The sequence below is a fragment of the Nocardia niwae NBRC 108934 = DSM 45340 genome (assembly GCF_001613465.1).
GTDB classification, from domain to species: domain Bacteria; phylum Actinomycetota; class Actinomycetes; order Mycobacteriales; family Mycobacteriaceae; genus Nocardia; species Nocardia niwae.
Window position 1 is genome coordinate 286877 of sequence record NZ_BDCK01000016.1, and the last position, 108001, is coordinate 394877.

General features: G+C 68.5%; 89 protein-coding genes and 3 pseudogenes. 51 read left to right on the forward strand and 41 right to left on the reverse strand.

Features of this window, described 5'->3' with window-relative positions; translation table 11 throughout:
• Positions 1–64 precede the first annotated feature (64 nt).
• A complete protein-coding gene (locus NNI01S_RS08500; protein ID WP_063019221.1) occupies positions 65–883 on the forward strand; it encodes a glycosyltransferase family 2 protein in 819 nt (272 codons plus the stop codon).
• 42 nt (positions 884–925) lie between these two features.
• Here NNI01S_RS08500 and NNI01S_RS08505 read toward each other — a convergent pair whose 3' ends face one another.
• Together NNI01S_RS08505 and NNI01S_RS08510 are read right to left on the reverse strand one after the other, a co-directional pair.
• Entirely contained in the window at positions 926–1132 is a 207-nt protein-coding gene (locus NNI01S_RS08505) for a hypothetical protein (RefSeq protein WP_157114658.1), read from the reverse strand.
• An 89-nt stretch (positions 1133–1221) separates the two neighbouring features.
• Positions 1222–2322 (reverse strand): class I SAM-dependent methyltransferase, encoded by a 1101-nt coding sequence (locus tag NNI01S_RS08510; RefSeq protein ID WP_063019225.1) that lies wholly within the window; start codon positions 2320–2322, stop codon positions 1222–1224.
• 14 nt (positions 2323–2336) lie between these two features.
• On the opposite strand from NNI01S_RS08510, the gene NNI01S_RS08515 reads away from it, so the two are divergent.
• Entirely contained in the window at positions 2337–2900 is a 564-nt protein-coding gene (locus NNI01S_RS08515) for a dTDP-4-dehydrorhamnose 3,5-epimerase family protein (RefSeq protein WP_063019227.1), read from the forward strand.
• On the opposite strand, the gene NNI01S_RS08520 is transcribed toward NNI01S_RS08515, so the two are convergent.
• From NNI01S_RS08520 to NNI01S_RS08535, 4 genes are read right to left on the reverse strand one after another with little or no spacing between them, the layout of a single operon-like run.
• On the reverse strand, positions 2878–3912 hold the full coding sequence (locus NNI01S_RS08520) for an NAD-dependent epimerase/dehydratase family protein (protein WP_063019463.1): 1035 nt from the start codon (positions 3910–3912) through the stop codon (positions 2878–2880). The genes NNI01S_RS08515 and NNI01S_RS08520 overlap by 23 nt on opposite strands.
• 5 nt (positions 3913–3917) lie before the next feature.
• Positions 3918–4568, reverse strand: coding sequence for a PIG-L deacetylase family protein (locus NNI01S_RS08525; RefSeq protein ID WP_063019230.1), 651 nt, complete (start codon positions 4566–4568; stop codon positions 3918–3920).
• Entirely contained in the window at positions 4565–5338 is a 774-nt protein-coding gene (locus NNI01S_RS08530) for a sugar phosphate nucleotidyltransferase (protein WP_063019232.1), read from the reverse strand. Before NNI01S_RS08530 ends, NNI01S_RS08525 begins: the two co-directional genes overlap by 4 nt.
• Positions 5335–6618 (reverse strand): class I SAM-dependent methyltransferase, encoded by a 1284-nt coding sequence (locus NNI01S_RS08535; RefSeq protein ID WP_063019234.1) that lies wholly within the window; start codon positions 6616–6618, stop codon positions 5335–5337. The genes NNI01S_RS08530 and NNI01S_RS08535 overlap by 4 nt, the downstream gene beginning before the upstream one ends.
• 508 nt (positions 6619–7126) lie before the next feature.
• On the opposite strand from NNI01S_RS08535, the gene NNI01S_RS08540 reads away from it, so the two are divergent.
• From NNI01S_RS08540 to NNI01S_RS36320, 3 genes and pseudogenes are all read left to right on the forward strand, one after another.
• Positions 7127–8587 (forward strand): sugar transferase, encoded by a 1461-nt coding sequence (locus NNI01S_RS08540; protein ID WP_245676031.1) that lies wholly within the window; start codon positions 7127–7129, stop codon positions 8585–8587.
• Positions 8588–8781: 194 nt separating this feature from the next.
• Positions 8782–8928 (forward strand): hypothetical protein, encoded by a 147-nt coding sequence (locus NNI01S_RS35915; protein ID WP_245676032.1) that lies wholly within the window; start codon positions 8782–8784, stop codon positions 8926–8928.
• A 105-nt stretch (positions 8929–9033) separates the two neighbouring features.
• Positions 9034–9201: pseudogene (locus NNI01S_RS36320) on the forward strand (alpha/beta fold hydrolase); the annotation flags it as partial.
• 163 nt (positions 9202–9364) lie between these two features.
• Here NNI01S_RS36320 and NNI01S_RS08550 read toward each other — a convergent pair.
• The 3 genes from NNI01S_RS08550 to NNI01S_RS08560 form a co-directional block, all read right to left on the reverse strand.
• On the reverse strand, positions 9365–10558 hold the full coding sequence (locus NNI01S_RS08550) for a glycosyltransferase (protein WP_063019466.1): 1194 nt from the start codon (positions 10556–10558) through the stop codon (positions 9365–9367).
• A 179-nt stretch (positions 10559–10737) separates the two neighbouring features.
• On the reverse strand, positions 10738–11481 hold the full coding sequence (locus NNI01S_RS08555) for a lysophospholipid acyltransferase family protein (protein ID WP_063019236.1): 744 nt from the start codon (positions 11479–11481) through the stop codon (positions 10738–10740).
• A gap of 11 nt (positions 11482–11492) precedes the next feature.
• Complete coding sequence (locus tag NNI01S_RS08560; RefSeq protein WP_063019238.1) at positions 11493–12239, reverse strand: lysophospholipid acyltransferase family protein; 747 nt, start codon at positions 12237–12239, stop codon at positions 11493–11495.
• A 121-nt stretch (positions 12240–12360) separates the two neighbouring features.
• On the opposite strand from NNI01S_RS08560, the gene NNI01S_RS08565 reads away from it, so the two are divergent.
• Together NNI01S_RS08565 and NNI01S_RS08570 are read left to right on the forward strand one after the other, a co-directional pair.
• On the forward strand, positions 12361–13281 hold the full coding sequence (locus tag NNI01S_RS08565; protein WP_063019241.1) for a hypothetical protein: 921 nt from the start codon (positions 12361–12363) through the stop codon (positions 13279–13281).
• Between the two features lie 42 nt (positions 13282–13323).
• A complete protein-coding gene (locus NNI01S_RS08570) occupies positions 13324–14862 on the forward strand; it encodes a Rieske 2Fe-2S domain-containing protein (RefSeq protein ID WP_063019242.1) in 1539 nt (512 codons plus the stop codon).
• 50 nt (positions 14863–14912) lie between these two features.
• Here NNI01S_RS08570 and NNI01S_RS08575 read toward each other — a convergent pair whose 3' ends face one another.
• The 6 genes from NNI01S_RS08575 to serS form a co-directional block, all read right to left on the reverse strand.
• Positions 14913–15254: a BP74-related protein gene (locus tag NNI01S_RS08575; protein ID WP_063019244.1), complete on the reverse strand. Its 342-nt coding sequence runs from the start codon at positions 15252–15254 to the stop codon at positions 14913–14915.
• Positions 15255–15419: 165 nt separating this feature from the next.
• The gene (locus NNI01S_RS08580; RefSeq protein ID WP_169812942.1) at positions 15420–16445 is read right to left on the reverse strand and encodes a TlpA family protein disulfide reductase; all 1026 of its coding nucleotides are present in this window, start codon (positions 16443–16445) and stop codon (positions 15420–15422) included.
• 54 nt (positions 16446–16499) lie between these two features.
• Positions 16500–17441: a DMT family transporter gene (locus tag NNI01S_RS08585; protein ID WP_063019248.1), complete on the reverse strand. Its 942-nt coding sequence runs from the start codon at positions 17439–17441 to the stop codon at positions 16500–16502.
• Positions 17442–17524: 83 nt separating this feature from the next.
• Entirely contained in the window at positions 17525–18823 is a 1299-nt protein-coding gene (locus tag NNI01S_RS08590; protein WP_063019250.1) for an MFS transporter, read from the reverse strand.
• 143 nt (positions 18824–18966) lie between these two features.
• Positions 18967–20754: a putative bifunctional diguanylate cyclase/phosphodiesterase gene (locus NNI01S_RS08595; RefSeq protein WP_245676034.1), complete on the reverse strand. Its 1788-nt coding sequence runs from the start codon at positions 20752–20754 to the stop codon at positions 18967–18969.
• Positions 20755–20929: 175 nt separating this feature from the next.
• Complete coding sequence (serS, locus tag NNI01S_RS08600; RefSeq protein ID WP_063019255.1) at positions 20930–22192, reverse strand: serine--tRNA ligase; 1263 nt, start codon at positions 22190–22192, stop codon at positions 20930–20932.
• A 92-nt stretch (positions 22193–22284) separates the two neighbouring features.
• On the opposite strand from serS, the gene NNI01S_RS08605 reads away from it, so the two are divergent.
• From NNI01S_RS08605 to NNI01S_RS08630, 6 genes are all read left to right on the forward strand, one after another.
• Positions 22285–23985 carry an aldehyde dehydrogenase family protein gene (locus tag NNI01S_RS08605; protein ID WP_063019256.1) on the forward strand — a complete coding sequence of 567 codons (1701 nt, stop codon included), beginning with the start codon at positions 22285–22287 and terminating at the stop codon, positions 23983–23985.
• 70 nt (positions 23986–24055) lie between these two features.
• On the forward strand, positions 24056–25195 hold the full coding sequence (locus tag NNI01S_RS08610) for a septum formation family protein (protein WP_084488641.1): 1140 nt from the start codon (positions 24056–24058) through the stop codon (positions 25193–25195).
• A 10-nt stretch (positions 25196–25205) separates the two neighbouring features.
• On the forward strand, positions 25206–25556 hold the full coding sequence (locus tag NNI01S_RS08615; protein WP_063019263.1) for a metallopeptidase family protein: 351 nt from the start codon (positions 25206–25208) through the stop codon (positions 25554–25556).
• Between the two features lie 164 nt (positions 25557–25720).
• Entirely contained in the window at positions 25721–26032 is a 312-nt protein-coding gene (locus NNI01S_RS08620; RefSeq protein ID WP_063019264.1) for a PE domain-containing protein, read from the forward strand.
• Between the two features lie 42 nt (positions 26033–26074).
• Positions 26075–27244 carry a PPE domain-containing protein gene (locus NNI01S_RS08625; protein WP_063019266.1) on the forward strand — a complete coding sequence of 390 codons (1170 nt, stop codon included), beginning with the start codon at positions 26075–26077 and terminating at the stop codon, positions 27242–27244.
• Positions 27241–28068: an ESX secretion-associated protein EspG gene (locus NNI01S_RS08630; RefSeq protein WP_063019268.1), complete on the forward strand. Its 828-nt coding sequence runs from the start codon at positions 27241–27243 to the stop codon at positions 28066–28068. Before NNI01S_RS08625 ends, NNI01S_RS08630 begins: the two co-directional genes overlap by 4 nt.
• Positions 28069–28087: 19 nt before the next feature.
• Here the strand turns inward: NNI01S_RS08630 and NNI01S_RS08635 are convergent, their stop codons facing one another.
• The 3 genes from NNI01S_RS08635 to NNI01S_RS08645 all read right to left on the reverse strand — a co-directional run bounded on the left by NNI01S_RS08635 (position 28088) and on the right by NNI01S_RS08645 (position 30175).
• Entirely contained in the window at positions 28088–28756 is a 669-nt protein-coding gene (locus NNI01S_RS08635) for a histidine phosphatase family protein (protein WP_063019270.1), read from the reverse strand.
• Positions 28753–29667 carry a prephenate dehydratase gene (pheA, locus tag NNI01S_RS08640; RefSeq protein ID WP_063019272.1) on the reverse strand — a complete coding sequence of 305 codons (915 nt, stop codon included), beginning with the start codon at positions 29665–29667 and terminating at the stop codon, positions 28753–28755. Before pheA ends, NNI01S_RS08635 begins: the two co-directional genes overlap by 4 nt.
• Before the next feature lie 94 nt (positions 29668–29761).
• Positions 29762–30175, reverse strand: a complete 414-nt coding sequence (locus tag NNI01S_RS08645) for a hypothetical protein (protein ID WP_063019274.1) — start codon at positions 30173–30175, stop codon at positions 29762–29764.
• 148 nt (positions 30176–30323) lie between these two features.
• Between NNI01S_RS08645 and NNI01S_RS08650 the strand changes: the two genes are divergently transcribed.
• The 6 genes from NNI01S_RS08650 to NNI01S_RS08675 all read left to right on the forward strand — a co-directional run bounded on the left by NNI01S_RS08650 (position 30324) and on the right by NNI01S_RS08675 (position 36346).
• Complete coding sequence (locus tag NNI01S_RS08650; RefSeq protein WP_063019276.1) at positions 30324–31091, forward strand: DUF2470 domain-containing protein; 768 nt, start codon at positions 30324–30326, stop codon at positions 31089–31091.
• 829 nt (positions 31092–31920) lie between these two features.
• Positions 31921–32481, forward strand: coding sequence for a putative immunity protein (locus NNI01S_RS35925; protein ID WP_357989796.1), 561 nt, complete (start codon positions 31921–31923; stop codon positions 32479–32481).
• Positions 32482–32829: 348 nt separating this feature from the next.
• Positions 32830–33624 carry a CPBP family intramembrane glutamic endopeptidase gene (locus tag NNI01S_RS08660; protein ID WP_063019280.1) on the forward strand — a complete coding sequence of 265 codons (795 nt, stop codon included), beginning with the start codon at positions 32830–32832 and terminating at the stop codon, positions 33622–33624.
• A gap of 127 nt (positions 33625–33751) precedes the next feature.
• Positions 33752–35164: an LCP family protein gene (locus NNI01S_RS08665; protein WP_174554375.1), complete on the forward strand. Its 1413-nt coding sequence runs from the start codon at positions 33752–33754 to the stop codon at positions 35162–35164.
• Between the two features lie 10 nt (positions 35165–35174).
• Positions 35175–35726, forward strand: a complete 552-nt coding sequence (locus NNI01S_RS08670) for a ferritin (protein WP_063019282.1) — start codon at positions 35175–35177, stop codon at positions 35724–35726.
• Between the two features lie 71 nt (positions 35727–35797).
• The gene (locus NNI01S_RS08675; RefSeq protein WP_063019284.1) at positions 35798–36346 is read left to right on the forward strand and encodes a ferritin; all 549 of its coding nucleotides are present in this window, start codon (positions 35798–35800) and stop codon (positions 36344–36346) included.
• A gap of 209 nt (positions 36347–36555) precedes the next feature.
• Here NNI01S_RS08675 and NNI01S_RS08680 read toward each other — a convergent pair whose 3' ends face one another.
• The 4 genes from NNI01S_RS08680 to NNI01S_RS08695 all read right to left on the reverse strand — a co-directional run bounded on the left by NNI01S_RS08680 (position 36556) and on the right by NNI01S_RS08695 (position 40334).
• Entirely contained in the window at positions 36556–37476 is a 921-nt protein-coding gene (locus NNI01S_RS08680) for a DUF5926 family protein (protein ID WP_063019286.1), read from the reverse strand.
• 655 nt (positions 37477–38131) lie between these two features.
• Entirely contained in the window at positions 38132–38899 is a 768-nt protein-coding gene (locus NNI01S_RS08685) for a glycerophosphodiester phosphodiesterase (protein ID WP_063019289.1), read from the reverse strand.
• Positions 38896–39711 (reverse strand): DUF4328 domain-containing protein, encoded by an 816-nt coding sequence (locus NNI01S_RS08690; protein WP_245676035.1) that lies wholly within the window; start codon positions 39709–39711, stop codon positions 38896–38898. Before NNI01S_RS08690 ends, NNI01S_RS08685 begins: the two co-directional genes overlap by 4 nt.
• A gap of 254 nt (positions 39712–39965) precedes the next feature.
• A complete protein-coding gene (locus tag NNI01S_RS08695; protein ID WP_084488643.1) occupies positions 39966–40334 on the reverse strand; it encodes a rhodanese-like domain-containing protein in 369 nt (122 codons plus the stop codon).
• 515 nt (positions 40335–40849) lie between these two features.
• Here NNI01S_RS08695 and NNI01S_RS08700 point away from each other — a divergent pair.
• The gene (locus NNI01S_RS08700) at positions 40850–41461 is read left to right on the forward strand and encodes a hypothetical protein (RefSeq protein ID WP_063019296.1); all 612 of its coding nucleotides are present in this window, start codon (positions 40850–40852) and stop codon (positions 41459–41461) included.
• 66 nt (positions 41462–41527) lie between these two features.
• Here NNI01S_RS08700 and msrA read toward each other — a convergent pair whose 3' ends face one another.
• Positions 41528–42208, reverse strand: a complete 681-nt coding sequence (gene msrA / locus NNI01S_RS08705; RefSeq protein ID WP_063019298.1) for a peptide-methionine (S)-S-oxide reductase MsrA — start codon at positions 42206–42208, stop codon at positions 41528–41530.
• Positions 42209–42399: 191 nt separating this feature from the next.
• Here msrA and NNI01S_RS08710 point away from each other — a divergent pair, with 191 nt between their 5' ends.
• The 3 genes from NNI01S_RS08710 (at position 42400) to NNI01S_RS08720 (ending at position 44929) form a co-directional block, all read left to right on the forward strand.
• Complete coding sequence (locus NNI01S_RS08710; protein ID WP_039794275.1) at positions 42400–43023, forward strand: superoxide dismutase; 624 nt, start codon at positions 42400–42402, stop codon at positions 43021–43023.
• A gap of 307 nt (positions 43024–43330) precedes the next feature.
• On the forward strand, positions 43331–43858 hold the full coding sequence (locus NNI01S_RS08715; protein ID WP_063019300.1) for a hypothetical protein: 528 nt from the start codon (positions 43331–43333) through the stop codon (positions 43856–43858).
• Between the two features lie 294 nt (positions 43859–44152).
• Complete coding sequence (locus NNI01S_RS08720; protein WP_084488645.1) at positions 44153–44929, forward strand: TMEM165/GDT1 family protein; 777 nt, start codon at positions 44153–44155, stop codon at positions 44927–44929.
• A 331-nt stretch (positions 44930–45260) separates the two neighbouring features.
• Here the strand turns inward: NNI01S_RS08720 and NNI01S_RS36480 are convergent.
• Positions 45261–45701, reverse strand: a pseudogene (locus tag NNI01S_RS36480) (TetR/AcrR family transcriptional regulator); the annotation flags it as partial.
• On the opposite strand from NNI01S_RS36480, the gene NNI01S_RS08730 reads away from it, so the two are divergent.
• Positions 45676–46443 (forward strand): SDR family NAD(P)-dependent oxidoreductase, encoded by a 768-nt coding sequence (locus tag NNI01S_RS08730; protein ID WP_063019304.1) that lies wholly within the window; start codon positions 45676–45678, stop codon positions 46441–46443. The pseudogene NNI01S_RS36480 and the gene NNI01S_RS08730 overlap by 26 nt on opposite strands.
• 61 nt (positions 46444–46504) lie before the next feature.
• Here the strand turns inward: NNI01S_RS08730 and NNI01S_RS08735 are convergent, their stop codons facing one another.
• The 3 genes from NNI01S_RS08735 to NNI01S_RS08745 all read right to left on the reverse strand — a co-directional run bounded on the left by NNI01S_RS08735 (position 46505) and on the right by NNI01S_RS08745 (position 51163).
• Positions 46505–47323, reverse strand: coding sequence for a class I SAM-dependent methyltransferase (locus NNI01S_RS08735; RefSeq protein WP_063019306.1), 819 nt, complete (start codon positions 47321–47323; stop codon positions 46505–46507).
• A gap of 172 nt (positions 47324–47495) precedes the next feature.
• A complete protein-coding gene (gene htpG, locus NNI01S_RS08740) occupies positions 47496–49454 on the reverse strand; it encodes a molecular chaperone HtpG (RefSeq protein ID WP_063019308.1) in 1959 nt (652 codons plus the stop codon).
• A gap of 26 nt (positions 49455–49480) precedes the next feature.
• Complete coding sequence (locus NNI01S_RS08745; protein ID WP_245676041.1) at positions 49481–51163, reverse strand: TM0106 family RecB-like putative nuclease; 1683 nt, start codon at positions 51161–51163, stop codon at positions 49481–49483.
• A 512-nt stretch (positions 51164–51675) separates the two neighbouring features.
• On the opposite strand from NNI01S_RS08745, the gene NNI01S_RS08750 reads away from it, so the two are divergent.
• The 9 genes from NNI01S_RS08750 to rraA all read left to right on the forward strand — a co-directional run bounded on the left by NNI01S_RS08750 (position 51676) and on the right by rraA (position 57060).
• Positions 51676–52335, forward strand: coding sequence for a DUF6474 family protein (locus NNI01S_RS08750; RefSeq protein ID WP_063019310.1), 660 nt, complete (start codon positions 51676–51678; stop codon positions 52333–52335).
• A 14-nt stretch (positions 52336–52349) separates the two neighbouring features.
• Positions 52350–52880, forward strand: a complete 531-nt coding sequence (locus NNI01S_RS08755) for a hypothetical protein (RefSeq protein WP_063019312.1) — start codon at positions 52350–52352, stop codon at positions 52878–52880.
• Between the two features lie 40 nt (positions 52881–52920).
• The gene (locus NNI01S_RS08760) at positions 52921–53577 is read left to right on the forward strand and encodes a YcnI family copper-binding membrane protein (protein ID WP_063019314.1); all 657 of its coding nucleotides are present in this window, start codon (positions 52921–52923) and stop codon (positions 53575–53577) included.
• On the forward strand, positions 53574–54113 hold the full coding sequence (locus tag NNI01S_RS08765) for a copper resistance CopC family protein (protein ID WP_063019316.1): 540 nt from the start codon (positions 53574–53576) through the stop codon (positions 54111–54113). Before NNI01S_RS08760 ends, NNI01S_RS08765 begins: the two co-directional genes overlap by 4 nt.
• 50 nt (positions 54114–54163) lie before the next feature.
• A complete protein-coding gene (locus tag NNI01S_RS08770) occupies positions 54164–55072 on the forward strand; it encodes a CopD family protein (protein WP_063019472.1) in 909 nt (302 codons plus the stop codon).
• 33 nt (positions 55073–55105) lie between these two features.
• The gene (locus NNI01S_RS08775) at positions 55106–55561 is read left to right on the forward strand and encodes an SRPBCC family protein (RefSeq protein ID WP_063019318.1); all 456 of its coding nucleotides are present in this window, start codon (positions 55106–55108) and stop codon (positions 55559–55561) included.
• Between the two features lie 81 nt (positions 55562–55642).
• The gene (locus NNI01S_RS08780) at positions 55643–56017 is read left to right on the forward strand and encodes a DUF5313 family protein (protein ID WP_157114660.1); all 375 of its coding nucleotides are present in this window, start codon (positions 55643–55645) and stop codon (positions 56015–56017) included.
• 50 nt (positions 56018–56067) lie between these two features.
• The gene (locus NNI01S_RS08785; protein ID WP_063019322.1) at positions 56068–56433 is read left to right on the forward strand and encodes a DUF5313 family protein; all 366 of its coding nucleotides are present in this window, start codon (positions 56068–56070) and stop codon (positions 56431–56433) included.
• Positions 56434–56571: 138 nt separating this feature from the next.
• The gene (gene rraA, locus NNI01S_RS08790) at positions 56572–57060 is read left to right on the forward strand and encodes a ribonuclease E activity regulator RraA (RefSeq protein WP_063019474.1); all 489 of its coding nucleotides are present in this window, start codon (positions 56572–56574) and stop codon (positions 57058–57060) included.
• Positions 57061–57103: 43 nt separating this feature from the next.
• Here rraA and NNI01S_RS08795 read toward each other — a convergent pair whose 3' ends face one another.
• Positions 57104–57322, reverse strand: a complete 219-nt coding sequence (locus NNI01S_RS08795) for an RNA-binding S4 domain-containing protein (RefSeq protein WP_039794186.1) — start codon at positions 57320–57322, stop codon at positions 57104–57106.
• 302 nt (positions 57323–57624) lie between these two features.
• Here NNI01S_RS08795 and lysX point away from each other — a divergent pair, with 302 nt between their 5' ends.
• Positions 57625–60948 carry a bifunctional lysylphosphatidylglycerol synthetase/lysine--tRNA ligase LysX gene (gene lysX / locus NNI01S_RS08800; RefSeq protein WP_063019325.1) on the forward strand — a complete coding sequence of 1108 codons (3324 nt, stop codon included), beginning with the start codon at positions 57625–57627 and terminating at the stop codon, positions 60946–60948.
• A 100-nt stretch (positions 60949–61048) separates the two neighbouring features.
• Positions 61049–61261, forward strand: a complete 213-nt coding sequence (locus NNI01S_RS08805; protein ID WP_063019327.1) for a hypothetical protein — start codon at positions 61049–61051, stop codon at positions 61259–61261.
• A gap of 354 nt (positions 61262–61615) precedes the next feature.
• Here the strand turns inward: NNI01S_RS08805 and NNI01S_RS08810 are convergent, their stop codons facing one another.
• Positions 61616–62056, reverse strand: coding sequence for a hypothetical protein (locus NNI01S_RS08810; protein ID WP_063019329.1), 441 nt, complete (start codon positions 62054–62056; stop codon positions 61616–61618).
• Positions 62057–62123: 67 nt separating this feature from the next.
• Positions 62124–62372: pseudogene (locus NNI01S_RS36660) on the reverse strand (NHL domain-containing protein); the annotation flags it as partial.
• 240 nt (positions 62373–62612) lie between these two features.
• Here NNI01S_RS36660 and NNI01S_RS08815 point away from each other — a divergent pair.
• Entirely contained in the window at positions 62613–63227 is a 615-nt protein-coding gene (locus NNI01S_RS08815) for a histidine phosphatase family protein (protein ID WP_063019476.1), read from the forward strand.
• A gap of 113 nt (positions 63228–63340) precedes the next feature.
• Entirely contained in the window at positions 63341–63655 is a 315-nt protein-coding gene (locus tag NNI01S_RS08820; protein ID WP_063019331.1) for a hypothetical protein, read from the forward strand.
• A gap of 67 nt (positions 63656–63722) precedes the next feature.
• Here the strand turns inward: NNI01S_RS08820 and NNI01S_RS08825 are convergent, their stop codons facing one another.
• The 4 genes from NNI01S_RS08825 to NNI01S_RS08840 form a co-directional block, all read right to left on the reverse strand.
• On the reverse strand, positions 63723–64622 hold the full coding sequence (locus NNI01S_RS08825) for a cutinase family protein (protein ID WP_063019478.1): 900 nt from the start codon (positions 64620–64622) through the stop codon (positions 63723–63725).
• Between the two features lie 340 nt (positions 64623–64962).
• Positions 64963–66432: a glutamate synthase subunit beta gene (locus tag NNI01S_RS08830; RefSeq protein WP_063019333.1), complete on the reverse strand. Its 1470-nt coding sequence runs from the start codon at positions 66430–66432 to the stop codon at positions 64963–64965.
• On the reverse strand, positions 66425–71077 hold the full coding sequence (gene gltB, locus NNI01S_RS08835) for a glutamate synthase large subunit (protein WP_063019335.1): 4653 nt from the start codon (positions 71075–71077) through the stop codon (positions 66425–66427). The genes NNI01S_RS08830 and gltB overlap by 8 nt, the downstream gene beginning before the upstream one ends.
• 739 nt (positions 71078–71816) lie before the next feature.
• Positions 71817–72392 (reverse strand): chorismate mutase, encoded by a 576-nt coding sequence (locus NNI01S_RS08840; RefSeq protein ID WP_063019338.1) that lies wholly within the window; start codon positions 72390–72392, stop codon positions 71817–71819.
• Between the two features lie 225 nt (positions 72393–72617).
• On the opposite strand from NNI01S_RS08840, the gene NNI01S_RS08845 reads away from it, so the two are divergent.
• Both NNI01S_RS08845 and NNI01S_RS08850 read left to right on the forward strand, forming a co-directional pair.
• The gene (locus NNI01S_RS08845; protein WP_063019340.1) at positions 72618–74321 is read left to right on the forward strand and encodes a DUF4407 domain-containing protein; all 1704 of its coding nucleotides are present in this window, start codon (positions 72618–72620) and stop codon (positions 74319–74321) included.
• Positions 74322–74607: 286 nt separating this feature from the next.
• A complete protein-coding gene (locus NNI01S_RS08850; RefSeq protein WP_063019342.1) occupies positions 74608–76158 on the forward strand; it encodes an adenylate/guanylate cyclase domain-containing protein in 1551 nt (516 codons plus the stop codon).
• A 91-nt stretch (positions 76159–76249) separates the two neighbouring features.
• Here NNI01S_RS08850 and NNI01S_RS08855 read toward each other — a convergent pair whose 3' ends face one another.
• Positions 76250–77785 carry an MFS transporter gene (locus NNI01S_RS08855; protein ID WP_063019344.1) on the reverse strand — a complete coding sequence of 512 codons (1536 nt, stop codon included), beginning with the start codon at positions 77783–77785 and terminating at the stop codon, positions 76250–76252.
• An 84-nt stretch (positions 77786–77869) separates the two neighbouring features.
• Between NNI01S_RS08855 and NNI01S_RS08860 the strand changes: the two genes are divergently transcribed.
• The 6 genes from NNI01S_RS08860 (at position 77870) to add (ending at position 83800) form a co-directional block, all read left to right on the forward strand.
• Positions 77870–78409 (forward strand): TetR/AcrR family transcriptional regulator, encoded by a 540-nt coding sequence (locus tag NNI01S_RS08860; protein WP_063019346.1) that lies wholly within the window; start codon positions 77870–77872, stop codon positions 78407–78409.
• 91 nt (positions 78410–78500) lie between these two features.
• Complete coding sequence (locus tag NNI01S_RS08865; protein ID WP_245676036.1) at positions 78501–79298, forward strand: hypothetical protein; 798 nt, start codon at positions 78501–78503, stop codon at positions 79296–79298.
• Positions 79295–80374, forward strand: coding sequence for a DUF4129 domain-containing protein (locus NNI01S_RS08870; RefSeq protein WP_063019348.1), 1080 nt, complete (start codon positions 79295–79297; stop codon positions 80372–80374). The genes NNI01S_RS08865 and NNI01S_RS08870 overlap by 4 nt, the downstream gene beginning before the upstream one ends.
• A gap of 67 nt (positions 80375–80441) precedes the next feature.
• Positions 80442–81419, forward strand: a complete 978-nt coding sequence (locus NNI01S_RS08875; RefSeq protein ID WP_063019350.1) for an AAA family ATPase — start codon at positions 80442–80444, stop codon at positions 81417–81419.
• A 3-nt stretch (positions 81420–81422) separates the two neighbouring features.
• Positions 81423–82718: a DUF58 domain-containing protein gene (locus NNI01S_RS08880; protein WP_063019352.1), complete on the forward strand. Its 1296-nt coding sequence runs from the start codon at positions 81423–81425 to the stop codon at positions 82716–82718.
• A gap of 62 nt (positions 82719–82780) precedes the next feature.
• On the forward strand, positions 82781–83800 hold the full coding sequence (add, locus tag NNI01S_RS08885) for an adenosine deaminase (protein WP_063019354.1): 1020 nt from the start codon (positions 82781–82783) through the stop codon (positions 83798–83800).
• Here add and NNI01S_RS08890 read toward each other — a convergent pair.
• Positions 83779–84579, reverse strand: a complete 801-nt coding sequence (locus tag NNI01S_RS08890; protein WP_063019356.1) for an RDD family protein — start codon at positions 84577–84579, stop codon at positions 83779–83781. The genes add and NNI01S_RS08890 overlap by 22 nt on opposite strands.
• A gap of 43 nt (positions 84580–84622) precedes the next feature.
• Between NNI01S_RS08890 and NNI01S_RS08895 the strand changes: the two genes are divergently transcribed.
• On the forward strand, positions 84623–85639 hold the full coding sequence (locus NNI01S_RS08895) for a stage II sporulation protein M (RefSeq protein ID WP_063019358.1): 1017 nt from the start codon (positions 84623–84625) through the stop codon (positions 85637–85639).
• A gap of 819 nt (positions 85640–86458) precedes the next feature.
• On the opposite strand, the gene NNI01S_RS08900 is transcribed toward NNI01S_RS08895, so the two are convergent.
• Positions 86459–87874, reverse strand: coding sequence for a hypothetical protein (locus tag NNI01S_RS08900; protein WP_063019360.1), 1416 nt, complete (start codon positions 87872–87874; stop codon positions 86459–86461).
• A gap of 110 nt (positions 87875–87984) precedes the next feature.
• On the opposite strand from NNI01S_RS08900, the gene NNI01S_RS08905 reads away from it, so the two are divergent.
• Complete coding sequence (locus NNI01S_RS08905) at positions 87985–88623, forward strand: class I SAM-dependent methyltransferase (protein WP_063019362.1); 639 nt, start codon at positions 87985–87987, stop codon at positions 88621–88623.
• On the opposite strand, the gene NNI01S_RS08910 is transcribed toward NNI01S_RS08905, so the two are convergent.
• From NNI01S_RS08910 to NNI01S_RS08925, 4 genes are read right to left on the reverse strand one after another with little or no spacing between them, the layout of a single operon-like run.
• Positions 88624–89391 (reverse strand): SDR family NAD(P)-dependent oxidoreductase, encoded by a 768-nt coding sequence (locus tag NNI01S_RS08910; protein WP_063019364.1) that lies wholly within the window; start codon positions 89389–89391, stop codon positions 88624–88626. It abuts the gene before it with no gap.
• An 8-nt stretch (positions 89392–89399) separates the two neighbouring features.
• Positions 89400–90395, reverse strand: a complete 996-nt coding sequence (locus NNI01S_RS34385) for a Rossmann-fold NAD(P)-binding domain-containing protein (RefSeq protein WP_063019366.1) — start codon at positions 90393–90395, stop codon at positions 89400–89402.
• Positions 90392–91831 (reverse strand): pyridoxal phosphate-dependent aminotransferase, encoded by a 1440-nt coding sequence (locus NNI01S_RS08920; protein ID WP_063019368.1) that lies wholly within the window; start codon positions 91829–91831, stop codon positions 90392–90394. The genes NNI01S_RS34385 and NNI01S_RS08920 overlap by 4 nt, the downstream gene beginning before the upstream one ends.
• Complete coding sequence (locus NNI01S_RS08925) at positions 91828–92877, reverse strand: helix-turn-helix transcriptional regulator (protein WP_063019370.1); 1050 nt, start codon at positions 92875–92877, stop codon at positions 91828–91830. The genes NNI01S_RS08920 and NNI01S_RS08925 overlap by 4 nt, the downstream gene beginning before the upstream one ends.
• A gap of 606 nt (positions 92878–93483) precedes the next feature.
• Here NNI01S_RS08925 and NNI01S_RS08930 point away from each other — a divergent pair.
• The 4 genes from NNI01S_RS08930 to NNI01S_RS08945 form a co-directional block, all read left to right on the forward strand.
• Positions 93484–93813 (forward strand): hypothetical protein, encoded by a 330-nt coding sequence (locus NNI01S_RS08930; protein ID WP_063019372.1) that lies wholly within the window; start codon positions 93484–93486, stop codon positions 93811–93813.
• A gap of 242 nt (positions 93814–94055) precedes the next feature.
• Positions 94056–94664 carry a hypothetical protein gene (locus NNI01S_RS08935; RefSeq protein WP_063019482.1) on the forward strand — a complete coding sequence of 203 codons (609 nt, stop codon included), beginning with the start codon at positions 94056–94058 and terminating at the stop codon, positions 94662–94664.
• Positions 94665–94801: 137 nt separating this feature from the next.
• Positions 94802–96511 carry a WXG100 family type VII secretion target gene (locus tag NNI01S_RS08940; protein WP_157114662.1) on the forward strand — a complete coding sequence of 570 codons (1710 nt, stop codon included), beginning with the start codon at positions 94802–94804 and terminating at the stop codon, positions 96509–96511.
• Positions 96511–108001 (forward strand): preprotein translocase subunit SecA (locus NNI01S_RS08945; RefSeq protein ID WP_157114663.1); only part of this gene is annotated, 11491 nt, incomplete at its 3' end. The genes NNI01S_RS08940 and NNI01S_RS08945, both read left to right, overlap by 1 nt.

Genomic DNA, 108001 nt, shown 5'->3' on the forward strand with positions numbered 1-108001 from the left:
TGGCATAGTTCGGGCAATTACGAGGCAATGTCCGATTGCGGTTCTGACAAAAAGGCGGCTGGCGATGCGGAAACTGTCGGTGTGCGTGCCGGCCTACAACGCGGAACGAACGCTCTCCGCGACCCTGGATTCGGTCCTGGCCCAAGACCTCGATTTCGAAGTCGTGATCCTCGACAACGCGAGCACCGACCGCACCGGCGACATCGCGCGGGCACGGCGCGATCCGCGGGTGCGTGTCCTGCGCAACGATCGCGTACTGCCGATCGGCGCGAATTGGGACCGGGCGATCCGGGAATCCACCGGGGACCTCGTGAAGGTGGTCTGCGCCGACGACCTCCTGCGTCCCGGCACCCTCGCCGCGCAGTCGGCGGTGTTCGACGACGACGCGATCGCGTTGTGCGCGGGCAGGTTCGACGTGATCGACGAGTCCGGCGACCTGCTCGAGACCGGGCTGGGGCTGCCGCAGCTGATCGGCAGGCACGGCAGCCGCCGGCTGGCCCGGGTGATCGTGCGTCGCGGGGCGGCCGACTTCGGCCCCACCGCGGCCGCCATGTTCCGGCGTGCCGACTACGACGCCGTCGGCGGACTGCGCGGCGACCTCGTATTCCCGATGGATGTGGACCTGTTCGCCCGCGTCGGCAGCCGCGGCGCTTTCCTCGGGCTCGACGACATCGTGGCCGCCTGGCGGAACTCCTCGTTCAACCTGTGCAGTCGCACATCGACCCGCAGCAAGCTCACCGAGCAGCTGCGATTCCATCATCGGCTGGGCGCCGATCACCCGGAGCTCGTCGGTCCGGCCGATGTGCTGGCCGGTGACCTGCGCCTGGTCCGGGCATTGGGGACGCGGCTGCGGGTGCGCGCGCGGGCCGCGGTCGGTCGCTGAACAAGACCGCGGTTGCTGCTGTCCGGTAGTGGCCACCGCCGATCACACCGTCGCGGCCGGGCAGTCGACATCGCCGCTCGGCGACATCGGTTCGGCGCGGCGGCGCCCACGCACCGGTCCGATCGCCTCGATGCCGCCGGCGCGCACGAGACCGCCGGACCGGTCGGCCCCGACCATCGGCGCCATGGCCGGTGCGACCGCGTCGGCCGGCGAATGCGGCTGTCGGCGCATCCGAGAGGTGATGTTCATCGGTACGGCTGTCCTCGCTCGGGAACTGCTGGCCGGGTGCGGCCCGGGAATCGTGGTCGGCGGGATGGAGTCACACGGTCGGGGGTCGGTCATCCACTCGCCCTTCTGGGTCCGCGCGGATCGTCCACGAACCAGCGACCGTCGAGTGCTGGAAGTTCGGTCGACACTTCGTCCAGTAGGTCGGGCAGCGTCAACAACACCCGGTCGGGTGCTGCCGCGATCAGATCCCGCGGGCTGATGATCGGGATGTCGGTGCCGGGCATCCGGCGTCCCCGTTTGGCGGGCGCGGCGTCGGCGACTCCGGCGACAAGCCCCTGGTGCGCACCGGCCAGCGACAGCAGAGCAACCGCCCGGGACGCGGCGCCGTAGGCGTAGACGCGCTGCCCGGCCGCGGCCGCATCGATCAGCCAGTTCCGCAGCGCGCGCACATGGTCGTCCACGAACCGCTGGAGCCGATGCAGCGATGCCGGGGTGACGATTTCGCGTTCGCGGGCCAGGATCTCGCGTACGGCGCGGTCCGGCTCGGTAGGGCCGCGCCGAGCTGCTACCAGCACCGTCCCGCCGTAGAGGTCGAACTCCCACGCGGTGGTCACGCCCATGCCCGCGGCGGTGAGCGCCAGGCTCAGCGCGTGCAGGGAGTAGTACGCGAAATGCCCGTGCCGCAACGCGTTCCACTGCCGTTGTGCCACGATGGCGGCCAGCGAGTGGAACTGCAGCAGGAGCAGCCCGTCCGGCGCGGTGGCCGCGGCGCGTGCGGCGAACGCGGCCCGCTGGTCGGGTTCGTGCATGATGCCGAAACAGTCCACGACCAGGTCCGCCCGCGCCGCGTCGGCTTCGGTGCAGCCATGCTCGGCCAGCGACGGCAGCCAGGAACCACCGTGCGGACTACCGAACTCGATGACCGTGCGCCCGCGCAGCAGACCGGCCGCGTCGACCCGGGCAATCGCCTCGGCCGCTTGGTCGCGCAGGGCCCGCGGCTCCACGCCACGGGGTTCGGCGGCCACGGTGTCGTCTTCGGCGAGCTGCGCCAGCTCGCAGCGCGGGCACCGCACCATCCGCAGCGGGTGCGTGGTCTCCGCCGGTGTCACCGGCCGGCCCGCAGGCGGGAAATCATCGGCTGCGGGCACCGTTCCGAGATCCAGGACGGTGTGCAGAACGGCGCCGGAGCAGGCGCGGCAGCGGCCGGTCATGACACGATGTCGGTGTGCGTATCGAGCAGACCGACCTGGTCGGCGTGGTGGTGCTGGTCCCAGCGCCCGTCCGGGACGACCGGGGCCTGTTCACCCGGACCTTCGATGCCGCGGAATTCGACTCCCATCTGGGAATTCCGAGATTCTCGGCCGGTTTCGTGCAGGACTCGCAGTCCCGGTCGCACCGCGGTGTGGTGCGCGGCATGCACGGCCGGTCCGGGCGCGGGGAGGCCAAACTGGTCCGCTGCGCACACGGCGCGGTGCATGACGTGCTGGTCGACATCCGGCCGTCGTCGCCGACGTTCGGCCGGACGCAGGCGTTCCGGCTCGACGACGAGGAGTTCCGCCACCTGTACGTGCCACCGGGCTTTCTGCACGGATTCCAAGCACTCACCGACACCGCTGATGTGTGCTACCGAATCGATCGGCCGCACGATCCTGCCGAGGATCTCAGCGTCGCCTTCGACGATCCGGACTTGGCGATCGCCTGGCCGCTGCCGGTGACGGCGGTGTCGGATCGCGACGCGAACGCCGGACGATGGAGCCATCTGCGGGCTATCCTGTCACCGGCGCGGTGACCGCACGCAGTCGCGGGTCCAGAGCACCGGACGCGCGCAGCCGCTGCAGCCACGCGAGCCGGGTGAATCGCTGGGAGAACGCCTTTTCGGTGAGGCCACGCTCGGTGTACTCGCGGTAGAGTTCGGCGGCGCCGTCGGGCACCGACCACTGCGCCTCGAAACCGAGCACTGCGCGGGCGGCGGAGAAGTCGACCCGATAGGAGCGGGGGTCGGCGCCGGTCTCCCCGGTGATCAGCAGTCGCGACCCCGGCACGGTGGCCACCACCGACTCGGCGATCTCGGCCACGGTGAGATTGTTTCGCTCCGTGCCGATGTTGAACGCCCGGCCTGCGACGGCCGACGCCGGTGCGGTGAGGCAGCGTTCGAAGGCCGCCGCGATGTCGCGGGCGTGGACCAGCGGCCGCCAGGGCGTGCCGTCGGAGAGCACCTTGACCGTACCGGTGAGGACGGCGTGTCCGACGAGGTTGTTGAGCACGATGTCAGCGCGCGGACGAGGGGAGAATCCGAACGCGGTGGCATTGCGCAGGAAGACGGGAACGAAGTCGTCGTCGGCCAGCGCCGCGACATCGTCTTCGACGCGCACCTTCGACTCGGCGTAGGGGGTGATCGGCCGCAGCGGCGCCGACTCGGTCACCAGTTCGTCTCCGGCGGCACCGTACACCGAGCAGGTGGAGGCGTACAGGAACCGGGACACACCGGCTTCTTTCGCGAGCCGAGCCAGACGCACCGAGGCGAGATGGTTTATCTCGTGGGTGACTTCCGGCGCGAGCGCGCCCAGGGGGTCATTGGACAGCGCGGCGAGATGGACGACCGCATCGATGCCGCGAAGGGCGTCGATCTGCACCGATCGCAGGTCGAGGCGCAGGCCCTCCGGGTCGCCGGCGAACTCACCGATCAGGCAGTCGGCGAACCAGCCGGTGTCGAGCCCGATGACCTCGTGCCCGGCGGCTTGCAGTATCGGGACCATGACGGTGCCCAGATATCCCTGATGCCCGGTGACCAGGACCCGCATCGTTGTCACTCCTTTTCCCATGAGATCACGGCCTTGTCCACCACGAAGGCTTCGGCGTACTCGGTGCGGCACTGCACGCCGCGGATCCGCGCGGTGGCCAGGAACGCGGTTTCGTCGAACCAGTCGCGCCCGGTCTGCGACGGGTAATACCGGTGCAGCAGTCGCGATTTCCGCTGGACCAGTTGCGCGTCGACCGGGTGGAACACGGTCGGCGCCGGTGTGTCCACCTCAGCCTTGAGGATCTCGTAGCCGAGGATCAGGTGGTCGCGGAACTCGGTCGGCACCAGCTCCGCGAGCGTGCGGTGATCCTGGTGCGCGTCGCCCGGTTGCGGGGCGAACACCAGGTCCGGTTCACCCGCACGGCGAAACTCCGCTACGGCCGTCTTGATCCGATCCCAGTGCGCCGGTGCGCGTCCGTCCGGGACGTCGAGCACCGTCAATTCCGGTGTCCGTCCCGAGCAGAAGGCGGTGAGCGCCGCCCGTTCTTCCCGTTCGCGCTCGGTGCCTGCGCCGGAAAGGACCAGAGCGCGCACCCGCATACCCGGATGGGCGCTGGTCAGCGACAGCAGCGTGGCTCCCATGCCGATCGGGATGTCATCGCAATGCGCGCCGAGCAGGGCGATCTCGGCCGGCCGCGGGGAAAGCAGAGCGATCACTGCTCCCACACCATCCATGGCCGGTGTCCGCGGCGGTAGGCCGCATCGAGTTCGGCGCGCTCCTTGAAAGTATCTGCCGGCTTCCAGAATCCGTCGTGGCGGTAGCCGAACAACCGGCCCTGGCCCGCGAGCGTCCCACAGGCGTCTTCCACCAGATCGCCACCTGGTGGCAGCAGGTCGAATATCTCCCGGCCGAGCACGAAATAGCCGCCGTTTTCCCACAGTGGCATATTCGCCACGGGAACGATTTCCTTGACCTCGCCGGTGGGGCTGAGGTCCACACAGTGGAACGACGATTGCGGTGGCACCACCATGAGAGATGCCACCGCCCCTGAAGCGTGGAACTGAGCGATCATCTCGTCCAGGGGAGCGTCGGTGAGGACGTCGGCGTAGTTGGCCAGGAAGTACTGGTCGTCACCGAGGTGCTCGCGCACCCGGCGCAATCGCTCTCCGATGGCCGACTCCACGCCGGTATCGACAAAGGTGATCGTCCAGTCGTCGATATCGCTGCCGAGCAATTCGACCCGGCCGTTGCGGATCACGAAGTCGTTGGACGCCGACTCCCGATAGCTGAGGAAAAAATTCTTGATGTGCTCGGCGCCGTATCCGAGGCACAGGATGAATTCGTTGTGACCGTAATGCGCGTAGTACCGCATCACGTGCCAGAGCAGCGGGCGGGGGCCGACGAGTTGCATCGGCTTGGGCACCATGTCATCGGTGCCGCCGCGCATGCGCATGCCGTAGCCACCGCAGAACAGGACGACTTTCATCGGCGCCGGTTTCCTTTCGACTCGGCTCCGGCCGGCCGGGTCGGCGCCGGTGACGCCGGGTCGACCACGTGCAGCTCGGGCAAGGGATAAGCGAGCTGGCCGCCCCACTCGGCGACATGCCGGAGCTGTGCGGTGATCTCGTGCTCTAGATTCCAGGGCAGCACCACGACCACGTCCGGACGATCGGCGTCGAGCCGGGACGGCGGGTGGATCGGGATTCGCGTTCCCGGCGTGAATCTGCCGTGTTTGTAGGGATTGCGGTCGACGGTGTACTCGAGTAGGTCGGGCCGGATCCCGCAATAGTTGAGCAGTGTGTTGCCCTTGCCCGGCGCACCGTATCCGACGACGCGTCGGCGCCGGCGTCGGCAGTCGAGCAGGAACCCGAGCAGCTCATGCCGCACCGACTCGGCACGCCGCCGCAGCGATGTGTAGCCGTCCGCCGAGTGCAGTCCGGCGGACCGCTCGAGTTCGAGCACTTCCCGCACCCGGTCGCTCACCGCCGCCACGGCGGCATCGGGGCGCACCCACAGCCGGATCGATCCGCCATGCGTCGGCAGCTGATCGACGTCGACCACGGTCAATCCCGCCACAGCGAGCGCACGTTGTGCCGAAAGCACGGTGTAGTACTGGAAATGCTCGTGGTAGATGGTGTCGAACTGGCCGAGCCCGACCAAGTTGAGCGCATGGTGCACCTCGATGGTCAGCATGCCGTCGTCCGCCAGCAGGACGCGTAGCGCACGAGTGAATCCGCGCAGATCCGGGATATGGGCATAGACGTTGTTGGCGACCACAAGATCCGCGGGGCCGTGTTCGGCACGGATCCGGCGAGCCGAATCCGCGTCGAGGAAGGCGGTTTCGGTAGGTACGCCCGACTCGCGAGCCGCTGTTCCGACGTTGACCGAAGGCTCGATGCCCAGGCATCGGATGTCGCGGTCGACGACGTGGCGGAGCAGGTAGCCGTCGTTGCTGGCGACCTCCACCACGAAGGAGTCCCTGCCCAGTCCCAGCCGGGCGGCCGCGGTGTCGACGAACTCACCCGCGTGGCGGACCCAGCTGTCGGAGTAGGAGGAGAAGTAGGCGTATTCGGTGAAGGTCTCCTCCGGTGTGATCAGCGCCGGAATCTGCAGCAGCAGACAGTCGACGCACACCCGCAAATGCAACGGGTAGGTCGGCTCGGGCAGGTCGAGCCGGTCGGTGGTGAGGAAGGATTCGCACGGCGGCGTGGCGCCGAGGTCCAGAACGCTGGACAGTCTGCCGGAGTCACAGAGTCGACAGCGCACAGATCCGATCCTTTGCTCGAAACGTCCCGGCCCCGTCGGAACGCCTGTCGCGGCGCACGGAAGCAGTAGCTGCCCGGCGTATCACGAGATGCGCGCGACGAGAACGTCATTCGTGGCACGGGCCGCACTGTCGCGACCGTCAGCGTACCGACGGCAATATCGGCTGGATTACAGATCAGCGTTACAAACTGTGATATAGAGCACATTACATATTCATCTTCATGGTGTTATTCCCGATGCGTATCGAGATCGGTCGCCGAGGAGATTTGGATCAGTTAACATCCCGATCGCGCTGCTTCGCGCATACGTTCTGATCGGCGAGAGACGTTGTGACACTTGCCGATCAAGTGCCGATGAAGCGCTCGGTAGAGGCGGTCGGGACGCTGCCGGGAAAGACGATCTCCGGATCAGGTAGCAATTCCACCGTTGCCCCAGGAGGGGTGTTCTCTTGATGAAATCCAAGGCTGTCCCGGAATGGAATGGGACCGCCGAATCCCCACGATCCTTCGTGGCTCCACCGATTACCGTCTCCACCCGTAAGGCCTGGCGATCGGAGTACGTACGTCGTCTCGCCATCACCGATTTCGCCGCCGTTTCCATCGCCGTGGGAAGTGCGCAGCTGATTCGCTTCAACGGGAGTGGCGCTCCGCCGCTGGCCTGGGATCAGCCGTACCGAATCGGTTACACGGTGGTATCGGGCGCGCTCGCCATGGGCTGGTTCGCGATCCTCGGCAGCGCGGGTAGCCGTGCGCCGCAACTGGTCGGCAGCGGTGTCGAGGAATTCCGGCGGCTGATGTCGGCGACCATGCACCTGTTCGGCGTACTGGCACTGATGTCACTGGCACTCGAAATCAAATTTGCCCGAGGTTATCTCGCGATCGCCTTTCCGGCCGGCGTCCTCGCGGTGGTCGCTGGACGACTGTGGTGGCGTCATCAGCTTGCCAGGGAACGCCGCCGGGGACGCCATCGTTCGGTCGTACTCGTGGTCGGCACTGCCGATGCGGCCGCGGCGATGACCGCGGCGTTCGCCGCGGACCCGGGCGCCGGTTACGACGTCGTGGGCGCCTGCGTGCCGGGTGGGCAATCAGGCGATGCGCCGCTGCCTTTCGCCGGCGGTACGGTGGCGGTCGTAGGTGACGACAGCGCTGTGCTGCGAGCGGTCCTGCACACCCACGCCGACACCGTCGCCATCGGTCCCACCCGGCATCTCGGGCCGACCGAGCTGCGCAGGCTCGCTTGGGAACTCGACGCGCTCGGCGTCGAGTTCATGCTGGCGCCAGGGGCAATCGACATCGCCATATCCCGGCTCACCAATCGGCAGGTCGCGGGGATGCCGATGATGCACATCGCCGAACCGCAGTACGAGCGGGCTCGATCGGTCAGCAAAACGGCCTTCGACATCGGCTTCGCGACAGTGTGCCTACTGCTGCTCCTGCCGGTGTTCCTGGCGATCGCGATCGCGGTGAAGACCACCAGCCGCGGCCCGGTCTTCTACCTGTCGGAACGCATCGGCCGATACGGCCTGCCCTTCCGCATGATCAAGTTCCGCAGTATGTACCACGACGCCGACCGATATGCCGAAGCCTTGATCGCACAGCAGGGTGGAAATCCGGTCTTCTTCAAGATGAAGGTCGACCCTCGGGTCACGCCGATCGGGCGGTTGCTGCGCAAGTACAGTCTCGACGAGTTGCCGCAGTTCCTGAATGTCCTGCGTGGCGACATGAGCGTTGTCGGGCCGCGACCGCAGGTGCGGCGGGAAGTCGACACCTACGACCACATGATGCGCCGACGCCTGCTCGTGAAGCCGGGGCTGACCGGCTTGTGGCAGGTCAGTGGCAGGTCGGACCTTCCGCTCGAGGACGCGGTGCGACTCGACCTGTCCTACGTGGAGAACGTGTCCATGAGGATGGACCTGCGGCTGATCGCGCGCACGGTCGGTGTCGTGGCGCGAGGTGAGGGAGCGTACTGACGCCCGCGGGGCGGTGGTCGCGAAGTGCCGACCATCGCCCGCGCTGGGGCGGGCTGCCGAGCTTCGCCGCCGTGAAATCCCTTGATAAGCCGGATACCAACCGATCGCGCCGACCATGCCGGGAACGCACGGTGTCAGTGGCCGTATCAGGCGAGTGTCAGCATGGTGTCAGGCCGGACGCCGACATGGTTCTCATGACGAACAACAGCACCTCCTCCACCGCTTCCAAGTGGACCGGCATGGTGCCGGTAGACGATACGGCCCTCGCCGTCACCGACACCGGCGGGCGCGGCATTCCCGCGGTCTACTGCAATGGCCAGTTCGCCACTCAGGGGTATTGACGGCGGGTCATCGCCGAGCTCGGCCCCGAATACCGGCACATCACCTTCGACGAGCGGGCGCGCGGCAAATCGCGGCGTTCGGCGGACTAATCCCTCGAGGCCGCGATCCAGGACGTCGACGCCGTCCTGGCTGCCAGGGGTGTGGACCGGGCGCTGGTGGTCGGCTGGTCCTACGGGGCGGTCGTCGCGGCGCACTGGGCCGACCGGAACCCCCGCCGTGCCATGGGTGCGGTGCTGGTCGACGGCGCGTTCCCGCACGACTGGCTCGACGAGGCCATGGAGCAGCGGATCCGCAAGCTGTTCAAGCGGCTTGGCTGGTTGACGCCGCTGCTGCGCCCGACCGGCCTGACCCCGCGGATGTCCGCCGGCACCGCCACAGCCTGTCACGGGGTCCGCACCGGACCTCGTGACACGGCAGGGGTGCAGCGGCGTCAGCTCAGCCGATCGCGGCGAGCAGTAGTCTCGCGGCCACCGTCGCTCCGTCCGAACGGATCATGCCGGCCACTTCGTTCGCTCGTGCCCGGGTGGTCGACGCCAATGCCAGGTCGAGAGCTGCAGACAGTGACGCCGAGCTGGGGTCCGCGTCCCCGCATGACGCGCCGATGCCCAATTCGACCACCCGGCGCGCCCAGTAGGGCTGGTCCATCATCTGGGGTACCACCACTTGAGGCACACCGGCCCGCGCGGCGGCGGTCGTCGTGCCCGCACCACCGTGGTGGATGACAGCGGCGACCCGGGCGAACAACGCCTGATGGTTGACCTCGCCCACTTCCATGCAGTCGGGAAGATCGTCGATCGGCGTCAACTCGGCCCAGCCACGCGAAAGGAGCACACGGCGGTGGTGGGCGCGGATCGCTTCGATCGCCGCCCGGGCGATGCCGGGGCGCATGGGCATGCTGCCGAAGCCGACGTACACCGGTGGCGTGCCCCCGTCCAAGAACGCAGACAGCTCGGCAGGCAAGGGACGTTCGTCCGGCACGATCCAGGCACCGGTCTGCACGACATACAGGCCAGGCGCCTGCGACCACGGCCCCAGAACCGGATCCACTGCCAGCCAGGGTCTCTCGGTGATGACGTGGTCGCGGACATCGGCCACCGGCGGTAGCCCGAGCGCGGCACGGCCGGTATTGAGCCCATGTCCGAACTGTGCGTTCCAACCGTGGGTGTCGATTTCCCACAGCAACTGGTTGTCGATCGCCGCCGGTGCGGGCCGATCGCCGGGCAATGGCATCGGCGCATGGTGTGGCGAGGGCAGAGTGGTCGGTTGGTAGCTCACGTACTGGTAGTGGGCGCCCAGCTTCTCGGCGACGGACCGGGCCGCGATCTGTGTCACACCGGTCGCCACCACCGCGTCGCATTCCGCGGCCGCTGTGGTGATCGTGTCGAATTGTATTGCGGGCCAGTCGCTGACGTACTGCGACAGCTCGGCCCGCGACGGTCTCCCGGCGCGCGAACCGGTCTTCGACGGTCCCAGCGGCACCAGCGGCACCCCGATCTCGGCGCAGCGCGGCTGGAAGTCCGGCGGCGCACACACCCGCACTCGAGCTCCGAATTCCCGCAACCGCAGCGCCAGTCCCAAGGTCGGCTCGACGTCGCCGCGCGACCCGCTCGCCGTCAACAGCACTCGCACGTCGTCACCGACGACCCGCGGCCGGCTACCCACCGAAACATCCGGCCTGAACGAGGTCATCGATGCCGCCCATACCGACCATCATCGAGCCGAAACACCTCGCCGCGACGCCACAGCCGTTCCCACCCCGGGGAACCGCGCATCCGTCGTACGCTGCTGATCTGCGGCGATGCGGCGGTTCAGCGCGCCTTCGCGCGCCGTCTTCGCTCCATCTCCTCGCGCTCCAGCACAGCTGCCCGCGCCAGGGTCGGGGCGGTCCCGCCGAGTCGTGCGGGGACCCAGCGGGCGCCTTCGACCATCGGGTAATCGCGTTGCGCGCTTTCCAAGAGCTCGTTCATCCGGGTGCGCAGGACGGCGGTCAGGCTCTCGGCCGGCTCGGCGGGTGGGATCGGCGCGCCGATACGGATATTGATCGGGAAACGATGTCGGCCGAGCTGTCTCGGAATGTCCTTCGTCCAGATCCGGTGCGCGCCCCAGATGATCATGGGAACGATCGGGACATCGGCTTCGGCAGCCATCCGAGCCGCGCCGGACTTGAATTCCTTCAGCTCGAAGCTGCGGCTGATAGTCGCCTCCGGATAGACCACCACCACCTCGCCATCGCGCAGCGCGGTCACCGCGCGGGCATAGGACTGCGCCCCGGCCGTGCGATCGACGCCGATCGCCTTGCAGTGCTTCATGAGAAAGCCGACGATGCCGTGCTCGAGCTCGGCCTTCATCATGTACCGGACGTTGCGGCCGGACTTCCGCCCGACCAGGCCGACCTCCATGAAATCGAGATAGGCCGTGTGGTTCACGGCGAGCACCGCGCCTCCGGAGCGAGGGAAATGCTCTTGCCCTTCGATATCGATGCGCAGACCCTGCGCGAAGAAGATGGCGCGGGCCAAGCCGGTGAGGATGTCGTAAACCGGTTCCCGCGCCATCACAGCTCCCGCTACCCCGCCGCGTTCTTCCGCGCGGCTTTGGCCTCCGCTTCGGCGGCATCCATCGCGTCCGCCTCCTCCAGGGTAGGAGCGCTGCCGCCCAGCCGCGCCGGAACCCAGTACGCGCCGGGCTCGTGCACGTAGTCCTTCTGCAGGTCCAGCAACATTTCCTGCATGGTCGAGCGCAGTCTGGCGGTGAGCTCGGCGGCGGGCTCGAACGGCTGGATCGGCTCGCCGACCGCGATCGAGATGGGCGTGTTGGTGCGGCCGAGCCGCTTCGGGAAACCCTTGGTCCAGACCCGCTGCGCGCCCCAGATGACGATCGGGATGATCGGCACCTCCGCCTCGATGGCCATGCGCGCCGCGCCGGACTTGAATTCCTTGATCTCGAAACTGCGGCTGATCGTCGCCTCGGGGTACACGCCGACCAGTTCCCCGCGCCGCAGATACTCCACGGCGGCCTTGTAGGAGTCCGCGCCCGCCGAACGGTCCACCGGAATGTGCTTGAGCGCCCGCATGATCGGGCCGGAGATCTTGTCGTCGAAGACTTCCTTCTTGGCCATGAACCGGATGTAGCGCTTCGGTGTGCGCACCGGCAGGCCCGCGTAGGTGAAGTCCATGTATCCGGTGTGGTTCACCGCCAGCACGGCGCCACCTCGGGCGGGGATGTGTTCATCGCCCTTGACGGTGAACTTCAGACCTTCGATGAAGAAGACGGTACGGGCGAGGCCGATGATCGTCCGGTAGACGGGTTCCACAAGTCCGCTAGCGTAGTCGCTGCTCGTCCCCACCGGCAGTGCGCGGCCACCGCGCGGCGCGCCGGAACGAGGACGCACGAGCAGCCCCGACCGCACGCCTTGAGAGAAGAGGATCGTCGAAGTGGAACGCGCCCGATCGGTACCGCGCGAGTACGACCCCGGTGCAGCAGACGAGCGGAACCGGGCTTCGGGCGGGCGAGGGCCCCGCGGTGCGCTGGTCGGCGGAGTCCTGATCGCGGCGCTCGCGCTGACCGGCTGCGACTCCGTCGTCGGCATTCCGGAGGAGAGCGCCCCGCAGGCGGCGGGACGCGCGACGCCACCGGCCGCCATTCCCACCACACCGCCGCCGAGCACCTCGGCGCTGCCGCCGGTCCCCGCCGACGCGCCGCCGGTCGGCGCGGTCGCCGGACTGCCCGCCGCCGCCCCTGTGCTGCAGCGCTGGGCGGCCGACCTGCGCTCGCACACCCTCGCCGAGATGCAGGGCAAGTGCTGGACCGTCGCGCCGAAGAACGTGGCCGACATGTACGCCGACCAGCAGGCCGTCCTCACCGCCTTGGCCCAGCCCGGCACGGCCACCGAGGACGCTGTGACCTGGAAGAGCCCCGACACCACGGTCGCCGTCCGGCGCGCCGAACTCGCGACCGGCTACGCCTGCCCGCGCGTCGCCACGGCGGGCTCGGAGATCGTCTACGACGACGCCGACGCCCGCCACACCGTGCGCCGGTACCTGTCCCGGTTCGTCGGCACTCCGCTCGACCCCGCCGACAAAGAAGGCGACTACCCTCTGATCTGTAAGGCGTCCCCGGCGTCCTGGGACCCCAAGGGCACCGGGCGTCCGAGCCCCGCGCCGCTGGCGAACAACCAGGGCGTGCTCACCGGGGCCACCGAGTTCGCCGACCAGCAGATCCGGTCGGAGCAGGTGAACACCGACTACATCGCGGTGCTCGTGCCGGTGACCAACTCCTCCGGTGTGACGCAGACCCGCACCTTCACCTTGCGATCCGGGCCGGACGGCTACTGCATCGGCGACATCTCGCCGTAACTACTACCCTGGTTGGCTGGTAAACAGCAGGAGGAGCAGCTAGTGCAGATCACCAGCGTCGGACACGCCGGATTCCACATCCGCACCGCGGCCGGGTCGATCCTTTGCGATCCCTGGGTGAACCCCGCGTACTTCGGTTCCTGGTTCCCGTTCCCCGACAACACCCAGCTGGACTGGGACGAGCTGGGCGCGTGCGACTTCCTGTACGTCTCGCACCTGCACCGCGACCACTTCGACGCGCAGACGCTGATCGACCACGTGAACAAGGACGCCACCGTCCTGCTGCCGGACTATCCCGTGCCGGACCTGCGGCGGGAATTAGAGCAGCTCGGCTTCCACAAGTTCTTCGAGACCGAGGACTCGGTCAAGCACACAGTGACCGGCCCCGGCGGGGACCTGGACGTCATGATCATCGCGCTGCGCGCCCCCGCCGACGGCCCGATCGGCGACTCCGGGCTGGTCGTCTCCGACGGCGAGACCACCTGCTTCAACATGAACGACGCCCGCCCGGTCGACATGGACGTGCTGCACGACGCGTTCGGCCACGTCGATATCCACCTGCTGCAGTACTCGGGCGCGATCTGGTACCCGATGGTGTACGACATCCCGGCGCGCACCAAGTCGAATTTCGGCAAGCAGAAGCGTCAGCGCGGCATGGACCGCGCGCGCAGCTACATCGAGCAGGTCGGCGCGACCTGGGTGGTGCCGTCGGCGGGCCCGCCGGTGTTCCTGGACGACGAACTGCGCTACCTCAACGACGACCGCGGCGACGAGGGCAACATCTTCCCGGACCAGAAGGTGTTCCTGGAGCAGATGAAAATCCACGGCAACGCGGGCGGCATCCTGATGATCCCCGGTTCGGTCGCCGACGTACGGGGCGCCGAGCTGACGCTGACCCACCCGAGCGACCCCGCCGAGATCTACGACAACAAGGCCGACTACATCGAGCGGATGGCCCAGCGGCTCGCGCCGGTGCTGGAGGCCGAGAAGGCGACCTGGGAGCGCGGCGACGGCTCCCTGCTGGAACCGCTGCAGAAGCTGTTCGAGCCGATCATGGCGCAGAGCGACGTGATCTGCGACGGCATCGGCTACCCGGTGGGCTTGGTGATCGGGGAGGAAACCGTCGTGCTGGACTTCCCCAAGCGCACGGTGCGCGAGCCGATCGACGGCGAGGGCCGCTACCGCTACGGCTTCCGCATCGCGCCGGAGCTGGTGCGCACGGTGCTGCGCGACCGCGAGCCCGACTGGGTGAACACCATCTTCCTGTCCACCCGCTTCCAGGCCTGGCGCATCGGCGGGTACAACGAGTTCCTCTACACCTTCTTCAAGTGCCTCACCGACGAGCGGATCGCCTACGCCGACGGCTGGTTCGCCGAGGCGCACGACGATTCCGCCTCCACCGAGCTCAGCGGCTGGGAGGTGCAGCGCCGCTGCCCGCACCTGAAGGCGGATCTGTCGAAGTTCGGTGTGGTGGAGGGCAATACGCTCACCTGCAACCTGCACGGCTGGCAATGGGATCTGGAGTCGGGACGGTGCAAGACGTCCAAGGGTCACGAACTGCGCTCGCGCAAGCTGGACTGACCCACTTCCGGCCGACGGTACGCCGTCGGCCGGAAGTGTTTGCCAACTGATTACCGGTCGGCGACCTCGCGGGTGAGCTTCGACGACCAAGGACACCAGAAGCAGCCCGGCAGGAAGGCGCCGCACGCCTCGTCCAGGTGGTCGTTCACGTACGAGATGCTGGCGTCGCAGACCTCGATCGCCATGGTGAAGAAGGTGATGGTGTCGGGGTCCAGATGGAAGTCCCAACCCGGGTTGTAGGGCGCGGGCATCTTCCGGATCCGGCCCATGACGTGAATGGACATCTGCTCGTCACCCGACAGGATGCGGCGGGCTTCCGCGATCCGCTGCTCGTTGGTCAGCTGGATGATGAATTCTTTGCCGGAGTAGTCGGTGAATGCGAAGAGCGCCATGTCTTTCCCCTCTTGTCGATGGGTCCTCTGGTCGATGGATGGCGAATTCCGCACCGGTGCGACTCGATCCTATCGACGCCCCGCCGAAGATTTGCTGATTATTTGCTAACTAGCGAATAACGAGGGCGTGGTCGGTCTCCGGAGACGAAAGAGTACGCCCCGAAGCTAACGGGACGCCCCGGCCGGGATCCTGTCGCGCGCGGGCTCGCGCGGCGCTTTTCGCACCGCCCCGATCAACTCGCGGATCGCGATCGCCCCCCTGGCCACCGGAGCGGAGACGCGCCCCTCAGGATCGATCAGCACGGCGGATGGCGTCCCGCGCACCCGATAACGCAAGGCCGCCTCGTTACCCTGCTGCACGAGCGAGGGAATGTCGCCCAACCCCTGTTCGACGCCCCACGCCGCCTGCTCGGCGGCATCGCCGTTGCCGACCGCGATGATCACCAGGGCGTCACCGGTCCGCGCGCGCCAGCGGGGCAATTCCCGGGCCAGCGCCGCGCACAGTTCGCATCCCGGGTGCACGAAGACCAGCAGCACCGATTTCGCCGTGGCCAGCAGATCCTCGAGTGTGGTCGTCGCTCCGTCCGCGCCGAGCAGTTCGAACTCCGGGGCCACCGCGCCGACCGGCAAGCCCTCCGCGCCCAACGTGGACAGTGCCTGCTCGTCCACCCGGCGTCGCAGGGCCCGGAGCTGTCCCGCGAACCTGATCAAGACCGCGACCAGCGCGGCGACCACGGCACAGCCGACCACACCGTCGGCGGGCAGGTCCATCGGCACACGCGGATGCGCCAGCGCGCCTATGCCGACAACCATGGCGAGTAGAGCGAAAAGGCCGTTGCGTACCAACGTCTTCGGACCGATCGGCGTGGCACTCGCAGCGCCGAAACAGGAACAGGAGGGGTGCTCGCCCCGCCGCATCAGGCGTGCGATCACCGCCGTGAACACGGCGAGCAACAGCAGCACCGCCAGCGCGGCCAGCCCGGAAACCCAGGGAATCAGCACGCCTACCGCGATGATCGCCTCGGCGATGGACAAACCCCATGCCACCGTGGGCACCCAGCGCAGCGGTACCCCGAAATCCCCCACCGCCTGCCGCGTCGCGCTCCGATCCGCCAGCTTGCCCCACGCCGACAGCCCGAACACGACAGCCAGACCCAGCCGCGAAATCCACACCCCGTATTCGATCAGCATGAGCGCACCATTCCACATTCATGCGGTTTGCGAATGAATGCGCGGCGAGTGTCCTCAGGACTGCGATCGAGCGGCGATGGCGACCGCGACCAGAGTCAGCGCGCAACCGATGATCGCGGTGACCGACAGCCCCGCGCTGGTCGGGGTGAGCACGTCCAGGATGACGGAGGCCAGCAGCTGCCCCGCCACCGAGGTGAGCCCGAGCAGCAGGACGCCGATCCAGCGGACCGTCAGCGCGGCAAGGGCGATGAAGGCGACGCCGATGAATCCGCCGAGATACAGCCACGGTTCGGCCGGAAAATCAGCCGGGCCACCGGACCACACGATGACCAGCGCCTCGATGACGAGCAGCGCGGCCAGGCCCACACCGAAATTCACCAGCGCCGCCGTCAGCGATCCGCCGACGGCGCCCACCTTGCCGTTCACCGCCTGCTGCCAGGCCAGACCGATGCCTGCCAGCGCGGGCAGCGCGATCAGCAGCACGGTCGGCGCGCCGTGCAGCGCGTCGGGCACGGACAGACCACCGGTGGCGCGGGTGTGCCCGAATCCGGCTATCAGCACCGCGACGACACCGAGCGCCGCGCCGACCAGACGCACTGCGGTGACCGGCGTGCGTCCGCGCGGTCCGAGACCGAGCCGGTCGACCGCCAGGCTGCTGAGCAACTGACCGGCGACGGTCGCCACGGTGAACGCCGTGACGCCGATGGCCGCGACGGTGAGCCCCTGGCACGCGACGAAGAACGCCCCGCACAGACCTCCCAGCAACTGCCAGGGCCGCAACGAGCCCTCGGACAATGCCCGCCGCACCCGCCGCCCACCCTCCCGCAACCGCCCACTGACCGCGAACGCCACCGCGAGCACAACCAGCCCCACCCCGAAACTGATCGTCGCCGCGGCGACCCCATCCTCCAACCGCGCCCCCAGCGCACCATTGATCCGCCCCTGCACCGCCACCCCGGCACCGATCCCAAACCCCCATACCAGCCCCAACCGCACTCCCGCACGCTACCCAACCGTCGCGAGCGGCACATGGCCGCGGCATTTCCCGAGAAGAGCCCTCCAGGGTGTGCCACTCGCGATCAGTCGGCGCGGGGCGGCGGGAGCCAGCGCGAGGTGAAGACGGCGATGGCGAGGATGGAAGCGCCGAGGAGTGCCAGGAGGGTGGCGATGGAGGAATGGAGGGTGAGCAGGGCGGCGAAGCCGAAGACCACCAGGGCGATCACCTCGCCGAGGAGTCCGGAGACCGAGGTGACGGTGGCTCGGGCGGGGCCCTCGATGGCGTCTTGGAGGCGGGCGGCCGCGACGATCCCGGCGTTGTAGACGATGCCGTAGGAGACGCCGATCGAACCGAAACCGAGGCCGGTGAATAGGTAGACCGCGTCCGGATGCCCGGTTGCGAGACCGGCGATCAGCGCGCCGCCGAGGAAGAGCACGCCTGCGGCGCCCACCGCGATCGCCATCCTCCGGCCCGACATCCCCTCGGTGCGCCCCGCCAGCACCGAACCGGTCAGCGAACCGAGCACGGTCAGACCGACCAGCAGCGGCACCACGGCAGTCGAGACCCCCGACTCCTCCGCCAGCAGGGCGAAATACTCGTCGAACGCCGTGATCCCGAACAGCAGCGCCTCCAGCAGCACGCCATAGCGCACCACACGCACGCGCAGCGCCTCACCCACGCCCGCCTTCAGCATGGTGAGGTAGCGCGCGAACGGTCGTGACCGCGCCGCAGAGCTCTGCGAACCGACGGCTGCCTGCTCGGGCGCAAGGCCGCCCGCTACGGCACGGTTCTCGAACCGTTCGCTGCCCGAGCCTTCGGCTTCGAGATCGTCGACGTCCGCCGCGGAAACCGCCTTCGGCGCCGTGGGCAGCGACAGCGCGATCAGCGTGTGCGCGGCCGCTGCCGCGACGCTGGACCAGCCGACCAGCGCATACCCGCCGTAGAGATACAGGGGCGTCGCGGCGACGATCGCGATGACGACGGCCGTTTCCGCGCCGGCGCGGGTGTACCCGAGAATGCGTGGATAGGCCGAGGAGTCACCGCGGGCGGCGAGATCGTCGTACAGCAGGGCCTCGAACGTACCGGAGGCCAGCGCACCCGAGGTTCCCCACAGCACGAATCCGGCGGCGAATCCTTCGAACGAAGGCGCCACCGTCCACAACGCGAAACCCGCCGTCAGCAGGACGCCGCTGAGCACGAGCAGTCCCCGTCGCGAAACCGTGTCGGCCCACGCGCCGGAGGGCACCTCGAGCAGGAACGACGTCGCCGACCAGATGGCGAACAGCAGAGAGATCTGCCCCGTGCTCATGCCATGGTCGGCGAACAGCAGGGCGTACAGCGCGTACAGCGGAATCAGTTCACCGATGCTCTTGAAAAGCACCGCCCGAACCGTCAGCGAGCGCAGGCCGATGGTACGTGTGCTATCCGCCCGCGAGGGGCGCAGCGATCCGGCGAATCAACAGGCGTAGAGGAGCAACCGCATGTCGTCAGCATGCGCACGCGCCGGCCAAGCGGTCAAGCGAATTACGGCAGCGGTACCCAGCCGTTGGCGGCGACCGAATCCCCGTCGCCCAGTTCCCCGTCCGCGACGCCGGACCCGATCCGGCCTTTGTTCTCGTTCAGGTCGCTGATCAGCTCCGACACCGGATGCGAATCGCTGTAGTGATAACCCTGCGCGAGCGCGAAGCCCAGTTCGGTGAGCACGGCGGCTTGGTACTCGGTCTCCACACCCTCGGCGATGACCTGCAGGTCCAGCGCGTTGGACAGGGCGGCGATCACGCCGAGCAAGGGCGGCGCGGGCGAATCGGAGCGGATCGCGGCGACGAAGGACTGGTCGACCTTGAGAATGTCGCTGGGGAGGGTGGCGAGCCTGCTGAGCGAGGAGTAACCGGTGCCGAAGTCGTCGATGGCGATGCGGACGCCCCGGTCGCGCAGGAGGTGCAGATTCTCGATCGCGGTCTGCGATTCGGCGGCCAGCTCGCTCTCGGTCACCTCGAGCACCAGCTGATCGGCGGGCCACCCGGTAGACGCCAGGATGCCCGCCACCCGGTCGGCGTAGCCGGTCTCCGCCAGCTCCAGCCCGCTGACGTTCACGTTCAGCGTCAGATCCAGCTGCGCGAAGGTCTCCTGCAATCGCGCGGCGTCCGCACAGGCCCGGCGCAGCACCAGCTCGTCGAGATCCGCGATGAGGTCGTACTCCTCGGCGACGCGGATCAAGCCCTCCGTGGTGACGTCCGGCTGCGCGCTGGACGACCAGCGCAGCAGCGCCTCCACGCCGACCGCCTTGCCGCCGCCTTCGGTCAGGCTGACGATCGGCTGGTAGTGCACGTCGAGCGCGCCACGGTCGATCGCCTCGCGCAGCTCCACCGCCAGCGGCAGCTGCCGGGAGGACTCCAGCACCGTGCGGTTGCGGCCCGCCTGCTTGGCCCGGTACAGGCCGACGTCGGCACGGCTGACCAGCAGCGATCCGGATTCGCCCGGCTGCCACGAGGTCACCCCGGCCGAACAACCGGTGGTCACCGCCGCACGCAGCTGCTCGGTGAGCAGGATCGCGGCCTGTTCGGTGGTGTTGGGCAGCAGCAGGGCGAACGCGTCGCCGCCGTAGCGCGCCAGGCGCTGCTCGGGGGTCAGCAGTTTCGACCAGGTGTCGGCCACCCGCTGCAGGACCGCGTCACCGGCGCGGTGCCCGAGGTGGTCGTTGATCTTCTGGAAGCGGTCGAGGTCGACCAGCACCAGCGCGAGCCCGTGTCCGGACCTGGTGGCCTGCTGGATCGCGGTGTTCAGCGCCCGGTCGAAGCCGCGCCGGTTGAGCAGGCCGGTGAGCACGTCGATGTCGGCTTCGGAAGCCATCCTGGTCAGGATCCCGACGACGACGCCCACACCGAAGGTCACCCCGGCCGGGATCAGGCCCGACCACCACGGCAGCCCGGGAGTCACCGGCCGCGCGGGCAGCACCCACAGGCACAGCGCCAGGGCGAACGCGATATGCGCGGCGGCCTGCGACCAGGCGAAGAACAGGGCCGCGTCGCAGGCGATGAACACATAGAACGCCGCGAGGCTGATCGCGCCCACCGTGTTCGGGAACGAGTGCACCGCGATCGTGACCAGCACCGTCGCGATCGCGACGTAGACGTGGTGGATCGAATGCGGCAGTCGCGGCCCCCACGCGAGCAGCGTCAGGCCGAGCACCAGCGCTACCGCTGCCGCCCCACCTACCAGCGGGCGATTACCCTCCTCACCAGGGGCGATGGCGGTGATCAGCAGACCGAGCACCCCGCCCATGACGTAGAACGCCCCGGTGGTACGAGCCATGACCATAGCCGTCGCCAGCGCAGACGCGGCCCGCACCCGGGTTCGGGTATCGCCGCGAGACCCGATTCCTCGCACGACGAATAGCCTAGACACAAGGAATCCCGCCGGTTGCCACATCCCGGGAATCCGGCATGGCGAACCAGTAGCTATTCATCTGAACGTCATTCGCGTGTCGTCAGTTGGCCGGTCGCAGCACGTCGGTGCCGACGAAGGGGACCAGGGCGGACGGAACCCGGACCGACCCGTCGGCTTGCTGGTGATTCTCCAGAATGGCCACGATCCAGCGGGTGGTCGCGAGCGTGCCGTTCAAGGTGGCGGCGATCTGCGGCCTTCCGTTCTCGTCTCGATAGCGGACGGCCAGCCGCCGGGCCTGGTAGGTGGTGCAGTTGGAGGTCGAGGTGAGCTCCCGGTAGGTCCGCTGCGTGGGCACCCACGCCTCGCAGTCGAACTTGCGCGCGGCGGAGCTGCCGAGATCACCGGCCGCGACATCGATCACGCGGTAGGGCACCTCGACCGCCGCGAGCATCTCCTGTTCCCAGGCGAGCAGGCGCTGATGTTCCGCGGCGGCTTGGTCGGGCGTGGTGAAGACGAACATCTCCACCTTGTCGAACTGGTGCACCCGGATGATGCCGCGGGTGTCCTTGCCGTAGCTGCCCGCCTCCCGGCGGAAACACGACGACCAGCCCGCATACCGCTTGGGACCGCCGCTCAGGTCGAGGATCTCGTCCGAGTGGTAACCCGCCAACGGCACCTCCGAGGTGCCGACCAGGTAGAGGTCGTCGTCGGCGAGGTGGTAGACCTCGGCCGAGTGCTGACCGAGGAACCCCGTGCCCGCCATGACCTCCGGACGCACCAGCACCGGCGGGATCATCATGGTGAAGCCGTTGGCCACGGCCTTCTGCGCGGCCAGCTGCAGCAGCCCCAGCTGTAGCAGCGCGCCGTAGCCGGTCAGGAAGTAGAACCGGGCGCCGGAGACCTTCGCCCCGCGCTCCATGTCGATCAGGCCGAGCGACTCACCCAGCTCCAAGTGGTCCTTGGGCTCGAAGTCGAATTCGGTCGGCGTGCCGACGGTCTGCAGCACGACGTAATCGTCCTCGCCGCCTGCGGGCGCGCCCTCCTGCACCACATTCGAGATGGCGCGGTGCGCGGCGTCCAGATCCGTGTCGGCGGCGTGCTGCGCGGCTTCGGCCTCCTTGACCTTGACCGACATCTCCGACGCCTGCGACAGCAGCGCGGACCGCTCCTCCTTGCTCGCCTTGCCGATCAGCTTGCCCATCGCCTTGTGCTCGGCGCGCAGATTGTCCGCGGTGGCCACCGCGGCCCGCCGCGCCGCGTCCGCCTCGAGCAGCGCGTCGACGAGAGCTGGGTCTTCGCCCCGGGCGCGCTGCGAGGCGCGAACCGCGTCGGGGTCGTCCCGCAGGAATCGGAGGTCGATCATGGGCCATCAGCCTAGTAGTCGGTGTGTTGCGCTTTCACGCCGATATCCCAGGATGCGGTCCATCCCCGCCGGATCGCGCGCATAGTGGGCTTGTGGGCACGCCTTTCGACGAGACAGCCATCGACAACGCGCTGGCCGACCTCACCGCCGGCGAGAAAGCGTGGGCCGCGACCTCGCTGCGCCGGCGCCGCGAGCTGCTCGACGAGATCCACGCCCGGACCGGCCGCTTCGCCGAGGAGTGGGTGCGAGCCGCGTGTGTCGTCAAGGGGCTCGGCGAACACTCCCCGCTGGTCGGGGAGGAATGGATGTCGGGTCCGCTCGCCCTGCTGCAAGCCACGGACGCGCTGTCGGTCACCCTCGCCGCGCTGGAGTCCGGGCGCAGCCCGCTCACCGGCGTCACGCTGCGAGAGGCGCCGGGCGGACGGCTCGCGGTGCCGATCTTCCCGTTCGGCGTCTACGACCGGCTGCTGCTCAACGGGTTTCGCGGGGAAGTGTGGCTGCGCCCGGGCGTAGACGCCGACACCGCGCGCAGGCGTGCCGGACTGGCGCAGCTGGATCCCACCGCCACCGGCGGGATCGGCGCCGTGCTCGGCGCGGGCAACATCACCTCGATTCCGCCGCTGGACGCGCTGTACGAGCTGTACGCGCACAACCGGGTGGTGGCGCTGAAGCTCAACCCGATCACCGACCCGCTTTTCACCGTGTTCGAGATGGTGTTCGAACCGCTACTGGAACTGGGCGTGCTGCGGATCCTCACCGGCGGCGCGGAGCAGGGCGGCTATCTGGTGGGTCATCCCGACGTCGCGCACGTGCACATGACCGGCAGCGCGCACACCCACGACGCCATCGTGTGGGGCCGAGGGGCGGAGGGCGCACAGCGCAAGCAGGACAGCAGGCCGCTGCTGGACAAGCCGATCACCAGCGAGCTGGGCGGCGTCTCGCCGACCATCGTGGTGCCCGGCGACTGGTCCGACGCCGATCTGCGCTACCAGGCCGAGCACGTGGCCACCCAACGGCTGCACAACGGCGGCTACAACTGCGTGGCCGCGCAGGCGGTCGTGATCGCCTCCGAGTGGGACCGCAGAGACGCGTTCCTCGCCGAGCTGCGCCTGGCCATGGAGCGGGCGCCACAGCGAACCGCGTACTACCCGGGCAGCGACGCCCGCGTCGCCGACGCGCTGGCCTCGTATCCGGAGGCAGAGCGCCTCGGCGCGGGGCGGGTGCTGGTCGACGGATTGCCGCGCACCGGCACGCCGCTGTTGCGCACGGAGTACTTCTCCCCCGTGCTCGGCGTGGTGGAGCTGCCCTACACGGGCGGCGATTTCCTGCAGCGCGCGGTGGGCTTCGCGAATGCCGAGCTCACCGGGACGCTCGGCGCGAACGTCATCGCCCATCCCACGACCATCCGCAGGCTCGGCGTCGCCTTCGATCGCGCGATCGAGCGGCTGCGCTACGGCGCGATCGCGGTGAACACCTGGACCGGGCTGGCCTTCCTCGCGCCGCGGGCCTCCTGGGGAGCCTTCCCCGGGCACACCCTCGACGACGTGCAGAGCGGAATCGGTGTAGTGCACAACGCCCTGCTGCTCGACGACGTGGAGCGCACCGTGGTGCGCGGCCCGTTCCGGCCCGCGCCGCGCTCGCTGCTCGGCGGCGAGCTCGCCCTCTCCCCGAAACCGCCGTGGTTCGTCGGCAACGCCACCGCCGCCACCACCGGCCGCAAGCTCACCGAGTTCTACACCGACGTCAACCCCGCCCGGCTGCCCGGCGTCTTCCTGTCGGCCCTGCGGGGCTGAACCGTCCGGTGCCGCGCCGATCGGGGCAGGTCGTGGCACCGAGGCACGGACGCTGCCATGATGGACCGCGATGTCCTCCGAACGTGTGTCCCGGTCCCCGCAGGCGCCCAAGCGCGGCGCATCGTCGCGTGCCGACTCGGTGCGCCGCAAGTTCGACTCGGCCAAGACCGCCCTCGCCGACCGCGATCTGCGGGATGTGCACCTGTCGGCGCCCACGTTGCGCTGGGGCCTGCTCGCGGTGGCCGTCGGCGCCGTGGTCGCGGCCTTGGTGACGCTGTTCATCACCGGCTTCGACAACGAGAAGGGCCTGGAGGCGCACAATCCCGGCGCCCCGGCGCAGCCCGTGCTGGACAAGGAGTTCGGCACCGCCGCCAAGGGCGACTGCCTGAGCTGGACCAAGCCCGACCGGGCCGACCTGGTCAAGGTGAACTGCTCGAGCAAGCACATGTTCGAGGTCGCGGCCGACATCGACATGAGCAGGTATCCGGGCAAGGAGTTCGGCCCCGGCTCGCGCTTCCCCGACTCGCTGCGGCTCACCGAGCTGAAGGAAGAACACTGCGTGCCCGCGGTGCAGAAGTACATGGCGGGCCGCTTCGATCCGCGCGGCAAGTACATCGTCGGCCTGATGTACCCGAGTCCGGACGGCTGGCAGCACGGTGACCGCACCCTGCGCTGCGGCTTGCAGGTCGCGGCCAGCGCGGGCACCCCGCCGTCGGTCGGCAGCGCGACCGAGCACGACCAGTCCAGAGTGTACGAGCCGGGCGTGTGCCTCGGCATCAACCAGAACCTGCCCACCGATCCGGTGGACTGCGCCCAGCCGCACGCCGTGGAGATCGTCTCCACCGTCGATCTGGCCGCCCACTTCACCGGCGGTCCGCCCGCGAAGGAAGATCAGGACAAGTTCGTCGAGGAGGAGTGCACCCGCACCTCGACCGAGTACCTGGGCGCGCCGGACGTCATTCGCAACAAGACGCTCACGCTGTTCTTCGACTACATCGATGCCCGCAGCTGGATGGCGGGCAGCCGCAAGCTGGACTGCATGATCGGCAAGGGGGCCGACTCGGAGGGATTCGCGCCGATCACCGGCTCGGCCAGGGGTGACATCCTGATCAACGGCCAGGCTCCGGTGCCGCCGCCCAACAACGGACGTTCCACGCCCGCACCGCTGCCCGGCGCCGCGCCGCTTCCGCCGCAGCCCCAGCCGAGGTAACCGCACGCCGATGCCCGTGTCGATGTCCGACGACCGCTTCGAGGAATTGGTCGGCGACGCATTGGATCTCATTCCGCCCGAGCTGGCCCGCGCCATCGACAATGTGGTCGTGCTGATCGAGCCGCGTAATCCGGAGGATCCGCACCTGCTCGGTCTGTATCACGGCATCGCCCTCACCGAACGCGACAGTCATTACGGCGGATCGCTTCCCGACACCGTGACCATCTACCGCGAAGCCATTCTCGAGCACTGCGCCGACGAGGCGGAGGTGGTGGAAGAGGTGGCGATCACCGTGATCCACGAGATCGCACACTATTTCGGCATTGACGAAGACCGCCTGCATCAGCTGGGATGGGGATAGTCTGGACCGTGCTGTATTGCGTACCCCGAGCGGTGGGTGTGTAATCGGCACGGAGATCGAAAAGTTGGGGATTCGATGGAACCGATCGCGTTGCTGTCGCGTCCTATCACTCGAAGGGGGAATTCTCGTGGTTCCGCCCCACAGCCACTAGAAGGAGTCGAGTCATGGTTGGACATGTACTGATCGCACCCGAAGCCATTCTCGCCGCCGCGGCCGAACTCGACCTCGTCGCCGAACGTCTGGCCGCCGCCGCGGCGATCACCGCGCCCGCGACGCACGTGCTGCCCTCGGGCGCCGAGGAGGTCTCCTTCCTCAGCGCCGGCCACTTCAACCAGGGGGCGATGTCGCACGATCGTGCGATCGCACAGGCGATTCTGGAATGCCACCACGCCGCGGCGACACTGCGCATGCAGCTGGCGCAGCACGTCGCCGGTGATGTGGTGCGCGCCGCGGGCATCAGCGCCATCCAGGTGTAGTTCCAGACCCAACAGCAACGTTAAGCAGGGGAGAAGTCAAACATGGTTGCAGGAGTCACCGGGGTGATCTGGGCGGCGCGCCCATCGGAGATCAATTCGGCCACCCTTCACGCGGGCGCGCACGCGATTCCGATCTCGGCCGCCGCCACCGCCTGGGGCGGGCTCACCGCCGCCTGGATCGACGCGACGACCACCGTCGCCAGGGTGATGGCCGAACTCGGCGTCGGGATGCAGGGCATCAACGGTATCGCCGCACTGAGCAAGCTCACCGGTTTCCTCGGTTGGTCCGAGCAGCAGGGCGTGCAAGCGGCCGCGATGGGCGCGAAGGCCGCGGCGAACGCCACCGCCTACACCGTCGCCTCGTTGGCGATGCCGAGCCCGCCGGAGATCGCGGCCGTCAACGCCGCGCTGGCCGCGTCGGCGAATCCGCCGGGCGTGCTCAGCGGCGCGTTCGAGGTCGCGGAAGTCGCCAGGAACGCCATGGACATCCGTGCCGCCCTGGTCATGGAGACCTACGAGGCCGCCACCAGCGCCATGGTCGCCACGCCGGCCGAGTTCCTGTTGCCGCCGCCGATCGCCAAGGGCGCCGGAACGGCCAGCCCGGAGCAGGCGGCGGACACGCCCACCGAGGTTCCGGCGGATCCGATCCAGGCCGCCGTGACCGCCACCCAGGCGTTCTTGAGCAATCCCGGGGTGGCGAGCGCCGCCACCCAGGCCGCGCAGGCCGTGGGCTCGATCGCCACGACCGGTGTCTCCACCGTCGGAAATGTCGCGGGCAGCGCGATCGCGGCGGCGACCACCTCCTCCACGCCGGCCTTTTCGGGGATGGCGCCGATGGTCATGGGAGCCGGTGCGACGGCCACCGCCACCGGCGCCGCGACTCGCGCGGTGTCGTTCTCCGGCCTCGGGTCGGCGGCAGGCATCAGCAGTGGCTCGCTCAAGCTTCCGGAAGGCTGGGGGTCCAGCGGCACGATCGGTGGCTCCGCCCCGGTGCAGGAGACCGTCGCGGTCAAGCCCGTCGAAGCGGCCCCGGTCCGTCCGGCGAACAGTGGGAACGGCAATCCCCTGCTCGGCAACCAGGCGCGCAGCGACGAGGACGACGAGGCCGAGCACAACGGCCGGGACTATTTGCGGTCGACCGAGCACTTCAACGACGGCCGTTTCACCGCCGATGGAGTCATCGGCGGTGACCTCAGCGGGACGGTTAGGTGACCGTACTCGGTGCGGGCCGCGATCCGTCGACGCTCGATGCGGTCGTCCTGTCGCTCGACGAGATGCAGTTTCTCGTGGAGAGATTGCAGATCGAAGTCCCCGTCGTCTTGAACGCTCGGGCACGCTACGACAACCTGACCGATCACAAAGCGGCGATGGACGCGGCCGCCGAGTCGCTGGCTCAGCGGGAACTTCTCATCGATGATGTGCTGCATCGCGATCTGGAGAATCGGTTGCGCGCGCTGCACCGGCCACACTGGATCATCGCGCTGCGGTTGATCGTCGATGGTTGGGTGAGCCGCTTCTGTCTGGCGAAGGGCGTCGACCTCGAGGTCGTCGCCCTTCGGGGGCAGGACTCCTACGTCATCGACGAGGCGGGCAACGATCTGCCCGGCACGGTTCTCGCGGCGCTCGGCTACGCCGAACCGCTGGAGCTGTACGGCATGAACGCCCCGACCGAAGAACTCGCCACGATCTTCGGCGACACCGGTGACGCCGCGGCCACCGCGGAGCGGCTCACGAAGGTGGGCAACCCTCCCCAGGATGCGAAGACGTTGGCGGCGGCATTGGTCGAGATCCACTCGTTCGCCGAGATCGTCGGCGTGATCTACGGCGACGGCACCAGGGACATGGCCGACAACCACATCGCCGTCTTCAACACGCGTGCAGGACGATTCATCGCGACCGCGAGCAAATCGGACGACGGCGTGAAGTGGACCTCGCTCAGCAGCGGAACCCCCGCTCGACTGCGCACGGCGGTGCAGGATCTGATCCATTCCCTGCCGGAACGCGAAGAGTTCCCGCGAAATCCGAAACTGTCCTGACTACATCGGACCGGCGGCGCTAGCCCATGGGATCGTCGGAGGTCGGTGCGACGTCGTAGCCGAACGGCGGCGTGAACCGGCCCCAGCGAATGCACTCCCACCCGCCATCCGGCGTCGGTACCAGCTCGATGGTCTCGGTGTTGTCCAGGTGGTTGTTCGTGGTGAACGGCGGCCGCACATCCGCCAGCGTGCGGCCGACCAGCCGCATGGCCGCGCCGTGACTGACCACCATCACGTCGCCGTGCTCGTCGTCATCCGACGTCAGATAGGTCTCCCGCAACTGCGCGATCGCGGGCAGGAACCGATCGAGGACATCCTGGGCGGATTCGCCGCCGGGGACGCGCAGCGTGAGATCGCCTTCGTGCCAGGCACGGTAGATCTCCTGAAACGCGTGGTGCGCCTCCTCGCTGTGCAGTCCCTCCAGCTCACCGGCCTGCACCTCGTGCAGCCCGTCGAGCACCATCGCGGCGACACCGGTCGCCGCCTCGATGTAGCTTGCGGTCTGGCGCGCACGCAGCGCCGCCGAGGAGAACAACGCCTTCGGCGGTCGGAGCAGGTTCTCACCGAACGTTTTCGCTTGTGCCGCACCGCGTTCGGTCAGCGGCAGCCCTGGGATCCTGGTGTCCAGCAGCTTGGCGACGTTGCCTTCGGTCTCCCCGTGCCGGACCAGAATCAACCTCCCCGTCATAGGTCCGCCATCCCCTTTCTCAGCTGGATCAACCACTCCGCCGAGGCCTCGTCCGAAGGCGGCGGCGTGCCGGTCGCGGAAGTCGCGGGCCACGATCCGAGAAAGCGGATCCGCGCGGTGCGGTGCAGCGCTTTGAGCGCCTCCGCCACCGCGGTGTCGTCGATATGTCCCACGCAATCGAGATAGAAACGATAGGTGCCCATACCGGTTCGGGTCGGCCGGGACTCGATCCTGGTCAGATCGATACCGCGCGTGGCGAATTCGGCGAACGCGCGCATCAGCGAGCCCGGTACGTTCGGCAGCTCGAGCACGATCGAGGTGCGGTCGGCTCCAGTGGGGGGTGGGGCCACCGTCGGGCGGGTGCACAGCACGAACCGCGTGATCGCCTGCTCATGGTCGGCGACCCCGGAGGCCAGAGCGATCAACCCCAGCCGTTCGCCCGCCAGGGCGGTCGACACGGCGGCATCGGCATGGCCCGCCACCACGTCTTCGGCGGCCGCGGCGTTGGACGCCGAGGTGTAGGGCTGCGCCTGCGGTAGGTGCCGCGACACCCACAGCCGCACCTGCGCGGCGGCCACGGGGTATGCGGCGAGGATGCGCACATCGGGCAGCGTCGCGCCCGGCTTGCCGAGGATCGTGAAACTCACCTCGAGTTCGGTCTCGGCGACGATCTGCAGGCGCGGACCGATTGCCAGCGAGTCGAGCGTCGCCGAGATCGAACCCTCGACGGAACTCTCGATCGGCACCACCGCACCATCCACGTTGCCGGAGCGGATCAGCTCGAGCGCAGCCCCTTGGCTGGGCGCGGCTATCCGCTCGACGGGTCCGTCGAAGGTTCCCGAGGATTCCAGTTGAGCGAGGGCCATCTCGGTGAAGGTTCCGGACGGCCCGAAGTACGCGATTCGCGGCACGGTTACGAGATTACTTGCGCGCTCGCCCGGCTCCCCACCAATTGCGGAGGCACGGCCGCCGCGCGGCAACGTTCCACGGCCGCCCGAGCGCCGTTCAACCCCTGTTGAGCACCCGCAACGCGGCGTTCACCCGGTCAACGGCCTCGGTTTCGATGGCGAGCAAGACGGACCGGACCGCGTCGACCGCGGCCGGCTTCAGGGAGGTCAGGAAGGCGATATCGGGGTTGCGCAAGGCGCTGCCGATGTCTTCTCCGCACAGGGCGGCGGCCGTGGCCGCGACGATGGCCACCGCGCGTCCACCAGAGGACGTACGCGCGACGAAACCCGTATCGGAGTGCGCGGCATGCGCGAGGAAGGCGGCGATCTCCGCGTCCGGGACGTCCAGGTCGAGCCTCGGCGCGGCGGGGCTTGCGCCGATGTTGCGGACCAATCCGTCCGCCAGACTGCGCCGCGGGGGCGCCGACAACGTCACCAGCACCGGCTCTGCGGCTTCCGTCCCTTCCGACACGCCTCAACCGTAACAACCCTCGTCGACCGGAATCGATGCACTGCGCTCAGCTCAGCCCGAGCGGAACGCTTGCGGAACGAAGGCTCGTCACTTAGCTTAGGGTAACCTAATCACTACCCGCCGCGCCGCCTGCTCCACGGAGGTTTGTATGCCGCGCCCCTCTCCGACCGTCGCACCGTCCACCGCCGAGCGGGTGCGCAGCGCGTGCGCCCACGCGGAGCAAGCGGTGCTGGCCATGCCGGGTATCGACCCGACGCCCGCGTCGGTGCACCACGTACGGCAGTGCGGCGACGCCGTCATCGCGGTGCCGACCGCCTCGGTCGCCGCGATCCTGGCGGGCAACTCCGGGGACCACGGCGCCCCCGCGGTGCTCGAGCTCACCGACCACGCGCCGCTCCCGCTGCGCGAGCCGGTGCGCGCCCTGGTGTGGCTACGCGGCTGGGTGCGCGCGGTGCCCACCCAGGCGCAGCGCGCGCTGGCCGGCGAGGTGGCCAAGGAACTCCCCCATCCCGCACTGCTTGACATCGGCTTCGGCGCCACGCTGCTGCGGTTGGTGATCAACTCGGCGGTGGTGGCCGACTCGACCGGCGCGGAATCGGTGAGCAGCGACGAACTGCGCCTGGCGCAGCCGGATCCCTTCTGCGCCATGGAATCCGCGTGGCTACAGCACATGCAGGCCGACCACGCGGATGTCGTCGCCCAACTGGCCAGGCACCTGCCCGCGCACCTGCAGCGCGGCATCGTGCACCCGCTGGCGATCGACCGGTACGGACTCACCCTGCGGGTGGAAGGTCACGACGGCGACCACGACTTCCGCTTACCCTTCAGCGCCCCGGCCGACGACATCGAGGGACTCAGCCGTGCCGTACGCACGCTGGCCGGTTGCCCGTTCCTCAACGGCCTGCGCCGCATCTGACCCGGTTCGACGACACACGGCTACCGCCGACTACCGCCACCTTCAAGAGTGGAGCACTCCGGCCGCCCCATGACCAGCGGTACGGCCTATGACCGGTCGAACGCCCCCTGACCAGCCGAACGCCATGTGACCGGCCGAACGACCTGGCCGCAGTGCGGGCAGTTGCGTAACCACGGCTCGGCCCACTTGCCGTTGCGCATTCGGCAGAGGCAGCCGGGTACGACGATCCGGCCGTCGCCGGCCCCCAGGGGGTTTCGCTCACCGCTACCTCGGACCGAACAGACATGTACGCCTGCCATTGCGGGAGGCGGCGATACGAGAACGGAACGGCGAACACACCGAGCCGAACGAAGCGAATATGCATCCGGCCCGGTACCCCGGGCCCGACCTCGCTTCCCTCAGCGGCTCGACACACCTCTTGGACAACGCAATCCACTGGAAGTCCGCGCTTCCCGTGCCGGTTGTCGAGTGTCGAGTGTCGAGCGATTCTCAACACCCTGCCGTGGACTACGAGGCCGCCGCTACAACGGGGGCCCATCCTGCGGTTCGACATTGGCAAGCTTCTTGCTGACGTCCTGGTCCCAGTCGAACACCGGCGCCGGAGGACCCCACTGATTCGGACTGACGAAAGAGATGTTTATGGACATACGGCAACGTGGGCACGGCTCCGGTGCGCACAACGGTCGTAGCACCGCAGTCTTCGTCCCGCCGGGTTGAAGCTTGCGCGGCGCTACCCTGCGAATATCGGCGTGAAGCCCCAACCGGCGGTTCAACGATACGGTTCAGTGGTATGGCGCCGACCACCGAAGACCTGACGATCGAACTGAGTATGGCCGAGCTGCGCGAGATCACAGGCTATGCCGTGGCGTGCGCAGAGCCCGCCCTCGCAGTCTTCGAAAAAGAACGCCCGGACGATCGGCGCCCACGAGCCGCGATCGACGCTGCACGAGCCTTCGCGAATGGAGCCGAGCGAACAAAGGCAATCCGCGACACAGCATGGGCAGCGCACCGGGCATACCAAGAGGCACGTGACACCGGCCGGGCCGCGGCCGGCGAGGCCGCACGCGCGGCGGTTGCCGCAGCCGGCGCGGCCTACCTCCACCCCTTGGCGAAGGCCACCCAGGTCCTGCACATCCTCGGGCCGGCCGCCCACGCGGCTCTGGCTTTCGAACTCGACGCCGGCGGCGACCGTACCGTCGGATCCGACCACATCGAAAACGCGCGAAATATGGCTTGCCCTACCGTGCCGAGCGTCTTGATGCGGTATCCGAAGGCTCCGAGCGGCCGCGGCCGTGCGGGTGAGCTGGTGCGAGAGCTGGACGCGGCGTTGCGACAACTGTCACCGATCATCGACCCATCCCCCTCGACTCGTGGCGGCCCGCCGAGTTAGCGGCTTCCCTCTCGAAGGAAAGGGATTTCGGAGGCGAGAAAATGTCTCCTGCTTCCCGGCATGGTGGCGAAGTTTCAACACCGCCTCGCTCAGGTTGTCTGCCTCGTCGGCGAGCAATCGGATCCCCTCACTATGGGTGTACAGCCGGTCGGGATCCGCCTGAGCGCTACCTGCCACCGCCCATGACCAGCCGGACGCCATGTGACCAGCCGAATGCCCAGGCAAGCGGAAATGGCGCGAGACACGGGGCCCGCCTCCGAGGGCGGCGCGGCACGAGCCGCGGCCCGTCGCGGAGTTCCCACCTGACGCGCCGCGCGCCGGACCGCGCGAGCGCAATAGATTCGACCCATGCGTGCGGAGTCCGATGCCCAGTGGGACGAGACCGAGCCGACCGATCGGGAGCGGCTGGCGATCAAACTCGAGATCGCGGTAGTGCTACTCGTCACGTTCGGGCTCAGCGGGCTCAGCGCCGCGCTCTCGCTGGTGGAGAGCGCGCTCGCGCCGGGCGGCATCGGTGGGCGGACCGTCGCGCTGAACCCGTCGCGGTCCACGCAGTCCACCATCGATCTGTTGTTCCAGCTGCTCAGCGTGCTACGGCTGGTCGGGTGGGCGGCACTGGGCCTGTATCTGCTGTGGCGCGGCGGCGCCGGACCGCGACTGATCGGGCTGGCGAACCGGCTCCGGTGGCGCACGGACGTGCTACCCGGCTTGACGCTCGCCGCGATCATCGGCCTCCCCGGCTTGGGGCTCTATCTCGTGGCGCACGCACTGGGTCTGAGCGTGACGATCGTCCCCGCCTCGCTCGGCGACTACTGGTGGCGGCTACCCGCCCTGATCCTCTCGGCCTGCGCGAACGCCCTGGCCGAGGAGGTCATCGTGGTGGCGTTCCTGCTCACGCGGTTGCGCAGGCTCGGCTGGTCGGCGAACTCGGCTCTGCTGACCTCGGCCCTGCTGCGTGGCAGTTATCACTTGTATCAGGGGCTGGGCGGCGGACTCGGAAATTGTGTGATGGGCATCATATTCGGGCGCTATTGGCAGCGCACCAACCGGCTGTGGCCACTGGTGCTCGCCCATGCGACCATCGATGCGGTGGCCTACATCGGCTACACCGTTCTGCGCGGCCATGTTTCGTGGCTGCCGTGACGCAACCGTGCTCTCCGGAACGTTAACGACCCGGCGCCGTCTGCGAATTAGGTAGCAGCGCCGCTTCCGCGGGCGCCGATGTCCGCATGCGGCACTTCACCACCGCCCGATAAGTAGAGTTTCAGTGATGAACGGCGACGACCCCCAGCGCAACGCGCATACGCGCCGGATGCCGCCGCCCGGCAGACCCGGTGAACCACCGATGCGCCGCCGCATGCCGCCTCCCGGTCCCGGCGCGCCGCCGCCGATCGAGCCCACCCAGGTGGTACGCCGCGACGGAAGGGGCGACCCGCACGCCCAGCCGTTGGCATATTCGCAGGTCCCGCCGGAACAGGCCCGGCGGATGCCACCGCCTCCCCCGGCCCGCAGGCACGCCCCCACGCAACGTCCGGCGCCCCATCACGAAGGACCTTCGCACGCCCCCACGCAGCGGCCGGTGCCGCATCACGAGGGGCCGACGCACGCGCCCACCCAGCGCCCGGTGCCCTACCACGAAGGTCCGCCGCCCACACCGCCCCGGAAGCCACGGCGGTTCGGCCAGGGTCCACCGCCGGCGCCGCCGCGCGGCGAACGGCCGCCGCGAGCATCGCGACCGCGGCGCAGGCGCCACCCGTTCCGCTGGTTCCTGGTGATCCTGCTGGTGCTGGTGGTGGCCGCCGTCGGCGCGGTCATACAGTTGGACAACTCCCTCAACCGGATCCCGGCACTGGCGAACTACGCCAAGCGAGTCGGCGACACACCCGGCACGAACTGGCTGCTGGTCGGCTCCGACGGCCGCGGCGGGTTGACCCCCGAGCAGGAGCGGGAACTGGCCACCGGCGGCGAGGTCGGCCCTGAGCGCACCGACACGATCATGCTCGTGCACGTGCCCGCATCGGGCAAAACGACCCTGGTCAGCCTTCCGCGCGACTCATACGTCAGCATCCCGGGCCAGGGCAAGGACAAGCTGAACGCCGCGTTCGCCATCGGCGGGCCCGCCCTGCTGGTGCAGACGGTGGAGATCGCCACCGGCCTGCGCATCGACCATTACGCGCAGATCGGCTTCGGCGGCTTCGCGAGCGTGGTCGACGCCCTCGGCGGTATCGATGTCTGCGTCCCGAAAGCGATCGACGACCCACTCGCCGGCATCGACCTGCCCGCTGGTTGCCAACGCCTCGACGGACCGCAGGCGCTGGGTTTCGTCCGCAGCCGCGCCACCGCGCTGGCCGATCTGGACCGGATGAACAACCAGCGGATCTTCATGGCCGCCCTCCTGAAGAAGGCGACCAGCGGCGCCACGCTGGCCAATCCGTTCAAGCTCTGGCCGCTGGCCTCCGACACCGCCAAGTCGCTGAAGGTCGACAACGGCGATCACATCTGGGACCTCGGCGGGCTGGGCTGGGCGCTGCGTGGCGAGACCGTCACCACCACGGTGCCGGTCGGCGGATTCGACGACACGGACAGCGGCAACGTCCTGCTCTGGGACAAAGAGAAGGCCGGGCGGTTCTTCGACGCGCTGGCCGACGACCGCGCCATCCCCGAGGACCTGCTGACGCGGTAGCGTCGTTGCCATGCCGGACATCGACCAAGCCGACGAGTCCTTCCCCGACTTGCTGCGCACGCAGATCCGACACGGATTCACCACCGCCCAGCAATATCTCGCCGCCGCCGTGTACTTCGACGCGCGCCGGCTGCCACAACTGGCCGGTCACGCCTACGGGCGGTCGCGCGAGCACTACGGCAATGCGCTGCGCATGGTGCAGTACCTGCTGGACCGGGATCTCCCGGTGCAGATCGGCGGTCTCGAGGCGATCACCTCGACGTTCGAAAGCCCGCGCGGCGCAGTCGCTTTGCTGCTGGATCTGGAGCAGGACCGCAGCACCCGGATCAGCGGCCTGGCCCGCGCGGCCCGCACCTCCGGCGACTATCTCGGCGAGCAATTCGTCCGGTGGTTCCTCGAGGAACAGGTGAAGAACGTCGCCCGGATGACCACGCTGCTGTCCGTGATCGACCGCGCCGACGGGCAGTTGTTCGACGTCGAGGAGTTCGTCGCCCGGGAGATGCGGACGCGGCCGCACACCGAAATCCCGGCGCCGAAAATGGCCGGAGCCGCGCGGAATTAATTAGGCAACACTAGCCTCATTAAGGCTGTACTTGGATGACACACGATCGCACCGGCGCTAATGTCGATGCCATGTCAAGCCATCCGGAATCACCTCGCAGCAAATTTCACAGCCTGTTGCACGATCAGATCCGGCACGAATTCAATGCCGAGCATCAGTACATCGCGATTGCGGTGTGGTTCGACAATGCCGACCTGCCGCAGCTGGCCAAGCGGTTCTACAAGCAGGCCGTCGAGGAACGCAATCACGCGATGATGATCGTGCAATACTTCCTGGACCGGGATATCAGCATCGAGCTCTCCGGCATCGACTCCGCGAAATCACGGTTCGAGAATGCCAGGGAACCGATCGCGCTCGCGCTCGCGCAAGAGAAGACGGTCACCGAGCAGATCATCCAGCTGGCGAGCACCGCCCGCGAAGAGGGCGACTACCTCGGCGAGCAGTTCATGCAGTGGTTCCTGAAGGAACAGGTCGAGGAAGTCGCGAACATGACCACACTGCTCACCATCGCCGATCGCGCCGGGTCGAACCTGTTCGACTTGGAGGAATTCGTCGCCCGGGAAATGAGTGGCCCGAGCGACGCCTCCGGCGCCCCTTCGGTCGCAGGCGGCTCCGTCTGACGGAGTTCACCGAAAGGTGCACAGGCCCGGTTCCTCAGGGAACCGGGCCTGCCGTTGTTCGGAGTGCGATTGCCGGTCTGATCCGCAATTCCGGAAGAACGGGTCCGCCGTATTTCGTGACGGTTCGGTGAGACTTACCTATCCCTCGCGATATCGACGGCAACCGGAAAACTCGTCTGCCGCCTCACCGGAAATCACGAGGATTCGGCTCAGCGCAAAGTGACCTGACGCGACCGCAAGCCGTCGCGGGAGCGCCGCTCGTCCGCGGTCAGCGGGGCGTCCACGGCCAGCGCCTCGGACAGGCGCGCACCGAACTCGGTCGCAGGTTTCACCCATTCGTCGGGGTGCCGCTCGCGGTCCAGATCGAACACCGGGACCAGCACACCGTGCGTGCGGAACGACCCCGCGAAACGGGAACCGTCGCCGAGGTGCAGGCCACCGGACGCGTGCACGCGCGCCAGCGCGAGCATGAGCGCGTCCTCGTCCTCCGGCCGCACCCACCGGATATGCGCCTTCTCGCCCGCGTCCACCCACCAGGCCGCGCCGATCGCGTCCGCGTCCAGTGCGAGCCGCGCCGAGGGCATGATCGCCTGCTTGGCCTGCTCGATGGTGGCGGCGACCTGCGGATCGGGTTCGACACCCGCCGGTACCCACCAATCGAAGTCCTGGTGCACGGTCAGGTCCAGGTTCGCGGCGGGATCGATGACGTCGGCCAGCCGCGGACCGCCCGCGACGCTCTCCACGGAGGTCAGCGAATCACCGGGCTCGGCGGACTGGGTCCACAGGATCGCCGCGGCCAGATCGGCGGCCGGGTCGGCGCCCTGGAACTGCACCTGCGCGCCGACATAACCACTCGGCTCGTCACCGGCGCGCACCAGCGCGGCCACCGCACCCGGTAGCACGGTGGCGAGCACCACCGGTCGCTCCGCCGCGACCGAAGGCGCCAGCGTCAACTCCGCGGTGGCCGACGGAACGAATTCGCGCAGCGCGACCAGATCGCACTCCGCGGCCAGACCTTCGAACGGACGCGTGACGGCCTGCGCCGCCTGCTCCTGCGCTGCCCGCCGCTCGGCGAGACGCTGCGCCCGGTTCCCGCCGGGCTTAGGACTATTGCGCTTGCTCTTACCCACGAGGGGTCAACCTACACAGTGTTTGTTTTGCCGCGCCTGCGGCGCGGCGTGTCTGTGTTGTTTTCCAGCGCCTGCGGCGCTGGGTGTCCGCGGCCACTGCATGGCTCGCGTCCGAGCGACCGCTGCTGGCGACTTCTTCGCGGACGCAGCGGCCACTCGGACGCGAGCCGGGCCGCGAACGGCGCATGCTCGGTCTCGCTTCGCTCGAAACCTGTGGTTGAGCTGGTGTGTTGCTTCAGGCGGGTGACAGCGCGAACTCGGCTACGCCGATGTGGGGAGACGGCGGGGAGTTGCTGAATCAGTCGCGGCAGCCCCGGTGCGCCCTGTCCATGGAGTCGAGGACGCACTGGCCCGGCTACTTCACCGCGAAGCGCGCGCCGCCCTGTACGGGCGCGGCAAAGGTTGCATCCTTCATCTTCGTCGGGAGACAAGAGGTGCCCAGGTGCGCCCTGCGCGAAAGCACGGCGCTTGCGCTCCTTGGAGCGCGACGTTCCCGCCCGGCATCGCCGCGGCGCATGGGACGCCACGGGCGGCCGTATTGCGCATGCCGCATCCATCGAGATCCGAACGACTCGCGAACCTACACATGTTCTGTCGGACGCGCGAGCAGCACGGGCGAGGAGGCCGGTGGATCGATCCGGTGGAACGGATCGGATCAGGCGGCGGGAAGCAGGGACTTGGTGCGGCCGGGGTGGTTGGTGGCGATCCAGCTGACGCCGAGGTCGGCGCACAGTTGGACGTCGTCCGGGTCGTCCACGGTCCAGCAGTAGGTGGCGCGGCCCGCGGCGGCGGCCTTGTCGACCAGATCGGGGTGCTCGCGCAACGTCTTCACCGAGGGGCCGACGGCCGTGGCGCCGACGGTCGTGGCCGCGGATCCGCCCAGGTAGCGGGATGATTCACCGAGCAGGACGGTGGGCAGCAGCGGCGCGGCGCGGCGGATGCGCCACACCGCGGTGGCCGCGAACGACATCACGACCGCTCGGGAATGGTCGGCCGAAGCCGGAGTGGCGATGCCGAAGCGCTGGAGTTCTGCGAGCAGCTTGTTCTCCACCAGCGCGCCGTAGCGAACCGGGTGCTTGGTCTCGATGAACAGCTTGGTCGGCCTGCTCCGCCAGTCCAGCACGAGGCCGATCAGCTCACTGAGGGTCAGCACCGAGGCGGGCTCGCCGTCGGAGCCGAAATCCAGGCTTCGCAGCTCCTCCAGCGTCATCTCGCTGACCAGCCCGCTGCCCGATGAGGTCCGGTCGACGGTGCGATCGTGCACGCACACCAGATGCCCGTCCCTGGTCAGCCGGACGTCGCATTCGACCCCGTCGGCGCCCTCCTGCAGCGCCAGCTCGTAGGCGGCGAGCGTGTGCTCGGGGCGCGCCGCCGAGGCGCCTCGATGCGCGACGACGAATGGCGCGCGACTGCCCTGGCTCACTTGGCCATAACCTCCTCCTGCTCACGGTCCTCAGCACCGTTGTCCTCGTGCGCCGGCTCGGCGTCGGCCGGTTCGGCCGCGGATCGCCGCCCACCGGGCTGCACCGGTTCGATCACCGGCACAGCGGGATCGACCGCGATCAGCCAGCGGCGCGCGGTCCGCTGGCGCCCGAGCAGGTCCCGGCCCTCTATGGTGCGCAGCACCCAGAGGGTCAGCAGCGCGACCGCCACACCCACCGCGTCGGCGAACGCGGTGAACAGCACCCCATCCGCTTGGGCCTGCAACGAATCCGCGGTGCGCCACAGTAGCGCGGCCGCCGCGACGAGGCCGCCGAAGACCCAGGCGACCCACCAGACCCGGACGGCCCGGACGATCCGGGGATCAGCGCGCAGCGCGGCCACTTCGCTCAGGAAAACTCCGGGCCACAACAGGTTGACCACCGGGACCAGAGACCCGAACGCGAGTGCTCGCGGAGACCGCGGGTCGCGCCGGCCTTCGGCGGCGTAGGCCGACCGCCTGACCTCGATGAGCGTTCCGACCGCGGCCACGGCCGCCAGCAGCGCGAGCACGATGGCGAGCACCCCCGCGCCGATCACCAGGGCGTCGGAAGTGAAGAGGACGGCGGGGTGGATCAGGCGCGTCCGGTTACGCAGCAAGACGGCGTAGCGCGCGAGCTCGGCGACGGCGGCCAGCCCGAATACGCCCGCGGTCGCGACGAGCAACCTGGTCACCGAATCGGTCAGTTTCCCGAACGGGCGCCGGACCGCGCCACCGGCCTGCGGCGGCGGGTCGATCAGACCCCAGCGTGGCATCTGCGTGTATCGAGGCGTGCGACTCCGCGTGGCCGACCGGGCGGACGGCTGCGCTCGGCGGCCGCGCTGGTCCGGTCTGCGCGCTATCCAGCGGTAGTTGCGGCGGTCGGCGGGCGCGTCGATCGGCGCGGGCGAGAGAAGGACGCCGCGGCAGCGCGGGCACCAATGCATCGGCGCCCCTTGCACGGCCCAGCGCGCCCCACAGCGCGCACAAGGTTGCACCACCGTACTCACCCGCGCACCTCGTTCTTTCGTCAGTAGATCTTCGCCTCGTGGTCGCCTTCCGCGACCAGCGGGCGGCCGGCCTGCTGCCACGCCACCATGCCCCCGTGGACCTGAACGGCCTCATAGCCGATGTGCGTGAGGTATTCGACCACCTGCATGGACCGGCCGCCCTGCCTGCAGATGACGTAGAGCTCCGCGTCGTACTCCAGCTCGTCGACCCGGGCGGGGACGTCGACCATCGGGATGTGGATCGCCCCCGGGGCGTGTCCGAGCCGCCACTCGTCGTCCTCGCGGACGTCGAGCAGGATCGGTCGCGGCGTGTCGGCCGGCGCGGGGACGCTGTCGAATTCGGCAGGCACGTCCTCCACCGTGACCGACGGAACGTGGGGGCTCGTCACAGATTCGATCCTGCCATGGGCGGCGGGCCGCCGTGCAGTTCCATGGCCGGGGAGCGGGCTCGACAGCGGGCGACGACTTCAGGTATGTTCTCCCCTCCGGAACTCGACCGCGCCCCTGCTCGATGCTGGTTGTGCATAACTCGGGCGAAGTTATCCACATAATCCACAGCCTGATCCACAAGGCGCAGCTACCGGCCGCCATTTCCCGAGTTCACACCCCTTCACAGCAACTGATCAGTTACCGAATCGGGGGATATTCCAAACTTTCGGTCTGCAATCGCCCGCCCGACCCTATCGAGCGACAGGGTTCACCCCCTAATGGCAGCGATGCGAATGACCGATCCGGGACTCCCCTCCTGTCATCCCGGAGCGGCCATTCGTCGCCGACCTCGGAACCTGCGGCCGAAGAGGTTCCGATATCTACTTGGACGGGGCCGGGCCGCGATCGGTTCCATCGAATCCAGAACGCCGCCGAAATACCGCGATCCGGCAGTGCCGATCGGTAGCCTTGGCCTATGAACGCGAGCAGGGGGATACGCCACGGAATGGATACCGCAGGGCTGAACATCGCGTTGTCCGAGGCCACGTGCCTCGGGCTCGCGGTCGATCAGCCCGCGGGCGAACTGCGACTCGACCTCGAGGTCCTGACGCTTCCCGAAGAGGGGACAGCCACCGAGGACTACCAGGTGCAGCTGACGTTCACCGGCGTGAGCCGGGTCGCCGCGTCGCTGCGCACACAGCACTGGGACGACCTCGAGCCGCAGGTGCTGCCGCTGCAATTGGACGGTCTGGACGAGGCCATCCGAAGCTTCGGCGGTGGACGGCTGCACGGTTGGGAGTTCATCGACCTCGACGACAGCAGCTGGGCGCTGTGGAGCGAACTGCTCAGCTTCGACACCCGGATCCGGGATGACGAAGCCCCGCACGTCCTGGAGTTCTCCCAAGAGGAGGGCATCGATCCGCGCGAGCTGGACATCCGGGTGTGGTTCGACGACATCGTCGTGCACGACGCGCGCGGCAAGCAGATTCCCCTGCCGGACTTCGTCGCGGGCGGCGCGCGATGGTGGCAGGCGCACGACGCGGGTGATCCCCGGGCGACACGGCCCGGTATCGCTCCGCCGCTGTGAGCGCCGCACCCGGAATCGTCCCGAGCCGACCGCGCATCCGCTGATCGGATGTGCGGTCTTCCGCGCTCAGGCGCCTGTGCCCACCGGGCAGCTCACTCCGGTGGCGTGCACCGGGCAATATCCGCCGGGGTTCTTCGCCAGATACTGCTGGTGATAGCCCTCGGCGTAGTAGAAGGCCGCCAGGCCGGGCAGCGGCGCGATCTCCGTGGTGATCTGCCCGTATCCCGCCGCGGCGAGGCGCTTGCCGTATGCCTCGGCCGTCGAGCGGACGAGATCCGCCTGCTCGGCGCCGAAGGTGAAGACGGCCGAACGATATTGGGTGCCGCGGTCGTTGCCCTGGCGCATGCCCTGGGTGGGGTCGTGGTTCTCCCAGAAGTGTTTCAGGATGCCTGCGTAGTCGATCACCGCGGGGTCGAACACGACGAGCACCGCTTCGGTGTGCCCCGTCCGTCCGCTGCAGACCTCTTCGTAGGTCGGGTTCGGCGTATACCCGCCGACATAGCCGACTGCCGTGGCGTAGACGCCCCCGAGCTCCCAGAAGCTCTTCTCCGCACCCCAGAAACACCCCATCGCGACGACCGCGAGCTGGAGTTCTCCCGGGAACGGCGGACGGATCGGGTGACCGTTGACGTAGTGGGTATCCGGCACGTCGAGCGGCTCCGCCCGGCCGGGCAGTGCTCGCTCGGGCGCGACCATGACGGGTTCGGGGAGGCTCAGACGCCCCACTAGTTCGTCGTACCACGACATGGTTCGATGCTACGCGTGCGTTTCCAGTGGGGCCGATGTGCGTGATGTGACGGTGCACCACCCGCTGTGTGTGAGCGGCGTCACCGGAATGTGCGGGCGTGGGCCCGAGTTGGAATCGACCGGGTGTACGAATGATGGTTGGCTGTGCTCGGAACAACGGGCACAACCGGCCCGACATAGGAAGGGACATCGTGGCTGAGTACACGCTGCCAGATCTGGATTACGACTACAGCGCCCTGGAGCCCCACATCTCCGGGCAGATCAACGAGCTTCATCATTCCAAGCACCACGCCGCGTACGTCGCCGGTGCGAACACCGCGTTGGAGAAGCTGGAAGCCGCTCGCGAGTCGGGCGATCACAGCGCCATCTTCCTGCACGAGAAGAACCTCGCGTTCCACCTGGGTGGGCACGTCAACCACTCGATCTGGTGGAAGAACCTCTCCCCCAACGGCGGCGACAAGCCGGTCGGCGAGCTCGCCGCGGCGATCGACGACCAGTTCGGTTCGTTCGACAAGTTCCGCGCGCAGTTCACCGCGGCGGCCAACGGCCTGCAGGGCTCCGGCTGGGCGGTGCTCGGCTTCGACACCCTCGGCCAGAAGCTGCTGACCTTCCAGCTCTACGACCAGCAGGCCAACGTCCCGCTGGGCATCATCCCGCTGCTGCAGGTCGACATGTGGGAGCACGCCTTCTACCTGCAGTACAAGAACGTCAAGGCGGACTACGTCACCGCTTTCTGGAACGTCGTCAACTGGGCCGACGTGCAGGAGCGCTTCGCCAAGGCGACCTCGCAGGCCAAGGGCCTCATCTTCGGCTGAGCCGGCTCAGCGCCCGAACCGGGTCCGCGAATCCGTCCGCCCCGCGCGGACCGGATCGCGGGCCCGTTCCGCTTTCCGGCGACGCGGGCGCGTTGCCGAGCCCGCCGCCCCCAGCCCGCGTTTCGGGACACGGCGAGGTGGGGCCCCATCCGCCGGGGACGCAGCCTGATTGCCCGCCGAGCGGCTTCCGGCTGTCCGATTGGCACTCTTTGGTACTTGTGTGCCAGGTGACTCGTGGTTCATATTCGGGAATCCACATAAAAAGTACGGGCAAGGTCGCCCCCGGGTTCGACAACGGGAGGCAGGAATGCGCACGAACGAACCGATCGGCATCACGCCGTTCCACTCGCGCGGGTCGCTACGTGGCTTCGTGATCTCCGGCCGCTGGCCGGACACGACCAAGGAGTGGGCCCAGGTGCTGGTCCTGGCGGTGCGCGTGGCGACGCTACCGGGCCTGCTGACGACCTCGACGGTGTTCGGAGTCCGCGAGGACCTGCCCGACGATCCCGCCCCCGGCACGGTCGGCCTGGTGATCGCCGAGGGCCCGGTCCTCGGTGACGAAGCCGTCGAGCCGGGTCACTTCGCCGAGCATGTGCCACCGGCGCTGCTGATGCTGCATCCGCCCTGCGAGACGCGCCCGTCGCTGCCCGAATGCACGGGCGCGGCATCCGGGTGTGTTCTGCTGCCCGGCGTGCCCCATCTCGGTTTGGAACACCGCGCCGCTTGGGCGGAGGCGGAGTCCGACGGCACGGTTACGTCCCTGGTCAGCCGGGTCGGACTCGACCCGATCAGCGATCCCGACACCGCGGTTCTGGCCATGCTGCTGGCCGCGTGAGGGTAACCGAAATTCGCCACGTGGATCGCCAAACTTATTGTGCGCATTGCGATTTCGATTACAGCGGGTTGGCATGAGCGGCTTGCCCGGGTAGAGTCGGCTGCAGCGAAGGGGAGTAGCCCCCAATCGCGCAGTCGACATACTGACCCGCCGGCCCACCCGGGCCCGGGTCCGGCTGTGTGAACCGGCATTCGTCCGGTGGGCGAGACCTTCGGCCTGGACAACCATTTCGTTGTCGGCCGGAGTCCACCCGTTTCTCCGACCGGCAGGCCGGAGACCTGGGAGCCGCCACACATGATCGCCACCGTATTGCTGAGTATCGGCATCGTCTTCCTCGCCGAGCTGGGCGACAAGTCCCAGCTCATGGCGCTGACGTTCGCGCTGCGCTATCGCTGGTGGGTGGTGCTCGGCGGCATCGCGACGGCCTCCGCGGCGGTGCATCTGATCTCGGTCGGCGTCGGATACTTCCTCGGCGCGGCCCTGCCGACTCGGGCGATTGCGCTGATCGCCGCCGTCACCTTCCTGGCCGTCGGTCTGTGGACCCTGCGCGAGCATTTCGGTCCCGGCGACGACGACCCGCAGCCGAAGACGCCGAAGGCCGCCGGTGCGCCGTTCTTCGTGGTGCTGTCCGCGTTCCTGCTCGCCGAGCTGGGTGATCGCACCATGTTCGCGACCGCCGCGCTGGCCACCGACTACGACTGGGCGGGCGTCTGGCTGGGCTCGACCATCGGCATGGTCGCCGCCGACGCGCTCGCCATCGCGCTGGGCATCCTGGTCGGCAAGCACCTGCCGGAGCACGCCATCGGCATCGGCTCGGGCCTGCTGTTCCTCTACTTCGGTGCGGCGACCCTGCTCGGCGCGGCCGCACCCGGCCTCGGCGCCGTCGCGGTCGCCGGGCTCGCGGCGCTCGTCCCCGCACTGGCCGGTGCGGCGCTGCTGCTCACGCGGATGACTCACCGCGCGCGTCCAGCGCCGCCCCATACAGTCCGCCACCCCGGCGCACCAGCTCGAGCAGCGGTTCCCGCAGCGCCAGCAGACCACCCGAGTCCCCGGCCGCGATCCGGGCGGTGACCATCGAACCGACCGCCGCGACCAAGGCCTGACAGGCGAAGCGCTGCTGCTCGGTCCGCGCGTCGAGCACGGCGGCGATCAATTCGACGAACCGCTCCTGCAGCTGGGCCCGGCGCGCGATGGCCGCCGACCCCACCGCGAACACCTCGACCAAGAACAGCCGCGCGCTCGCCGGGTCGTCCACCAGATACTGGAGATAGGCGCGCAGGATCCGGTCCATCCGCGCCATGGCGTCGCCGTCGCCCGGTGCGGGCGAGACCTCGTCCTGCTCGGTGGCCTCGGCGATCCGGTCCAGCAGCAGCTGCACCGCGCGCTGATAGGCCGCCTCGAAACAGTCCTCTTTGGAACGGAACTGCTCGTAGAACGTTTCCCGCGACACGCCCGCCCGCTTGAGGATCGCCGCGACAGATGTTCCGATGTAACCGTTCTCGGCCATGGCCTCCGCCGTCGCGACGAGGATCCGCTCACGCTGCGAGGCGATCACCTGCTCCCGCGGCAGGCCGTGCCTGCCTCGGGGCAGGCGTGCGCTGAGGGCCGATTCGGTCATACGGAGACTCCGGTGTTCGGTAGAGCTGACTGGGCTGTTCCATTCTGCGTGGTCGGTTCTGCCGCCCTGCCGGACAGGGTGCGCGCCGGGAACACCGATCGGTAACAAGTCGCGGGAGCCGTGCAGGGCCGCGCGCCGAGCACCGGTTAGGGTGCAATTGACGAAAGGCCAACTGGCTGTCACAAACGAGAGGACCATCGTGGAGATTTCGGGTTCCGCCGCCATTGTCACCGGAGGCGCATCGGGCCTCGGCGCCGCCACCGCCAAGCGTTTCGCCGAACTCGGCGCCACCGTCTTCGGACTCGATGTACCGCAGTCGATCGAGCGCGCCGGCGACAACGTGCCCGCCGGGGTCACCCTCATTCCCGCCGATGTCACCAGCAATGACGAAGTCAGCGCGGCCGTCGCGCAGGTCGCCGAGTCCGGCGCGCCGCTGCGCATCGTGGTCAACTGCGCCGGTGTCGGCTGGGCAGGCCGCATCCTGTCCAAGAACGGCCCGCACGACCTGGAGCTGTTCCGCACGGTCATCACGGTGAACCTGCTCGGCACCTTCAACGTCATGCGGCTGGCCGCCGACGCGATCGCCAAGACCGACGCCGTGGACGAGTACGGCCAGCGCGGCGTGATCATCAACACCGCCTCGGTCGCCGCGTTCGAGGGCCAGATCGGTCAGATCGCCTACTCCGCGTCCAAGGGCGGCGTGCACGGCATGACCGTTCCGGCCGCGCGTGACCTGGCTCAGTTCGGCATCCGGGTGAACACCATCGCCCCCGGCATCATCGACACCCCGATGCTGGCCGGCGTCACCGAGGAGTACCGCAAGGGCCTCGAGGCGGGTGTGCCCTTCCCGTCCCGCCTCGGCCGCCCGGACGAGTACGCGCAGCTGTCGCAGTACATCGTCGAGCACGACTACCTGAACGGCGAGACGATCCGTATGGACGGCGCACTGCGGATGGCGCCGCGGTAGTACCGCTCGGTTGTCCCGCCAGCGCGCGGCTCTTCCTCGGAGGGTCGCGCGCTGTCGTCTCTCACCCCTGCGGCTTGTGACCGATGCCGAGGTACGCCGTGGTGGACAATGGGCAGTTCGGCCGGTACTTCTCAGCGAGGAAAGTCTTCATGACGGCTGCGCGGCGCGCCCATTCCTCCGCGCTCACACTGTGGCGCATGAGTTCCAGCGGAGCGCTGCTGCGCACCATGGTCTCCCACATCTCCTCGTGGTCGGCGAAGGTCAGCGCGATCGAATGCCGCTGGATGGATACCGCTTCGAAGCCCGCGCCGCGCATCTCCGATTCGAAGACCTCGGGATTCTCCAGACTCAGGAAGTTCGGTTGCGGCTCCTGGATGTTCGGGTCGGCCGCGGTCAAGGCGCCGAACATCATCCGCATCAGCGGCGAATCCGCGATCGGCGCCCAACTCGACACCACCGCGGTGCCGCCCGGCCGCAGCACGCGGAACAGTTCGGCGAACCCACGACCGCGATCAGGAAAGAACATCAGGCCGAACATGGAGAACCCCGCGTCGAACCGGTCGGATTCGTACGGCAGCTCCTGGCCGTCGCCCACCCGCGCCTGAATATTCGTCAGCCCGGCGGCGGCTGCGTCCTTCGCCAGGCGCGCGATCATCGACTCCGCGAAATCGATGGCATCGATCTGCGCCACGCTGCGCGCTGCCAGCAGACTCAGCGTGCCCGGCCCCGCCGCGACGTCCACGATCCGCGACGCGCGCGACAACGACGCGAACTCGAGTGCCCGCGCCGCGAACGGCTGCATGATGGCAGGTGCGAACTCGGCGTATCCGTCGGCGACGAGATCCCATGGCTCGGCGACGGCAAGCGGGTTTGCGGACATGTTGTGACGATCCTTTCAGACATCCACATCTAACCGCGCCACCCGGGGGCGAACTCCCCAGTTCTGCGAATATGCCACCTAGACGGCCACCGTAACCGGGAAATGGCCCAAACATCAACGACCGCAAGCCGCGACCGGAGGACACGGCGTGGTCCTCCGGTCGCGAACGGGTTCACAGCGTGCGGGTGAGCCGATCGGTGAGGATGTGGGCGAAGTGCGCCGGATCCTTCAGTTCACCGCCCTCGGCGAGCACCGCCGTGCCGAACAGCAGCTCGGCGGTCTCCGACAACTCGGTCGCCGTGCCAGCGTCGGCCTCCTCCCGCTTGGCGGCGTACGCGTCGCGCAGGCCGGTGACCAGCGGGTGGGCCGGGTTGAGTTCCAGGATCCGCTTGGTCTCCGGCAGCGCCTGGCCGGAGGCCCGGTACATCCGCTCGAGCATCGGCGTGAAGTCGAAGACATCACCGACCAGGCAGGCCGGGGAGGTGGTGAGCCGGTTGGTCAGGCGCACCTCCTTGACGCTCTGCTCCAACGTCTTACCCAGCCACTGCAGGACATCGGCGAAGTCCTTGTCCTGCTGTTCGCGCAGCGCCTCGGAGGCCTTCTTCTCCTCCTCGGTTTCCAGATCGACCTCGCCCTTGGCGATGGACTGGAACGCCTTGCCGTCGAATTCCGGCACCGAACCGACCCACATCTCGTCGACCGGGTCGGTCAGGATCAGCACCTCGCGGCCCTTGGCCTTGAACGCCTCCAAGTGCGGGGAGCTCTCGACCTGCTGACGGGTCTCGCCGGTCATGTAGTAGATCGTGTCCTGCCCCTCGGGCATCCGCTCCACATACTGGGCCAGCGTGGTCAGCTCGGTCTCGGAGTGCGTCGAGGCGAACGAGGACACCTGCAGGATCGTCTCGCGGTTGTCGAAGTCCGAGAGCAGGCCCTCCTTCAGAACGCGGCCGAACTCCTTCCAGAACGTCTGGTAGCTGGTCTGATCCTCGGCGCCCTGCAGATCCTTCACCGTGGACAGCACCTTGCGCACCAAGCGCTTGCGGATCATCTGGATCTGGCGATCCTGCTGCAGGATCTCCCGCGAGACGTTGAGCGACAGATCCTGCGCGTCCACCACACCCTTGACGAAGCGCAGGTACTCCGGCATGAGCTCCTCGCAGTTGTCCATGATGAACACCCGCTTCACGTAGAGCTGCACGCCGCGCTTGTGCTCACGGGTGAACAGGTCGAACGGCGCGTGCGAGGGGATGAACAGCAGCGCCTGGTATTCGAAGGTGCCCTCGGCCTTCAACGGGATGATCTCCAGCGGATCGTCCCAGCCGTGGCTGACGTGCTTGTAGAACTCCTTGTACTCCTCGTCGGAGACCTCGCTCTTCGGGCGCGTCCACAGCGCCTTCATCGAGTTGAGCGTCTGGTCCTCGAGGATGGTCGTCTCCTTGGCGTCCTCACCCTCGCCCTCGGTGACGGTCCGCTCCACCTGCATGCGGATCGGCCACGCGATGAAGTCGGAGTACTTCTTGACGATCTCCCGCAGCTTCCATTCCAGCGTGTAATCGAAGAGGTGATCCTCCTCGTCCACCGGCTTCAGCTGCAGCGCGACCGACGTGCCCTGCGGGGCCTCGTCGAGTTCTTCGATCGTGTAGGTGGAGCTGCCCGCGCTCGACTCCCACCGGGTGCCGGTGGTCTCCCCCGCCCGCCGGGTGGTCAGGGTGACCTTGTCGGCCACCATGAAAGTCGAGTAGAAACCGATGCCGAATTGGCCGATCAGTTCCTCCGCCGCCGCCTCGGACTTGGCCTCGTTCAGCTTCTTGCGCAGCTCGGCGGTGCCGGACTTCGCGAGGGTGCCGATCAGGTCGACGACCTCGGCGCGCGACATGCCGACGCCGTTGTCCCGCACGGTCAGGATCCGGTTGTCCTTGTCGACCTCCAGCTCGATGTGCAGATCGGAGGTGTCGACGTGCAGATCCTTGTCCCGGAAGGACTCCAGCCGCAGCTTGTCCAGCGCGTCGGAGGAATTCGAGATCAGCTCCCGCAGGAAGGTGTCCTTGTTGGAGTAGACGGAATGGATCATCAGCTCGAGCAGCTGATGGGTCTCTGCCTGGAACTCGAGTTGTTCGACGTGCTCTGTCACGACGCGATGGTACCGCCGCGTCCGGACTACCGAGCCGAAGGAGGCACCACCGCGTAACCCGGAACGGCCTCGGCCGATCGCGGATCGGTAGCCGGCCGGAAGTCGGCGATGCCGGGAACCTCCGCGTCGGCGCGGGTCGTCATCCACTCACGCAGCACCTGGGTGGCCCGGACGTCGTCCTCGTTGTACTCCAGCAACCGGGTGCGCTGGGTCTGATCCGGCGCGGCGCCGTCGTAACCGACCGCGAGCCGATACCAGCTCATCGACGCCTCGCCGCCCGCCTCGGGATCACGCCACGAGAACCCGGCCACCGGCGCGATCTTCTTCAGCCCCTTGCCGTTCGGGCAGATGAACTGGTCGGAGACGGCCTGGAACATGTCCACCCATTGCGGCCCGTCCACGAACGCGCGCACCTGCTCCACCGTCGGCACACCGGGGCGGCCCGCGAACCGGCGCGCCGATTCGTACAGCCACTTGTCCTCGGCGGTGCGTGAATAGCAGTACGCGGCAAACGTCTTGCCCGCCGCGGCCGCCTCGGCGCGCACCGTCATCAGCCAGGACCAGAACTCACCGAAGGAGCGGCCCTCGTCCTCGGTGGGCAACGGATCCCAGGTGACGAACGGGCGGTAGACACCATTCAGCAACGTCCCCCACAGGTACGCGCCGTACTCCTGGAAGCTCTCCAGATCGACGTCGACCTCCACGTCCGCCCGCCGCACCCGCACACGTTCGACGCGCCGCACCACCGGCGCGCCTGCGATCCATGCCCGCGCCGTGACCACGGCCTCGTCGAACGGGCCGTGCTGCCAGTCCTCGGGCTCCTCCCCCGCCCAGGCGGCGAGCTCATCGATCGTCTCGATGTCGTGCCTGCGCAGCACCTCGGCGCGCGAACCGGGCGCCACCAGGCTGACGTCGCGGTGCTCGATCAACCAGCCCTCGCAGCTCGGGCCATCGATCCCCCGCGTCCACCATGGGCACTGCCTGCATTCGGGCACCTTCGAGGGGATGGTCGGCAGCTCGCCGCGCACCACCGCGATCCGATCGGCGTAGCGGCGGTCGTAGTCGGCCAGCAGCGGAGCCAGATCGTGGACCAGGATGCGATCGAAGTCGAAGCCGATGACACCGCCCAGCAGCGCGGGGCTGGCCAGACCGTGACGTTGCAGCATCCGGTGCAGATGGGCGAGCCGCTGCTGGTCGCGGGGCTGCGGACGCAGCTTGCGGTGCGGATCCGGTTGCGGATTCCAGTGATAGGGATCGGAGGTGGTGGGGTGGAAATCGGCCGGTTCGGGTTGCCGCGGGTCGGTCACCTTGTGGTTCACCACGATGACCGGGATGTACCCGCCGCGGTCGGCGTCGCGCAGCAGGATCTCCGAGCCCCCGCGCCTCCCGGTGTCCGGCTCCTGCGGTAGCAAGCCGCCCCAGATGTGCCGCGTGCCTGCTTCGCACGCGCGCATGGTGGCTTCGGCGCGCTCGGCGGCGCGTAGGCCCGGGTCGATCACCACCCAGGCGTCCGGGTCGGCGCCGACCAGCGCGTCGCGCACCCGGAGGCGGTGCGCGGCGGCGGCGTCCCGGCGCTGGCGTACGCCCGCGTCCTCGGAAATCCCCGCCAGTGCGTCGGGGTACGTGGCGTCCAGACGCAGCCGATGGCGGCAGCCGATCAACGCCCTGGCATCGATGAAGGCGGTCGGCACGTCGGTGGCCCGATCCACGGCCGTTCCGTTGCGCTTGCGACCATCCCGGTCACCGATGTCCGAATCCACGCTAAGCAGTATGGTCCCTACCCCCGACAGTGTTGAATTCCAGCGCCTGCGGCGCTGGGTGTTCGCGGCCCCTCATGGCTCGCCTTCGAGCTACCGCCGCTTGCTCCTTCGTCGCGTACACGGCGGCCGCTCGAACGCGAGCCGGGCCGCGAACGGCGGATGCTCGGTCTCGCTTCGCTCGAAACCGGGAGTTGAGGTGGGTGGTTGCGTCGGGCGGTGATCGCCGCATCCAGAGCAGGGCAGGACGGGGGGGCACGAGATATCCGGCCGGCTCGCTCGGGACGGAAATCGGTTGCGTGGTGATGGCGAGCGCCCAGTGCGGAGGGCGGGGGCCACACCCGCACTACCCTCGCAGCTGACACAGGGGACCCGATAGGGTATCGGCAAAGCGTGTGACATGGGCGGACGGGCTTCCCCGGCGTCGTACTGCCATGGCGAACCAGCATGACGGAGGGCCTTCGATGGGGTTGTTCACGAAGCGCAAGCGGCGGCCGAGCCGCAGGGCCGAGGCGAAAGCCCTCAAGCACAAGGCCGCGATCGAGGCCAGGCTCGCCGCGAAGAACGACCGTAAGGCACGTCGCGCCGAGGCCCGCACCCAGCGCAAGGTGGCCAAGGCGCAGATCGCGGCGTTCCAGGCGGAGGAGAAGGCGGCGCTGAAGGTGGCCGCCAAGGCCGAACGGGATCCGTTCAGCGCGAGCCAGGTGAAGAAGTACCTCGGCGTGGCGCGGGTGCTCATCCCGGTGCTCGCACCGCTCGCCTACCGCGGCGCCACCTTTCTGCGCGGGCAGTTGGACACCCGCCGCGCGCAGCAACTCGGCGTCGGCATCGACCAGCTCGGCGACTTCAGCGGCCACGGCGCCAAGCTGCAGGCGCGCATCACGAATGCCGAAGCGGCGCTGGCGAAGATCGGCGCACAGAACGGCGGCGCACAGAACGGCAAGGACAAAGGCGAGACGCAGAAGTTCGTCACCGCCACCAAGGACCGCCTCGGCAGCCTGACGGCCGCCGTGCACACCTCCGATCAGATGCCGGCCAACCGCCGCCGTTCGGTGCACGCGTCGATCTCCCACGAGCTGTCCGGCATCGAGTCCGACATCCTGGCCCGGCTCGGCGTGCGCTGAGCGTCCGCGTCCCGATGTCCCAGCACCCGATCACCGGCCGGCTGCGTGGTGGCCTGGTCGGCGTGCTGGTAGGCGCGATGGCGGTGGCAGCACACGGTGCGGCGGGTGGAGGAGCGCCCGGCTCCACCGAGCTCACGCTACTGCTGCTGATCGCCGCCGGAGTCGGTTCGGCCGCGGGAACCGTGCGGGCGCACCCGTCCGTCGTCGCCGGGTTGCTCGGCGCCGGTCAACTGCTCAGCCACGCCGCCCTGTCGGTTCTGCTCGGCCACGATCACGCCGAAACCGGCTCCAGCGCACTGTCTTCTCCGCTGCCGACGGGATGGATGGTGCTCGCGCACACCGTCGCGACGATCGGCTGCGCGGCGCTGATCCTGCTCACCGAGCGGCTCTACGCCGCTGCCTCCGGCGCACTACGCGCGATATTCGCGCCGCCGCGGCGGGCGCGGATCGTCAGCGCGCCGCTCTGGCCGGATTCCGGCCTTCCCCCCTATCGCTGTGCTCCACTCGGTGCGCTCGGCCCGCGTGCGCCGCCGGTGTCGGTCTGATCGCCCGGTACACCCTTCCCTTCGCACAGGAGGCTTCAGCATGCACAGCTCCCTTTCGCGCGCCGTCGGAACGACGGTCACCACAACGGCACTCGTCCTGCTCGCCGGCGGCACCGCCGCGGCCCACGTCACGGTGGACGCTCCCGGCGCGACACAAGGCGGATACGCCGTCGCCACTTTCCGGGTGCCCACCGAATCGGACACCGCGAGCACCACAGCGCTCACCGTCACCCTGCCCAACCTGAAATCGGCTCGGACCGAGCCGATTCCCGGATGGTCGGCCAAGGTCGAACGCAACGACAAGAAAGAGGTCACCGGGATCACCTGGACCGCGGACCCGGGCGCGCCGGGAATCCCGCCCGGTCAGTTCCAGCGCTTCGCGGTATCCGTCGGGCCCCTGCCCGCGCAGGATTCGGTGAGCTTTCCCGCCAAGCAGACCTACTCCGACGGCAAGGTGGTCAGCTGGGACCAGCCGGTCGAGAAGGACGGCGACGAACCCGAACATCCGGCCCCGTCGGTCACCCTGGCCGCCGGGAGCGAGCATTCGGACGGGCACAAAGTGAGCAGCGAAGCCGCGGACGAGGACTCCGATCACGAGGACGAGACAGCCCGCTGGCTCGGCGGGATCGGTCTCGCGCTCGGACTGCTCGGTGTCGCGCTCGGCCTCGGCAACGTCATCCGCGGACGTCGCGCATGAGCCGCCGACTCCTCGCCGCCCTCGTCGCGGGCCTGTTCCTGCTCGGATTCGGCATCGCCGCCACCGGTGTCGCCGCCGCGCACTCCGCGGCCACCGGAAGCGTCCCGGACGACAACGCCACGGTGGACGCCGGGCCGGAGCGCGCCAGCGTGACGTTCAACGAGGCACTGCAGCCCAGCTTCCCGTCGCTCACCGTCGTCGGACCGGACGGCAATCTCTGGTCCAAGGGTGATCCCGTGGTCGAAGGCAATACGGTCAGCGTCGTCTTGGGCGAGCTGGGCCCGGTCGGCGAATACACCATCGCCTATCGGGTGACCTCGGCCGACGGTCACCCCGTCAGCGGCAAACGGCACTTCACGCTCAGCAAGCCGGGCAACGGCACGCCGGGACCGAAACCGAATGCCCGGGCTCACGACAGTTCCGACGGTTCCGACGGAATTCCGCTGTGGGTGTTCGTCGCGGGGGCGGTCGTGCTGTTCGGTGGCGGACTAGCGTTCGCGTTGTTCGGCGGCAGGAGCCGCGACCAGAAGCGGTGAGCGACGTGAAGACCGGCGGCCGGGGTGGCGCGCGACGCGCCCCCGGCCGCATGCCCTGGCCTGCGCTGCTCCTGGCCCTCCCGGCCGGGTTGCTCGGCGTCGCACTCGCCTGGGTCCTGATCCTGCCGGTCCCGCTGCCCGGCGAGGCCGTGGTCCGGATGGTGGCCGACGGCGTCGGGGCGACCGCGCTCGGATTGGCGGCGCTGCCCCGAGTGACGCCGCGGTTGACGACACCGTGGCGGCTGCTCGCGGCGCTCGCCGGAGTCTGGGCGGTGGCCGAGTTCGCCGTGCTGATCTTCGAAGCAGCCGAGGTGGTCGGCGTGCCGGTGCGCCAACTGGGCGCGGACGAGTTCGGCACCTACCTGGTCGACGTCAGCGGCGGGCAGGTGGGGATCGCGATCCTGGTCGGCGTCGCCACGGTGGCCTGCGGGTCGGCGCTCGCCTTCCGGCGGCCCGGGTCCGCCTCCGCCGACCTGGTGCTGGTGTTCGCGGCGGTCGCGCTGGCGTTGCGGCCGATCACCGGGCACATGTCGCAGCAGGCGTTCGGATCGGTGCTCGCCGCGGTGCACGCCCTCGCGGCGGGCGCCTGGTTCGGGTTGCTGATCGCGCTGGCGCTGGTCGTGCGGACCCGCGGCGAGTGGGCGGTGGTGCTGCCGAGGTATTCGGCGGTGGCGCTGCCCTTGGTGGCGGTCGTGGCGGTGACGGGGCTGCTCAACGGGCTGGTCCGGGTCGGAGGGGTGGCTCCGTTCGTCAGCACCGGCTACGGCCGGATCCTGCTGGCCAAGACCGTGGTATTGCTCGCGTTGCTCGCTCTCGGCTGGTGGTGGCGGCGCAGCTGGGTGCCGAAGGCGGCCGACCACCGGATGGACGCGAACGACTCGCTGCGCCGCGCGGTAGCCGAGGTGATCGTGATGGCGCTCGCCTTCGGCCTCGCCGCCACCCTGGCGGTGACAGCCTGAGCCGGATCTCCGCGCCCCGGTTACTGTCTGCGCATGACCGAAGTGAAGATCGTCGAGGATTGCGTGGCCTCGGCCGAGTCCGCGTTCGCGTATGTGAACGACTACCGGAACCTGTCGCGGTTCCTGCACGGCATCCAGTCCTTCACCCCGGTCGGCGAGCAGACAGAAGGGGTCGGCGCCACATTCGACGGGCACATAAAGCTCGGGCCCGCCTCGCTGAAGTCGCGGATCCGGGTGATCCGATGGGAGCAGAACTTCGCGATCGGCGTCGAGTCGATCAAAGGTTTCGACGTCGAGTCCACGTTCCTGTTCCACGCCAAGGGCGGCGACTTGTGCACCGTCGACGCGATCGTGGACTTCCGAGTGCCAGGCGGTCTGGCGGGACGAGCCCTCGGTAAGACCATCGAACCGTTCGTGAAGATCGCCGTGCAGCACACGACGCACAACTTGGTAACCCAGATCGCCGCGTTCCACGCCGGCCGTGTTTGATCGGCCGCGAGGCGGCGGACGCGGTTGCGCCGGGGGCGGACTCGGTTGCGCCGGGGGCGGCGGGGTCGGGATGCTGGAAGCGTGAGCGCTACACCCTCGTTCGGACAGCGGGTCGGCTATATCTTCGGCCGCACCCTGCCGGAATCGATGTCCGATTGGGTGCGGGAGGATCTGGTCGGACCCGGCGCCACGCGGCGCTATCTGCTGCGATTCCTGGTGCCCGTGCTTCCGGTACTCATGCTTTTCCTGCTGCTGCCCGGCCCGTTGTGGATGGGTCTGGCGATGATGGCGCTGCTGTACATTCCGCTGATCTACTTCACCGTGGCGCTGCTGTACGTCTACCGGCGCCATCGGCTGATCAAACATGGTCTCGATCCCGCGCTCGCGGACGCCGACGCCCGCCGCCGGGACGAGCGCGAGCGGGTCGACTACGAGCGCAGACACGGACGCGGGTGAGCCACGCCGGAAGCTAGCGGTGACTTATACCACAGGAATAGCCTTGTGGTATGAACACCCCCACGTTTCGGCAGCGCGTCGCCTACGATCTGGGCCGCGAGCTCCCCGAGGAGCTGCACGAGTGGGTCATCCACGACCTCGTCGGGCACGGGGCCATGGAACGCTATCTCGTCCGCTTTCTCGGGCCGATCATCCCGTTCTTCGCCTTGGTGCTGCTGTTCCCCGGCCCGATGCCCCTGAAGATCGGCTTGATCGTGATGATGATCGTCCCGCTGGTCGTCTTCACGGTCGCCCTCAGCTACGTGTGGCGCCGCTTCCGCTTGGTCCAGCACGGCCTGAACGCCGAATTGCTCGACCACGGCAAGTGCACCGAACACGACCGCGACCTGTACGAACTGCGCTACGGCCACCGATAACGCGGCCCTTCGCACACGCGCGTGGACCGACCACGCGCGCCGGTTACGGACGCCCACGAACAGAGCGATGCTGCGCGAACACCCCAGCTCGAGGGGGGCCGCGAACACCCGGCGCCGCAGGCGCTGGAAAATAACACCGTGACCGAATCGCAGAATGTAACCGCCACCGCCGACCTGGCCGACGAGATCGGCCCGGAGATTCGCAGCTGCGACACGCAGTTCATCCAGTTCGGCGGGCGGACGGCGTTCTCCGGACGCATCACCACCATCCGCTGCTTCCAGGACAATCTGCTGGTCAAGCAGACGCTCGGTGAGCCGGGCGAGGGCAAGGTGCTGGTTGTCGACGGCGGCGCGAGCGTGCACACCGCCCTGGTCGGCGACATCATCGCCGGGCGCGGCGTGGAGAACGGGTGGGCAGGCGTCGTCGTCAACGGCGCGGTTCGCGACTCCGCCATCCTGCGCACCCTGGACATCGGCATCAAGGCGCTGGGCACCAATCCGCGCAAGAGCACGCAGACCGGCAGTGGTGACCGCGATGTACCGGTGGAATTCGGCGGGGTGACGTTCGTGCCCGGCGACATGCTCTACAGCGACCACGACGGCGTCGTGGTGCGCGCCGAGGACTGAGTCGGTTCGGCGGCATCCGGACCACGCCGGCCGCCGTCGGCCGTCACGCGGACACGATCGCCTTGTGCCCGGCGAGCGCGACCACGTCGCCGATGTGCAGTTGCCGCCCGCGCCGCAGTTCCACCTCGTCGTTCACCCGCACCAATCCGGCGGCGATCACCGTCTTCGCCTCCGAACCCGAGTCGATCAGGTTGGCCAGCTTCAGAAACTGGCCGAGCCGAATAACGTCGTCATCGATCGGTACTTCGACTGGTTCCGACATGGGGTAAATACTTACTCCCCCATCCCAACTCGCCGAACACCGCCCCACATGCCGAGCGATCTTCGGGCAACTCGAACCGCGGTCGGGCATCGCCCGGAATTCCGACCCGCTGCGACCGCGTGTATCGAATTCGCTCCGATTCCCTGCGCCCGTCGCGCGGTCGGCGCGGAATCATGAATGTTCATCGCACGCTCCGACCTGCGGCAAACTCCTCCCGATGAAGTACCGCCCGCGCAGACACCGCACAAACACGCGCCCCGCAGGCTTGGCAAATCCGACACACTCACGTACACACTGGTTCCGTGACCTCCACGCAAGCCCAGCAACACCTCGATACCGCACCACGCGCGGATAAACCGACTCCGCCGGTTCCCCACCGGGGTCACGGACGACTTTCGGAAGTGCCGCATATCGCGGGATTGACGCTCGGTGTATTCGCGGTGCTGTGCTTCCTCTGGAGCCTCTCGCCCGGACTGCGTTTCCTGACCCAGGTGCCGCGCCGCTATATCGATACCTATTACTTCGACGCGCCCGACACGAACCTGATGTGGGCGCTGGTCGTCGGGCTTATGGCAGGCGCGATCGCCAGCCGAAAACGGATCGCCTGGTGGTTGCTGGTCGGCTATCTCGCGATCTACGCGGTGGTCAACGGCGTCACCTTCGCCGATCGGGGCAGTATCCACGCGCTGGTGGCGATGGTGCTGCACCTGGCCACGATCGGCGTGCTCATAGCGGCTTGGCAGGAGTTCTACACCAAAGTCCGCAGCGGCGCCGGATGGAAGGCGCTCGGCGTGCTGGCCGGCGGCCTGGCCATCGGCGCGCTGCTCGGATGGGGCCTGGTGGAACTGTTCCCCGGGAGCCTCCCGCCGGGCGTGCAGCGACCGGGCTGGGCGGTCTATCGCGTGACCGCCGCGGTGCTGGCGGACAACGAGCACTTCGACGGGCATCCGCCGCCGTTCGTCAACTTCCTGCTCGGCCTGTTCGGCGCGGTCGCCCTGCTGGCCGCGGTAGTCATCCTGCTGCGCTCGCAGCGCGCGGCGAACGCGATGACCGGCACCGACGAGTCGGCCCTGCGCGGTTTGCTGGAGCGCTCGGACGTGGAGGATTCGCTCGGATACTTCGCCACCCGCCGGGACAAGGCGGTCGTTTTCGCGCCCAGCGGCAAGGCCGCGGTGACCTATCGCGTGGAGCTGGGCGTGTGCCTGGCCAGTGGTGACCCGGTCGGCATCCGCGAGGCCTGGCCCCAGGCGATCGATGCCTGGCTGCGCCTGGCCGATCGTTTCGGGTGGGCTCCGGCGGTGATGGGCGCGAGCGAACTCGGCGCGACGGCGTACCGGCGCGCGGGCCTGTCCGCGCTGCGCCTCGGCGACGAGGCCATCCTGGACACCAGGAACTTCTCGCTGGCGGGACCCGAGATGAAGCCGGTGCGTCAGGCCGCGAACCGGCTGCGCAAACACGGCGTGGCGGTCCGCATCCGCAGGCACCGCGACATCCCCGCCGACGAGTTCGCCCGGATCATCGCCCGCGCCGATGCCTGGCGCGACACCGAGACCGAGCGCGGCTTCTCCATGGCGCTGGGCCGCCTGGGCGATTCGCTGGACGGCGACTGCTTGCTGGTCGAGGCCGTCAACCCGCAGGATCGGGTGCTCGGCATGTTGTCGCTGGTGCCGTGGGGCCGCACGGGCGCTTCGCTGGAGCTGATGCGCCGTGATCCGGGCGGGCCCAACGGCGTGATGGAGCTGATGATCTCGCAGCTCGCGCTGAACTCCGAGCAGTACGGCATCACCAAGGTGTCGCTCAATTTCGCGGTGTTCCGCTCGGTGTTCGAGGAAGGCGGGCGGATCGGGGCCGGTCCCGTGCTGCGCTTGTGGCGCGGCGTGCTGCTGTTCTTCTCCCGCTGGTGGCAGCTCGAGGCGCTGTATCGGTCGAATGTGAAGTACCAGCCGCACTGGGTGCCCCGCTTCTTCCTGTTCGAAGAGCGCAGGCAGCTTCCGCGCGTCGCGGTGGCCAGCGCGCTGGCGGAGGGATTCCTGCCCCGGTTCGGCAAGGAGCCCGACACCGCCATCCACACCGGCGAGCATGTCGCGGTGCCCGCCACCGTGACCGGCCTGCACGCCGACGGCAGCCCGCCGGACATCACCGAGGCCGAGGCCGAGGAGCAGCTGCCACGCAGGCCGGAACAGGTCCGCGTGCGCATGGACAAACTGGCGCGCTTGACCGATGCCGGGATCGATCCCTACCCGGTCGCCTATCCCCCGACGCACACCGTCGCCGACGCGCGGCGTTCCCCCCGGGGAACCACGGTGCGGGTCTGCGGCAGGCTGCTGCGCATCCGCGACTACGGCGGCGTGATCTTCGCGGTGGTCCGCGACTGGACCGACGACATCCAGCTGGTCATCGACCGCGACCGGGTCGGCACCGCGCGCAGCGCCGAGTTCGGCGAGTTCTTCGATCTCGGTGATCTGATCGAGGTGAGCGGGCAGATCGGGGCGAGCAGGCGCGGTGAGCTCTCGCTGCTGGCGGCGGACTGGCGGATGCTCGGCAAGTGCCTGCACCCGTTGCCGGACAAGTGGAAAGGACTGGCCGATCCCGAGGCCAGGGTGCGGCAGCGCTATGTCGACATGGCGATCAACACCGAGATCCGCGAGGTGCTGGCCAAGCGAAGCGCGGTGGTGCGGTCGCTGCGGGACTCGCTGAACTCGCTGGGTTTCCTGGAAGTGGAGACGCCGATCCTGCAGCAGGTGCACGGCGGCGCCAACGCCACGCCGTTCGTCACCCATATCAACGCCTACGACCTCGACCTGTACCTGCGGATCGCGCCCGAGCTGTATCTGAAGCGGCTGTGCGTCGGCGGTATGGAGAAGGTGTTCGAGATCGGGCGGACCTTCCGCAACGAGGGCGTCGATTTCAGTCACAACCCCGAGTTCACCATCCTGGAGGCCTACGAGGCGCACAGCGACTACGAGCGGATGATGCACACGTGCCGGAGGCTGATCCAGAATGCCGCGATCGCGGCCAACGGCGCCATGGTCGCCCTGCGGCCCAACGGCGACGGCACCTTCGAGGAGGTGGACATCTCCGGCGACTGGCGGGTGCAAACGGTGCACGGCGCGGTGTCGGAGGCGATCGGCGCCGAGATCACCTCCCGGACCGCAGTCGAGGAGCTGCGCGAACTGTGCGAGAAGGCCGGTGTGCCCTATCAGCACGGATGGGACGCCGGCCAGGTGGTGCTGGAGATGTACGAGCATCTGGTCGAATCCCGCACCGAGGAGCCGACGTTCTACATCGACTTCCCGACTTCGGTATCCCCGCTGACCAGGCAGCACCGCCGCATTCCCGGCGTCACCGAGCGCTGGGACCTGGTCGCCTGGGGCGTCGAACTCGGTACCGCCTACAGCGAACTCACCGATCCGGTGGAGCAGCGCCGCAGGCTCACCGAGCAGTCGCTGCTCGCGGCCAACGGCGACCCGGAGGCGATGGAACTCGACGAGGACTTCCTGCAGGCGCTCGAGCACGCGATGCCGCCGACCGGCGGACTGGGCATGGGCGTGGACCGGATCGTCATGCTGATCACCGGCCGCAGCATTCGCGAGACATTGCCTTTCCCCTTGGTGAAACCGCGCTGACCGGGCCTTCGGCCTGGAAGGGTACGCATCGAGCGAATCGGCCCGCTACCCTTGGAGATTCGGCTCCGGGAGGAGGCCGCGACACCAAAGGGGTTCGGACATGTACCTTGACCTGCTGACCAACGCCAGTCTGCTGGACCACACCGTATGGGCCAGCCCCGACACGTGGAACTCCGCGCTGGAATTGGCCGCCAAGAAGAAGAAGAGCAGGGGCGGCGGCGGCCTGATCATCGGTGCGATCTGCTGCCTGCTGGTCGTCGCTCTGATCATCGGCGGCATCTACTTGCTGGCGAAGCGCAGGAAGAACAACTAGGCAGACACTGACGGCCCGGCTCGCTCGATACGAACCGGGCCGTCATTTCGCCCCATCGCCGCTGTGTGCTGAAACGCGCTCGGCGGGCCGAGTCGGCATCCCCAGCGGTTCGCGGACCACGCCACCCGGGCGGGCCTGGTTCAGCGGAGTGATTCGCCCGAACCGAGCCGCACCGACCGTCTCGCCAGCTGATCGACCTGTCGAGATCGATGTCCATATCCAGTTCGTAGACCCCGTGCGGTTGTAACCGCTGGCGAGTGAGCAGGAGCTTCGGTCGACTCCGCTGTCGGGGTGAGGTTATTGGATGCGGAACCTCCCCCGACCCTCGGGCAGGCCCTGACTGCGCCGGATTTTCTACAGGTTGATGCGGAAGTGGATCGGCTGGGTGGTGCCGCCGATGGAGACGGTGTCCTCGGGGATCGTCGATGCCTGGACGTCGGCGGTGTAGAAGCATGCCGTCGAGGCGGTGATCTCCGGCGCGGTGACGCTCACCGCCCCGTCGGGGCCGACCGTGACCGGCAGCGGAGTATCGATTCCGGTGTTGGGGCAGCTATAACGGACGATACCGCCAGGCGCCAAACCCACCCCCGAAGGGAAACCCAGGGTGATGGTCTGGCCGGCGGCAACCGTAATGTTCGCCGACACCGTGAACGCCAGCTGCGTGGTCACCCCTGCCGTCATCACCACCGGATCCGGGGCATCCTGAACAACCGAGAAGACGACAGCCTCCACCCGCCGCGCCCGATGGTTGAGGATTTCGGCGATGTAGAGGTTGCCCGCCCCGTCCAACGCCACACCGAACGGGTAGTGCAGTTCGGCGTTGACGGCCGCCGTTGTAGCCCCCGGTGCCGGTACCCGCCACCGTGGTGATGACCCCGGCTGGATCGACCCTGCGCACCCGCTTGTTGCCGGTGTCGGCAATGTAGAGGTTGCCCACCCCGTCCACCGCCACACTGCACGGTTGCTTGAGTTCGGCGTCGATGGCGGGCCGGTTGTCGCCGTTGTAGCCCTCGGTGCCGGTACCGGCCACCGTGGTGATGAGACCGAAAGCGATAGCTGCTGTGTTCTTGGAATCCTCCCTCTTGTCGAGTTCCGGATAACGACGGTGCATCACAAGTGCTGTGAGGGCACCGCTTCGTGGTGCCCTCACGCAGGAAATACCCCCAAACCCGGAATCACCCCACAGACAAGAAGTTCCCGACAAATACCCGGTCTGACCCTGTGGTGACGCGGTTGCGCCTACGAAGGGTTATCCACCCCGAGAACCTCGAGTAGGTCACCCCTGATGAGCCGGACGTAGGGTCGATGGGGCCGGATGGAGTGGGTAACGGGCATCCGGCAGAGTGGGTGCGTGCAGTTGATTCTCGTTCGCCATGCCCAGCCGGTTCGGATGCTGAGTTCGGGTGGGCCCGCCGACCCGGAGTTGGCCCCGGTGGGGCTGGAGCAGGCCGAGCGGGTGCCCGCGGCGCTCGGTCATCACCAGATCTCGCGTGTGGTGAGCAGCCCGCAGCGCCGGGCCAGGGAAACGGCGGCGCCGACCGCTGCGAAGCTGGGTCTCGGCGTCGATGTCATCGATGGGCTCGCCGAATACGATCGCGATCTGCCCGCCTATATCCCCATCGAGGATGCCAAGGTCGAATTCCGCGACGCCTATGACCGCATCAAGGCCGGGCATCTTCCGGTGCAGGTGGACGGGGCGGCGTTCAAGACCAGGGTGTACGCCGCCGTCTCCGATATCGTCGCGGCCACCGATCCGGCGGACACCGTGGTCGTATTCGCACACGGGGGTGTGATCAATGTGCTGCTGCAAGAGGTTCTCGAGCTGGAAAGGCCGTTGACCTTCCCTATCGACTACTGCTCGATCACCAGGATCCTGTTCTCCCGCACCGGTCGCCGAACGGCGGCCACCGTCAACGAGAACGGACACGTCTGGGATTTGTTGCCCCGCAATATCGCTCCGCGCTGATCATTCACAGCCGATTGCCAGGCCGGTCGCACCGGTATGCCAGTGACGGAATCTTCGATAGGACTGGTGAGCCGCTCCCGACAGTGGTTCACGGTTCGAGAGAAAGGAATTCCGTGTCGCTCTCCAAAACCGCTACGCCGCTGCGGCGTCTGGTCCGGGTCACCGTGGCCGGCGCGCTGATCGCCGTCCCGCTCGCGGTCCTCGCTGCGAACGCATCCGCCGAGACCCCGGCCGACCAGGGTCAGGTACAGCTGGCGGACGCACCGCAGCAGGGCGCCGACATCGATGGCCGGCCCCGCCATTTCGAACACCATGAACGGCACGACGGCCCGCGCCGTGGTCCCGACGGCCACCCGGGCGACGGCCCGTGGCGGGGTGGTCCGCCGCAGCAGTTCCAGCAGTTCCTGCCGCCGACCGGCTCGAGCTAGCCGGCGGTCCACATCGAAAAGGGCCCACCTCCGAGTTCGGAGGCGGGCCCTGTGGTTTCGATCAGGCTCAGGCCATGCCCGCGATCCAGTTGTGCATCCAGGAGATGGCGGTCTGACCGCCACCCACGGGGTAACTGCCGTACAGGGTGTGCGCCTGCGACTTGTAGAAGCGCTCCAGGTCCTTGGCCCGCTGCTGGTTGGCCGAGTCGGTCAGCTGCGCCTGCAGCGTCGGGACACCACCCGAGCTCATCAGGTCGCCGATGATGTTGCCCGCCTCGATCTGGTAGCGCCACATGTTGGCGGGGTTGGCGTCCGACGCCTGCGCGAGGAACCCGGCGAATCGCGTGACGAAGTCCTCGGTCGCGGTCGCGCAGTAGAGGTCGTCGAGCGCGCAGATGGTGCGGGTGCGATCGCTGACCCAGCCGAAGCCGCCGACCCGGGGGCCGCCCGCGCCCGCACCGGGAGCGACCGGGCCGACCTGGGTGTCGGTGGGCGAACGGCGCGGATCGGAGATCAGACCGACGCCGGCGACGCGATCGGCGGGCACGACGCTGAGGCCGGTGCCGATCTCGGCGGCCAGATCACCGGCGGCGTCCGCGCCCTGGCTGTAGCCGACCAGCGCGATCTTGGTCGCGCCGCACTGCTGCGCCATGTTCGCGATCAGACCGCGTGCGTTGTCGACCGCCTCCTTCTTGGAGTTGCCGTAAACCTCACCCTCCCAAGGGAAGGCGGTCGCGGCATAGGTCACGTAATCGACCTCCGTGGAGGACGGGAGACCCCGAGTGACGCCGGCCAGCATGCCGGGTTGCGGGGTTTTGTCCCGTCCGGTCTCCCAGGTGCCCGGGATCGCCACCACGTACAAGCTCGGGCAACCGGGAGCGGCGCTCGCCGACCCACTGCCGAAAACCAAGCCGGACATCACGGTCGCGGACGCGCCCAGAGCCGCGACGACCTTCTTCCACTGCATACCGCTCCAAACCTCGCCCTCGTCGAACTTCCCGCCGAGTTGCCGCGTCAATGCTGAACTCTCCGGATGTCGTTCCAGTGCACGCCGGGTGAACACCATCACCCGACCGGTATGACGTGCACCCAAGAACCGCATCCCAAGATCAGCAGCACGCCGGAGATCACAATAAGGCCACGCACGCCGCAATGCCATTCGAACCTTGCAGTGTGTCGGATTTCCGTTGCCGGTGCGACTCGAAGCCGGGAAATCGAGGGGGCGGAATGTCCCGTAGACGCACGAAGGCGCCTGTGGACGAGTTGTCCACAGGCGCCGTCGTTTCCGCTCCGGTAAGAGAGGGGACCTAGCGCTGAGCCACCATGGTGGGGGTGATCGGCGCCGGGAGGGCGGTCTCGCCTTCCAGGTACCGGTCCACGCCCGCGGCCGCGGCGCGGCCCTCGGCGATGGCCCAGACGATGAGCGACTGGCCACGGCCCATGTCACCGGCGACGAAGACGCCGGGCACGTTGGTCGCCCAGTTCTTGTCGCGCTGCACATTGCCGCGCTGGTCGTAGCCGACGCCGAGATCGGTGAGCAGGCCCGGCTTCTCGGGACCGACGAAGCCCATGGCCAGCAGCACCAGATCGGCCTCGAGGGTGAAGTCGGTGCCCTCCACCTTCTCGAACCGTCCGTTGACCATCTTGACCTCGTGCGCGTCCAGACCGGTCACCTTGCCATCCGCGCCGACGAAGCGCTCGGTGTTCACCGAGAACACCCGCTCGCCGCCCTCCTCGTGCGCCGAGGAAACCCGATACATCAGCGGGTAGGTCGGCCACGGGGTGGACGCGGCCCGCTCCTCCGGGGGACGGGGCATGATCTCGAACTGGTGCACGCTGGCCGCGCCCTGCCGGTGCGAGGTGCCCAGGCAGTCGGCGCCGGTGTCGCCACCGCCGATGATGACGACCTTCTTGCCCTTCGCGTGGATGGGCGGCAGGCCCTCGTCGTCGGTGACATCGTCGCCGAGCTGCACCCGGTTGGCCCAGGGCAGGAACTCCATGGCCTGGTGGATGCCGTCCAGGTCGCGGCCCGGGATCGGCAGGTCACGCGCCAGGGTCGCGCCGCCGGCCAGCACGATCGCGTCGAACTTCTCGCGCAGCTGCTCGGCGGAGATGTCGACGCCCACGTTCACGCCGGTCTTGAAGATGGTGCCCTCGGCCTCCATCTGCGCGAGGCGGCGGTCGATGAAGCGCTTCTCCATCTTGAATTCCGGGATGCCGTAGCGCAGCAGACCACCGATGCGGTCGGACCGCTCGAACACGGTCACGGTGTGCCCGGCGCGGGTCAGCTGCTGCGCCGCGGCCAGACCGGCCGGGCCGGAACCGACGACGGCGACCTTCTTGCCGGTGAGGCGGGTCGGGTAGACCGGGGTCACCCAGCCCTCGTCGAAGGCGTTCTCGATGATCTCGACCTCGACCTGCTTGATCGTGACCGGATCCTGGTTGATGCCGAGCACGCAGGACGCCTCGCACGGCGCCGGACACAACCGCCCGGTGAACTCCGGGAAGTTGTTGGTCGCGTGCAGCCGGTCGATGCCTTCGCGCCAGCGGTCCTTGTACACCAGGTCGTTCCACTCGGGGATCAGGTTCCCCAGCGGGCAGCCGTTGTGGCAGAACGGGATACCGCAGTCCATGCACCTGCTGGCCTGGGTGCTCAGGGTCTCGTGGGAGAACTTCTCCTCGTAGACCTCTTTCCAGTCCATCAGGCGCAGCGGCACCGGCCGCCGCTTGGGCAGTTCGCGTGCGGTGTGCTTCAGAAAACCCTGGGGGTCAGCCACGAGCGGCCTCCATAATCGCCTCGTCCACGTCCTTGCCGCTCTTCTCAGCTTCGGAGATGGCGAGCAAAACCTTCTTGTATTCGCGCGGCATGACCTTCACGAAGTGGTTCACCTGCTGCGACCAATCGCTCAGAATGCGCTCGGCCACGACGGAACCGGTCTGGTCACGGTGCTGGGTGATGATGTCGTGCAGCCAGGTGAAGTCGTCACCGGCCAGCTGCTCGACGGCGTCGGCCTGTTCCGGGTTGAGCCTCGACGCGAAGGTGCCTTCCGGGTCGAAGACGAACGCCACGCCGCCGGACATACCGGCGCCGAAGTTGCGGCCGGTCTCGCCCAGGATGACCACCCGGCCACCGGTCATGTACTCGCAGCCGTGGTCGCCCACGCCCTCGACCACCGCGGTGGCGCCGGAGTTACGGACAGCGAACCGCTCGCCGACCACCCCGCTGAGGAACACCTGGCCGCTGGTCGCGCCGAACAGGATCACGTTGCCCGCGATGATGTTGCGCTCCGCGGCGAACTCGCCCGGCGCGTTCAGCGACGGGCGCACCACCAGCCGGCCGCCGGAGAGGCCCTTGCCGACATAGTCGTTCGCGTCACCCTGCACGCGCAGCGTGATACCCGCGGGCACGAAGGCGCCAAAGCTGTTGCCCGCCGACCCGGTGAAGGTGATGTCGATGGTGTCGTCGGGCAGGCCCGCGCCGCCGTAGAGCTTGGTCACCTCGTGGCCGAGCATGGTGCCGACGGTGCGGTTCACGTTCGTGATCTTGGTCTCGAACTTCACCGCCTGGCCCCGCTCCAGCGCGTCGCGGCTCTGCACGATCAGCTGCTGGTCCAGCGCCTTGTCCAGGCCGTGGTCCTGGGACTTGGTGCAGCGGCGGTCCTGGAACATGAACGCCGTCTCGACGTCGTCCAGGATCGGCGACAGGTCCAGCTTGCTGGCCTTCCAGTGCTGCTTGGCCCGCGAGGTGTCGAGCAGGTCGACCCGGCCGATGGCCTCGTCCAGCGTGCGGAAGCCCAGCTGCGCCAGCAGCTCCCTGACCTCCTCGGCGATGAACAGGAAGAAGTTCTCGACGAATTCCGGCTTGCCGGTGAACCGTTCGCGCAGCACCGGGTTCTGCGTCGCGACGCCGACCGGGCAGGTGTCCAGGTGGCACACCCGCATCATGATGCAGCCCGAGACCACCAGCGGCGCGGTGGCGAAGCCGTACTCCTCGGCGCCGAGCAGCGCGGCGATCATCACGTCGCGGCCGGTCTTCATCTGGCCGTCGACCTGCACGACGATGCGGTCGCGCAAGCCGTTGAGCAGCAGCGTCTGCTGGGTCTCGGCCAGGCCGAGCTCCCAGGGACCGCCCGCGTGCTTGAGCGAGGTGAGCGGCGAGGCGCCGGTGCCGCCGTCGTGACCGGAGATCAGCACGACGTCGGCGTGCGCCTTCGAGACGCCCGCCGCGACGGTGCCGACGCCCGGCTCCGCGACCAGCTTCACGTGGATGCGCGCCTGCGGGTTGGCGTTCTTCAGGTCGTGGATCAGCTGCGCCAGATCCTCGATCGAGTAGATGTCGTGGTGCGGCGGCGGCGAGATGAGGCCGACGCCCGGCGTCGAGTGCCGCACCTCGGCGACCCACGGGTACACCTTGTGCGCCGGAAGCTGGCCGCCCTCGCCGGGCTTCGCGCCCTGCGCCATCTTGATCTGGATGTCGGTGCAGTTGGTCAGGTAGTGCGCGGTCACGCCGAAGCGGCCGGAGGCCACCTGCTTGATGGCGCTGCGCCGCCAGTCGCCGTTCTCCTCCGGCTCGAAGCGCGACGGCGACTCGCCGCCCTCACCCGAGTTCGACCGGCCGCCGAGCCGGTTCATCGCGATCGCCAGGGTCTCGTGCGCCTCGGCCGAGATGGAGCCGTAGCTCATCGCGCCGGTGGAGAAACGCTTCACGATCTCCGAGGCGGGCTCCACCTCGTCGATCGAGATCGGGCTGCGCGCGTTGCCCTTGAACTTGAACAGGCCGCGCAGCGACGCCAGGCGCTCGGACTGGTCGTCGACCAGCTTGGTGTACTCCTTGAAGATCGAGTACTGGCCGGAGCGGGTGGCGTGCTGCAGCTTGAACACCGTGTCCGGGTTGAACAGGTGGTATTCGCCCTCACGCCGCCACTGGTACTCACCGCCGACCTCGAGTTCGCGGTGCGCGCGCTCGTTGCGGTTCTCCAGGAACGCGACCCGGTGCCGCTGCGCGACGTCCTCCGCGATCTCGTCCAGGCCGATGCCGTCCAGATGCGAGCGCAGACCGGTGAAGTACTCGTTCACCAGCTCCTGCGACAGGCCGATCACCTGGAACAGCTGGGCGCCGTTGTAGGAGGCCAGCGTGGAGATGCCCATCTTGGACATCACCTTCAGCACGCCCTTGCCCGCGGCCTTGTTGTAGTTGGCGACCGCCTTGCGGTAGTCGGCGGCCAGGTCGCCGGTGCTGCCCGGCAGTTCCAGCGCGCCGCGCTCGAGCATGTCCTCGATGGTCTCGAAGGCCATGTAGGGGTTGATCGCGGCGGCGCCGAAGCCGACCAGGGTGGCCATGTGGTGCACCTCGCGGGCGTCACCGGCCTCCACGACCAGGCCGACCTTGGTGCGGGTGCGCTCGCGCACCAGGTGGTGGTGCACCGAGGAGGTCAGCAGCAGCGACGGGATCGGCGCCAGCTTCTCGTTGGACTCGCGGTCGGACAGCACGATGATCCGCGCGCCGCCGTCGATGGCGGCCGACACCTGGGTGTTGATCGCCTCCAGCGCCTTGCGCAGGCCCTTGCCGCCCTTCTTCACCGGGTACAGGCCGCGCACGACCACCGAGCGCAGCTCCGGGTGCGATCCGTCGTCGTTGATGTGCACGAGCTTGGCCAGCTCGTCGTTGTCCAGGATCGGCTGCTCCAGCGCGATCATGTTGCAGGACTCGGGCCCCGGGTGCAGCAGGTCGGCCTCCGGGCCGATGTTGCGCTTGAGGCTGGTGACCACTTCTTCCCGGATCGCGTCCAGCGGCGGGTTGGTGACCTGCGCGAACAGCTGGGAGAAGTAGTCGAACAGCAGGCGCGGACGCGCCGACAGCACCGCGATCGGGGTGTCGGTGCCCATCGAGCCGAGCGCTTCGCCGCCGGTCTTGGCCATCGGCGAGATCAGCAGGTTGAGCTCCTCGGTGGTGTACCCGAAGATCTGCTGGCGGATCAGCACGCGGTCGTGCGACATGTGCACGTGCGGGCGGTCGGGCAGGTCGGCGAGGCGGGAGACGCCCGCGTCCAGCCACTGCTGGTACGGGTGCTCCGCGGCGAGCTGGGACTTGACCTCCTCGTCGCCGACGATGCGGCCCTGGGCGGTGTCGACCAGGAACATGCGGCCGGGCTGCAGGCGCGCCTTCTGGACCACCTTGGACGGGTCGATGTCGAGCACGCCGACCTCGGAGGCCATCACGACCAGGCCGTCGTCGGTCACCCAGATGCGGCTCGGCCGCAGGCCGTTGCGGTCGAGGACGGCGCCGACGACGGTGCCGTCGGTGAAGCACACCGACGCGGGGCCGTCCCACGGCTCCATCAGCATCGAGTGGTACTCGTAGAACGCCCGCCGCTGCGGGTCCATGGTCTCGTTGCGTTCCCAGGCCTCGGGAATCATCATCAGCACGGCGTGGGGCAAGCTGCGGCCGCCGAGGTGCAGCAGTTCCAGCACCTCGTCGAACCGGGCGGTGTCGCTCGCCCCCGGGGTACAGACGGGGAAGATCTTCTCCAGCCGGTTCTTGCCCGCGGAGTCGACGCCGAACACGTCGCTGCGCAGCAGCGCCTCGCGGGCGCGCATCCAGTTCTCGTTGCCGGTGACGGTGTTGATCTCACCGTTGTGCGCCACCCGGCGGAACGGGTGCGCCAGCGGCCAGGACGGGAAGGTGTTGGTGGAGAACCGGGAGTGCACGATGCCCAGGGCGCTCTCCACCCGGGAGTCCTGCAGGTCCAGGTAGAACGCGCGCAGCTGCGGCGTGGTGAACATGCCCTTGTAGACGAAGGTCTGGCCCGACAGGCTCGGGAAGTAGACCGACTCCCTGCCGACCGCACCCTCACCGGCTCCGGCCGACCCCAGCTCGCGCTCGACCCGCTTGCGCACCACGTAGGCGCGACGCTCCAGATCCATATCCGACAGCGGATCGGAAGCGTTCTTCGGCGAGGCGATGAAGATCTGCCGGAAGCTCGGCATGGCGTCGCGCGCCAGCGCGCCCAGCGACGTCTCGTCGATCGGGACCTCGCGCCAGCCGAGGACCTCGAGGCCCTCTTCCTTGACGATCTTCTCCACGCCGTAGGCGGCGCGCGCGGCTTCGCGACGGGCCTGCGGCAGGAAGGCGATGCCGGTGGCGTAGGAGCCCTCCGGCGGCAACTCGAAGTCCACGATGGCGCGGAAGAAGCGGTCCGGGACCTGGATCAGGATGCCCGCACCGTCACCGCTGTTGGGCTCGGCGCCCGCGGCGCCACGGTGCTCCAGGTTCAACAGAGCCGTAATAGCCTTGTCGACGATGTCGCGGCTGCGGCGGCCGTGCATGTCGACGACGAATGCGACGCCGCAGGCGTCGTGCTCGTTCGCCGGGTCGTAGAGCCCGATGGGTCCAGGTGACCGGTGGCCAGGAAGTTGCGTCATGCCTCTGCCTTCAAGAAAGTCGGCCTTCGAAGAAAACGGCCTTTCGCCGAACGCCTCCGTACAAGACTGCGCCCGTACGTTCCGAAGCCAGCCGCGCTGATGGTCTTCGGCGTGCAGTCAGGTCTGCAGTTGTCTCCACCCGCTTCTGTGACGTAGTGGGTGCCCTTCGGTAACGGATCCCTAACAAGATCCTTACCTCCGAGCGGGTGCTCGCCCGCTACGCTGAGCACCTGGCTAGGGCTGCCCGAGCGGGCGAGGTAGCCGAACGTTCTGTGTTCGGCGTAAGAGCAAACGATAAGTCAGGTCCAGGGCCCAACCAACTTAGGTAGTACTAATAACCAGGTTTAGCTGGGCTTCTGCATTCGGTCCTCCACGTGTGCGCGTTGTCCAGTGTAAAGCAGCGAGTGCCGTGCGATCGATCCCCATGGCACCCGGTGCCAGCTGGGGAAACCGGCGCGCGACACCCACCCGAGACTTTCCTCACGAAGCCCGGAAACCGCCCTCACCTGCGTCGAAGTGGATTTCCCCGGTTCGCTACGCGGCAAACCAAGCGGCAGCGGCTAACTCGGCGATCGGGCCGCTGAGATATTTCCGACACGGGCGTGACAAGCCATGAATGTGATCCGACCGTCCGGCCTCTTTTGCTCTCTGTGTCATTCAGCACATAACCAGCAAATATCGGGAAGTGGTGTTGGACACATCCTTCCGACGCGACGCCGCGGGGCCGCCCCGACGCGGTCTACGACGGGCACAGGGACACGGCGGCCCGCACCAGCGCGGCACGATGCAAAGCGTCACCGTGGCCGGTGGTGAACACGCCGAAGACGCTGCGCGCCAACCGCTCCGCGCAATCCGGCGCGGTCAGCTCGGCTCGGCGCAGGTCGAGCTGGTCGAGGATCTCGACGTTCACCCGATCGATGATCGGGCGCACGGCGGCCAGGCCCGCGGGCGTAGCTGGCGCCGCGGCCGGGTCGAAGCGCCACTGCAGCATCAGTCCGCGCTGCACCGTCTTGTTGGCCTCGACCTGCCCGAAGAAAACCTGGCGCACCCAGCGCTCCGGCAGGTCACGACCGTTGCCGAGGCGAGCCATCGAGTCGTAGACTTCCGCCTCCCTGGCCGGGTCGTCGATGGCGGGCTCCGTGCCGAGCTCGCCCGCCGCCACCCACTTCGCAGCGGCGACGGCGTCCGCGGTGTCCAGCCGCTCGATCACCAGCGCGACCAGCCGGTCGAGCGGCCGGTCGTCCGGTGCGGCGTCCGCGCTAGCCGGCCACATCAGCAGCGCCGCGGCCAGCAGCGTCAACCCGATTCTGCGCACGCCGTGACCTCCTGGGACCCCCCGCACGGAAACGAATCACCGCGCCAGCGTAGGCGCCTTCGCCCACGGAGCCCCAGACGACGCCCGAATGACCTGTGAGCCTGGCCACATCCAGCCTTCCCTGCTCGCTGCGCGCCCGGGAAGCCTGTCACGCTGTCACAACGAATCCGTGACAGTTTCGTCGCGCCCGTGTCAGCGCCTGGGACGTAGAGGATGTGCCTTCCGATGACCGTCACCAGCATGTTCACCTGGCTCGGAGGGGGCCGCGACAGCGCGATCACCGATCGTCATGAGCGTGGCGGCTACGCCGTCACGGGCGCGGTCGTGCTGTTGTTCGGGACGATCTCCGGTGTTGTCACCGCCCTGGCCGCGGCCTCCGCCTGGCCGTGGTGGGCGGCGCTGGCGGCAGGCGTCGTGGTCGCCGCGCTCACCGGCGCGCTCGCCCGGGCGCTGGCCACGGCCCGGTCCGGTGGAGGACCCGATCGGCTCGGTCTGATCGCGCGTCTCGCCGTCGCGGTGCTCGCAGGCGGGTTGCTCGCCGAACTCGCCGCGATCGTGCTGTTCAGCGGATCCGTCGACCGGCTGCTGGACGAGAAGGCACAGCGCTCGCTCGATACCGCGCCGCGGGTCGTCGCGGCGCAGGCGGAACTCGACCGGGCGAAAGCCGACCGGGCCGCGCTCGAACAGGCGATCGCCATGGCCCAGAACGATATCGATCACGCCTTGGTGATCGCCCGCTGCGAAATCAACCCGACTCCGGAGTGCCCGCGAACCAGGATCACCGGCGTGCCCGGCCGCGGGCCGGAGGCGCAGACGGCCAACGCCATGCTCGACGACGCCCGCAAGCAGCTCGCGACCGCGCAGGGCCGGGTAGACGCCGCGGATCGCAGGATCGACGCCGACCAGGACGCCCTGTCGGCCGCACGCACGGCCGCCTTCGACGACGCCGACCGCGGCCTCGGCGCGCGCTGGCAAGCCATGAACGACTACACGGTGCGCGACGCACTTCCCCTGCGCATTCTCATCATCGTGGCTTTCGTCGCGCTGGCCCTGCTGCCGCTGGTGCTGCGCTGGTGGCGTGGGGAGACTTCGTTCGACCGGCACAACGCGGCCCGCACGGTGCACGACCGCGCCGAGCGGGAAGCCGACGCGGTGATCGCGGTCAAGCAGGCCGAAGTGCGCGCCGAGGCGGAGACGCTGCGCGCCGAGCAGGAACTCACCGCCGCCCGCCTCGCCGTCGAGGCGGACACGGCCATCGACCGGGAGCGCCAGCGCACCCGCATCATCGCGGCCATCGGCGGCATCGAGATAGGCATCACCGAGCCGCCGCGCCGCCCCGAACTTCCCGCCGCAGCGGCGGACGACCGAAAGGACAGCGCCGTGCCCGACGAGGCGACGCCGAACCTACCCGCTCCCGCCGCCGTACATCCGGTCGCGCCCGCCGTCGCGTCCGCACCGGCCGCGCCCGGCGGCGGAGGCGGCCTCGAACTGCCGCTGATCGGCACGATTCCGTTCACCGACACCGCGGCGCGTTTCATCCGGCCGCTGGTGCCCTCGTTCGTGGCCAACGCGATCGATACGGCGACGCATCCGTTGCGCACCGCGCGGCAGGCGTTCGAAGAAGTCGAGGAGATCACCTTCACGCTGCGGCGCACCCGCAAGGTCACCGTCGACGGCCAGACCTCACATCCGCAGGCCGTCGGCTACCAATTGCAGCCGGGCGCGCCCGAGATCGCGCACGCCCAGCACATCGCCTCCACCGTCGTGGACGCCGACTACTCCGCGCACGTCCCGCGCTACTCCTCGCTTCCGCCCACCGGCGCGGCGGGCTACGGCCTGCCCACCGGCACCCGCCGGGACGAGCTGCCGGGCCACCACCGCCCCGAACTCCCCGAGCCCAGCCGCCGCGAACTGCCGCCTGGGCGCTGACCGCATCGCCGAGGCAAGCAATCCGGGGCAGCTGCCGCAGCAGCGCTTTCCGCATTCCGGGCGGCCGTACCCGGCGAGGGCGGCGGCCGCTTGCCTCGCGACTCATCCGTGAACCAGCGTGCGGGCTGAAGTGTTGCTGCCATGCTCATCCGGTTGCTCGGAGCCCGCGGCGTCCAGCCCAGCCTTCGGCGGACCGGTCGGACACGTCCTGGACCGAGGCGCCGGTCTCACCTGTGGGTCACCGCGACCTACGGCGGCGCGCCCCGCCTCCGCTTACGCTGCACCCATGCAACACAGGGAGGTGACGCTCGCCGCGGCGCCGTGGGGGTCACGCTTGCTCGGGTCCGCCGAGGAGTCGTCGGGGCTGCGACGCCTCCGCGTCCAACTGTTGCTCACCGTGCCCACCTTGCTGGGCAATCTGACGGGCATGGTCGTGTCGATCGTCCTGGTCGGCTTCGTCCTGCCGGGTCCGTCGGTGTTCACCCGCGATCTGTTGCTCCTCGACGTGCTCGCCGCACCGCTGTACGCGACCTGTGCGCTGTTGATCGGGCTGTGGTGGGGAACCACCCGCGAATTGCGCGCGCTGCGGTGGGCGACCGACCCGGAGCGCGTGCCGACCGAGGAGGAGCAGGCCGCGGCCACGGCGGTTCCGCGCAGACTGGTGCGCGACCAAGCGCTGTTGTGGTTCGGCGGACTCGTGCTGCTGACCACGCTGTACGGCCTGGCCGAACCGCGGCTGATCCCGAAGGTGGCATTCGGCATCGCGATCAGCGCCGTCGTGGTGTGCGCGAACAGCTACCTGATCATCGAGTTCGCGCTGCGGCCCGTCACCGCCCGGGTGCTGGAAGCCGCGGCTTCCGGTCGCCGCCGCGGCATCGGCGTCTTCGGCCGCTCGCTGGTGGTCTGGGTGGTCGGTTCGGGCGTACCGGTCGCCGGGATGATGGTGCTGGCGGTGCTCGCGCTCACGATGGCCGACGTCACCAAGGCGCGACTGGCGGTGTGCGTGCTGTCGCTCGGCGGCGCGACGCTCATCTTCGGTCTGCTGCTGATGACCCAGACCCTGGCCGCGACCGTCGCTCCCATCCTCGGCGTGCGCCGTGCGATGCGCCAGGTGGAGGACGGCGATCTCGATGTCGCGCTGGCCGTGTACGACGGCACCGAATTGGGTGAGCTGCAGAGCGGTTTCAACCACATGGTGGAGGGGCTGCGCGAGCGGGAGCAGATCAGGGATCTGTTCGGCAGGCATGTCGGGCGCGAGGTAGCCGCGGCCGCGCTGGCGGGTGACCCGGCGCTGGGCGGCGTGGAGACCGACGCGGCGGCCCTGTTCATCGACATCGTCGGCTCGACGACGATGGCCGCGACCATCCCCGCACCGGAGATGGTCGCCATTCTCAACCGGTTCTTCGGCATCGTGGTGGACGAGGTGGAGCGCCACGGGGGGCTGGTCAACAAGTTCGAGGGTGATGCGGCCCTCGCCGTCTTCGGCACGCCCGCTCCGCTGTCCGACGCCGCGGGTGCGGCGCTGGCCACGGCCCGCGCGATCCGGGCCCGGCTCGACAGCACCGCCACCGACTTCGTCGCGGCCATCGGCGTGGCCGCGGGCCGGGTGGTCGCGGGCAATGTCGGCGCGCACCAGCGCTATGAGTTCACCGTCATCGGCGACGCGGTCAACGAGGCCGCCCGCCTGTGCGAGCTGGCCAAGCAGGACGGCCTGCTGCTCGCCTCCGGCACCACGATCGAAGCCGCCGACGCGCCCGAAGCCCGGCACTGGCAGCTCGGCCGATCCGTCACCCTCCGCGGCCGCCTCACACCGACCCGGCTCGCCCGCCCGGCCTGACGCCCGCGACCCGGTTCAGTGACGTACGTGGGGTACGGGCGTCTTCGCGGGCCACGGAGCCGGGCAGCGCCGTACGGCCGCGCCCGGGACCTCAGCCGTGCGCGGCCCGCAACCGGAACGCCACCAGCGCGGCGAGCAGCAGGATCGAGGTGGTGCCGACGGCCGCGACGTGGATGCCCGAGATGAAGGACTCGTGCACCGAGACGAGGAACGCGTTGCCGGCGGCCTCCGGCAGTTCCCGCGCGTAGGTCGTCGCGGCGCCCAGTGATTCCGAGGCCGCGTCCATCCGGTCGCTCGGTACGTGAGCGGGATCGAGACCGTTGCGGAAGATCGCCATGACGACGCTGCCGAGGATCGCGACGCCCAGCGCGATACCGGTCTCGTAGGCGGTCTCCGACACCGCGGCGGCCGCGCCCGCGCGCTCCGGGGGCGCCGAGCCGACCACCAGATCCGAGGACACGGTCAGCGCGACCCCGACGCCCGCCCCGATGAACAGAAAACCGAGCACGAACGGCGTTGTACTGGCGCCGGCATCGGGACTCACCAGACCGAACAGGGCCGCCCCTACCGCCGCCGTGAGCAGCGCGCCGCCGAGCACCGTGCCCGGCGGCAGCCGCCGCACCAACCAGGCCGCGGCGAGTGCACCGATCATCCCGGCGGACAGGCCGGGCAGCAGCAGCAACCCCGCTTGCATCGGGGAGCGCCCCAGCACCAACTGGAGGTACTGCGAGCCGAAGAACAGCACGCCCGCCAGCGCGAACACCGCGAGCAGATTGGTCAGCACGGCCGTGCGGAACTTCGGCAGCGCGAACAGCGCCAAGTCCAGCATCGGTTGTGCCAGCCGCCGCTGCCTGCGGACGAACAACACGCCGGCCAGCAGGCCGAGCACGCAGATCAGGGCGGACCGCACGCTCGGACCGTGGGCCGCGAATTCCTTCACCGCGTACACGACGGGCACCAGCGCGAGCATCGACAGCGCGGCACTCGGCAGGTCGAAGCGACCGGGCTTCGGATCGCGCGATTCCGGGATCAGCACCGGCCCAAGCCCGATCAGCACCAGCATGACCGGCAGGTTCACCAGGAACACCGAGCCCCACCAATAGTGCTCGAGCAGCCAGCCACCCAGCAGCGGTCCCGCCGCGGCGCCACCGCCCGCCATCGCGCTCCACACCGCGATCGCGACCGTGCGCTGCCGCGGATCGAGGAACATCGACCTGATCAGGGCCAGCGTCGCGGGCATCAGCGTCGCGCCGGCGACACCCTGCAGCACCCGCGCCGCGATGAGCATTTCCGGCGTCACGGACCAGGCAGCCAGCACCGAAGCGAAGCCGAATCCGGCCGCGCCGAGCAGCAGCAGCCTGCGCCGCCCGATCCGGTCGCCCAGGTTGCCCATGACGACGAGCAACCCGGCCAGCACGAACGAGTAGACGTCGATGATCCACAGCAGTTGCGGCGTGGTGGGCGCGAGATCGGCGCTGATCGCGGGCACGGCCAGGTCGAGCACCGTCGCGTCGACGGCGAGCAGGAGCAGGGCGAGCGCGAGCACCGACAATCCCGCCCACTCGCGGGCTCCCGCGCGGGGTGCGGTGGTGGCCGATCGTGCGATGGGCGCGGTCTGGGGGGTCATGACTTTCTCGACTTCCGTCGTCTGTTTTTTACCGTCCAGACGGTATAGTACTCACCCAACCGTCCGGACGGTATAGTCGGCCGCGTGACAGCTGACACCCGCGACCGCATCCTGGACGCGCTCGAGACCTTGCTGCTGGAAAAAGGCATGTCGCAGGTGACTCTGGAGAACGTCGCGGCCACCGCCGGCGTCTCCAAAGGCGGCTTGCTCTATCACTTCAAGAGCAAGGACGCGCTGCTGGCGGGCCTGGTCCGCAGGCTGGCCGACCGTGCGGGCAAGCAACTGGACACCGCGGTCGCCAAGGGCGGCTCGGTAGCCGAGTGGTACCTGCAGACTCCGAACCCGGACAACTCGGCCGAAGCGGTCGAACTCGAGCTCTACCGGTCCATGCTCGCGACCATGCGCACCATCGACGCCACCCCGGAACCCGACGAGGTGCAGCAGGCGCTCGTCGAGATGATGAACTCCTGGTCCGACGGTTTGGACGAGGAGGTCGACGACCCGGTTCAGGCCGACCTCATCCGGTTGGTCGGTGACGGCGTGTACCTGCGCGCGCTGCTCGGCCTCCCGCCCATCGATCCGGTTCGCTACCGGCAGGTGGTGGACCGCTTACTGCGGCCCTGACGGCTAGACTCGGCCCGTGCTGCCAGCCGCCGAACCGGCCGGCGCCGTCGGGGCGGGAACAGATCCGGTACCGGGGTCTCCTGGAACGACGGTGCCGATCCGACCGCTGAGTTTCCGTGAACTGCTCGATGTGCCGTTCGCGCTGATCCAGGCGAACGTCCGCGCCTTGGCCGGCCTGAGCGTGCCGGGCCTGGTCCTCGCCGAGGCCGTGGTGGTCGCGGTGACCGCGGCCGTCTCCGAGCTGACCGACGGTTCCGACACGGGCACCGCGTGGGCGGCGATCCTGTCCACCGCGACCTGTGCGTGGTTGCTGCGCTTGGTGTTACGCGGTACGACCGTGGCCTTGGGGCTCGCGACCGTCGGCGGAGCGCCGATCGGCCGCCGTACCGCGCTGCGTCGATTCGGTGCGACACTCGGCCCGTTGCTGCTGTTCCAGCTGTTTTTCACCGTGGTGGGCGTCGCCGTGCTGACCGTGGGCAGTGTGCTGATCGTGACGCTGCCGCTCGCGGCGATCTGGCTCGGCCGGCTGCGCGCGGGCCGCTGGGTCGCGGTGCCGGTGCTGTTCGTCGAGCGCACGTCGCACCGGGACGCGATCGCGCGGGCGAAACTGCTCGCCGAGGGCGCGGAGTGGCCGACCACCGGGCTGTGGATCGCCCAGCGCGCCCTGTTCACGCTGCTGGCGGTGCCGCTGCTGGCCATTCCGCTGTTCGTCTCCGACTTCTCCGGCACCCATCGATGGCCGGTGATCGTGCTGACCACATCGGCGGTGCTGCTGCTGACGGCGTTCGGCGAAGTGGTCGAGGGTTCCTCGCGAGTCGTGTGCTACGTCGACCGCCGGTGCCGCAGGGAGGGATTGGACATTCGCGTCCGCAGGCAGGAGGCGCGATGAGCCATCCCGTTCCGCCGGAACACCCGTGGGCCGAGGTCGCGCCGACCGAAGGCACACCGCACGATACGGCGCCCGGCACGCCACGGCTCGGCGCGGCCGCCGATCATCGCGCCGCCGCCGAATCGGCCGCACGACATCGGGATTTCGACCGGGCCCTGCGCGAACGCTTCCGCGCCGTGCTGCGCGGCCTGGAACAGGGCGGTGTGCTGGAGGTGCGGCGGTCACGCACCGCGCGGGAAACCGCCGACGACGTGACCACCGCGCTACCGCTCGAGACCGCCACCGAAATCCAGCCCGCCGCGCACAGTTTCGACGAGGTGGTCTACGGCGGACGCCGCGCCACCGAGGACGAATACCGCAGGCTGGAATACGCCGACCGGTTCTCCGCTTCCGCGCCGCCACCCGCTCCGGAACCGGTGGATATCGAGGCGGTGGAGAAGGCGCCGCGCACCGGGCGCAGGCTGCCGCCGCTGCCGAATCTGCTGCGCGACCCCCGATTCTGGGCGGGGCTCGCCGCGGCGGCCGCTTTGCTGCTGCTGGTCTACGGCGTCCTGCAAGCCTGCGGCGCGCCGACCGCGCCTCCCGCGCCGCCGCCGCAACCGCCACCGGACCTGCCCGACGTCCCTCCGCCGGACGCGCCCGGCTTCGGAGCGGGGGACGACCCGATCTGGGACCGGCTGCCCGCGCCGGTCTTCTACGGCGGGGTGCAGTTCCTGATCGCCGCCGCACTGGTGGTGTGGTGGCGTGCCCGCAGGCGGGGCGCCCTGGTGCGCGAGCCCCGCCCCGTCGAGGTGGCGGCGAACGAACTGCTCGCCGGGCAGGCCGCCCTGTACCGCCGCTCGAAAGACCACGACCATGTGGCCGGGAAACTGCGGGCAGCTACGCTGCGCCGCATCCGCACCCCGCTCGGCATCACGGCCGACACCCCGCCGGACCGGATCGTCGCCGTTGTCGCTACGCGCATCGGAGCCCACCCCGCCCAGATCGGCGCGGCCCTGTTCGACCCCGTGCCCGATCCGGCGACGCTTCAGGTGGTGGCCGCCCAGCTCGAATGGATCGAATCGGAGGTCGGATGAGACGCCCTTGCCCGAACCGCACCCGGCCCATGGCATGCGGGAACGCCCGCGAACCACAGGAGATCGAATGACCAGCACCGAGACCACCCCGACGGCCGAGCAGGCGGGCGCCGCGTTCCACGCCCTGCGCGCCGAGATCGGCAAGGCGGTGGTCGGCAACGACAACGCGGTCATGTATCTGGTGCTCGCACTGCTGTGCCGCGGCCACGTGCTGCTCGAAGGCGTGCCGGGCGTGGCGAAGACGCTGCTCGTGCGGGCGCTGGCCACGGCGCTGGACCTCGACCACGCGCGGGTGCAGTTCACCCCCGATCTGATGCCAGGCGACGTCACCGGCTCGCAGATCTACGACCCGCACTCCGCGGAGTTCACCTTCCGGCACGGTCCGGTGTTCACCAACCTGCTGCTCGCCGACGAGATCAACCGCACGCCTCCGAAGACCCAGTCGTCGCTGCTGGAATCGATGGAGGAGCGCCAGGTCTCGGTGGACGGGAAGCCACAGCCGCTGCCCGATCCGTTCGTCGTCGTCGCCACCCAGAACCCGATCGAGCAGGAGGGCACCTATCCCCTGCCGGAGGCGCAGCTGGACCGGTTCCTGTTCAAGGTGGACATCCACCTGCCCGGCCGCGACGACGAGTTCCGCATTCTGCAACGCCATGCCGCGGGCTTCGATCCCCGTGATCTGACTGCCGCGGGGTTGCGTCCCGTCGCGAGCGCGGCGCACATCACCGCCGCCCGCGCCGCGATCGCCCAGACGACGATCACGCCCGAGGTGCTCGCCTACACCGTGGACGTGTGCCGGGCCACCCGCACCTCGCCCGCCGTGCAGCACGGCGCCTCGACGCGCGGCGCGACGGCGCTGATGGCGGCCGCCCGCGCGTTCGCCTGGCTCAACGGGCGCGGGTTCGTCACGCCGGACGACGTGAAGGCCGTCGCCGTCGCGGTGCTGCGGCACCGCCTGCATCTGCGCCCGGAGGCCGAGCTGGACGGCGTGACCACCGAGAGCGTGCTGTCGTCGCTGCTGCTGTCGGTTCCGGTCCCGGTGTAGCGCATGGTCGTCACCGGTCGGCTGGCCGCCGCGGCAGGCGTGGCAGCCCTGTTCGTCACCCTGGTCCTGCCTTCCGTGATCGGCGTGGTGGTGGTGACCTGTGCCCTTGCGGCCGGACTGCTCGTCGACCTGGGCGCGGTGGGACGTGCGCGCGATCTCGCGCTGTCACGCGAGACGCTCACCACGGTGCGGCTCGGACGCTCGGTCGAGGTGGAACTCGTCGCGGTCAACACGGGAGCCCGGAGGCTGCGCGGCACGGTCTGGGACGACTGGCCCGACAGCGCGCGCGCCGAGAACCGGACACACCGGCTCGAACTCGCGCCGGGCACCAAGGTCCGTTTCCGCACCACGCTCACGCCCACCTACCGCGGCGATCGGGTCGCGGGACAAGTCACCGTACGGCTGCTCGGCCCCCTCGGACTGGCGGGGCGGCAGACGAGGCGCGACGTGCCCGCCCGGGTCCGCGCGCTGCCCGCGTTCCGCGCCGAACGGCTGTTGCGCTCGAAAGTGAAGCGGCTGCAACACCTGGAGGGCAGCAATGTCACCACGCTGCGCGGACAGGGCACCGAGTTCGATTCGTTCCGCGAGTACGTCGCCGGGGACGACGTGCGCGCCATCGATTGGCGCGCCACCGCCCGCGCCACCGACGTCCTGGTCCGCACCTGGCGCCCGGAGCGCAACCGGCACATGCTGATGCTGCTGGACACCGGCCGGATCAGCGCGGGCCGGGTGGGTGACGGTACGCGCCTGGACGCGAGCATCGAGGCGGCCCTGCTGCTCGGCGGTCTGGCCGCCGCCGCGGGGGACACGGTCGACCTGCTCGCCTTCGACCGCGGGCCGCGCGCCGAGGTCCGTGGGGTCGGCGGAAAGGGATTGCAGCTGAAGCTGATGCACGCGATGGCAGGCATCACCCCAGCCCTCGTCGACACCGACAGCGCCGGACTCGTGCGGGCTGCCGTTCAGCGCACCCGCCGCCGCAGCCTGGTCGTCTGGTTCACCAGTCTCGACGGCGCCGCGGTCGAGGAGAACCTGCTGCCCGTGCTGCCGGTGCTGGCGCAGCGGCACCGGGTGCTGATCGTCTCGGTGATCGACCCCGAGATCGCCGCGGCCGCCACCCGGCGCGAGCAACTCTCCGACCTGTACGCCGCGGCCGCGGCCGAATCCGTGCTCGCCGAGCGCGCGCTGGTCCAGGAATCGCTGCGCCGCACCGGTATCGCGGTCGTCGCCGCGTCCCCGGAACGGCTGCCCGAGGCGCTCGCGGACGAATACCTGGAACTGAAACAGTCCGGCGCGCTCTGAGTTCCGGCCATGGTCTTGCCGAAGGACGTGCTCGCCGGCCCGCCCAGGAGGATCATGGCCCCATGGCCTCGGATCTCGCCGCCTTCGTCCGCGGATTGCCCAAAGCGGAACTGCACCTGCATCTGGAAGGGACGCTGGAGCCGGAGCTGAAGTTCCACCTGGCCCGGCGCAACGGTATCGAACTGCCGGAGCACAGCGTGGACGAGGTGAAGCAGACCTATCGCTTCCATGATCTGACGTCGTTCCTGCGGGTCTACTACCCGGCGATGCGCGTTTTGCAGCGTCCGGAGGACTTCCACGACCTCGCCTACGACTATCTGCGCCGGGCGCACGGCCAAGGCGTGCGCCATGCCGAACTGTTCTTCGATCCGCAGGCGCACACCGGGCGCGGGGTCCCGTTCGCCACCGTGATCAGCGGATACCGCTCGGCGATCGCGCGGGCGCGGCGGGAGCTGGGGATTTCCGCCGAGCTGATCCTGTGCTTCCTGCGCGATCATTCCGCGGAGTACGCCATGGCGACGCTGCTGGAAGCGCTGCCGTACAAGAGCTGGATCCTCGGGGTCGGCTTGGATTCCGACGAGCGCGGCAACCCTCCGAGCAAGTTCGCCGCCGTCTTCGAGCGCGCCCGCGCGGAAGGGTTCCTGCTGACCATGCACTGCGACATCGACCAGCCGGATTCGGTCGAGCACATCCGCCAGGCGCTGGAGGACATCGCCGTCGACCGCCTCGACCACGGCACGAACATCGTCGCGGACGACCGTCTGGTCGAGCTGGCCAAGTCGAAGGGCATAGCGCTGACCTGCTGTCCGGTGTCGAACTCCTTCGTCACCGCCGAGATGAAGTCCGCGGAGATCGTCGGACTGCTCGACCGCGGGCTGACGGTGACCGTCAACAGCGACGATCCCGCCTATTTCGGGGCTTACGTGGCCGACAACTATCTCGCGCTGGCCGAGCAGGCGGGCCTGGGCATCGATCGGCTGGCCGAGCTGGCCCGCAACTCGTTCCGGGCTTCCTGGCTGACGCCCGCCCGGCAGGACGCCTTTCTCCGCGAAGTGGACGACTACGTCGCGGCGAACGGCTGAGCGGGGCGCAGCGGCATCGGCGGATACACCGGCCGCGGCAGCACCCGGCGCTGTCGCTCGGCGATGACCGCGCCGAGGATCTGCGGCGGAGGACAACCGGCAGGCGGCGGGACGCGCAGCCGCCCGCACACCTCGGCCACGAGCGCGGCGCCCAGCTGGTGTTGCGCCGCTGGAGTCAAGGTACGCAAGCGCGTCAGGTACTGCCGCACCGACAGCGCGAGATCCTCCGGCAGGCCGGACAGGTCGAGTTGTGCGCTCCAACCGGTCAGCCACGGCGGCGCGAGCGCGAGCGCGGGCGGCGGCAGCGGGCGCTGCGCGTGCACGACCACGGTGCCCGCGAGTACGTCACCGATCCGCCGCGCATGCGGCGAGCAGATCGAGGTGAGCACCGCGATGGCGCCGAACCCGCCGAGCATCCAGAAATCGACGATCGCGCCCGCCAGGCCGCGAGTGAGCGCGTGCCGGAAGTCGATCGGCCCGCCGTCCGCTCGCACCACGCGCAGCCCGAGCATCAGCTTGCCCAGAGTGCGTCCGCGCCAAGCGGTCTCACAGGTCACCGGATAACCGACCAGCACGGTCACGATGGTGACCAGCAGCACCACGTCCAGCCAGGCCGAGTCCAGGCCCGCGGGCAGCAGCAGCGTGACGACGGCGAACAGCAGGACGAACCCGAGCGTGCACTGCGCCAGCACATCGATCAGGAACGCGGTGGCCCTCGTGGGGATCCGGGCGATCGGCAGTTCCAGGGCCACTGCTTCGCCGGTGGTGAACTCAGCCATGTCGATAGCATTCTTGCGACCGGCGGGAGTGGGAGGCAACCGAATGGACGTGGACGCATACAGCCTGGCTCACCGCCGGGCGTGGGACCGGCTCGACTACTTGTCCAAGCGCGGGAAGTTGACCGGCGCGGAGGCCGACGAACTGGTCCTGCTCTACCGCCGCACCTCCCAGCAGCTGGCCCGGCTGCAGTCGCACAGCCCGGACCCCGAACTGATCGCCGGACTGAGCGCGTTGCTCGCGCGTGCGCGCGGGCGGGTGCTCGGGACGCGGGCCGACACCTGGCCGGAGATCGGCCGGTTCTTCAGCCATCGCTTCCCCGCCGCGCTCTACCGGTCATGGCCCTGGTGGGTCGGCGTGGCCACGGTGTTCCTGTGCGTATCGGCGGGCTTGGCCGTCTGGGTGGAGCGGTTCGACTCGGCCCGCGACGTTCTCGGAATCCCGGAGGACACGGGAAGTCTCACCGCGCCCGGCGGCGCGTTCGAGACGTACTACTCGGAGCATCCGCAAGGAGCTTTCGCCGCGCAGGTGTGGACGAACAACGCGTGGGTGACCGCGATCGCCCTCTTCACCGGTGTATTGATCCTGCCCGCGGTCTACCTGCTGTTCATGAACGCGCTCAATCTGGGCGTCAGCGCGGGACTGATGTCCGAAGCGGGGCGGCTGGATTCGTTCTTCGGCTTCATCCTTCCGCACGGCACGCTGGAGCTGACCGCGGTGTTCGTCGCGGGCGGCGTCGGCCTGAAACTCGGCTGGACGCTGATCGATCCTGGACGGCTCAGCCGGGTGGAGGCCGTGGCCAGACAGGGGCGGGCGACCGCGACCGTCGCGCTAGGGCTGGTCGGCGTATTGCTGGTGTGTGGCCTCATCGAAGGATTCGTGACGCCGAGCCCGCTGCCCGTCGTTATCCGGATCGCGATCGGGTTCACTGCCGAGGCGTTGTTCCTGGCCTACGTCTTCGGGATGGGGCGCCGCGCGGTCACCGAGCAGACGAACTCCGGTGTCGAGGTGGTCGGCGAGCAGCTCGGCGGTGTGACGCAGCCAACATTCAGCACACGCTGAGCGAAGTGACTGGGACAATCGGCAGCAAGCGGCGCCGGATCGTTTCGGATGTCCCCCATTTGAGTTCCGCTGGCCGCAGCGAGTCGCTGCTCTAGCTGCGGCCAGCGTTACCGTCAACTCTACACAATCGTTATCCCTACGCAACCCTTCCCGCCGAGGTCAAGCGTATAAAGCAGCGGGCCAGCAAACCCTTGCCGCACCCTCCGTCCCCCCGGAACCAGCTAACCGCATGCGACCCGCGCGACCGGAGTTTCGGAGGCCGGTGAGCACTCCGGCGACACCGGCGGAATAGCCTCCCGCAATCCGCTCCGGCAAGGCAACGGAACTGCTTCGAGGCGTTAGCCGAGCTATTGGATAGACCCCTCCATGGTTGCTGAGAACCGCCTTCACCTGCACGTTCATTTGCACGAAAGGCCAGTTGCTGACCACCACCCAATAGAAAGAGACCACAAGTTTGTTTACGCGGTAATAAACCGGGTAAAGACATAGCGGTGCGCAAGGAAGACCGGCCAGTTCCCCGACAGGCTCGGCATTAACCGGCGAGCGAAACGCGTCTGGTTCACCTGCTCCGGGCACCTGATTCAGCACCTGGGCCGCAACCATAACGAGTCATGTGATCTTCGCCTCACCTGCTGCTCCCGGGCCTCTCGGCGCGCGAAATCGACACCGGGACACGCCACTTGGCGAGACCCACGTCACATCGGCAGAGCGGTTCGACTTCCGCGGACGCAAGCCCGGCTCACACTGGCGAGGCGCCGCCCTGCATCGAATCCCACTGAATGAGAGTGACTTGAATCACTCCCGCGTCGGCAAGGGGGCTCAACCCACCCGCAGTATCCCGGTCACCGTGCCCTGGAGCAGCCGACCGTCATGGGTGATGAGCGGAGCGGTTTGCAAAGGATCTTCGATGATCGTGCCGGGAAGGGGGTGTGCGGCGGTGATCGCACCGGTGTCGGGATCGAGGACGGTGAACGCGTACCCGTCCAGGGGTGTGGTCTGGTCGAGACCGAGCCGCGCGACCGTGTAGAGCGCGCCGTCGGCGGTCGACAGACGCGGCACGGCAGCGCTGCGAATCCGGTTCTCCCATACGACGTGGCATCCGTCGTCGGCCACATCGACCCGCGTCATCCCGCCGGTGAACGGCGCGCTCGGCGGCACAGCAGGCCCCGCCCCCTCGGGCAGCGCCGGATACGGATAGCCATAGGTGCTCGCCACGAAGACCGAGCGGCCGATGCCGACCGGCGAATTCTCGCTTCCGGACCCGCCTTCCCCGAGCACCGGAACCGCGCACACCAATTCGCCTGTCCCCGTCCGATACACCAGGGCGTGCACTTGTTCGTCGGCGTTGTCGACGATGGTCAGATAGTCCGCACCGGTCGCGGGGCCGAAGTAGGTGGGCGTCGAGCCCGTGCCCCAGCTGAGCTGGCCGGGCTTTCGGGCCGATCCCCGGTCGTAGGCCGCGCGCCACGCGATCTCCGGAGCACCCGACGCGCCGACGCGCAGTTCGTACAGCGCGTGCGTCGTCGCCACCGCGACCTGTCCGCCCGGGGCTGCCGAGATGCTGTTCGCCACGTGCTCCCCCGGTGGCAACGTCGCCCCCGCGACCCGCCCGGCGGCGGTGACGAACCCGACCACTCCGCCGCCGGTCGCGAACCACACATTGCCCGACCAGTCCGGCACGAGGCCCGTCACGTTGTCCCCCGCCGGGATCACCGGCCCGAGATCGGCGGACTCTTCGCTGATCAGCCGCCACGTTCCCGCCGCATCACGCTCGTGCCGCACCCGAAGCAACCGGTTGGAGCCGTCGACCACCACCAAACGGTCGCCCTGATCGAGGTAGGCGTACACACCACCGAGCAGGCTGCCTTTGGCCAGCGGCAGCGCGGCGAGGGAGCGCGCCAACGGACCCGGCGCCGCCGGATCCAGCAGATACACCGTCGGCGTCTGTCCCGCGATCGCGGTGCACAACGCGACCACGAGGCGGTCCGATCCTTCCAACAGCGTCGGACACGCCGAAGCCAGCGGGTACGCGCCGACCGCCGCGACGCCGGCGCCCGGACCGGCGAGCGGCGTGACATCCGAAGACCCCGCGTCGCCGTGCATAGTGGCGGTGCCGGTCGGTCCGAGGAAGGGATTCGGCGACGCGATCGGCCCCCACGGTCCGGCCGCCGAGGCGGGCTGAGCGGGTAGCAATGCCAGCGCGCAAGCGGCGAGCAGAGTCATCGGTCGGCGCATCGCGGTGTGGTCCTTCGCTTGGCAGGGCGGTGTCCGAACGGACACCGGGCAAACAGTATTCGGACATTCGCCGCCCCGGCCGGACGGCCCGCGCCGATACGATGGCGCCCATGAACTCCGTCCGAGCCCGCCTCTTGTCCACCCTCGCCGGTCAGCTCGGAAATCCACACGGCGTCCTCGGCAAGGGCGTCGCCTTCGTGCTCAATCGCGGCAACAAGGCCGCCATCGCCGGGGCGGTGGAGGCGGCGGGCCTCGCCCCGGGCAGCGCCGCGGCCGACATCGGGTTCGGTGGTGGGGCGGGACTGCCCCTGCTGCTCGAACGCGTCGGTGCGGGCGGGATGGTGCACGGCGTGGAGATCTCCGCCGACATGCTGGCACGCGCCCGCGCGAGTCACCGCGACGACATCGATGCCGGTCGGCTCCGGCTGGTCGAGGGTTCGCTCACCGCGCTGCCGTTGCCGGACGACAGCCTCGACGCCACGATCACCGTCAACACCGTCTACTTCGTGCCGGACCTGACAGCGGTCTGCACCGAACTCGCCCGAGTGGTCCGGCCGGGTGGCCGCCTGGTGATCGGCGTCGGTGATCCCGACGCGATGGCGAAGCTTCCGTTCACGTCGTACGGCTTCACCCTGCGCCCGGTGCCGGAGGTGATCGCGGCGCTGGAGCAGGCAGGCTGCGCGGTCGAGCACCGGCGGCTGGGGACTACGCCGATCCCGCATCATCTGCTGGTGGCGACGCCCCGCTGACTACATCAGCGCGCCGCCGTCGACCCGGATCTCGGTGCCGGTCATGTACCGCCCGTCGTCGGAGGCCACCATGGCGACCACTCCGGCGATGTCCTCCGGAGAACCGAGCGCTCCGCCGTTCAGCCATCCGGTCATCCGGGAGAACAGCTGCGGGTCGAAGCCCTCGGGCTGGTCGAGGATGGATTTCGTGGTGATTCCGCTGGTGATGCCCGCGGGCACGATGTTCACCGCACGCAAGCCCTGCTTGGCGTATTCCAAGGCGATGGCGTGCGTAAACGCGTTCACGCCGCCTTTGGACGCCGCGTAGGAGGCCAGGTAGGGCGCCGCGCTGAAGGCCGCGGTGGAGGAGAGGTTGACCACCACGCCGCGCCCGGTGTCCAGCAGGGCGGGCAGCGCGGCCTGGGTCATCAGGAAGGTCCCGGTGAGATTCACCCGGATCACCTGGTCCCACACCTCGAGCGGCATCTCGTGGGTGCGCGCGGGCCGCAGGATGCCCGCCGCGTTGACCAGCACGTCCAGTCCGCCGAGGAATTCGAGCGCCGTCGCGATCGCGGTCCGCGCCGATTCCGGATCGGCGATGTCGACCTCCACCGTTCGCAGTCGTTCCGCGCCGTCGCCCGCCTTCTCCGCGGTGGCCGCCAGGCCCGCCGCGTCGATATCGGCGGCGACCAGCTGCGCCCCTTCGTCCAGCAGCCGCAGGGCGATGCCCTGACCGATGCCGGATCCCGCTCCCGTCACCACCACGCGGCGGCCGTCAAATCTGCGCATGCCAAAAATTAGAACACGTTCTCATCGAGCGTCAAGGGACTTCGCCGCTTCCCGGCGATCCGCAGCACCATGGCCGCCGTCGCCGCGCCGTAGGCCCGGCTGGCCGACGCCGGACGACCGGCCGGGTAGTTGGAGCGGTGCGTGACCACGACGCCGTTGGTCAGGGTGACGGTGCGGTCCGCGACGGTCGCAACACAATTGCCACCCGCCTTGGCCACCAAGTCCACGATCACGCTTCCCGGGCCGAGCGCGTCCAGCTCCGCCTGCCCGAGCAGACGGGGCGCCGGGGAGCCGCGGTGCACGGCGGTACAGACGACGAGGTCCGGCGGCGTGGCGGCGAGCGTCTCCAGCAGCGGGGCGTTGTCGTCCCGGTTCGGCACGAATCGCCCGGCGCCCGCCGCGATCGCGGCCACCCGCTGTTCCAGGCGATTGCCGATCGCCGTCGGCGGCTCGTCGCCGAGCGTGCGCGCCGCCGTGATCGCGGCGAGCCCGGCCGCGCCGCAACCCAGCACGAGGGCACGGACCGGGCGGGTGAGTCGTGCGGGGGCGAGCAGCCGCCTGCCTTCGGCGTAACCCTCCGCGCCCGCGATCCGGCTCATGATGGACAGCGCATCGATCTCGGTGGTCGCGTCGGCGCGCGGGACCTCGTCGAAAGCGACCGATTCGATCCCGCGGCGGCGCAACCGATCGATCTCATCGCGCCGGTGGTGCGGATCCTGGAAGCCGACCAGCGTCGTCCCCGCGCGCAGCGGCATCGACTCCAGGTCGAACGCGGGCGGCTTCACCCAGACGACGATGCCCGCGCGCTCGAAGAGCGTCGCACGGTCAGCGACGACGACCGCGCCGGACGCGTGATACGCGGCGTCGGCGTAACCCGCGCCGCGCCCGGCGCCTTCCTCCACCAGAACCCGCAGGCCCGCCGTCGACAGCGTGCGCGCGCCGTCGGGAGTGAGCGCCACGCGCGTCTCCCGGGGCGCGGTCTCGCGCAGCACCCCGACGATCACCGCGTGGCCCTGGATCCCGCCGACAGGGCGTTCAGGCCTCGATCGGCGAGCGCGTCGCGATAGGTGAGCCCGCCGGCGATGTCGCGGAACAATTGCTCGATCCGGTCGAAGAGTTCCTCGATCAAAGCGGGCGATTCGTGGCGGGGCGCTTTGCGCGGAGCGAGAACGTTCAACCGGACGCCGGGACGCGGCGAGCCGGTCCGGTCGAGCGCGACGCTGTCGACGCCGGCCACGGCCAGCAACAGATCTTCCAGCTGCGCACTCGTGCGCACGCCCGCCCCGTCGAGCCGCGCACGATCGAACACCACCGAGACGAACATCCCTTCGGGGTTGCCCAGCGGTCGCAGCACGTCGGCACCGAGCCGGGTGTTGATCGCGGCGATATGCGCTCGCGCCCGCTCGATCTGCGCGCGCATCAGCGCGTGGTTGCGCTCGAAGTAGTCGTCGGGGGTGTGCTCGAGGATCGCGCGAGCCAGATGGGTGGTCTCGCGCTGGAAGGAGATGGTGAGCCTTTCCCGGATCCGCTCCAGCCACGCGCTGTCCCCGGTGCACGCCGCACCCATCTTGCAGGGGCCGAAAGCGTTGTAGCCTTTCGAGTTTCCCGTGACCGTCAGCATCACGTCATACAGCCGACGGATGCCGCGTTCGGTCTCCACGTGCAGTGCGGCGATCGGGATGTGCGAGGCCACCAGCCGGTCGAAGGCCATGTCGCAGATGACGGGGACACCACAGTCGAGCAGCACCCGGCCGATCTCCGCCAGCTCAGTCGCGGTGTAGTCCGCGACCACCGGGTTGCCCGGCAGCGTGAGCAGCACACCGCACAGTTCACCGGTCGCGCGCGACTCCTCGAGACAGCGGGCCAGCCGGGCCGGATCGATCTTGAACGCGTCGTCGGAGCCCACCGGGCACGACACGATCCGCAGACCGAATTTCTCCACATGAATGCTGGAGCTCTTGTAGAAGCCCTCCGGGCACACGACCACCCCGCCCGGCCTGGCCAGCGTGGCCACGGCCTCCTCGAGCAGCATCGTGCTCGAGTACGGGCAGACGATCACCTCCTCCGGGCGCACCCGGACGCCGGGCGCCCCTTCCGCCGGATGCGCCAGGCGCTCGAACAGCTTGCGCGCCGCCAGCTCCCGCAGAATCAGCGGCTGCCGTTTGTCGTAGAGACGACCGTCGAGGTACTCGGCGGACGGCGCGATGTGCAGACTCTCCCGCCACGCCCGGTCCAGCGCGGCGACGGCGTGCGCGTCCGGGGCCCGGCCGGTTTCCCCGTGGTAGGCGTCGATGACGCCCGGGTAGCGGCGGCCGCCGGTGCCGGCGAACCACGCGTCCCGCGAAACCCGCCCGCGCACTTCCCGCTTCCTGGCTTCGGAGCGCTTGGTCAGTGTCGCCAGGTCGGCGAGCGGAGGGGTGAGCACCTGGCTCTGAGTCACGGAACCTCGCCTTCTGAAGAGTCTCCCGGTCCGGGCATGGTGTTCCATTTCTCCTGCAATGCGGCGCGGAACAGGCTGCGGCAGTTGCCCTGGGTGAGTCGTTCGAACTCCGCCAGCGGCGACTCGGCGACGATCTGGTCGACCACGACGGCCGTCCCGGCGCGTCGGAGATCGTAGAGTTTCTCGAACCGCCGCACCGCGAACGCCACGTCGTGCTTCAGCACGGAGAAGCGCGTCGCGACTCGGGCCTGGCGCGAGTAGTCGTACTCCCCCACCGCGACGTAGCGGTCGTCGACCACGAGCATGCTCTGCGCGTTGCGGGCGTGTGCGCGCTTGACCAGCACGCTTTCCACGCCCGAGCGGGCCTGCTTCCACAGTTTGTCGTCGTAGGGCCAGACATCCGAGATGTCGTCCAGCACGTACATCCGCCGCACGTCGATCTTCGGCGGATGAGTCTTGTCGGCCAGGCGCAGGATCGCCGCGTGATAGTCGTCGCCGACGTCGCCGCCGATCGTGCCCAGATCAGCGGTGTGGATCGCGCGCACCGACGTGGTGGCCTGTTCCAGGATCGTCAGCCAGTCGGTGACGGTGTTCCATTCCCATACCGTGGCGCTGCGCGAGGGAATCTGCGCGAGGATCTCCTCGGCGCGCTCCAATTGCCGATCGGCGACCAGGCGCAGCGGCTCGATTTCCGCTCGCGCGCCGGAGGCATCGATCAGGCTTTGCGCGATACTCAGTGCGCGCGAGACCAATTCGGGGTCCTTACCCAGCAGGACGTTGAAACGCATTCGCAGGTCGTAGTAGGCGCTGCTGGTCGGATCGGTCGCGGAATCGGCGCTGCCGTCGGTGGGCAGTTCCGCGCCGAGGGCGAGGCTCAGGCGTTCCCGCAGCGCGAGCGGCGGAATCCGGCTGCCGTTCTCGATCTGCTGAATCAGACTGCGGGAGCACCCCGCTCTGGTGGCGAGCGCCGCCTGGGTGTAGCCGCGTTCTAGTCGTAGCCTGCGGACCAGGTTGCCGACCTGCTCATCCGAGCCCGAGTCAGCCATCCCGTGCCTCCCATCCTGCGCCGTGCATACGCGTGCTCACGGAGTGTCACGATGCAACATTCTAATCATCAAATGTCAAGAGGCATGCGATGAATCGCGTTCGCGGGATTTCGTTGCGAACTGGAGATCCCATTCGCCCGATCACCTTCGTGATGGAAGGCTGATACCGGGGCCCAGAAACGTGCTTCACGAGATCCACCTGGCAGTGGTGATGGATAAGTGTGCGATAGTATAGCGAATTCCGGTGCCGGATGATTATATTCGGTCATCGAAGCTTATTTCATATCATCACAAATCATTAAAGCTTCGTTGACAGCATGCCGTGGCCGTACCTAGCCTGGTTTTCGAAGCCACCGCAATTCGACGTCGGCACAACGGGTTTCCGTCGATGCCTACCTCGGTGGCCCGATAACTCTAGGAGGTGCCGGATACGGATACCTCGTCATGGCGCGGGCCGTCATCGCGCCGATCTCCCGAAAGACTCGGGCACCGAACAATCCAGGCACGGGCGACTCCACCGCGTTCGGGCCGTGACCGAGCACGGTCATCGCACCCGGAGGGTGGCGGGTCCGGGTCACCCCCGAACAGAGTGAATGAGAGCGGATCATGGCACTCGACATCACCGATGCGATCATCACCAGCGACATCACCCCGGAAACGGCACGGCTGCTTCCCCTTTCCCCGGGCACGGCATGGGAACTCAGCTGGCTGCCCAGCGTCATCCTGACCCGCGAGCAAGCGCTGAGCGGGATGGCGCTCGACGAAATGCTCAGCGATCCGGGCACCATCACCAGCGACCTCGCCCTCGAACTGGCCACCATGCATGCGTCGGAACTGGGCGTCAGCCTGCGCGATGTCCTGATCCGGTTGTACGTCCGCATCACCGAACGCGACCACGAAGCAGCCTGCCGCACCCATACGCCACTGCCGGCCTGACCCGGGCGAAGACGGCTCGCCGCCGTGGTCCCGGACGCGTCATCCCCGCGCACCGCGCCTTCCTCGGCTGATCGCCAGAGCCTCCGGGACGACCGCGGCCCGGCCTTGCATGCGGCTACCGGTCGGCGAACGATTGACTTGCGCCGGCCGCGCTCGCGGGCCGTACGGTGTCCCCGCTCGGTGGACCACGAGGTGACGGCCCGGCGACAAGCGGAGTGATCGCTCCGTTCGAGGAGGAACCGATGTTCATCCAAGTAATACAGGGCAAGGCCGCCGACCCGGCCCGGCTGCGGCGCTGCATGGATCGGTGGAACGAGGAATTGCAGCCGGGAGCCGTCGGCTATCTCGGCACTACGAGCGGACTGTGCGACGACGGCACGTTCATCGCGCTGGCCCGCTTCGAATCCGCGGAAGCCGCTCGCCGCAACAGCGAACGCCCGGAACAGGGCGCCTGGTGGCGGGAGACCGAGCAATGCTTCGAGGGGCCGGTCACGTTCATGGACTGCGCCGACGTCACGCAGTGGATGGAGGGCGGCTCCGATCGCGCCGGTTTCGTGCAGGTCATGGAGGGCCACACGCGGGACGCCGGACGGATGCGCGAGATCCTGGCCCAGTCGGGAGATCGGTTGCACGAGGTACGCCCGGAGATCCTCGGCGGCACACTGGCGACCTTCGGCGACGACGGATTCGTCGAGACGGTCTACTTCACCTCCGAAGCCGAGGCTCGCGAACACGAGAAGATGGAGATACCGGACGATCTGCGGTCGCTGTTCGAAGAGGAGAACGCGCTCATGGGTGAGGTCGCCTACTTCGACTTGCATCAGCCTATGCTGAGTTCACCCCGGAACTAGTGGCTTGCGGGCACCCTTCGAGTCATTCCCAGCCTCGAGAAGAGACCACACGAGGCTGGGAACGATCCGAGAGGACAATGTCTTCTCTCGGTGTCGTGGACGCAGGGTGAAGGGTTTGCCGGGATATGGGTCGAACGTTGCGGGTAGACACAGACCTGCTGCGAGCCCTCACCCCGGAACTCGCCGCCATCGCCGATACGGCGCAGGGGGAACTCACACGCCTGAAGCAGAGGCTCGCCGCGGAGGGCGAGTGCTGGGGTGACGACGAACCGGGCCGGGTCTTCGGCGACAGCTACGAGCCCGCGGCCGAGAAGGGAGTCACCGGCTTCGAGAACCTGGTCCACAATCTGCGCGGAATGAGCAGCAGCGTCGCGGACAGCGGCGAAGTTCTGCAGGACCAAGACCGGAACCTCGGCTCCCAACTCCGTAACCAGGACCCGTTCCGCTCCGATCCGGTCGGAAGCGGTCCGTTCGAGCAGCCGCGATGGCAGAGCCCGGCGCCGTATCGACCCGTCTTCACACCGAACGCCGCCGATTCGAATCCCGCGCGGAACTCGGCTTCGCCCACCTCGGCGTACGACCCGACCGCTGCGGTGAATAATCCCGCCGCTGCGGCGGACAACCCGACCGCCGCGCAGGAAAACGAGCAGCCCGGCTACCAACCCGCGTCTAACCCGGCCGCGCCTGGTCGACCGAATCCCGGCGACTACAGTTCGCCCGACGACCCAGGGTTCACCGGGCAGGAGTCGTACCCGAACGCCAACCCCACGCCATCGGTTCCGGACCCGGCGACGCCGATCGCCAGAGGCTCCGTGCCCGCCGCGCGAACTCCAGCGGCTGCCGCTCCCACCACCCCTCCGACCGCCGATTCACCCTCGGCGGCGGCCCCCAAACCCGGCGCACCCCAGCCCTCGGTCGGCCAGCGCACACCGGAAACACGGTGGACCAGGCCACCTACCGATTCACCGTGGATGCGCAACACTCCCGGCACGCCGTGGTCGCGCGGCGCCGGCGCTCCGTCGCAGGGCCAGGCATTTCCGCCGCGCCGCAAAGATCCCCAGCCCGGCGGGGCGAAATCAGGGAAGCCGGGCAAGGACGCGAAAGAGCGCAAGAAGCCGGTACCGGCGAAGGCGAAGCGCTCCCGGATCCGCACCGACCCGAGCGCGGTGGCCGCCGCACAGGAACTCGCCGCCCGCCACGGTCTCCGGATCACCGGATTCGACACCTCCGGCGTGCGACGGCCGACTGTCGACCAGATCGCGGCGGCCATCGACGGCATCCTCGGCAAATACCCCTTCATCGAGCTGGCCGGGATCGAGATCACCGATCTGCGGGACGGCGCGGTGTCTCGCGTGGTGTTGGATCGCGCGGACGACGAGGAAAACGAGCAGGTCTCCGGCGGATGGATCCTGCTCGACCGGGTGACGCTGGCGAATCCGGCGCTGCTGGCCGAAAAGGTCGAGACCGCGGTTCGAGCGGGTGAGCGGGTAGCCGGATCGGCAGAGCGGCCGATGTATTCGACGATCGTGCGCGACCTCGGCCGGATTCTCGAAGCGGGAACCGCTCCTCGTGTCCGAAGGTCGGCGCACCGATCGCTGCTGATGGAGTACCAGCGCATCAGCGGTCCGTGGGGCCGCGAGGACACGATGGCCACGATTGTCCGCGGCTACCGGAAGTGGCGCGCCCAGCTGATCCGCGCCTGCTTCCGCGGCGGCCGTTTCGACCCACGAGCGGCAATGGCAGAAGCCTTCACCGAAGTCGAATTGCTCGGTGAAGGAGCCAGCGGGCCCGCGAAAGTGCTGCACCGCCTGGTCGTCGAGCATGCGCGCGGGCGGTCGAGCGCCTGATGGTGGCCATTCCGGACTATTTCCCCGACTGGCTGACCACCATGGTGCTGGGGCACTTTCCGGAAGGAGATCCGGAGGCGATGCGGCGCACCGCCGACGCGTGGTCGGACGCCGCGAACACGCTCCTGCCGGTGCTGCATCGGCTCGAAGCGGCGTTGGAGCAGTTGGACAAGGCGGTCGAGGGCGAGACCGGTACGGCGATGCGGGAGCAGTACCGCAAGATCATCGACCAGATCCAGGCGCAGATCGATTTCAACAACGCCATGGCCCGGCAGTTGTACGACAACGCGACGGCCATCGAGTACCAGCAATACGTCATCATCGGCATCGCGGGAGCGCTGCTGGCCCAGGTGATCATCGACATGGCTATGCCCCCGCCCGGCAGCATCGTGAAGGCCGTCGCCGACCGCGCCGAGGCCAGGGCGGGGATGGAACTGGCCAAGCGCGACTTGGTGCTGTCCATGCTGGCCAAGGCAGCGCGGTTCGTCGCGGAGCACCCACGACTGATGCTTGCCACGAAGGGCGTGTTCTTCGGGACCGCGATCGGCGGCGGTGTCCCGTATGTCGCGCAGCGGGTGCAGATCGCCCAAGGCCACCGGGAGAAGGTGGATTGGCAGCAGGTCCGGATCGGCGCGGCCGCAGGCGCCGTCGGTGGTCTCGTCGGTGTCGAGGTCGGGCGGCGCATCGCACCCGCGGCGATCCGGGCGGGTGGGCGGGTGCTCGGCACCGTGGCCGCCGGCGGCGTGGGCGGTATGGCCGGTGGCCTGGCGGGCGGGCTGACCGCGTGGGGTCTGACGGGCGGCGAAATGCGGGGCAAAGACCTGGCCACCATGGTGTGGACCGGGTTCGGCTCCGGGCTGGTCGGGTCGGTCGGGGCATCGGTGCGGGCCGCTCGGGCCGGGGCGTACACCGGTGCACCCGAACCGGTGTCGTCCACGGATCCGGGTTCACCGCCCGATGCCGCGCCGCTGGCCGGAGTCTCCGCGCCCGGGGACGGTCAGCCGCCCCAGACACAGTCAGCGACCGCCGAACCTGTTTCCACCACCAGTCAGGTGGACGCGCCAGGATCGAGACGATCCGCAGCCGACTTCGGCGACGGTTCCGCGGATTGGGACATGCCTGATGCGATCAGGGCCGAAGGCGATCAAATCCTCCGCGACCTTTTCAACGATCTTCCGGAGGGTCCCGAGCGCGACGCGCTCGTCGCGTTCATACGAGGTGACGGCCCGGGACAGCTGCCGGACGGAAGCGGCGGAATCACATCACCCGGGAGCACGCCCGACCCGTCCGGAGGACCGTCACACCCCTCCTCCCCCGGACGCGGCGGCTCATGGCCTGCCTGGGGCAACACTCCGGCAGCGCGTGCGGGCAGCTCGGTCGCGGTGGCCGCACCTCCCGAAGCCGGTCCGGGCACCACGATTCCGTCCCGTCAGTTCCAGATCAGCGATCCTCAGGTGCGGCCGGACCAGCAGGGCATCGATGTGCTCACCGAAGGGACCGTCACACAGCCGGACATTCCCACCTTCGGCGCCGAAGTCCTCGATGGCAGCAGTACTTACACCGATCCGCTGCTGATCGAGTACGGACCGGCCGGAGAGATGTACTTGGTGACGCCGGAGCAGACCACCGGTAACGCGTCCCAAGACATCGCGGGACCGATGCTCGAAACGCTGGAAGAGGGAGCGACCACCCAGGAGGGACTTCTTCCCGAACTCGATGTCGACGCATCGATTGCCAAGCTGGAAGCGGCACTGGCACAGGACGACGCACCAGCGAGTGCGGATACCACCGCGCTATCGGTGACGACGCCGAACCAAGCCGGAAACGCCACATCACCGCCTTCGGCTCACACCGGAACGGACAACGTCGTCGCGGGGGACCCACAGCCGGCTCCGGATGCTCCGCCCGCGGTGTCTGCCGCGATCGATACGCCCGAACCCGGCGCACAGGCCGGTGCAGCGATACCGATGACCGACGCCGCGCCGGCGGGATATGCCGCCGCCAGGCCCGAGGCGCACAACCCCGTCGTCGCATCGAACGCGGCGAATGCGGCGGCGAAGACGGCTGTCCCGGCAACGGCAACACCCGCGGTGGCCGCGGCGACACCGGCGGCCGCGACAACACCGGCGGTCGCGGGGCCCCCGGCCGCCGCGGGACCCCCGGCAACGACAAGCGGCAGCTCGCACACTGGCGGACCGAAACCACCCGTCGGCCCCACCCCGCCCAGCGGCTCGCAAAACACCGGCCAGCTCGCGGGTCACACTCCGAATGCCCATGGCCCTATGGCACACACGAGTGCACAGGCAGCATCGACTTCGGCCACCTCCCAGGTCTTCACCACACCATCGGCCCCTACCGCCGCAGCCGGCCGACCGGGCGACGATGAACCCGACGCTGATCCAGAAGAGTTCCCCACCCCACCGGGAACCGTCGTGGACGACCCCCGGGAGCACAACGTCCAGAAGGACCCGCGGGAACACAGCGTCTGGCGAGACCCGCGCGACCATAGCGTTCAGAAGAAACCGGCCGGAGACTACGTCACCATCCCCGGCGTCTCCTACCCGCTGGAGGACGAACCACCCGCCGACGCGATACCCGTCATCCCGCGCCCACCCGCTCTGACTCCCCTGCCTGTCGATTCCGTCGGCTTGGGCCGCGCCTTCGAGAACCCGGGCGACTCCGACTCGGCGTCGCCCCGACCTCCGGACATCGTCAATCCTCTGTCGGATCGCCACGTCGCCGCACCGGAAACCGGTCTGGACGCCGGGCTCGACAAACCGCCCGCGTCACTCACCATGCCGTCGCGGTATGCCACCGAGCCGAACCCGGAGACCCCCGGGGCTCCGCAGCCACCTGCGCAGCCGCAACTGAACCCGCACTCCCTCGAATATCACCAGGACCCCAGCCGCCTGCCCGCCGTAGGCGGAGTTCCGCACCTCCAACCCGTCCCCCGCCCGAGTGGGAAGACGGAGCACAAGCGCCTCATCGCCCAGATGGGTGGCGGCGACAAACCCCGGCGACGCAAGAAACAACCCCCGCCCGAGCCAGAGCCGACGCCGACGCCACCCCAGCCGACGCCCGAACCCCCGCCACCGGTTCCGCGGCCGAAGCCGCGCAAGCGCGTGCAGCCGCCCACACCGCCGGTCCCCGAGCAGCTCGTGGAGCGCGAGGCAGGCGAAGCGACCGGGACGGTCGGTGACAAAGGTCAGCACGCCTCGACTACCGCGCGCGACGGCTCCGACCGCAAACGCCGGCAGTCGGGTGTACGTCCAGAACAGTCCGCCGGGCAACCGGATCAGCGCTCGCTACTGCAACGGGCGCAACAGGGTGATCCTGAGGCGTTCAGCGAGCTGCGCGAGCAGTACGGACTCGACATCCTCCAGCATGTGCGCCGGGCACTCGGAGTTTCCGGGTCGCAGTCGACCGAAGACGAGCAATCGGCGCTGACCGCAGGGGCGATCAACGGCACCGTGTTCCGGTTCGCGGAACAACAGCGGTGGCCTGTCCCGGCCGGGGAGGATGTGGGTAGCTGGTTGCGTCGCGTCGCAGATGACGCGGTGGTCCAATCCGGCGTCCTCGAGGGAATGCCGGACACAGCGGCGGGGGAATCGGCCGAACTCGCCGACCTGGGCGAGGTCGCCGCCGACAGCCCCTTGGCCATCGAGTCCAGTCGCCCGGTGGACGCCACCACGGACGTGGGCCGTTTCGTCGCCCCGCTCGCCCATGCCCTCGGCGCCGCGAGTGAAGCGGCGATCGGCCCGCCGGTCTTCGACAACGCCGCCTTCGCGACCCCAGACGATCGAGTCGGCGAAGCCGAGCAGGATCTGCCCCCGGCCGACAACTCTCCGGAGCTCGAGCAGGGCACCGACCAGGTTGTCGATGCGATGCGGCAGGCCGCCGAAGCGGTACTGGCGGACTACCACGCCCGATCGGGCCCCGATATTCCAGAGGCGGAGCGACTGACCAACGTCTCGCCCGCCACCCTCGCGGAGATGCTCCGCGGCGACGACGCCGACGCCACGGCAGCGGTGATCGAGGTGATTCGCCGCGGTGAAGGCAAGATCTTGCGCTGGACCCAGGTGGCCGCCGTGACGGCGATGCGTCGAGTTCCGGTGAATATGGACGCAGGAGAAGGCAAATCGCTGGTCTTCCTCGCCCATGCCATCCGCGAGGCCATCGAACATGGTGCCGTGCAAGTCATCACCACCCGTGACAATCTCGCCAACCGGGAAGTCACCAGATACGTCACGGTTCTGGCCGAGTACGGCATCGACGTCGTCCGGATGAACCCGGACCACGCTCCCAGGCACCCCGAACCCGGCCGACCCACCATCTACATAGGCACCCAGCAGGACGTCGGCTTCGCCGCCTTACGCGACAACTGGGTTCCCGGCCGCAGCGCGGCGATCGATGAAATCGACGAAGCCCTCATCCACGCCGACACCCAGTACATTCTGTCCGACGGCGCCGACCAGTTCGCCGACCCCGCCACCGCGGCCCAGGTGACCGATGCCCGCGACTTTCTCATCGGGGCACTGCGCGACAACAACCTCACCGAAGCGGATTTCGGCCGCACCCCCGGCCAACGCGGCGGACCAGCGCGTCTCACGGAAGATGGCAGGCAAAAGCTGGAGCAACTGCTCGGTCGTGCGGCTACCGAGGCCGAATTCGTCCGTATCGCCATGGCCGCCGCCGCACGGTGGGAATACGTGGAGAACGTGCACTATGTCGTGCACAACGACAGGGTGTTCATCATCGACCAGACCACCCACAAAGTCCTCTTCGATCCCCAGACCTCCTCCGAAAGCCGCTGGAACGGCGGCCTCGCGCAAGCCGTCGAGGCCGAACACGGCTTGCGGATCCGCAACGACCCCGCCAGTTCGAAATCCATCACGGCGCAGCAGCTGTTCAGTCGACAGAACTACGACCACGTGACAGGCGCTTCCGGCACCGCCGAAGGTTCCGCCACTCAGCTACAGCAGCGCTACGGCATGGGAGAGGTCGCCAAGATCGACCGCTTCCACGAATCCCAGCTCATCGTCCACCCGGACAACATCTCCCCGGACGAAGCCTCGAAACTGAAGACCGCCGCCGCCGATATCAAGATCGTGCAGGAATCCGGCCGCCCGCAGCTGGTCCTGGCCGACCGCAACGATCTCGTCGATCCACTGTCCGCCCTCCTCGACGACCTCGACGTCGCGCACACCGCCGTCGACGCGAAATGGTTCCTCGACCACGGCACCGACGCGGAGGCCGAACTGCAAAAAATCTTCGACCACGCCGGCGAACAGGGCAAAGTGCTTGTCATCAACATGCAAGGCGCTCGCGGCGTGGACATCCCGATCTCCGACGCCATCCGCGATCTCGGCGGCCTGCACGTCGTCGTCACGGGCCGCTCCGCCCGCTCCCACGACATCGACATCCAGGCCGAGAACCGTTCCGCCCGCAACGGCGACCCCGGCAGTGCCCGCTACTACACCTCACCCGAGGACGACCTCTACGCCCTGTCACCCCATCCGCTCGTCCAGACTGTCGTCGTCCAATACACCCGAGTCGCCGCCGAGCATCAGACCCAACCCACTCCCGAAACCGAGTCTGCGCTCAACCAAGCAGAAGACAGCCTCCGCGCCCTCGTCGACCCGCTTCAGGAATTCGCCGCCCTGTTACACCGGCACACCCATTCATCCACCGGCCCCACCGCCGACCCGGCCACGCGCGGACCACCTGCCACACCCACCGACCGAAGCGCCCGGCAACCACAACACCCACCGCCTATCGGTTTCCAGCCGCCCGGCTCGCTGCGGCAAGATGCCGCGGACCCGTCGCCACGTGCGGACGACTCCCCCGCGCCCACCTCCGTCTCGGATGCCGGTACGACGCTCACCCAGGCCGAATCCGCTGATATCGAGCGGCCGCGGCACGCTCCCGAAGAACAACGCTTCCTCGAGTGGTATCGGGGGCGGCTGGCCGATCGATCAGGGCTGCCCCGCCAAAGCCTGGCGGAGTATGTCGAGATGCACCACCTCGAGCTCGATCAGGTGCGGCGATGGCTGACACGGGCGGGGATCGAGGCGAGTAGTCACGCGGAGGAGCAGATCGGGCAGCTTCCGTGGCCGGGTGACGGCGACAAGACGACGTGGCTATCCGAAATGCGCCGATATCTCGGGGTCACACCGGCAGAGATGGACGCGCTGGTAGACGCAGTGGAGGGCACCTGGGAGGCAGTCGAGCGCGGGACTCGGGACCTGGCGATCGAGCAGATCAGGGCCTTGCTGCGTCGGGTGCCGTACGCCCGGAGAATGTATACGGAGGCGTCATCCTATTATCCGGAGCTACTCACCGACAGCGGCGCTGCCGCATACCCCGAAGGCTATCCGAATATCGGGAGATACATTCGTTCCCTGCGCACCGAATCCGGCCTTTCGGAAGAGGACCTGGCTGCCGCGGTAGGCAAGTCGAGCGGCACGATAAAGAAGTGGGAAATAGGCGATATCTGGCCCCCGGCAGCAGCGGTTCAAATCATTGCCGAAGCCTCGCCGTTCTCGCACGATGCCACCTATGACGAACTTGTGGAATGTTTTACATATCTCCCGAGGGCCGCCCTGACATTCCCCGACCCACGTGCCGTCGCGTCCTTCGGCGAGTACATCCGGTACTTCACCAGCGTGAACCAGATAAAGGACGCGGATGCTGCGCGCGTTCTCGGACTCACCCGAGTGCATATCGGGCGTCTCAAAAAAGGTGCGGAGATCGACGAATTGGCGATGCTGCGAATCTACCGCGATGTGCTGCGGGAGCGCGGGGTCGACCGATGGAATGATCTGGGCGAGGCGTGGGGACTCACCTACCGCATGGATCCGGCAGGCGAGACCGTTCCCGACCCGGCCTTCTTCCCGACAATCCACGATTGGCTGACCGCAGTACGTCTCTACTACGGAATGAGCCGGTCGGACTTCGCCTCGCGGATCGGAATAACGAAGAACACGATCGCCCGGAGAGAGACACGAACCACACCGAGCGTTGTGGCCCTCCGGCAACTTCGGGACATTCTCGAAGGTCTGGACGAGCAACTGCCGGGAGAGCCCTTCACCAATGACACTCTGGTGCGGGCCTTGCAACAATTCTATGCCCGCCGGGACGTGGGAATCGGAGACGAAGAGGACACTCGTCTGGTCTGGGACCTGATAGCGACTCGGCCAGGGTCTCCCGAGGAGCGGGAGATTCGAAGCCGGCTTCTGGATAAATATCTCTGGATTGCGGAGGCAGCGCCGCAGTTCTGGACAGTGCCGGGAGAAGAGTACCAAGATCTCGTCCATCGAGCCATCGAGGCCATCGCGACGGCCACCAGTACCTTTGTTCCCCCTGGCGAATTTGCCCGGGCCGCTATGGCGAATGCCCGTTGGGCCATGAAGTACAACTACTACAAGCAGATGTATCCGAACTTCGGTTCGAAGGATTTCGAGCTGATCTACACCGTGGATACGTACATCAGGAATCGAACCGATGTTCCTGGATCGGCCGAACCGGATGACGCCGAGATCAGTGCGGCTCTCGGATTGGATCTCGCCGCCGTCAAGAAGGCGAAGCAGTGGGCCCAGCTGCGCAAACCGGTATTCCTGGATCAATCGAATCACAGCACCGACGAAACCGACCGAGACGGGAGTGACGATACGTCCCTGGTGGACGTCGTGGCACCCGACGGCACTCGCTCCTCCTCGGAAGAAGAACTCCTGGACGAGGAGTTTGCGGCGAAGCTGAGACAAGCTCTGCCAGATCTGTCCGAGGCAGCGCGGCGCGCCGTGCTGCTCTACCTCATAGAGGACATCTCGCTGGCCGAGATGTGCACGAGACTGGGTATCGGGCAGCAATCGGCTCAGGACCTGATAGTGAAGGCCACCGAGAGCATCCGGCAGCTTTACGTCGCCGAGCGTGATGGTGACTCGACCGATGCCCCGCGCCCGGATCCCGGGCAGCCGGGGCCACCCGCAGAACCCACCGGCGACCCCGCGCCGGGACGGGACGACAGGTCTCACAATGATCCGGTAGAGGACCGGTTCGCCCCGATCCGTGCAGCTCTCTCCGATTTCCCGGACGGGCACATCGATGCCGCCGAAGCAATGTTGGCCGCGCTGCTGTCGACAACTCATGGGCGTACCCAGGTGCGACACGGCCTTTTCGGAGATTCGGGCAATCGGTGGGTCGTGGTGGAGGTGATCGAGGAGTTCGACGCGGCGTTCGACGTGGCGTCCGAACCAGCACTACCCGTGCGCGACGTACCCGGCACATCGACGGCAGCGGGCCGGCTCACCGAGTTGCTCGACGACAGCGCCGGAGCATGGGGCTACGAGTTGAGTCACCTCGGGCAACACGCCCGCAGCGGACACGGAGGACGACGGAAGAGGTGGTTCAAGCTTTTCGAATCTCCCACACAGCATGACCCGTCGACTGTGCTGCCCGATCCGATCGTGCGACTGAGTTTCGCGCGGGAATCGGTGGCCCGCGGAGTCGGGACCTCGCGCCATGCCGCCCGGGAGGTGCTGATCGGCGCGGGCTGGCAGGACACCGACCAGATCGAAGACGTGGAACTGTCGGTGACCGAATTGGTCACCAATGTGCACGTGCACGATGCCGGAGACGCCGAGGTCCGGTACTGGCTGTTCGATGACGTGCTGCGGGTAGAGGTCACCGACGAGAGCCGAGGTTTGCCGAAGTGGCAGCCCGAGAGCAACTTCGCCGAACTCGAGCACACCGCACAAAGCAGCCCTGACCAGGGGGCGGACGACTTCGACGTGGACGGCTTCCTGGACGCCATCGATCTGGACGCACTGATGGCGGGCCGGCGAGAGCCGGGCATGCGCGGCCGCGGCTACGGACTGCTGGACGACATGGCCGCCGCGTGGGGCGTGGACTTGGCCCGCACCGGGGGCAAGACGATCTGGTTCGAGGTGCAGCGGAACGGCCCACCGGGCACACCCCAGACCGATCCCGGAAGACCGGGCGCCGCGCCGACGGCTCCGCAGCTCTCTCCGGACATACGATCCGGCCAGGTCTCGCAAGTACATCCACGGACAGAGCCGCCGAGTGACTTCAGGACCACCGGTGACGGCACCACTGCGAATGGCACGAGCGGTCTCGGGGGTGGCCACGGCGAGAAGCGGCCCGGCGCGGGAAATCCGGATCCCGACGACACTGCGGCGCAGAAGGATCCGGATACATCGGTCAGGCCGAAGGTAGTGTCGCAGGCTGCGCCGAAGCAGTATCCGGGTACTCCGGACGACGCGTTGGATGCGCCCCCGGGAAGCGTCGCGAGGGGTGACGGTGGTCGGTTGGCCGTAGCTCCGTATGCGAAGAGATTGCCACTCGAGGGGCCACTGGTCTTTCACACGCCGCCCGGTGAGGTGCCTGGCGTCGGGCGTGGAAGCAAGCCCGAGGATGCCCGGGAGGGTGGTTCCTCGGCGCGGCAGTTGCTGACGGCGGTCGACCCCGCACTGCTGGAATTGGTTCGCGAGGGCATCGCGTCCGAACGAGATGCCGCCATTCTCGATACCGGTGTAGCCGCCGAACCAGCGGACGTAGCCCGCTTCCGGCGTCTGGACGACATGCTCGGACATCTCGACGAGCTCCGCGCGGTGCGGGAACGAACAGAGGGAACCATCGCACCGGAGCGGCTCCGGTCGCTGGTCCATCACTTCCACGCCACCGCGGAATGGCTGGCGGCCCTGATGGACGCCCACCACGCCACCGACGGACAGGTACATCCGAACCTCGACGGTCGACAACGGCTCGCGGCCGAGTCCGTGAACCGCTACCGAGCGGCCGACGAACGGGTCGAGCAGATCATCGCCGCGTTGGCAGTCACACCAACGCAGGCGCAACCGAGCCTCGGTTTCTTCGGCCTGCTGGCCACTGTCGATGTGAACTCGGTCCGACTGGTACGCGAAGGCATCACAGCCCAATTCGATGCCGTCGTCGAAGACACCGCCCTGACAGACGTCGACAGGGCACATCATCGCAAGCTCCAGGACATGCTCGGCCACCTCGACGAGTTGATGGCCGCGATGCAACAGACGAATACCACCGCCCCCCGCGAACGCCTCACACTGCTGGTTCACCACTTCAACGCGGCGAAGGAATGGCTGGCCGCTTCGACGGACGCGAACAACGCGGCAAATGGACAGATCCATCCAGACCTGTCCGCGCGACTCCAATTGGCAACCGAAGCTGTAAATCGGTATCGAGCGGCCGACACCCGGGTCACACAGGTTCAGGCAGCATTGGGGTCGCCCGCACAAGGCGATGTAGAGGCGCGGCAGAGCGACCCCGTGGCCGCTGAGCGGGGAAACCGATCACCGGCCGAAGTCGCAGCACAAGACGGCCCACCTCAAACCGATGTGCCCAGAGAACGGCTGGCCGCGTATCTCCAACTCGGGGAACTGGAAGCCGGGTCACCCGAGCATGAGCGGTCGGCCCACGACATCGCTCGACGCGACGCACTGGCTCACCGCTGGCTCACACTCGAACTGGGCGTGCTCGCCTTCGAGCACCAGTTGGGTACGCCGGACCTCCCCCCAGCCACTGTGGACGACCTCACCCGCAGGCTGAACGAGTGGCGCGCCGAACTCGAACGCGCTCGCCGGGCGCTGGCCCCGCGGTACACCGACCCCGCCGCGCTGCGCGGAACTCCGCCGCACGCGCGCGCCGACTCGATCATGCAGACCGAAGAGGCACGTCTGGCGTTTCAAGTGGTCAACGATCGTTACGGACGACAGGTCGTCACCATCCCCACCGATATGCGGGACAAGGCGCTCATTTTCTCCCGGGGAGACCTCACGCGGGCGGTGGGTGACGACAACCTGCACCAGTTCACCTCGTTGACCGAGGCTTTCGACCTCGTCGACCAGATGCCCGCCAGAGCGACAGCGATCGTGCGATCGCTGTCGAACTTCAATACCGACAACGTGGTGGTATTGACCAAGGACAGCGGCGGCCCGGTCATCGAAATCAGCCCCACCATAGCCAGGCTGAAGCCGATCGAACGGTCCACGGGCGCTGCCCGATTCGATTCGGTCGTCCGCAAAGTTTGGGTTGCGCTATACGACGAGAACGGCGTTCTGATACCTCCCCGGGCTTCGAACCCAGGCGGCGGCGCTCCGTCGACCCGGCCCGGCGCGCCCGGCCCGACGACGATGCCGCCAGAGCCTGCGCACCGCTCACAGCAAGCGCGCCAGGCTGACGCGCCCGCCGCATCCCGGCGAGGCGGTGCACCCGACCCTCGCCTCGCGATGTTCACACCGAAAGAAGTCGACGCAGCGCAGGAAGACCGCGGATCGGCTCAGCCGCAACAAGTCCTGTGGCCGGAGGCACCCACCGACGCGGAACAGGCAGAACAACCGCGACAGGTGCAATGGCCCGACGCAGGCCACGCACAGCCCCACGAACCGGCCATGCCGACCGAAGCGGATCCAGATCAGTCGGCCGGCGCACCCAGGT

Coding starts and splice junctions, on each gene's coding strand:
- NNI01S_RS08500 (WP_063019221.1), top strand. CDS start 65: ATGCGGAAACTGTCGGTGTGCGTGCCGGCCTACAACGCGGAACGAACG.
- NNI01S_RS08505 (WP_157114658.1), bottom strand. CDS start 1,132: ATGAACATCACCTCTCGGATGCGCCGACAGCCGCATTCGCCGGCCGAC.
- NNI01S_RS08510 (WP_063019225.1), bottom strand. CDS start 2,322: ATGACCGGCCGCTGCCGCGCCTGCTCCGGCGCCGTTCTGCACACCGTC.
- NNI01S_RS08520 (WP_063019463.1), bottom strand. CDS start 3,912: ATGCGGGTCCTGGTCACCGGGCATCAGGGATATCTGGGCACCGTCATG.
- NNI01S_RS08530 (WP_063019232.1), bottom strand. CDS start 5,338: ATGAAAGTCGTCCTGTTCTGCGGTGGCTACGGCATGCGCATGCGCGGC.
- NNI01S_RS35915 (WP_245676032.1), top strand. CDS start 8,782: ATGACGAACAACAGCACCTCCTCCACCGCTTCCAAGTGGACCGGCATG.
- NNI01S_RS08555 (WP_063019236.1), bottom strand. CDS start 11,481: ATGGCGCGGGAACCGGTTTACGACATCCTCACCGGCTTGGCCCGCGCC.
- NNI01S_RS08575 (WP_063019244.1), bottom strand. CDS start 15,254: ATGGCGCTCTTCGCATTCACCGACTACTCCGGCAAAGAATTCATCATC.
- NNI01S_RS08580 (WP_169812942.1), bottom strand. CDS start 16,445: ATGCTGATCGAATACGGGGTGTGGATTTCGCGGCTGGGTCTGGCTGTC.
- NNI01S_RS08595 (WP_245676034.1), bottom strand. CDS start 20,754: ATGGCTCGTACCACCGGGGCGTTCTACGTCATGGGCGGGGTGCTCGGT.
- serS (WP_063019255.1), bottom strand. CDS start 22,192: ATGATCGACCTCCGATTCCTGCGGGACGACCCCGACGCGGTTCGCGCC.
- NNI01S_RS08610 (WP_084488641.1), top strand. CDS start 24,056: ATGTCCTCCGAACGTGTGTCCCGGTCCCCGCAGGCGCCCAAGCGCGGC.
- NNI01S_RS08615 (WP_063019263.1), top strand. CDS start 25,206: ATGCCCGTGTCGATGTCCGACGACCGCTTCGAGGAATTGGTCGGCGAC.
- NNI01S_RS08620 (WP_063019264.1), top strand. CDS start 25,721: ATGGTTGGACATGTACTGATCGCACCCGAAGCCATTCTCGCCGCCGCG.
- NNI01S_RS08625 (WP_063019266.1), top strand. CDS start 26,075: ATGGTTGCAGGAGTCACCGGGGTGATCTGGGCGGCGCGCCCATCGGAG.
- NNI01S_RS08635 (WP_063019270.1), bottom strand. CDS start 28,756: ATGACGGGGAGGTTGATTCTGGTCCGGCACGGGGAGACCGAAGGCAAC.
- NNI01S_RS08650 (WP_063019276.1), top strand. CDS start 30,324: ATGCCGCGCCCCTCTCCGACCGTCGCACCGTCCACCGCCGAGCGGGTG.
- NNI01S_RS35925 (WP_357989796.1), top strand. CDS start 31,921: ATGGCCGAGCTGCGCGAGATCACAGGCTATGCCGTGGCGTGCGCAGAG.
- NNI01S_RS08660 (WP_063019280.1), top strand. CDS start 32,830: ATGCGTGCGGAGTCCGATGCCCAGTGGGACGAGACCGAGCCGACCGAT.
- NNI01S_RS08665 (WP_174554375.1), top strand. CDS start 33,752: ATGAACGGCGACGACCCCCAGCGCAACGCGCATACGCGCCGGATGCCG.
- NNI01S_RS08670 (WP_063019282.1), top strand. CDS start 35,175: ATGCCGGACATCGACCAAGCCGACGAGTCCTTCCCCGACTTGCTGCGC.
- NNI01S_RS08675 (WP_063019284.1), top strand. CDS start 35,798: ATGTCAAGCCATCCGGAATCACCTCGCAGCAAATTTCACAGCCTGTTG.
- NNI01S_RS08690 (WP_245676035.1), bottom strand. CDS start 39,711: ATGCCACGCTGGGGTCTGATCGACCCGCCGCCGCAGGCCGGTGGCGCG.
- NNI01S_RS08700 (WP_063019296.1), top strand. CDS start 40,850: ATGAACGCGAGCAGGGGGATACGCCACGGAATGGATACCGCAGGGCTG.
- msrA (WP_063019298.1), bottom strand. CDS start 42,208: ATGTCGTGGTACGACGAACTAGTGGGGCGTCTGAGCCTCCCCGAACCC.
- NNI01S_RS08715 (WP_063019300.1), top strand. CDS start 43,331: ATGCGCACGAACGAACCGATCGGCATCACGCCGTTCCACTCGCGCGGG.
- NNI01S_RS08720 (WP_084488645.1), top strand. CDS start 44,153: ATGATCGCCACCGTATTGCTGAGTATCGGCATCGTCTTCCTCGCCGAG.
- NNI01S_RS08735 (WP_063019306.1), bottom strand. CDS start 47,323: ATGTCCGCAAACCCGCTTGCCGTCGCCGAGCCATGGGATCTCGTCGCC.
- NNI01S_RS08750 (WP_063019310.1), top strand. CDS start 51,676: ATGGGGTTGTTCACGAAGCGCAAGCGGCGGCCGAGCCGCAGGGCCGAG.
- NNI01S_RS08755 (WP_063019312.1), top strand. CDS start 52,350: ATGTCCCAGCACCCGATCACCGGCCGGCTGCGTGGTGGCCTGGTCGGC.
- NNI01S_RS08760 (WP_063019314.1), top strand. CDS start 52,921: ATGCACAGCTCCCTTTCGCGCGCCGTCGGAACGACGGTCACCACAACG.
- NNI01S_RS08765 (WP_063019316.1), top strand. CDS start 53,574: ATGAGCCGCCGACTCCTCGCCGCCCTCGTCGCGGGCCTGTTCCTGCTC.
- NNI01S_RS08770 (WP_063019472.1), top strand. CDS start 54,164: ATGCCCTGGCCTGCGCTGCTCCTGGCCCTCCCGGCCGGGTTGCTCGGC.
- NNI01S_RS08775 (WP_063019318.1), top strand. CDS start 55,106: ATGACCGAAGTGAAGATCGTCGAGGATTGCGTGGCCTCGGCCGAGTCC.
- NNI01S_RS08785 (WP_063019322.1), top strand. CDS start 56,068: ATGAACACCCCCACGTTTCGGCAGCGCGTCGCCTACGATCTGGGCCGC.
- NNI01S_RS08795 (WP_039794186.1), bottom strand. CDS start 57,322: ATGTCGGAACCAGTCGAAGTACCGATCGATGACGACGTTATTCGGCTC.
- NNI01S_RS08805 (WP_063019327.1), top strand. CDS start 61,049: ATGTACCTTGACCTGCTGACCAACGCCAGTCTGCTGGACCACACCGTA.
- NNI01S_RS08825 (WP_063019478.1), bottom strand. CDS start 64,622: ATGCAGTGGAAGAAGGTCGTCGCGGCTCTGGGCGCGTCCGCGACCGTG.
- gltB (WP_063019335.1), bottom strand. CDS start 71,077: ATGACGCAACTTCCTGGCCACCGGTCACCTGGACCCATCGGGCTCTAC.
- NNI01S_RS08845 (WP_063019340.1), top strand. CDS start 72,618: ATGACCGTCACCAGCATGTTCACCTGGCTCGGAGGGGGCCGCGACAGC.
- NNI01S_RS08850 (WP_063019342.1), top strand. CDS start 74,608: ATGCAACACAGGGAGGTGACGCTCGCCGCGGCGCCGTGGGGGTCACGC.
- NNI01S_RS08855 (WP_063019344.1), bottom strand. CDS start 77,785: ATGACCCCCCAGACCGCGCCCATCGCACGATCGGCCACCACCGCACCC.
- NNI01S_RS08870 (WP_063019348.1), top strand. CDS start 79,295: ATGAGCCATCCCGTTCCGCCGGAACACCCGTGGGCCGAGGTCGCGCCG.
- NNI01S_RS08875 (WP_063019350.1), top strand. CDS start 80,442: ATGACCAGCACCGAGACCACCCCGACGGCCGAGCAGGCGGGCGCCGCG.
- NNI01S_RS08880 (WP_063019352.1), top strand. CDS start 81,423: ATGGTCGTCACCGGTCGGCTGGCCGCCGCGGCAGGCGTGGCAGCCCTG.
- add (WP_063019354.1), top strand. CDS start 82,781: ATGGCCTCGGATCTCGCCGCCTTCGTCCGCGGATTGCCCAAAGCGGAA.
- NNI01S_RS08890 (WP_063019356.1), bottom strand. CDS start 84,579: ATGGCTGAGTTCACCACCGGCGAAGCAGTGGCCCTGGAACTGCCGATC.
- NNI01S_RS08895 (WP_063019358.1), top strand. CDS start 84,623: ATGGACGTGGACGCATACAGCCTGGCTCACCGCCGGGCGTGGGACCGG.
- NNI01S_RS08900 (WP_063019360.1), bottom strand. CDS start 87,874: ATGCGCCGACCGATGACTCTGCTCGCCGCTTGCGCGCTGGCATTGCTA.
- NNI01S_RS08905 (WP_063019362.1), top strand. CDS start 87,985: ATGAACTCCGTCCGAGCCCGCCTCTTGTCCACCCTCGCCGGTCAGCTC.
- NNI01S_RS08910 (WP_063019364.1), bottom strand. CDS start 89,391: ATGCGCAGATTTGACGGCCGCCGCGTGGTGGTGACGGGAGCGGGATCC.
- NNI01S_RS08925 (WP_063019370.1), bottom strand. CDS start 92,877: ATGGCTGACTCGGGCTCGGATGAGCAGGTCGGCAACCTGGTCCGCAGG.
- NNI01S_RS08930 (WP_063019372.1), top strand. CDS start 93,484: ATGGCACTCGACATCACCGATGCGATCATCACCAGCGACATCACCCCG.
- NNI01S_RS08935 (WP_063019482.1), top strand. CDS start 94,056: ATGTTCATCCAAGTAATACAGGGCAAGGCCGCCGACCCGGCCCGGCTG.